This is a genomic window from Methylophilus sp. OH31, assembly GCF_000576615.1.
Taxonomy (GTDB): domain Bacteria; phylum Pseudomonadota; class Gammaproteobacteria; order Burkholderiales; family Methylophilaceae; genus Methylophilus.
Map to the genome: position 1 here is coordinate 282,356 of NZ_BAUS01000007.1, position 115,343 is coordinate 397,698.

Below are 115,343 nucleotides of genomic sequence, written 5' to 3' on the forward strand. Positions count from 1 at the left end.
AATCATCTTGCCGCTGGCATCGGAGGATCGCCTAGCGTAATTGTCATGTATCCTGCGGCCGCGGATGCCGAAGAGGATGAGCAGACCGGCGACAAATAACACGGAGAACAGCAAGCCCAAACTCATTTGCCAGCGTATGGTCGTCAGTACGAGAATGGCACCGAGGAAGTCGGTGATCGGCGGCAGGATACGCCAGAACATCGTGGCAAATATCTCACCGGTAGCCGCAGCGGTAGACGTGATGCGGTTGCCCAGTGCGCCTGAAAAGTGCTGGTTGAAGTAGCGCATCGAATGGCCTGTCAGATGCTCGAACAGGTCTAGCCGGATATCGACCCCGCTGGCGACGATGGCGCGGGAGCCTTGCCAGCCACCCAACCGCCACAACAGGTTCTCGACGGTGATCAATCCCAGGAAAAGGAATAAAGGTGCCCAGACATGGGCGGTGGATCGTACCGAACTGTCCATGGCATCCACCAGCAGCTTCATGGCATATTGCACACCAACTGCTGAACTGGCGGCGCCGATGATGATGAGGAACACTGAGCCAAACAACCAGGGGCGGCGCGTGATATACAAAAACAGAAAACGGACGGCTTTCTGCGGGAGAGGATGATTTTTGAAGTTCACAGGTGAGTAGGATGCCAGGCATCGAATAAGCTGAAGATACGCTTCATTAAACCAGAAAAATCATAACAATGACCTGATCATTTTCTTGGCAAAATATATTTTTTACTTGCACTTAGTTTGATTCCATACTATATTGGTCCGTATTATGTTGCTGCTTAAAGAATTGCCTACCTCCAAAAGCTTGGAAAAGTTTGTGACGCGTTATCCCGGCACAGACATTTCGGCCATTTCTGATTTCGTCAGTATCTTGCGTGCAGCGTCGGATATTTCGTCTGCGCTCGATGCGTTGCTGGCCCAACATGGGTTGTTACAAGGTCGCTGGTGGGTGCTGGTTTTACTCATGCGCCAGGACGATCTGACCTCTTCCCCTTCAGAGTTGGCTGACAAGGCGGGTGTGACCAAGGCGACAATGACTGGCTTTATTGACGGCCTGGAGCGCGAAGGGCTGGTGTCACGTTTTATGGATACCAATGACAGACGCAAATTTCTTATCCGCTTATCGGTGGCCGGACAGCAAAAACTGGACGAAGTGATGCCGGTGTATGTGCAATGCGTCACGCAGTTTATGAATGTGCTGGGTAAGCCGGAAAGAAATGCCTTGATTGCCGATCTCGCCACCTTGGCCAGCCGGGTCGATTTAATCAAGTAAATTGATCGAGTAAAATTTTTTAGTTATTTAGTTTGATTCCATACTATCAATAACCATACTTTATGTTTATGCCATTGACTATCGTTGCCATATTGCCGCGCCAACCCGTGAGAGTGTTTCGCTGGGGTGTCTGGTTATTGGCCCTGTTATTAAATGGATGCATCAGCTCCAAAGGCATCATCCCCGCGTCGCAACCGCTGGCGCAAGATAAACTGGCACTGGGCAAGGCGATAGAGGATGCCTCCGCCATTGCCTGGCCGAGGGAGCATTGGTGGCAGGCGTATCAGGATACGCAGTTGGACCGCCTGGTGGAGAAAAGCCTGCATGACCATCCGGACCTCAAAAAAGCCACGGCGCGCATTGCCTTGACGACGGCGATGGCCGAGCAGGCGCATGCGGCGACCTTGCCGAATGTTGGCGGTAAAGTGAGCTCGTCACGCGAACGCTTTACCGAGTTGAGTTTTATCCCCAAGCCGTGGGCGGGCCGCTTTAACTGGAACAACCAGGCGACAGTGGATATGTCTTATAACCTGGATTTATGGAAACAGCAGAAGTCAGCCTGGCTGGCGGCGCTGGATGAGACCCATGTCAGTGAAGCCGAAATGCAGCAGGTAAAGATTGAGCTGACTGCTGCCATGGTGAAAAGCTATATCCGCCTGGCGGCAGAGTATCAGTGGCGCGACCTGGCAGCAGAGGAGCTGGACGATGTGCGCCATGAAATTACCATCGCTAAAAAAGCACTGGCTGCCGGCCTCAATACGCAATTAAACCTGAGCCGCCTGGAGGCGCAATTGCCTGCAGCACAAAACAAGCTGGCGCAGATTGAGTTACACCTCACCTTGCTGAAAAACCAGATTGCAGCACTCAGTGGTGAAGGGCCGGGCGCGGGTGACAGTTTACAGCGCCCAACATTGCGTTTGTCCGCCAGTATCGGCTTGCCTGATCATTTGCCTGCCAACCTGGTTGGCCGTCGCCCGGATATTGTCGCTGCCAGATGGCGTGTTGAAGCATCGCAAAAACATATTCAAAGTGCCAAGGCAGCGTTTTACCCGAATATCAATTTGTTGGGCTATATCGGCTTTCAGGCACTGGCGTTTTCCGGCCTGTTTTCCAGTGCCGGTTTGGTCGGTAACCTGGGCCCGGCCATGTCTTTGCCTATTTTTGATGGCGGTAAGCGCCGGGCTAACCTGTCGGCAGAAACGGCGCTGTATGACATGGCGGTAGAGGATTACAACGCGACTATTCTCAAGGCACTGGAAAGCATTTCAAATCAGCTTTCCATCTTGAATACGGTGGCGACCGAAACTGACAATACGCAGCAGGCGCTGGCAAAAACCGAGCAGGCGCACAGGTTGGCGATGAAGAATTACCGCGCCGGGTTAAGCAACCTGGTGGAAAGCCTGCAAACCAACGCACTGGTATTGCAACAAAAAGGCATTCTGGTGGAGCAGGAGGCGGTGCGGCTGGAAGCCTATGCGGCATTGATGCTGGCGCTGGGTGGAGGGGTGATCGATGCTGAACACGCAACACATTAATCGCGGTATGCAACGGTTGCTGACAGGCTTGTCAACGCTTGGGAAAAGCCTGCGATTTGTGACCGACTGTCTGCAGCAAGCTGCAGCCGACTGGTATCGTCAGGACTTTCCTTTGATTGGTTATTTGTTCAAATATCTGTTGGCGGCTTTGCTGGCGTTGTGGGTGGCCTTGAAAATGGAAATGGATCAGCCCGCGACCGCCTTGCTGACGGTGGTGATTGTCATGCATTTCCGTTCCGGCATGGTGATCACCAAAAGTTATTACCGCCTGATCGGTACCGTGATCGGGATTTTGTTTTCCATGTTGCTGGTGGCCTGGTTTGCACAAGACCGCTTCCCGTTTTTTATTGCGGCAGCGCTCTGGATAGGCATGTGTACGGCAGGCTCGCTGGTGTATCGTAACTTCCAGTCTTATGGGTTTGTCTTGGCTGGCTATACTTTGTGTATTGTCGGCTTGCCTGCGACGCTGACGCCTTGGCATACCTTCCAAATCGCCTCAACCCGCATGTCTGAAATTGGCGTCGGTTTATTAAGTGCGACCTTGGTCAGTGAGCTGGTGCTGCCGCAACGCCTGTGGGAGAACATTCAGGCAGTCGTACGCAGCAAGTTTCGCGATTTCAGTGTACTACTGGGCACAGGTGCACCTGCTGGGCTCAATCAGCCGTTTTTAAAGTTCATGCAAGATATTTATCAGTTAGAGGCATTTCGTTCGTCTGCGCAGTTTGAAACGGATGATGCGCGGGTACACAGTGCAACCATCAACCGGCTCAATGTGCAGTTTATGGCAGTTTCTACGACCTATGTCGTCTTGCAGCGGCTGATCCAGCGCTTACAAACCCGTGCGGCGTCAAAGGAAGCAGGCGCTTTGCAGGTCTTGATGCAGCCCTTATCTGCCGCGGTGCTCATAGACGGGCAGCCTGCTAGTCATGCTGAAGCCATCACCCGGGTGCAGCAAGCTGTCGCAACGTTTCAACATGATTTTGATACGCGCCTGGCGGTGCAGTTACAACGCTTGATGATGCATCCGGACGTCAATCAGCTGGAGGTGGAAACCGGTGGAGAATTGCTGTCGCGCCTGGCAAAAGAGTTGACTGCCTACCTGGACACCTATGCATTGTTAGTGGCACAGCCACGTGCGCGCAAAGTGGCTAGCCGTGAATTCACCGCTGAGCAGTTGCATATGCACATTGACTGGTTGCCGGTGTCGATTGCTGCGACCCGTGGCGCACTCACCTTGCTGATCCTGGCGGCCATCTGGATGACCATAGACTGGCCCTCCGGTATCCTGGCCATGACGCTGGGGGTGATTACAAGCACCTTGTTTGCGGCTAGTCCGGCGCCAATGGCCACTATCCGTCAATTCTCAGTAGGGGTGTTGCTGGGCATCGTGCTAGTGTACATCAGCAATGTATTCTGGCTCACCGCGGCACATGATTATGTCATGCTCTGTATCGTGATTACGCCTGCCATATTGCTCACCGCATGGCTCAGCGCGCGGCCAGCCACCACTCTGGTGGGCGCAGGATTGGGCATTGCTTACTTTTTGATGGTGGGATTCAACCAGGCGCTGGGTGATAACCCTGTCAAATATTTTAACGACTCTATTGCGCTGATGGTGGCATTGGTGGTGTCCGGCATCATGTTCAGCCTGACGGATTATGCAGCGAGCCCCTGGGCCAAGGCCCGTGTGTTTACGCAATTACGCAAGCTAGTGGTCGATGCTTGCCTGCATGCGAGCATGACTGCGCCCGTTTTTGAAATGCGCACACGCGATTTGATCCAGCGTTCCGGCAGTGTGCACCGCCCACAAGAAGCTGAAAGTGTGCGTGTGGTAGAAGCCTTGTGTGCTGCGCTAGAGGTGGGGCATGCAGTATTGGCGTTACGTGCGGTTGCCAGGGGGGTATTGGCACAGCCTTATCAATTAGTGCAACGCACGTTGACTTTGGTCGCCAGTTATTACAAGCAGCCAGGGTTGGCGCAGCAGCAAGCAGTGTTGCAATGGTTGGATCATTTTCTGGCATGGTTGCAAGGCGGGGAGTATGCCGATGCACTCCTGCCTTCACAAGCGCGAAAGCTCACCACGCAATTGCATTTTATCAGGCTGGTCATCGCGGCAGAGCTGCCGCAGGACCAGGCTTTAACGTCAACCGGAGCTGACTCATGATGCATGAATGGATTCCGCGTGAGTTTGCTTTTCTGGATGCCCATGTGCCCACCTTGTTTGTGGCGTTTTTGCTCGCCGCTGCGGCGATCTGGTTGATTGATAAAGTATTGGCCGCCTGGGGGATTTACGAATTGGTGTGGTATCCGGCCTTGTTAAGGGTTTCCTTGTTTTTTGGCTTGTTTTCCGTGTTTGGTTTGATGGTGTATTGAAAGGCTCGTCTATGCAGTCACAGCGTATTTGGTTTAAGGCAACAAAAGGTATCCTGCGTGTCGGGATTACGCTGGCAATTGCGCTGGCGGCCGGGTTATTGGCATACAAGTTGTGGGTGCGCTATACCGATTACCCGTGGACGCGCGATGGCCGTGTGCGCGCCGATGTGGTGAATATTGCGCCGGATGTGGCCGGGCTGGTGACCGCAGTGCCGGTGCGTGATAACCAGTATGTACACAAAGGCGACGTGCTGTTCCGTATAGACACCATGCATTACCAGCATGCGCTGGCGGAAGCCATCGCTGTGACCCAACAGAAGAGGTCCATCTGGGAGATGAAAAAACAGCAATCTGCCCGCCGTGCGCATCTGGATGATGAAGTGATTTCACGCGAAAACCGTGAGGATACCGATCTGGGTGCACTCGCTGCCAAAGCCGAATATGAGGCCGCCGTGGTCCAGGTGGAAAAAATTAAACTCGATCTCGAGCGTAGCGTGGTGCGGTCGCCTGTGGCTGGCTGGGTGTCTAACCTGCTGGTACGCCCGGGTGATTTTGCCCAGATAGGCGCGGCCAAGCTGGCGGTGATTGACCAGCACTCATTCTGGGTCTATGGCTATTTTGAAGAGCATAAATTAAATATGATCCAGGTGGGGGACGCGGCCGAAGTGCAGCTGCTGGGCAGCCATGCCACGCTCAAAGGCCATGTTGAAAGCATCGCCCATGGCATTACCGACCGCGATAACCCGACCGATATCCGTTTGCTGGCCAATGTGAACCCGACCTTTAACTGGGTGCGCCTGGCACAGCGCATCCCGGTGCGTATCCACCTCGACCAGATTCCAGCCGCGATGCCACTGGTTGCCGGGATGACGTGTTCGGTGGTGATCAGGCATGGATAAGCAGGGCCACATGCAACAGAACCCGACAGTCTCTGTTAAGATGGTTATTCATTGATCACAATCTAAGCGCATGCTTACCGACAAACCGCCAACGGGACTGTTGTCCCTGATTATTTCCATCATCGCCTACCTGGCATTGGCGCAAGCCGACAAAGTCATGCATATCGGCCAGCCCGAGTCGCTGACCATTTCTATCCTGTTTGTGCTGCTGATTATCAACCTGGCCTTTCAGCTGTCTTTTCAGGTGGAATATGTGGCCGAACGGCTCAAAGAGCCTTATGGCACCATGATACTGACCATCAGCGCAGTGATTATCGAGGTGGTGATTATTGTCATGATGCTCAGCCATACCTCGTCAACCACGCTGGCCAGGGATGCGATTTATTCTGCGGTGATGCTGGATATCAACGGTATTTTAGGTTTGTGTGCGATTGTTGGTGGTATCAAATATGGCGAAGTGGAGTACAACGTCAACTCCGGCAACACCTACATCGTCATGATCATGACGGCACTGGGCATCTCCATGGCCTTACCTGCCTTTTTGCCGCCCGAGCACTGGCGTTTGTATTCCATGTTTACCATCGTCACCATGAGCGTGTTTTATGCACTGTTCCTGAAAATGCAAACCGGGCGCCATCGTAACTATTTCAGTTACCGCGACCAACATCAGGCACAAACCGGGCAGTCGGCTGGCGCGATGAGCGCGGATGTCAGATTTTCCATTCTTTACATGTTGGCTGGCATCATTACCATCGGTTTCCTGTCTGAGGAAATGAGCATGCATATGGATGCCGGTTTAACCGGCAGTGGCGTGCCACCTATTGTGGCTGCGATTGTGGTCGCCATCATCGCGGCCAGCCCGGAAGTACTGACGGCGTTGAAGGCTGCGGTCAATGACCGCATGCAAACGGTGGTGAATATTTCACTGGGGGCCACCTTGTCGACGGTGATTCTGACTGTGCCGGTGATTGAAGCCATTGCACTGATCGAAGACAGACCGCTGATTGTCGGTTTGTCGCCGACGCAGATGGTGATGACATTCCTGACACTGATTGTCGCGACGATTAATCTGCATGATGGTGAAACCAATGCGATTGAAGGTATGACGCATTTTGTATTGTTTATGGCCTTTGCCATGTTGGCCGCTTTGGGTATGTAGTGTTGTTGTTGTTGTTGTTGAGTGAAGTGAAATAGTTATCCTTTATGAATACCGTTCTTGAGTTGATACAGCAATATGGCTTGCTGATCGTGTTTGCCAGCGTCTTTCTTGAGCAAATGGGCCTGCCTTTACCAGCCTACCCGACCTTGTTGCTGGCAGGGGTGCTGATTGGTAATGGGCAATATTCGTTTGCGGCAATGTTGCTGGTGGCAGTGGTTGCCGCGCTGATGGCCGACTCCATCTGGTATCGCGCGGGCCGCAAATATGGCAAACGCGTCATGGGCAAGCTGTGCAAAATCTCTTTATCGCCGGATACCTGTGTCCGGCAAACTGAAGCGCTTTACCTGAAATTCGGTCCGCCTGCCTTGCTGGTCTGCAAGTTCGTGCCCGGCTTTGCGTCTATCTCCAGTGCACTGGCAGGCTCCTCCGGCACACGCTACTGGTTATTCGTATTGATGGATGGCCTGGGTGCTGTGCTGTGGGCGGGCTCCGCATTGTGGTTGGGGCATTTGTTCAGCTCTGCCATTGATGAGCTGATGCTCACGCTGGTCGAGATGGGTAAGTGGGGCACCTTGCTGGTGCTGGTGTTGATCACGGCCTTTATCGCCGCCAAATGGTGGGACAGGCAACGGTTTATCAAGAGTTTACGCATGGCGCGTATCAGCGTCGACGAATTAAATACGCTGTTAAATAGCGGCGCTGCGCCGGTGATTCTCGATACGCGGGCCAAACACCTGGTAGAAGATGGCTGGATTTCAGGCGCGCAGTTTGTGACGCTGGAAGACGTAGACCAACTGGTGCTGGAGATTGATGAAGATGCGCCAGTCGTGCTGTATTGTTCTTGCCCCAATGAGGTGACGGCAGCCAAGGTGGCCAAAAAACTCATTGGCAGAGGTTACCGCAATATCCGCCCACTTACGGGTGGCATAGATGCCTGGCGCGATGCTGGTTTTGAGATCACCACGCCAGAAAAAGAAGCCATGATGAAGGACATGCATGTTTAACGTAGTGGGGATTGCGCTCAAGCGCCCGTATACTTTTGTGGTCATGGCGTTGCTGATTTTGATTTTTGGCACGCTGTCTGCCATGCGTAGCCCGGTCGATATTTTTCCTGAAATCCGCATCCCGGTGGTGGCAGTTGCCTGGCAATATACCGGCTTGCCGCCGGATGATATGGCCGGCCGCATCACCACGCTTTACCAGCGGACGCTGACGACGACAGTCAATGATATTGAACATATCGAGGCCAACTCCTATAACGGCTTTGCCATCGTTAAAATCTTTTTCCATGCTGGGGTGAATATCGCCACGGCCAATGCGCAGGTTTCTGCCATTTCGCAAACGGTGACGCGGCAAATGCCAACTGGCACCACGCCGCCGCTGATCCTGAATTACAACGCATCTACGGTGCCGATTTTGCAGATTGCCCTGTCTGGCAAAGGCCTGACCGAGCAAAACCTGGCTGACCTCGGCCTGAACGCCGTGCGTATCCGTCTGGTGACTGTGCCCGGCGCGGGCGTGCCTTTCCCTTATGGCGGCAAGAGCCGGCAAATCCAGATCGACCTTAATCCGGCTGCATTGCAGGCCCGCGGCTTGTCGGCGCAGGATATTTCCAATGCGCTGGCTGCCCATAATATGGTGGTACCTATCGGTACGCAAAAAATTGGCAGCATTGAATACACCTTAAACCTGAATAATGCCGCTGCGGCGATTGAAGACCTGGCCAATATCCCGGTGAAAGTAGTCAATGGTGCCACCGTGTATATGCGCGATATCGGCCAGGTACGTGACGGTAATCCGCCGCAAACCAATATCGTGCATGTGGATGGTAACCGTTCGGTGCTGATGACCATCCTTAAAAATGGTGCGATTTCGACGCTGGCCATTGTTGACGGTATCAAAGCCAAACTGGAGGAAATCAAACCGGGCTTGCCAGAGACGCTGGTCGCCACACCGATCAATGACCAGTCTATTTTTGTGCGTGCCGCGATTGATGGCGTGGTGTTTGAAGGCGTGCTGGCGGCGATTTTAACCAGCCTGATGATCCTGCTGTTTTTGGGCAGCTGGCGTTCGTCGCTGATTATCGCCACCTCCATTCCGCTGTCTATCCTGGGGGCGATTATTGGCTTGTCCGCCATCGGCGAAACGCTGAATATCATGACCCTGGGTGGCCTGGCACTGGCGGTAGGTTTACTGGTGGATGAGGCGACAGTCACCATTGAAAACATCAACTGGCACCTGGAGCAGGGCAAACCGGTCGAGCAGTCTATCCTCGATGGCGCGGCACAAATTGTTACGCCAGCCTTTGTGTCGCTGTTGTGTATCTGTATCGTGTTTGTGCCTATGTTTTTCCTCGAAGGCGTGTCGCGCTACCTGTTTGTGCCCATGGCTGAAGCGGTGATGTTTGCCATGGTCAGCTCATTTATTTTGTCGCGGACGCTGGTGCCGACCATGGCGAATTACCTGCTTAAGCCACATCTGCATGAAGAGCATAGACCAGTCAGCCGTAACCCGCTGGTGCGTTTTCAACAATGGTTTGAAGCCTGGTTTGAGCGCATCCGTCATGGCTATAAAGCTATCCTGATATTGGCTGTCGACCATAGTCGTTTGTTTATGGCTGGTTTTATGGCGGTGGTCATGCTGTCGTTTTTATTGCTCCCCATGCTGGGCAGCAATTTCTTCCCCAGTGTCGATAGCGGGCAAATTCTCATGCATGCGCGCGTGCCGGTGGGGACGCGGATTGAAGACACCGCCAACCGTTTTGCCAATATTCAGGTAGCGATTAAAAAGGTCATTCCTGCAGATGAAATCCTGACCATTGTTGACAACATTGGCATGCCGATCAGCAGCATCAACATGACCTATAACAATACCGGCCTGACCGGCGCGCATGATGGCGATATTCAGATTGCGCTCAAGGAACATCATGCACCGACGGCCGACTATATCCGCACCTTGCGCGAAGTGTTGCCCAAGCAGTTTCCGGATACCACCTTTTCGTTTCCGCCTGCCGATATTGTCAGCCAGATACTGAACTTCGGTTCGCCTGCACCGATTGATATCCAGATTCGCGGTGGCAAACTGGCCGACGATTTTACTTATGCCAACCAGTTATTGGCCAAGGTGCGTCAGGTGCCGGGCGTGGTCGATGCACGTATCCAGCAGTCACGCAGCCGTCCGTCATTTGATATCGCCATTGATAAGACCCGCGCGCAGGAAATCGGCATCAGTACGCGCGATGTGACCAATAGCATGGTGATTAATATGGCCGGTAGCTCGCAAGTCTCACCCACCTACTGGCTCAACCCGGCCAATGGCGTTACCTATCCTATTGTGTTGCAAACACCGCAATATCAACTGGATAGCCTGAATGCACTGGCCAATTTGCCGATTAGCGGTAGCGATGGTCCGTTGCAGACCCTGGGCGGGATTGCCACCTTTAAACGTAGTGTCGGCAATGCCGTGGTGAGCCAGTATGATATCCAGCCTATGGTGCAAGTGCATGCCAGCACGCAAGACCGTGATCTCGGTGCCGTGGCGGCCGATATCCGCAAGATTCTGGATGAGACCAAAGACCAGGTGCCCAAGGCCGCCAGTGTGGTCATGCTGGGGCAGGCGTATACCATGGACCATGCCTTCACCGGCCTGTTTTTTGGCCTGCTGGGGGCGATTGTGCTGATTTACCTGCTGATTGTGGTTAACCTGCAATCCTGGAGTGACCCGTTTGTGATTATTTCTGCCCTGCCGGCGGCATTGGCAGGCATTGTCTGGATGCTGTTTGTGACCTATACGCCATTATCAGTGCCTGCTCTCACCGGTGCCATTATGTGTATGGGCGTGGCGACGGCCAACAGTGTGCTGGTGATCAGTTTTGCCCGTGAGCGCCTGGCCGAGTTGCAAGATGCGACAGCTGCGGCGATTGATGCCGGTTTTGTACGTTTCCGCCCGGTGCTGATGACCGCGCTGGCGATGGTGATTGGCATGACACCCATGGCCTTAGGCTTGGGTGAGGGCGGGGAGCAAAATGCGCCGCTGGGCCGTGCCGTGATTGGTGGTTTGTTATTTGCGACGGTGGCTACGCTGCTGTTTGTGCCGGTGGTGTTTAACGCCATCCACAAAAAGCACTACCCGCGCCCTGTCAGTGTTTCTACCGGAGATTTACATGCGTAATACGACGACGGGGACTTCCCGTGGACTTAAACTGGGTGGCCTGCTGCTGGCCCTGGCCGCGATTGGGATTGTGGTGATTGGTGTGGCCAGCCGCGCGGGCAACCACGAAAAACTCAAAGCATGGACAGACAAACAGGCCGTGGCGACTGTGAGTGTCAGCCAGCCTGATCATGGCGCAGAAGCTGGTAGCCTGAACCTGCCTGGCCGCTTTGAGGCTTATGCCCGTGCGCCTATTTATGCGCGTGTGAGCGGGTATTTGAAAAGCTGGAAGGTCGATATCGGCGGCAGTGTTAAAAGCGGGCAATTACTGGCAGAAATCGAAACGCCGGACCTGGACCAGGAGCTATTGCAAGCCAAGGCTGACCTGGCTAGTGCCCAGGCCAATGTCGCCCTGGCTGAAACCACGGCCAAGCGCTGGCAGGATATGCTGAAAACGCAGTCGATCGCGCGGCAGGAAGTCGATGAAAAGCTGGGTGACTATCAAAGCAAGCAGGCGATTGTGAAAGCAGCTGAAGCCAATGTGAACCGCTTGCTTGCGCTCAAGAGCTTCGCTAAAATTCTGGCGCCTTTTGACGGTTCGGTCACGGCGCGTAATACCGATACCGGGGCCCTGATTAATGCGGGCAATAGCGGTACGACGGCACAGCCATTGTTTGAAGTGTCCAATACCCGCAAATTGCGTTTATACATCAATGTGCCGCAAAACTATGTCAGCCAGATCAAGCCAGGCGGCAAAGCGCAGTTTACGGTGCCAGATTCGCCGGACGCCGTGTTTGAGGCGACCATACAGTCGACTTCGGGTGCTATTAACGCCTCGTCTGGAACGACATTGGTGCAGTTGCTGGTGGATAATGCGGCGGGCCGTTTCCTGCCAGGTGGTTTTGCCAACGTGAATTTGGCGCTGAATGATGCCGCTGGCCGCTTAAGTATTCCGGCCAGTGCCCTGATTTTTGACCAGAATGGGCTTAAAGTGGCGACAGTCGGCCAAGATCACAAAGTGATATTAAAGACGATTACGATTGCACGTGACCTTGGCAAAACCCTGGAAGTGCAGTCTGGCCTGACCAGCCAGGATCAGGTGATTGAAAACCCGCCAGACGGAGTGATGGATGGTATTCTGGTGAATGTCGCTACAGGCGCAGAGACACCCAAGTAACGAAATGAGCTGGTAAACGGGCTTAGTATCGGGCCCGTTGTTAGCGCGTGAATATCAGCCAGCCGCTTAAGGCGATTGCCGTCGCCGCCAAAAATAGATTTACAGCAGGCGGTAACCACAGTACGTGACCGCGCGGTTTTTCCTCGATATTCAGCGACTGGCAAAATACCAGGAACTGTACGGCAGACAATAAGGCCGTACAGGCACCGATGAGAATAAACCCCACCCCGATATACAGCGATAACGCGCTTTGTGCATGTGGCAGCGGGTGATCGTGAGCTACCAGTTGCATAAACAGGCCAAAACGCTCAATCACAAAGCCCAGCCCCATCAGAGCAATCGCTGAGCGTTGCCAGGCCAGTAAGGTGCGTTCGGCGGCAAAATATACACGTGGGTCGTCAAGGTAAGACATAGGGCCTCTTTCAGGTTTTTCGTTGTGCCGAGATCACACCTGGCACCTGTTGCAAGCGCAGCAGCAAGTGCTGCAACTGGTCAATATCAGTGAGTTCTACCGTAAACTGCATCAATGCCACATGATTGCGACTCAGCGTATTGGCCTTGGTGGTGTTGATCTTTTCACGTGCAAACAGTTCGCTGATATCGCGCAGCAAGCCCTGCCTGTCGTTGGCTTCCAGCACAATATCCACTTCTGATAACCCTGATTGGCTGTTGCCCCATTGTGCGGCCAGCAAACGATTCTGGCGTATCTCGGCCAGGCGGCTAATAAACGTGCAGGCCTGGCGGTGGATGGTGACGCTGTGGTTGCGTGTCAGGTAGCCGACGATGGGCTCTGGCGACACCGGTTTGCAGCATCTGGCCATAGTGGTTTGCACATTGCCTATGCCTTCAATGGTGACCCCTGCATGGTTGACCTGCGAAGCGGTTGGGCGTTTGACCAGTGGCGGTGCGGGTGCCGGTTCGGCAGGGGCGATTTCGCCCTGGATGGTAATGGCAATCTGGTGCTCGCTAATGTCACCGCGCCCAATCGCCGCCAGACAATCTTCCAGTTTCTGAAATTGCAGTTTTTGTGCGATACGTTCCAGTGGCAGGCTGCCTGCCCCGGCTCTATGCAGTTCTTTATCCAGCTTGGCGCGGCCTTGGGCGACATTCTCTTCAAAGTGCTGGTACTTGAACCAGTGCCTGACCTTGGCACGTGCGCTCGGGCTTTGTAAAAAGCCCAGTGACGCATTCAGCCAGTCGCGGCTGGGCGCACCTTGTTTGGCGGTGAGGATTTCTACGCGCTGCCCATTCTCCAACTGCGTGTGCAGTGGCACAATCTGGCCATTGATTTTTGCGCCTTTGGTTCTATGCCCGAGGTCGGTGTGCAAGGCATAAGCAAAATCAATCGGCGTGGCGCCGTGCGGCAAATCAATGACCTTGCCTTGCGGTGTCAGCACATATACCTTGTCCTGAAACAGTTCACTATTAAATTGTTCCAGCAAGTCGCCATGGTCGGCCACCTCATCTTTCCATGAAAGAATCTGGCGTAACCAGGCAATTTTTTCGTCGAATTTGGCATCAGACTTGGCACCTTCTTTATAACGCCAGTGCGCCGCCACGCCTAACTCTGAATGCTGGTGCATTTCAAAGGTACGGATTTGTACTTCCAGCGCGAGGCCGCGCGGTCCACTCACCGCCGTGTGTAGCGAGCGATAATTGTTGCTTTTCGGGCGCGCGATATAGTCGTCAAACTCGCCAGGAATCGGCTGCCAGAGATGATGCACCAGGCCCAGCGCGGTATAGCAGTCCTTGATGTCATCGACCATGATGCGCACGGCACGCACGTCATACAGCTGGTTAAACTGCAGATGTTTGCTCTTCATTTTTTTGACGATGCTGGAGATATGTTTGGGTCTCCCGCTGACATCGGCCTTCACGCCGGCTTGAGTCAGCTCATGCTGTAACTGTGCGACAACATCCGTGATGTATTGCTCACGATCAACGCGCCGCTCGTCGAGCATCTTCGCCACTTCTTTGTAAAGCTGCGGCTCCAGGTAACGCAACGATAAATCTTCCAGCTCCCATTTCAACTGCCACACGCCCAGCCGATTGGCCAGCGGGGCAAAGATGCTCTGGTTTTCGCGCGCAACCTGCGCCTGGCACGCCGGGCTGGCGCCCGAGAGGTGGCGCAGCAATTGCGTGCGCTCTGCCAGTTTGATCAGTACCACGCGGATATCCTGCACCATGGCCAGCAGCATTTTGCGTAATGCTTCCAGCTGCTGCGCCCTGTCATTGTGTTTGTTGTCAGCAGGTTGTGCCCCGTCGACTTCGCTTAGCGCCTGAATATGGGACATACGTGCGATGCCCTCTATCAAGCTCACCACCGTTTGCCCGAACTGGCTGGATAGGTTATCAGACCAGTCGCTTAACAAGTCAGGCGCGGCCTGTAAGATGGCGGCTATCAGGCTATCTGCATCCATATTCATTTCAGCCACAATGGCGGCAGTCCCCAGGGCGTGTTGCAGTAAGGGGCTGTCGTTGATAGCGTATTTTCCGCTATACAGGGTGGCTGCCAGTTCGCCAGCCTGGCGAATCTGCGCTAACTCATGCGCGGTGAAACGTTGTGGTAAAGACGCAATCCATCCAGCGAGCGCTTGGGGATCGTTAGATATTGGTGTGTGTGCAGGGCGACGGGCTGAAACCATAAAGTATTATCGCCGCGATTGCGCATGAGCGTAAAGCTAAAACGCGCCCGGACAATTTGTCAGGGCGCGCGATGGGGGATTCTCGCTGCTTTTATGCGAACAGGCTGATCCCCAGCACCGCCGCCAGGGCAATCCCAATCGCCAGCAGCAGGAAAATGAAGAAGAACACTTTGGAGATCGTTGCGGCACCAGACTCAATGCCTCTGAAGCCCAGTAAACCGGCAATAAAAGAGATCACAAGAAACAGCAATGCATAATAAAGCATAGGTCTGACCTTTCATTTTAGACAGTGAAGATGATGGCATCTTAAAAGACCGGGCCAGCTTGTCCTATCGGTAATTTGCTAAATGATTGGTCAGAATCAGCCTACGTGGTGATGGTTTACAAGCGTTAATCAGCTTCGCTGACTCATCAAATGCGCTATATTATGTGGGACTTGATGTTGTGGCCTGCAACAGCTTTGTGCGCATAAGTGAGTGTTGACTCACTATGACAATAAGCAATGAATACGCACCATCGTGAGTCTGCCCATTTAAATAAAAAAATCCTTATGAAGGGAGCGCGCCATGCGTTCGATTCACACCATACCAGCGACCGCTCGCCTCGCATGTTTGCTCATGATCGTGCAATGCCTGCTGCCCGCTTTCGCCTTTGCCGCCAGTGATAGCGCCAAAGTGATTCTTGGGCCGTCGCATAAAACCGGCAGCAAAGCCGAGGCAAGACCGGCAGTGATTGCGCTCGTCAGCATGGATGAAGTGTTGCCCGATTGCCAGCAGCAAGTCACGGTGACAAAAGTCAAAACAGTCGCTTATAGCGAGAGTGGTATCACGCCGGAGAAAATTGGCGTTGACTGGCTGGGGAGCAAACTGGATATTGCGACCAATGTCGGTGAAAACCCGGTGCTATCGCTGGAAGAAATCCAGGCGGCTAACCAGTTTATCAAGGTCGGCAAGCGTTACCTGATTCATTTTCAGCTCTGCGGTGATGGCGGTGTTCAGCGTAGCCTGATTAATATGTACGCCGAACAAATGACGCCTGCGCGCCCTGTGCGCAAAATTAAAACCTAGAGGCATAGTCAGAGGTGTTGCCTAGCCAACATTTTGGCGACGTTTGTTGTTGAATTGGCAGCATCTGTTTTTCAAGTGATTGATTATGAAGGGTTTAAATCTGGCATTTTATTTGCTGTTAAATCAAGACATTGTTTAATCAGGAAAATCGAAATGCCACGAATTATTGGAGTCTCCGGAAATATTACTGCACCCTCAAGAACCTTGTCGCTGGTGGAGTCTGTGGTGACCAAGGCCAGCCAGAAGTTTCATAGTCCGGGTGAGGTGATCGATATTTCCAAACTGACGGCAGATCTGGGGCCTACTGTGTCCTTTAACCAGTTTCCCCCCGCGTTGGCGCAAGCCTACGATAAGCTGCATCAGGCCGATATTATCGTCATTGGCACGCCAGTGTATAAAGCTTCTTATACTGGCTTGCTCAAGCACTTTTTTGATCTGGTCGACCCGAAAAAACTCACTGGTAAAGTCGCTATTTTGGTGGCAACAGGAGGCAGCGATCACCATGCGCTGGTGCTGGAGTCGCACTTAAGAAGCCTGGCCAGCTTTTTTGGTATTTACACTATCCCGACCACCATTTATGCTCGGGATGCAGAGTTCACGAATTACCAATTGGACAGTGCCGCGATTGAACAGCGTATCGACCAGGCGCTAGAACAGGCCGCTGTGTTGATTAAGCAGCATTTGCCGGAAACGCTGGTTGCCTAGCAGGTCATTTGCAAGATTCAGCATAAAAAAAGAGGGGATATATTCCCCTCTTTTTTATGCGATCAGGTTGAGTTCTTTTAACCTGGCGCGCAAGATATTGCGGCTGATGCCCAGCAGTTTGGCGGTATGCACCTGATTGTTTTTACTGTGCTCATAAGCCTTGCTGACCGTGGTGCCATTGATCAGCTCATATAAATTTTCCGGGGCTTGTTCAAACAGCTCTTCGAGAATATTTTCCAATTTATAGAGCGCACTTTGGCGCTCATAGCTGACCCTGCTTGGCAGCGGTGCCGTGATGCCGCTGTCTTCATCAGACGTAAACTCTGGCCGGTTAAAGCTGATTTTGGGTAAATTCAGGTCTTTTGGATAAAGCGTATCGGAGGTACTCACCAGTACCGCACGGTGAATGACGTTTTCCAGTTCACGAATATTGCCCGGCCACGGATATTCCATCAGTAGCGAAGTGGTTTCGGGGGCCAGTTTGTGGTCCGAAGTGTTCAGCTTATTGCGATATACGGCCAGAAAATGCTCAACCAGCGGCAGGATATCGCCACGACGTTCGCGCAATGGCAGTAATTCAATCGGCACCACCTTAATTCGGTAATACAAGTCTTCGCGGAAACGTCCCGCTTTGACGGCTTCTTCCAGGTTCACATTGGTCGCCGCAATCAGGCGCACATCAATCGGGATCGGCTTTCTTGAGCCTACGCGCACGACTTCACGCTCTTGCAGCACACGCAATAATTTGACCTGTGTCGACTGTGGCAAGTCGCCGATTTCATCCAGGAACAGTGTGCCGCCATTGGCGGTTTCAAACCAGCCAACTTTGGAGGTGTTGGCGCCGGTAAACGCGCCTTTTTCATAGCCAAACAACTCGCTTTCAACCAGGGTTTCTGAGAAAGCGCCGCAATTAATGGCCTGGAACGGGCCGTTTCTGCGGTTGCTCAATGAGTGGATATGGCGGGCAATGAGTTCTTTACCCGTCCCTGTTTCGCCAATGATCAGCGCGGTCGCATTGCTGGAAGCAATTCTTTCGATCAAAGACAGCAGATTTTGCGATTTGGGATCGCTGAATACCAGTGCACTTGCCCGTACGGACAAGCTGACGGCAGACGGATTGGGGTGTGTGATCACATGGTCAGTACGTTCGGTGTACGAATCACGGATATCCCATCGTTGTGCGCTCATCATTGACTCCTTATTTAACAGGCGAGTCACTATATTACATTGATCATTAATAAGTCAAAGTTCTATAAATTATAACAATATTCACATTGGTTATATTAAAGATAAGCCAGATCATGGGCGGGAATTCAACATTTTGCTGTGTTAATCGCAACACTTGTTGCCGGGGCAACAGGTGCTTGGCATCGGTGTTTTTTCTAAGTGTCTAATTATTATAGGTAAATTTTACCTGTTGCAAGTGGCACAGTCTTTGCCAAGTAGTTCGTGTTGTTTTCGCATGAATTTTGAAAGGACTGACAATGACTGTCGTGACTGTTAATACTGAACTGGATCTGGATCATTACGTAAACGAAACTGTGGCGGAAGCCAAACTGGCTTTTGAGGTCTTTCGCGAGACGGATAGCATCACTGCCAATGGTACCGTGGGCTTTGTGCATCGCGTGCCAGGCCAGGATAAATTGATCATCGTGAATGACCCGGGCCCGTTTAACAAAGGCAAGCCGATTGAAGCAACCGTGGTGGGCTTTGATGGCACGGTCTATGCCGGCAAAGGCAGTGGCGCAGGCGCTGGTCGTTATACCAAATTGTTCCAGGTGCGCCCGGAAGTCACCACGATTTCGCATATACATTCCACCTACCTGGGTGCCTGGGCACAAACACACCGCACATTGCCTATCCGTTATGTGCCGGTGCAGCGCTTCAACCTGATTAAAGAGTTGCCGATTTATATTGACCGCCGCCAGCAGGAAGTTGATTTTATCCTCGACCAGATTGCGATTAATCCACATCACACGGCGATTCTTGAAGCCAATGGTGGTGCCACGGTATGGGGTAAGCAAGGTCTGCGCAAACTGGCAGAGTTTATTCTGTTGCTGGAGGAAGGCGCCAAGTTGCAAACCCTGGCAGAGGCCCTGGGTGGCTCCCGTGAGTATGGCCCAGGCGTGTTGAAGCAACAATGGAAAATGTCCAAGCTTTACGACCAGGCCAAAGAAGAAGGCTTGTTGCGTCCTTCCGACTTGTAATCACAGGAGCTACCAAGTGAGCACAGCACAACATATCGATCAAATCTGGTTTACCCGTTGCCCGGTGCCGACTGCTACTGGCCTGGCCTATAAATTAGGCTGGCTTAATGAAGAGTTTGCGCGTGACAACATTAACATTGCCACGTTGCAAGAAGCGCCCAAAGAGTTATCCAAGCATCATTACGATCATGAGTTACCTTCGTTGATTCGTGAGGGTGGCAACTTGCTGGCGCTGGCCGCCAAGGCACAAGGTGCGCCGACCAAGCTGATTGGCTTGACCTGGATTGATGAATGGCAAGCGATCCTGGTGCGGCCGGATAGTGGCATTACCACGCCTGAGCAATTGAAGGGCTTGCGCCTGGCCTTGCCGGCGTTTATCGAGCATCCGATTGCCAGCCATGTACGCGGCAGCAGTATTGCTCGTGGCATGAGCCTGCATGGTTATAAAGGCGCTTTGAATATCGCTGGTTTGACGCTGGATGATGTGGCTTTGGTCGAGGTGCCTTCTGGTCGTGGTAATCGTAATGGCCGTGATAACCCCAATGGTCTAGGTGAGTTGTGGTCTGGCCTTGATGCACTTATCGAAGGCAAGGTCGATGCGGTATATGTAAAAGGCGCATCTGCGGTGGATGCCGCTAAGCGTGTGGGGGCTGTGGTGGGTATCGATCTCGATAGCTATCCTGAGTTGTCCAGCCGCGTCAATAACGGCACACCGCGTCCGATCACGGTACATCAGTCATTGTTGGACAACCATTATGACCTGGTGGTGCGTTTCCTCTATCAAACGTTGCGTGCGGCAGATTGGGCCAAAAGCAACCTCAAGGGTGTGCGCGAAATTCTGGAGTCCGAAACCCGCTCGGGCGAAGACGGCGTGACGACGGCTTATGGTGAGAACTTCCATTTGCAACTGGCGCCTGATTTGTCCCCTGAGCGCGTAGAGCTGTTTCGCCAGCAAAAGAACTTCATGCTGGTGCATGGCCTGTTGGACAAGGATTTTGACCTGGATGCGTGGATCGATTTCAGGCCGTTGCGTGATGCAGAACAGCAGTTGCATCAATATGCGGCGGTTGCCTGAAGCAAGTAAGTAAGCCTCGCGGCTTAAGCGTAAATAAGGAGTAAGTGTGAGCAGATTTTTAAACTATGTATTTTCGGCATTGGCGGTGACTGCATTCACTATGTCAGGCGCCCACAGTGCTGAAACCGACCCGAAAGTGGTGAGAATTGCCACCGTGGCTTATAACCTCAATGGCAAGACGCACTATCTGGGTAGCACCGAGCTGGCCAGTGAAACCGGTTTGGATGAAACCTTGGCTAAGCGCGGCGTCAAGCTGGAGTGGGTGCCTGCTGCCACGGCGATGGTCGGCCCCATCGTCAACGAAGCCTTTGCCAACAAGAGCATAGACTTCGCGGCCTATGGCGATTTACCACCGATTATTTTGAACGGCTCCAAGCCACGCGTGCAATTAGTCGCGCCGTGGGGACGTAGCGGTAACTCTTATCTGGTGGTGCCCGCCAATTCAACAGCAAAAAATATTGCTGACCTCAAAGGCAAGCGCATTGCCTTGCATCGGGGCCGTCCGTGGGAGATTCCATTTGCCAACCTGGTGCAGAAAAACGGCTTCAAGCTGACCGACTTCAAGATTGTGAACGTGAATCCGCAAGTCGGTGCTGCGGCATTGGCCAGTGGCTCGGTAGATGCGTTCTTCTCTTTAAGTGATGCCTATAACCTGGTGGATAAAGGCGTGGGTAAAATCATCTGGTCGACCAAAAATGCCCCACCGGACTGGAAACTGATGGGCGGCTTGTGGGCGCGCAATGACTTTGTCAAAGAGCATCCGGAACTCACTCAAGCCATCGTCACCTCATTTATTAAAGCCAACCATTGGGCAGCGCAAGAAGCGCACAAGGAAACCTACCTTAAGGACTATGCTAGCCTGGTACAGCCTGAGAGTGTGGTCAGGCGCGACTATGAAGATGATAGCGTGAGCTGGCGTGACCGCTGGTCACCGCTTTATGACCAAGCGCTGGTGGATCATTACAAACGTGCAGCCTCTTATGCGCGTGAGTCTGGCCTGATTCGAAACGATATTGATATTCAGCAACTGCTTAACTCAAGCTTTGTCGACAAAGCTTTAAAGGAGTTGAACCTGGAAACCTTCTGGGCGCCATCCCGGATTGCATCACAACAATAACCTTTATTGCTTCCCGGCAATCCCTTCCAACAGATGGTCTCCCGCCATCTGTTTTTTTATGTCTGTTGCTATACCAGCACATGCCCGCCGTCAGATGATGGATATACAACATTGCCCAACACAGGGTATTCGCTGGAATGTATATAACCTTATGATTATTAAGTAATAAATATTAATTTTTAACTTGGCACAGGGATTGCGTATAGCACTCTAGTTATTTTGCACAGGAAGAAACATGAGTCGCCCTAAAACCGCTTTAAGTGTGATCAATGAAGCGCACGTAGATAGCCTCGGCGAAGACAATGCGTCGGTGAGAACGTCAGGCCTGCGTGGTTCGCAACATCTGTCACTGGCGAGCTCGGCGGCCGTGCTGGCGGTAGAGGGCGTTTCCAAGACTTTCCAGCTCAACGGCAAAGCGTTGACCGTGCTGTCAGATTTTTCACTGGCCGTGACCAAAGGTGAATTTATTTCCATTGTCGGTAGTAGTGGCTGCGGCAAGTCGACCTTACTCAGGCTGATTGCAGGACTGGATAGCGCTTACGACGGCAGCATTGTCTGGCTGGGTGACAAAGTCTCAGGGACCTCGCTGGACCGGGGCCTGGTGTTTCAGGAGCATCGTTTGTTCCCGTGGCTGACCGTTGAGCAGAATGTGGCGTTGGCGCTGGAATCTTCTGGCCTGACACAGCAGGAGGTGGATGCGCGCGTGAAACACCAGATTGAGCTGGTTGGCCTGTCTGGATTTGCCCAGGCGTTCCCACACCAGATTTCAGGCGGCATGTCGCAGCGTGTCGCGATTGCCAGGGCCTTGGTGCTAAAACCAAGATTGTTATTACTGGATGAACCGTTTGGCGCACTGGATGCATTGACTCGCCTCAAGATGCAGCAAGAATTGCAACGTCTTTGGGAAACCGAAGGTACCACTTCCATCCTGGTCACGCATGACGTCGAAGAAGCAGTGTTCCTGGGAGATCGCGTGGTGGTCATGGAAGCCAATCCAGGGCGTATCAAACGCGTGGTGGCTGTGGATTTACCCAGACCGCGCCATCGTACTTCACCGGAGTTTCAGCGCATTAAAGATGATGTGTTAAGCGACTTCATCGAGATTAGTTAGATTTATTAGGAGTTTGTATGTCAACAACGGCACTGAAAACGCCCGCTGAGCATTCTACGATTTGGGATTCACTCACAGATAAAAGCAAATCCAGAAAGAACCTGGTCGCCACTGGCGAAGATTTTGGCAAGTTATCCGAGCGTCTGGTCAGCAAGTTTAATCGCGTAGAGCAGATTATTCCGCGTAATAAATTGCTGGCGCTGATCGGTGTGGTCATTCTGGCCCATATTCTGGGTGTGACTGGGTTTATTAATGCCTTGCATCAACCCAGCATCGTTAAGCCAAAGAAAAACGAAGTGATTGTGGAGTTTGTGAAGCCGGAGGTGATTCCGCCACCAGTCATTGAGCCGCCAAAACCACCTCCGCCACCACCACCGCAGGTCAAGCGCGCTGACCCACCGCCACAGGCCGCCAAGCCAACGGCATTAAGGACCGCCCCCGCTGACCAGCATATTGCGCCGAACGACATCGTGGTACAGGAAAACACCACCGCGACAAAAACCAGCGGCCCGGTAGTCGCTGACCCGGCGCCAGAACCAGCGCCACCTCCGCCGGTGGTGGTGAAAGAAGAGCCACTGGTAGAAGCTAAAGGTGGTGTTGGTCATTTGAATAACCCTGATCCTGAATATCCCGATTTTGCTGCGGACCAGGGCTGGGAAGGTACGGTGGTATTACGGGTGAAAGTGTTGCCTAACGGCAAGCCTGCCGATGTGAAGGTTAAGAAGTCCAGTGGACACGGTGTACTGGATGATGCTGCGGTTGCTGCAGCGAAGCGCTGGGCATTTACCCCGGCAAAACGAGGGAATACCCCGGTCGAAGGTTGGGCAACATTCCCAGTTGAGTTCAAGCTGCAGTAATTTTTTTAATTTGAAAAGGAAATATTATGTTTAGTTTAGAAACCTATCAAAGCGCATCCCCAGTGGTGCTTGGTGTATTGATTACCTTGCTGGTGGCCTCTGGCGTCACCTGGACCATTATCCTGGCCAAGTCTTTCCAGGTGTGGCTGATCCGCAAGCAAAACGTTAAATTCAGGGCCGCCTTCTGGGGTGCAAAAAGCCTGCAAGAAGCCGCCACGCTGGAAGGCCATAACGGCCCGGCCTACCGTGTCGCCCAAGTGGGGTTTGAAACCCTGAAAGACCTGGATGTGGAGTCTGCCGATGATCTGCGTCATAGCGGTGACCGCCAGGAAGTACTTGAGCGCGCACTGCGCCAGCAGATTCAAAAAGAGCGCGTATTACGTGAAGCAGGCCTGGTTGTATTGGCCAGTATCGGTAGTACCGCACCGTTTGTTGGTTTGCTGGGTACGGTCTGGGGCATCATGCACGCGTTGACCGACATCAGCAAGCTGGGCACCGCCAGCCTGGAAGTGGTCGCAGGCCCGATTGGTGAAGCCCTGGTGGCGACAGCCATTGGTATTGCCGTGGCTGTGCCTGCGGTGCTGGCTTATAACTTTTTCCTGCGTCGCTTAAAAACCAGCAGCACCAACCTGGATGACTTTGCTGAAGATTTAATCAAAGTATCGCGTCGCGTCACCTTTAAAAAGGCAGATGGCTCCAAGGCCGGTGAGTTTGTTGCATCCTCTTCAGCGGCTTCTGCGGTGGTGCGTAACCTTAAAGGAGCAACTGCATAATGGCTATTTCCACAAATGCTGATGATGACGTATTGAGTGAAATCAACGTCACACCATTGGTCGATGTCATGCTGGTATTGCTGGTGGCTTTTATTGTGACCGCGCCTTTAATGAACAACGCCATTCAGGTCAACCTGCCGAAAACGGCTGCCACCAAAGCGCCTGAGCAGAAAAAGCCAGTGACGGTATCGGTAGATGCTGCTGGCAAGCTGTTTATCGATCGCCAGGAGTATCCGCTGGAAACGATAGAGCCTGAACTGAAAAAATTGCATGATAACAACCCGGATGTGACCTTGCATTTGAGTTCTGATGAGGCCGTGAATTACGGCAAAGTCGCCAAGGTGATGGCGGCAATTGAGCGTGCCGGTATCACGCGCGTGGCCGTATTGACGCAAGGCGAATAGTGAAACAAGGTGACTAGAGTGAAACTGGATGAGGTAGCAAGTTGATGACACGTGATTGGAAACAATTTTTCCCTTTCCTGATTTCGCCCATCCTGCTGCTGCTTGTATGGTGGTGGGTGGCTGCGGCGGGCTGGTACGCTGACGATGTACTGGTTTCGCCCGGTGCGGTGGTGGCCACGCTGGAAGAGCTCACGGCTAACGGCGAACTGGCCTTGCACCTCAAAGCCAGCTTCTTCCGTCTGCTTACCGGCTTTGGCCTCGGTGCACTCACCGGCGTGCTGTTCGGTATCTGGATGGCGATTTCACCGCGGGTAGAGGCGTTTGCGCTGCCCTTGTTTCAAGGCTTGCGTCAGGTGCCTACGATCGCCTTGATTCCCATCCTGATCCTGTTGCTGGGGGTGGATGAGATTTTCAAGGTCATTATTGTGACCAAGGCCGCTTTTTTGACCGTTGCATTGGCAGCCTATGATGCGACCAAAGGAGTATCCAAAAACTATTTTGAAGTGGCGCGCATTTATCACCTGCCCCAAACCACGCTGTATCGCAAACTGATTATTCCGGCCATTACACCGCCTGTATTCACCGGGCTCAGGATCGCTTTTTCACGCTCCTGGACCATCCTGGTGGCGGCGGAGCTACTCGCAGCGGATAGCGGTATCGGCCAAATGATGCAATTAGGGCGCGAAATGTTTCGTCTTGATGTTGTCATGGTCGGCGTCGTCATCACTGGCCTGGTCGGCTTTAGCATAGACAAACTCTTTAAGTGGGTCGAGATTCGCCTGATTCCCTGGCAACCCGCGGTCAAAGCATAAGTCATTCATCAACAGCAAATAAGTAGATAGACATCCGCATGCAAAATTCTTTTTATAAATGGATTCCCGACTGGCGTGGCTGGGTATTGCCGATAGTGGTCATTCTGGCCTGGGATGCGATGTCGCGCCTGGATGCCAATCATGCTTATGCCTTTGCTTCATTGGGCCAGATTTGGGCCGGTGTGGTCGAGCTCAGCCGCAGTGGCGAGTTGCTGGTGAATGTGCAGGCCAGTGTACAGCGTGCACTTACTGGCCTGTTACTGGGCGCCAGTGCCGGTTTCCTGGTCGGCTCACTGGTGGCAGTGTCGCGGACAGCCAACATCCTGATTACGCCGATTTACCATGCGATCCGCCAAGTGCCTTTGCTGGGCCTGGTGCCATTATTCGCATTGTGGTTTGGTAATGGCGATACCTCAAAGTTGATTGTTGTCAGCCTATCGGCGTTTTACCCGGTGGTGCTCTCAACCTTTGAAGGCATGTTGCAGGTTGACCGCCGCTTTAATGAGGTCGGGCAGGTATATCGCTTGAGCCGCTGGCAGATCTATCGCCGCATCACTTTGCCAGCTGCCTTGCCGCAGGTGTTTACCGGCTTTTCATTAGCACTGGCGTTTGCGTGGCTGTCCACCATCGGTAGCGAGTTATTGTTTACCGCTGGTGCCGGACTGGGCAATTTAATGATGAACGCACAGGAAGCTTCCCGGATGGATGTCCTGATTATTGTGACTTTTGTGATTGGCGTACTCGGTTATGGGATGTCTCTGCTGATTAAGCTGGCGAGTAATCACCTGTTCAAATGGCGCCAGGTCGGCTAGCGCCGTCCGCAACCGCCAACCATCACCAAAACTATCGCCGCACTCAATATATAGATCTTGGCGCAAACATCGCAACGCGATGCTGTGCGCCAAGATCAAGATTTAGATAGAAGTTGAATCCTTTGACTGAACATTCTCTTGAAAACAAACCTGTATTACCGCAGTCAGGCCAGCAACCATGGCCTGCATTTTTTGCTTTTAACCTCCATCATTACCCGCTGATCCGCTGTCTGCTGCTGTATAGCCGAACCCCAGTCCGGTTCTGGCTCTGTACCGGGTTGTTTGCGGCGGCCAATGTGCTGCTGGCATTGCAGCAAGGCCTGATTGCGCGAGCCATTGATGAGGTGCAGCATGGCAAAGCCATTGTGCGCACGGTTACTGGCGCTTTGAATAGCGAGGTGGCCTGGCAATGGTTACTGATCATTGTCGGCATTGCGCTGGCACGTGCCGCGATCTTGTATTTTGTCGGCTGGTTATCATTGATTATCCAGCAGAACCTGATTGGACATTTGCGTGAGCGCATTTTGATTCAGGTACAGCGACTGGATCAAAGCTATCACTGGCAACATGGCGCAGGCGAACTGGTGACGCGCACCACGCGCGACTCTGACAAGTTGCGAGATGCGTTGATCAGCTTCTGGCGCCAGGTGGTAGATACGGCATTGGTGGTCAGCGCCGCCATGGGATTTTTATTCTGGTATGACTTCTGGCTGGGCCTGGTGCCGCTGCTGTTGTGCCTGATTGGGTTTGGTATTTTGCTGTTGCAAACCGAACACCTGGTTAAACTCGATCGGGCAGTGGGCGAAGCCTACGATGCCGTGAACCAGGACCTGACCGAAGGCGTCAATGGCGTACGCGTGATTAAAGCTTTTGCGCTGGAAGCCAGCCGTATCAAACGTTTTGAGCAACAGGTGCAGGGCTTTATGACACAGGCGTTTGCCGCACTGTCGTTTTATACCTCACGTATTCCCTTGCCGCAATTTGTGGTCGCGCTAGGGCAAGTCTGGGTGCTGGGGTTTGGCTGCCACCTGGTTTATACGCACGCGCTCAATCTTGGTCAGTTGATCGCTGCTTTACTCATGGTGAATACCCTGGTGTTTAGAGTAGAGGGCGTGGGGAGGGTCATGCAGGTGTTCGCCGATGCACGCTCTTCGGCCGCCCGCATCTGGGACCTGCTGGATGCCGAGCCAGAGATCACATCTGGCACGCAGGCCTTACCGGCCGGGCCATTATCACTACGCTTTGAACAGGTATCGGTGTTACCGCCAGAAGGCGGTAATCCGGTACTCAGTGATTGCACATTTGATATCGAAGCCGGTGAAATTGTGGCGCTGGTGGGTACCACCGGATCGGGAAAAAGTACGCTGGCAGGCCTGGTGCCCAGACTGGCAGAAGTCAGCCATGGCCGGGTCGACATTGCGGGAAGTGATGGCCAATGGCTGGACGTCAAAGACCTGCAACTGGCCGAATTGCGCAAACAGGTACATACCGTACCGCAGGAGGCTTTTTTGTTCTCGGATACGCTGGCGGCCAATATGCGGCTGGCGGCACCTGAAGCCACTGACGACGACCTGGAATGGGCGCTGCAAATGGCGAGTGCATCAGAGCTGCTGGTGAGTCTGAGTGACGGCCTGGAAACCCGCATTGGTGACCGTGGCGTGACTTTGTCTGGTGGTCAGCGGCAACGTGTCTGTCTGGCGCGCGCCTTGCTCGGGCAGCCGCGTATCCTGGTGCTGGATGACGCCACCAGTGCGCTGGATGCGGTGACTGAGCGCAATGTATTAAACAATATCCGCGCCCTGAAAACACAAGGGCGTGCGACGACCGTACTGGTGATTGCCAGCAAGTTATCTACCATTTTGCTGGCAGATAAGGTGCTATTCCTGGCAGGTGGCAGCATTATCGCCGCTGATACACATCAGGCGCTGGTGAAAAATAATGCGCGTTATCGTGCACTGATGGGGTTGGATGATGGCCGCTGAACGTAACCCGAATATTAAGGCCCTGTCTGATATCGAGCTCGAAGAAACCCTGGCCAAGCAGCAACTGAACCGCAATATGTTCTGGCGGCTGCTGCCACTGTTGAAACCCGTGCGCAAGTATATTGTGAGTGCCATGCTGCTCGAACTGGCCCTGGTTTGCTTTGTGTTCTTGCGTCCTTATTTTATTCAGCAGGCCATTGATTTTGGTTTGCTGTATGAGTCACAGGCTGCGGCTGACCGTGGCGCCGTGGTTGGCTTGAACTGGCACGTGATTAATGTCGCCATGCTTGGCCTTGCCGGTATGTGGGCTGCACGTTTTGTGCTGGCTGGCTTGTCGCAATATTTTTCCGGCACGGCGGCTATCCGCATTTTGAACCAGTTGCGCATAGACCTGTTTAGCCACGTACAGCAACTAAGCGTGGCTTACTTTGACCGCACCAAATCTGGCCGCATCATTTCCAGGGTCGATCGGGATATTGATGCCCTGGAACCACTGCTGATTCAAGGGCCACCGGAGATATTTTCTGCTTTGCTCAGGTTCGTCATGGCCGCTGGCATATTGTTGTGGGTGTCGCCGACGCTGTTTTATCACCTGGTGCTGGTAATCCCCTTGCTCATCCTTTCCAGCACGCTATTCCGAAAACTGTCCAGCCAGCATTTTGCGCGTGTGGCTGAAAACCGTACCCGTTTTACCGCGCACCTGGTCGAGACCGTGGCAGGCGTGCGCATTATCAAACAAACCGTGCAGGAAGACAGCAACTTGCAGCGCTACCGCGCGCTGGTCAATGCCTTTATTCATTCACTGGTGCGCAGCAATATTGCTGCGGGCTGGTTCACACACTTCACCGGCGTGCTGACGATACTGGGCCTGATGCTGCTTTTAGTGGCAGGTGGTGAGGAAGTCTCACTGGGCCATTTAACCCTGGGGCAATTTGCGGCCAGCCTGTTTTATGTCTATATGTTTCTGGGGCCGCTACAGGAGCTTGGTGACCTTGTAGAGCGTTATACCAATGGCGTGGCTTCGGCCCAGCGTGTGTTTTTATTACTGGATACCAGGCCGGAAATTGTGGATGCCCCTAACGCGCAGACACTTGCCTCGATTAAAGGCGAGGTGAGCTTTAAAAATGTCGGTTTTTCCTATGTGCCAGATCAGTCCAAGCCTGTTATTCGAAACCTGGATTTAACGGTTCCGGCCGGGCAGGTATTGGCGATTGTCGGCCCAACCGGCCACGGTAAAAGTACCTTAATTCAATTGCTGACGCGTTTTTATGATGTACAGCAAGGGCAAGTGCTTATTGATCAGGTCGATATCCGCCAGCTGAGCCAGCGTAATTTGCGTCAGCATGTAGGGGTAGTGTTGCAAGACAACGTGCTGTTTAGCGGCAGCATTATTGATAACCTGCACCTGGCAAAACCTGAAGCCACCTTGACTGAGTTTGCGCAAGCCGCGGCCGAGTTAGGCATTGATGACCTGATTAGCCGTCTGCCACATGGATACTATACGGAAGTGGGTGCCATGGGCTCACACCTCAGCCACGGTCAGCGCCAGCTGGTGTGTTTGCTGCGCGCTTATCTGGCCAACCCCACTATCCTCATTCTCGATGAAGCCACGTCGGCCGTCGACATACAAACCGAACGCCGTATCCAGCATGCGCTGCGGCGTTTATGTGAAGGCCGCACCGCCATTATTATTGCACACCGCCTGGCCACCATCCGCGATGCTGACCTGATTGCCGTGATACATCACGGTGAATTGGCTGAACTCGGTCCGCATGCGCAACTGATCCAGCAGCAGGGTAAATATGCCGAGTTGTATCACGCCTATGAGGCAGGCGAGCAGCTTTAATAAGAAGCAATCAACTGTTGAAATTACATCACCCGGCTGTTTAATAGCGTACACACGTATTTGGGATGCTGTTGTTGATTGCTCGCAAGTCATTGAATTATATTGGATATTTAATTTTCTTTGCATTTGGCATATTTTGTGCAAATGACTGCATGAACTGTTAAACAAACGCAACGTTTGATGGTGAATCCCTCGGGAACCGTGCTTCTGGAGGTGGCTTGCGTACGTTAGCAGTGGCAATCACATGGACCAACAGACATGGCGAGTACAACACGTTTGAGCCGCCATGAAAACAATTTAATTCACTAAAGGAATGTATTTATGAGTAATCAACAACAACTTCCTGACAATACGCTTTGGTTTACGCGTTGCGCGGGTAATGGTCAAGGTGGTGTACCGACGGCTTCCGGTATTGCGTTTAAGCTGGGCTGGCTGCAAGAAGAGTTTGCTGCGGACAATATTCGCCTGCGTGCCTTGCAGGATGATGACAGTGCTGATTTCAGGCATCACCATTACGACCACGGTCTGCAAACATTGATTCGCGAAGGCGGTAACCTGTTTGCGATCCCGGCCAAAGCGCAAGGTGCCGAAACCCGTTTGATCGGCCTGACCTGGATCGAAGAATCACAATCCATTATTGTGCGCCCGGATTCCAATATCCGCCGCCCGGAAGACCTCAAGGGCAAGCGCCTGGGGTTGCCTGCGTATAACCCCAAAGATGTGATTGAGAACAAGCGTGGCCGGACCATCACGCGTCATAGCAGCCTGCATGGTTATAAAGGCGCACTGGATTCCGTTGGCCTGACACTGGATGACATCCAGCTGGTCGAGGTCGGTCAAAACGAAGTGACCGCGTCTGGTCGCCGTTATGGCGGCTGGCAGTCCAGTTTTAACGCCCTGCTCGAAGGTAAAGTCGATGCCGTGTATGTTAAAGGTGCGGCAGCACAAGACGGTGCCCGTGACCAAGGTTTGGTCGTGGGGATTGACCTCGATGCGCTGCCGGAAAAACGTTTCCGTGTGAATAACGGTACGCCACGCCCGATCACCGTCCATCGTTACCTGTTAGAAAATCACTACGATTACGTGGTGCGCTTTTTAACCCAAACCTTGCGCGCCGCAGAATGGGCCAAAACCAACCTGGCCGGCGTGCATGAAATCCTGCAAAGTGAAACTGGCGGCACGGCAGAAGGGGTGGCTGCGGCTTATCGCAATGGCTTCCACCTGTCACTGGCACCTGATTTGTCTGCAGAGCGCATTGAGTTGTTCCGTCAGCAGAAAAACTTCCTGCTCACCTACGGCATTCTGGACCGCGACTTTGACTTTGATGCCTGGATTGATACCAGACCATTGGCCGATGCACAGCAGGCGTTAGAACAACTGTTGGCTAACGAACAGGGCGGCAAACTGGCTGCTTAACACCATGATGGCGCGTGTCTTGCACGTGCCATTTTTCTTTTTCAGGAGCAAGCATGGCTTTTACAATTGATTCGGTCGCGCAGCAGGTGCGCACCTTTTTGCTGGAAGACAAAGGTCCAGCCGGACGTGAGCGTGTACGCGTGTATCTGCAAGACGTGGTATCCGATCAGGCATTCGCACAGCAATACCTGGATGACGCCCAACCACAACGTCGCGTACTGTACGAAGATACCGATTTAGGCTTTGCCATTCTGGGCCACGTGTTTAAAGAAGCCAGAAAAACACAACCGCATGACCACGGTGTTTCCTGGGCCATTTATGGCCAGGTCGCCGGCGTGACGACCATGGATGGCTGGGATGTGATTGACCCGGCCGAACCAGGCGGCAAGCCCGGTACGGTGAAATTACGTGATTCGATTGAGTTAAAGCCGGGTAATGTCCGCGTCTATAACGAAAACGAGATTCACTCGCCACGCCGCGATGGCCCGGCCAAGCTGATCCGCATTGAGGGAAATCCTAACCAGAATGCGCCCGGACGTATCTGGCAGCCAGTATAATCAACTGGCAGTCAAACACATCCTTCAACCATATCAAGGATATAACCATGTCAGAGCATATTTATAAAGTTGTTGAGCTGGTCGGGTCTTCCCCCGTCAGCAGTGATGATGCCATTAAGAATGCCATTGAACGCGCGGCAAAAACCTTACATCACCTTAACTGGTTTGAGGTCGTGGAAACGCGCGGGCATATTGCGGATGGCAAAGTCGCACATTTTCAGGTCACGATTAAAGTCGGCTTCAGAATCGAAGAATAATAATACCCAGTGTAGTGTCTTGATCACGGCCCGGGCTTGATCCTCGGGCCGTTTTTTGTGGGGTATTTGAAAGTGTATGACCTTGTTTAAGACGTTGGGTCTGATAAGTTGTTTTTAATATGGCCTAAAAGCTTGAGCAGTACTTTGCGTTCTTCCTGCGTGAGACCTTGCACTGCCAGATCAGATAGTTCTCTTTCGGTTTTTTTCAGACTTTCAAATATATCCTTGCCTGCTTGAGTCAGGTTCAGCCTCGTCACCCTTTTGTCTGTGCTGTCGGGTTTTGCATCCAATAACCCCTTCGCGCGCACCTCGGTAATCAGCCGTGCAAGCTGCGCTTTATCTTTACCAGAATCCGCTACCAAATCACTCAGCGTCGCATCTGGATGCCGGGCAAAGTAACCTAATACTTTATGCTGCATATGGGTCAGGTCGACACCACTGTCTTGTATCAGGCGGTACTGGCGCGCGCGGAATATGTGCATCAGCCGGTGGATGGTTTCAAAAACCTGATGCGTATCATCCGGATTATTGTTGACAATGTCTACTTTATTGATCATCATGGTTGATATTATCAACTAAATAAGGTGTGGTGGAAATGTTTATCAAAGAGCATCAGTTTGAGAGAGTCCGCTTTGAATTGCAACAAAGACCTGTTGAAGTGTTGAAAGTAGATCATACAAGCGAAGGGTTTGTCACGGTGACTTTTACCGGGCCATTGCTGGCACAATTCAACAGCCTGTCGTTTGATGACCATATCAAGTTCATTTTTACCAATAGCCAAGGCGAAACGGTCAGGCGCGATTACACCCCACGCAGTTTTGACACTGCCTCGCAAGAGTTGGCCATTGAGTTTGCATTACATGCGCATGGTGATGCTTCTGACTGGGCCAGGAATGCCAAGCCGGGAGACCAGGCCATCATTGCCGGGCCTAAAGGCTCCAGAATTATTCCCAAGGACTTTGATTGGCATTTGTTGATTGCGGATTCTTCCAGTTTGCCTGCGGTGGCTCGCCGCTTGGAAGAGTTGCCTACAGATACCCGGGTGATTGCGTTGATTCAGGTGGAACACGACAGTGACCGCCGTGACTTCGGCCATGTGTCCACAAGAGACATACGCTGGGCTAATTCTCACCAGGCGTTGATCGATATGGTCAGTGCCATACCATTACCCGATGGCGATGGCTTCAGTTGGGTCGCAGGAGAGCATGGTTTTGCTTTGCAGGTGAGGGAGTTGCTGATTGAACGCGGCCAAGCAACAGAACTGATGAAAGCGGCTGCTTATTGGAAAAAAGGAACGACTAATTTCCACGAGAAAATCTAGTTAATTTGCAATTAGACAGTTTCATTATTTGGCGATGGCCGCTACAAAATCCGCCGACAGTTGTGCTGTCAGTTGGCTGGTCGGCTCTGTTGTCAGACCATGATCGCCAATCACAATCGCTGCCCTGGCAGGGCCTCCGGCGCGCGCGAGAAAGCTGTAAAGTGTTTTCGGGTTGCATGCGGAATCTGCATCGCCAGCGATCCAAAGCGAGGGTCTGCGCTCGTTGGCAATGTCTGGGTATAGTTGGTCGGCGGTAAAGCCTTCTTTGCTGCAAACTGGTGTCAGTTGCAAGATGCCTTTAAGCGTTGAGTCGTTGCGCAGAATCTGCCAGGCGATGACCGTTCCACGGGATTTTCCGCCGACAATGATGGTGTTGGGATCCACGCGTTTGTCGGCTTTGGCGAGCGCGACGACGGTCGTAAAGTCTTCAATCTCTGGTGAGCGGTCGGTATCTGACGGTTTGCCGTTTTTGTCTTTCACATAGAATGCCCACTCGAAACGAAACACGGCAATGTTGTGCTTTAACAGTTCGCGTTCCACCACTTCATTGATTTTTTGCTTCATGGTGCCGGTGCCTGGCCCCAGAATCACTGTGTGAAAAGGGCCTTTCCCTTCAGGGAAATTCGCAACCACACTGATTGGTGCGCCACGCGGGGTATCGATGTTCACTGCATCGGCTGCTTGCACTGGTAGGCTGAGTAAGCATAAAACGGCCATCAATAATTGTGTTAATCGTGTCATGAATAGGTTCTCGGCAATACGTGCGGGTGGGGCGGACCGGAGGTAACACCGGCCCATTGTATCCACCGCTTATTTATTCGGTTGTGGTGTCAGGCGCAGGTAGGGCTTGACGGTTTTGTAGCCTTTGGGGAATTTGGTTTCAAGCACCACCGGGTCGGTGATTGACGGCAAAATCACGACATCCTGGCCGTCTTCCCAGTTGGCCGGGGTGGCGACGCTGTGGTATTCAGTCAGTTGCAATGAGTCGATGACGCGTAATAGCTCATTAAAATTACGCCCGGTGCTGGCCGGGTAAGTCAGCGTCAGGCGGATTTTTTTGTGCGGGTCGATGATAAATACTGAGCGCACGGTGGCCGTGGTGCTGGCATTGGGGTGGATCAGGTCATACAAGGTCGAAACCTTGCGGTCGGCATCGGCAATGATGGGGAACTGCACATCCGTGGATTGTGTTTCATTGATGTCCTTGATCCAGCCATGATGTGACTCTACTGGGTCTACCGACAGTGCAATGGCTTTGACATTGCGCTGTTTGAATGCCTGCGCCAGTTTAGCGGTGGCACCGAGCTCGGTGGTGCACACCGGCGTGTAGTCAGCCGGATGTGAAAACAGGATGGCCCAGCTATCGCCCAGCCATTCGTGGAAAGAAATCGGGCCCTGGCTGGATTGTTGTGTAAAGTCCGGGGCGATGTCACCTAGTCTGAGGGTCATGATAAAACTCCTTTTGCTTGATATGGTTGTTCGGTTGTAAGGGCTGGTGTTGGCATCAACGCACAGCCCTAATGACAGTGCGCACGGTGCAGTGCCATGCCTGCTTTCTCCAGAATCAGTTCTATATGGTTAAAGCCAGCTTCTGCCAGAGATGATTGTTGTTCCAGGATGGACATGTATAGCTCGGTGTTGTGCATGCCGCCTGTATCCGTATGATGGTCACAAACCAGGTAGTGGCCGTGACTATTGAGCAGGCCTCTCACTTGGGTGTGCAGGGTACTGGTACGTGATTTGTGGCGTAGTTCATGCACTGCTTGCATGGTGACTATCAGGTCAAACTGGCCTAGGCCTTGCACCCAATTCGGGTCAAGAAAGTCTCGTTCTAAAAACTGAATCGGTTTTTTTGTTGGGTCCAGCGACACCCCTAGCCGTTGCCTGGCTAACGTGTGCATGGCTGGTGAAAAGTCCAGCGCAATATATTGGCACTGGGGAAATGTACGCAGCAGGTTTTCGGCCAGGAAACCGGGGCCGGAGCCTAGCTCCAGGATACGTATGCTTTTCTGTGATGCATGTTGTCGTGCGATGTCGGCAAACGCTGCAATAAATTCAGTTCGCGCCGGGCGCTTGATCAATGCCGTGCGTGCCCACTCCTCGGCATCTGCCGTTTGCTTTAAGTCGATCGGGCTGGGAATCTCGGCAACCATGTGTCATGTCAATTATTGGTGTGGGTGAAACAACAGGTATTCCCGGTCGGCAATACCTGTCGATATGCGCTGGTGGATTAAGCGGCTTTTTTCTTCAGGCGGAACACTTCTGCCAGTGGTGCCGGGTCGATCCAGGCATTGACGTCAAAGTCGCCCTTGAGGAAGCCCCACTCCAGCAGGAAGTTTTTGTAGGCCTCCAGCCCGGCGATCGCTTGTGCATCCAGGTTGGTGCCTTGATGCAGATGCACGTCGTCACCGTAGGCTTTGCGTACCCACTCGTCAGTTGAACCAGATTCTTTGGCGATATAGGCCACAGTTTCAGCTTCGTGTTTGGCTGCCCATTCAGCCACATCTACAATGCGGCTCAAAAAACGGACTACCAGGTCTGGACGGTCGCGCAGCAACGCTGCGTCGACAGTAATTGGACGCGGTGCGCTGTTGTTTGATCGTACGATAGGATCGGGGTGCTGACGAACATCATAGATAATGGTGACGCCATGGGCATTGGCGCTTTCATAACCGCGGGCACCTTTCACATAAATGGCATCAACGAGGCCACTCTCTAATGCCTTGTACTCCGCGGCATAGGCAGCACGCGTGCCTGCTGCCCAGCTGATGCTTGGCGGTTGTTTCTCAACTGGAATATCGACCAGCGCTACGTCTTTCGGTGTCAATCCAGCGGCTTCCAGGCTCACCACAATGCCGCGTAAAGCGCTGGCACGCTGGTGATCAATGCTGATGTCATGTACAGGCAGCGCAATACGTTTGCCCTTGAGTTGTTCAACTTTTGTAATACCTGAATTTGGCAGCGTCACGATCAATTGTGCTTCGTCTACCCAGTTGAGGCCGATGACTTTGGTGTCTGTGCCTCTGGCCTTGGCCCAGATCGCTGGCACGTTGCCGCCCTGGCGGAAAGAGTGCGGCAGGCGGTGGTCGTAGTGTGACTCCAGCAGCTCCGGGTCTTGGGTTTCCTGCAGGGTATTGATGGTGATGCCATCTTGCACAAATTCGCTGCTAAACCAGCCTTCACGTGCGGCGAGGCCGAGTGGGGTTGGCACCGGGCAGCGGGTGTACCAAATGCTGTCAATTTTGTTATCTGCGGACATGCTTGTCTCCTGATTGTGAGTGAATACGACTTGGGAACTCAATCAATTGCAGGAAGCGTGCCAGCCAGTAATTCTATTAATAATCAAAAAGATAGCTGTTTTTGTATTGCACGGGAGCGGACACTTTGTTGCCTGTGCAACATCCGCTCCCGGCTAACTGTTGGTTTGACAGCATCAAGCGGCCAGGGATGCCTCAGAGGCTTCCTGATAGGCTTTGTATAAGCCCGAATAATGGCCATCTAGTGCAATCAGCTGGCTATGCGAGCCTTTCTCTACCACTTGGCCATCACGAATCACGGCAATGGCATCCGCATCGCGGATGGTCGATAAACGATGCGCGATGATGATGGCGGTACGACCTTCGCATAAATGCCTGAAGGCAGTCTGGATTTTGCGCTCCGTTTGCAGGTCGACGGCGGAGGTCGCTTCGTCCAGCACCAGGATGGCCGGGTTCGCCAGATAGGCCCTGACAATACACACCAGCTGCCGCTGACCGTGGCTCAGAAACGCGCCCAACGGCCCGACTTGCGTCGCATAGCCTTGTGGCAAGCGCTCCAGAATTTCATCGGCACCCAGTTCTTTGACCGCATATATCAGCTCGGCATCACTGGCCTCAGGCGCGGCCAGGCGCAAATTCTCCAGTACGGTGCCACTGAACAACACATTATCCTGTAACACCAGGCCGACTTTACGTCGCAAGCTGGTTTGTGCGTAATCTTTGACATTGATGCCATCAACCAGCACTTCACCTGCATTCACTTCATAAAAACGGGTCAGCAACTGCACAATCGTGCTTTTGCCATGGCCGGTTGGCCCGACAATCGCCAGCACTTGGCCGGCCGGGATGTCCAGGCTCAGGTCCTGAATCACGTAGTGAGAGGCCTGCGGGTTATATTTGAAATGCACATGATTAAAAGCAACATGGCCATGCACCGTCGGCAGTTGTGGCGTTGCCGGGTCCACAATTTCCGGCTCGGTATCCAGCAACAGAAAGATGCGCTGTGCTGAAGAGGCGCCCGTAGAATAACGTTCAAACAGATCATTCAGTTCTTGTAGCGGTCCTAGAAACAACTGCACGTAAAACAGGCTCTGTGCGATCTGGCCGACGGTCATTTCATGATCGACAATGCCCAAACTGCCAGTCGCGAGTAAAAAGGCCATGCCTACGGTGCTCAGTACTTGTGTCAGCGGTAAAAACCAGCTCGATCTGAGGTTGCCTTTGATTAGGATGGTATTAAAGTCGTGCAATAACGCGCGGTAACGGGTAGCGTTATCTTCCTCCACGACCGTTTGTTTGATAATGCGTACGCCAGACACGGTTTCTACCAGGTGGGCGGTAAAGCGCGCCCTGGCCTCGGCCACTTTGGCCCAGTTTTTTTCCGAGATACGTTTAAATAACCAGGTCGCGGCAAACAGCACCGGCACGATGCTGGCCAGGGCGAGTAACAGCTTGGGGGAAATCACCCACAAGGCAACGCTGGCAACCACAAAGCGTAACAATGCTGACAGAAGCTCTGGCGGGCCTTGAATCAGTAGCGGTTCCAGTGCATCAATATCACGGTCAGCACGCGAGATAATGCGTCCGGCCTTGGTCTGGTCAAAGTAGCGCATGCTCAACTGTTGCAGGTGTGCGAACACCTGCACGCGCAAACTGTTGAGAATATGCACGGCCGCGCTGCCGGACAGATATTGCGATAAGCCGGACACACCAAAACGCACGATCCAACTGAGGCCCATGCCTGCGCTCATCCACACTAGCAATGGCGTATTGAGCGCAATACCCTGTGCGGTCTGGATAAAACCGTGATCAATCACCTCGCGTAAAAACCAGGGGCGGATAAAGATCACGCCGACCAGCAAGGCTTCAAGCAAAATAACCGCCGTCACTTTGCCTGAGACCTGTTTCAATAATGGCAGCAAGCGCCAGAACATATTACGGTCCAGGCTTTTTTTCGCTAGCGCCTGCTCAAGCTCGATGTCATTCAGCGCGCGTTCTTGTCTTAATTTTTCAGCCATGTTGCACTCCAACTAAATCGCGGTAAGCGAAATGGGTTTGTATCAGGTCCTCATGCGTGCCTTCGGCGATGATGCGGCCTTCAGACAGCATTGCGACGCGATTTGCCAGTAAAATGGTTGAAAGCTTGCTGGCGATAATCAGCACCGTGGTATTTTTGCCGCTGCTGTGGCGCAAGTGGCGGATGTTATCCAGTACCTTGCGTTCGGTAATGGCATCCAGTGCGCTGGTGGAATCATCCAGCACCAGTATCGATGGCGCCGATAAAAAAGCGCGTGCCAGGCTGATGCGTTGGCGTTGACCACCCGATAGCGTGATGCCTCTGTCGCCGATTTTTGTCTGCAGGCCATCGCTGAGCTTTTCCAGTACTTCATCGGCGGCGGCGAGATGCAGCGCCTGTAACAGCTCTTCGTCGGACGCATCCGGTTTTGCCAGGCGTAAGTTGGCCGCCAGCGTGTCAGAAAACAAGAAGCTTTCCTGTGGTACGACGTGTACAGATTTACGTAGCTGTTGCAGATTTAAGGTTTTGACATCATGCCAGCCTGCCCAGGCTGAACCGACTTCTACACTGCCGTGCTTGGCATCCAGCAACCGTGGCAGTAGTCCGGCCAGTGAGCTCTTGCCTGCGCCGGTTGCACCGACGATGGCCACCGTTTCCCCCGGACTGACTTCCAGGCTGCAATGATGCAAAATGGCCTGGTCACTATTCGGTGCCTGGGTCGTCACGTTAGTTAAACGGAAACCCAGTGCCTGCGTCGCCAGTGTGTGCGGGCCAGGCAGAATATGTGGTTCTTCATCCAGCAGCTCCCAGATGCGGGTGGCCGATGAGCGAGCGTCAGCAAACACCTGCATCACGCGGCCGATACCTTCGACGCGGAACACCAGGGCATTGGCAATGAGCAAGGCCGCCACCAGTTGGCCAATATTCAAGCTACCTTTACTGACCAGATACGCGCCAAACGCCAGAATCCAAACCTGGCTCAAGCCAATCACAATCTGTGGTAAAGGAATTCTTTTGGCGGCAAACGCCAGTGCGGTATGCGCATGGGTGACAAAAGTATCGACCAGGCTGGCAAAGTGTTTGGTACGGGCGGACTCCAACCCGAACGCTTTAATCACACGGATGCCATTGACGCCTTCACTCAGCTCCTGGTTTACCTGGTCATAAGCATTGCCGACTTCGCGGTCGAGAATCACCAGCGTGTTGGTGTGTTTGACGAACAGCCACATGCCGGCAACGACCAGCAGCAGTGTGCCTAAACCAATCAGTGGGTGATACGCACTGAGGACCGCCACGGAGATCAGCACCCAGATACTGGCTTCAAATACCTGTCGCCAGAAGTTAATCAGGGCGTCACGCACCTTGTCGGCATCGCGCGTGGTGCGTGTCACAATTTCGCCAATGCCATGTTGCCAGTGATAGGCCAGGTCCAAACGTTGTACCTGGTGCAAAATGCGTTCGCGCAGAATATATAACAACTCCTGGCCAATAATGAGTGACATCACGCCACCGATATATTGCAAGACAGCGCGGCCAACAGCCACACCAATGAGCAGTGTCAGCCAGTGACGGGCATTGCTCACATCAAGCACACCCTGCGCGTTGCGCGTAATAAATTCGCCAATATGGATGGATTGCACAATCTGTCCCACTAGCCACAGTTGCCATGCCATCCCCGCATTGACCAGGATAAACAGCAGGGCAGTGAAACTGAATTGCCACGGCATGTACGCATAGAGTGCGAGGCAGCGTAGCAAGGGTTGTTTTAATTGAAAGAAAGGTGCGCGCGGCGATGGCGCATGCAGCCCATTTTCTTGTGTATTGATATAGGACTTCAAGCAGTCCTCCTTTGTTTAAGGCCCAATCAAAAAACGCCAGAACACACAAGGTGCCCTGGCGCTGACAAAGGTGTTTTTACAGACGTTAGAACGCTGCTGCGAAAGACACACCTACAGTTCTGACCGCACCCTGGTAAAGGTTGTCACCAAACACGCCTTGTCCGGCGCTGTATGATGGTGTCGAGTGTTGCAGATAGTGTTTATCAAACAGATTGTTGGCGTAGGCTGTCACCGTGTACTTATTGCCTGGGGTGATATACGAAATGCGCGCATTCACAATCGTAAAGGCCCCTTGCTCAAGTGCAGAGCGGTAAACGCCATTGCTATCAACTCCCTGAGGTGTGACAAAGTAGTATTGTTTGGACAGGAAACGTGCATCGCCCCCCACAACCACTTTGGCACCGTTATCGACATGGAATGTGTAATTGGTCAGCAGGTTGGCGGTGACGTTAGGCGCGCGCACCAGGCGGTTGCCATCAAAGTTACCACCGTTGTTCAAGATCTGGGCGTCTTCATATTTGGTGCTTAACAAGCCCAGGCTGCCGCTCACAAACCAGTCATTGGTTGGCAAGGCTTGCACTTCCAGTTCCAGGCCGTAAGACTTGGCTTTATTGACGTTTTGCAGGTAGGAGACCGTTGCGCCTGCCAATGCGTTAAAGCCTACCACGTTCACCTGGACATCTTGATAGTCGTAGTAGAACGCTGTGGCATTAAAGTTCAACCGACCTGCCAGCCATTCAGACTTATAGCCTAACTCGTAAGAGTCCAGTTGCTCAGGTTTGACCTGGTTAACTGCGGCCAGGTTGGTTGCGGCCGTGTTAAAGCCGCCAGACTTGATGCCGTGCGCATACTTAAAGAAAACGCGGTCTGTTGGAGATAACTTGAGCTCAGGGGTGAAGTCGTAACTCCAGCGATCCCAGGTAGCAGAATCGTTGACACTGAAAGTCCCGGAGGTCAGCGTCCCGGCTGGAGAGAAGGCACCTGTATATGATTCCCACCAGCGGCCGAGGCTGCTGTATGAACCTACACCAGTGGAGCCTCTACGTTTTAAATCGTATTCCTTGCGCTCGCGACTCCAGCTCAACCCTGCAGACGTGGCGAAATCTTCAGTCCAGTTATAGGTCGTATTGCCAAATAATGAAAAGCTGGTGGTCTCGTGTTTGAGTACGCTGTCATTGTAGGTGACGCTGGCACCAGAGCCTGTATTACTGGAGTTTGCGACTTGTGAGGCCGGCAGCTTGCCCGTCTGTGTGGCGCTATCAATATTTTCCCTGAAGAGGTGTACGCCAGCCAGCCAGTTCCACTGGTCTTCGCGTGGCGAGGTGATGCGGAACTCTTGGGATACCTGGCGTGTTTCACTGTCCACGTGTTGACGGGAAAGTTCTAGTGGCGTGTTGTCATTATCGGTCAGGGCTTCGTTTTTAAAGCCTTCGAACCCCGTGATCGAAGTGAGGGCCAGTTTGCCGACATTCCATTTGAAGTTCAGATTGGCGCCGGTTTGCGAGGTGTTGCTCCAGTTGTCGGCATTGGTACTCACATCGTTATAACCGGTACTCGGTGCATAGCCACCACGTAATACCCCATTGGCGGCATAACTGTTGGTGTTAAGGATGGTGCCGTCCGTTTTGTACTTACGGTAGTGTACATTCAGCAAAGCTTCAGCATCGTCGGAAATCTTGCCTAGTAATTGGCCACGAATCGCGCCGTCTTGCAGGCCACCATCTTTGGTGCCGTTGAAAATATTGTTAAAACGGCCATCAATATCTTCCTGATAGACCGAAATACGTGCCCCCAGACGGTCTTCAATCAGCGGGACATTAAAACCTCCCTGTAGCACTTTATCGTTAAATGTGCCGTAATCTGCTTTGATATAGTCATCATTTTTGCCTTCTTTAAGTGAAGGTTTTTGCGAAATAATATTCACGGCACCGCCCGTAGTGTTTTTACCGTACTTGGTCCCTTGTGGGCCGCGCAGCACCTCTACACGCTCAAGGTCAAATAGCGGAAAACCTGTGGCAGAAGCGTTACTGATATACACCTCATCCAGGTAAAAACCAATCGGGCTCGCCAAGTCCAGCTGTTGCTGGCCTGCGCCGACCCCGCGAATCCACCAGCGTGGACGGCCATGTTGCTGACCCACTGCTGTGGCGTTAGGTACATAGTTGAATACTTCTTGGGCAGAGCGGCCGACACCTTGGTCCAGCAGGTCTTTGCCTTTAAGCACAGTAATCGGGGTGGCGATCTTTTGTGCGTTTTCCTTACGTCTGTTGGCGGTGACGGTCACGCTACCCAGTGAGGACTCTTGTGCCTGGGTTTCATCAGACTTTTTGTTGTCTGCCGTTTCTGCTGTTTGTGCTTCCTGGCTTTCAACGACTTTTTCTTCTTCGGCCGCCCAGGCAGGGTTGAGTGCCAATGACCCTGCAAAAGCGCTTAACACGGCAGCTTTGACGGTGCGTTGTTTCCATAGATTGCTCGGCTGTTGCGCGCCGATGGTGTCTCTAGTTCTTTTCATAATGTTCCCTTGAGTTGAGATGAAGCACTTAAGAAAGTGTTGAAAGCTCAAGGGCATGAATCGTGCCAATCACTTGTTATGTTTTTAACTGTATGATTTTTAAGTGAAAAACATTTTTATGAGAGGTGCGGGAGGTAGTGAGAGTTGTTTTGTTAGCAACATTTTTCGCAAACAGTTAAGAGCCAGAATGTTGCTGAATGAACACTTGTAAGCAATCTGGATGACTTTCTCAACAGATCATCCCGGGCGGCATTCTTGACGGGAGAGCGCGTGAAAAAGGCCAGGTATTCAGCAGAAAAATTGTTGGCTTGGCGAGCACAAAAGCAGGTCGCACCCTCCAGCAAACGACATCCCCGCGATAAGTATGGATATTTGTTGCAACAGCAACAAAACAGGCATGGTGTGTTGCCAGATGAGCAGTGTGATGTTGATAGCAGCACTGTTTGTTTGATGTGCGCTAGCGTTGAGCAGGGGTGTGAAAAGGCTGAGCAGCCTCGTAGATACAGGGCTGTAGCGATATCACGCTGTGGCGCAGATGACGTTGGCATGTTGTTTGCCATTCAACCTGTCATTGACATCAAGACCGAAGTTGTCATGAGTCCGCTTGTCTCTTCGCAAAAACAGGCGATTCATTTGTCATGCCGTATAGGTCAAACAGCAACCGCAATTGACAACCTTTGAAGCCGCGCAAGCCGCGTAAATTATTTAAACAGGAGACTTAAACCATGAGCGAAATCGTGACAGATTCAGATTTAATCAAATATGTAGAGCAGGCCAAGGCCGATGCTTTGCATTCTTTCAATTTCTTGAAAGAAACCGGCACCTTGTCCGCGACCTGGACTTACCACATCACGCATAAAATCCCAGGCCAGGATAAATTGCTCAATATCCGCTTCCCATGGCCATGGGAGCGTTCACGTGATCCAGTCGTGAGTATTGATACTTTCTCTGAAAAGAAAGATCACATCCTGCATGAATCCCGTATCGATGCCGACACCGTGATTCATGCACATACGCCTTACCTAGCGGCGTGGTCACTGGCACAAATCAACTTCCCGATTTTGTATGTGGCGGCGCAGCGTTATTTGCTGGCACGCGAGATTCCTAACCATCTTGACCGCACCCGCAGCATCTTGTCGATTATTTCCGAGCGCCTGGATAACCATCCCGAACTGGCACCACCGCCAGCCTTACTGGAGTCCAATGGCGGCGCCAATATCTGGGGCAAGGGCATTATCGGTACCTCACAGCTGGTACTGCTGATTGAAGAGGCTGCACGCTTCCAGTCACTGGCTGAACAAGTCGGTGGCGCTAAAGAATACACGCCGGGTGCACTCGAAGTGCAATGGAAACGCACTGGCCTGGTAGAAAAAGCCAAGCAATATTCCGGACGTTTTATTGCCGATCTGCTCAAGCAAAAAGCAGCTTAATTTTATTTTTCTGTCAGTCGGGGCAAGGTCAGCTTGTCCCGACTTTTTATTGAAAGTGTTGATCATGAGTCAAAGCAAAAAAAGGCAATTGGCCCTGAATGTATTTTTGTTACGTTACGGACACCATCCGGCAGGCTGGTTGCACCCGACATGGACGGAGAACGGACGCCCGGATTTGCAGTGGTGGATACGTGCTGCCCAGATTGCCGAGGCCGCCAAGTTTGATACTTTTTTTGTGGCTGACTTTATTGGTCGTTCGGGCGTGATAGACAAACAGTCCGTCAAGAACCCAAATAACTTTCACTTCGAGCCATTCACTTTACTGTCGGCAATTGCTTCTCAGACCAAAAATATCGGACTGGTAGCGACAGTAAATACTAACTTTTCTGACCCATACAATGTGGCGCGCCAGTTCACCTCACTCGATCACCTGAGCGGTGGCCGCGCCGGCTGGAACGTGGTGTCTTCATTGAATCCTGTCACTGCCAAAAACTTTGGCATAGAAGCACCGATTACCCATGAGGAACGCTATGAGCGCGCCAGTGAGTTTATCCAGTTAACCAAGGCGTTGTGGGATAGCTGGGATGACAATGCGTTTGATCACCCTAACCGCCAGAGCGGGCAATTTTATGATCCGGCTTCAGGCCATCCGGTCAATTTTAACGGCCAATATTTCAAGTCAGAAGGTCTGCTGGATTTCCCGCGGCCGATTCAAGGTTACCCGGTATTTGTGCAAGCAGGTAATTCTGAGACCGGTCGCGAATTTGCGGCACGCGAAGCCGAGATGACCTATAGCTCGGCCACGTCTTTAGAGGTGGCCAAGGCTTATTATGCCGATGTGAAATCACGCATGGCCAAATATGGCCGCGCTGAAGACCAGCTCAAAATTACGCCTGGCCTGAATGTCGTTGTCGCCGAAACGGATCAGGAAGCACAGGACAAATATGGCGAGTTGCAGGCATTGGTCGATTTTTCGGATTTAGAGTTTGGCGGGCAGGATTTATCCAAGTATCCACTCGATGGCCCATTGCCAGACCTGGCTTATGATCCGGGTGAGAATGGCCGTGGCCGTTTTCAGCAACAACTCGAATTAGCCCGCCGTGAAAACCTGACGATTCGTCAACTGGTGCTGAAATTCCGCGTGGCGCGTGGTCATTTGCAAGCGATCGGTTCGGCGAAAAGCGTGGCTGACACCATAGAGCAATGGTTTGTGGAAAAAGGAGCAGATGGCTTTAATGTGGTCCCGCCATATTCGATCAAAGGCCTGGAAGACTTTACGCGTCTGGTGGTGCCGGAGTTACAACGTCGCGGTATCTTCCGCACAGAGTATGAAGGCAAAACCTACCGTGAGAATCTGGGTCTCAATCGTCCGGTTAATCCTCATACAAAATAAGGTGTTTTATGCAAACGCGTATCCTCAAACGTTATAACAACACCGCGATTGTGCTGCACTGGTTGTTGGCACTGTTAATTATTGGCCTGTTAGTGGTCGTTCTTGATGCCTGACCTGCCTAAAACGCCGCTGCGCAAACTCATTTACAACTATCACAAGTCATTCGGTCTCATTGTATTTGCGCTGGTACTGTTCAGAATCTACTGGCGCCTCACGCATGCTGTGCCGGATCATGTGCCGGGCAGCCGCTGGCAAGTGCAGTTGGCACATTATGCGCATATTTTTATTTATGCGCTGATCCTGATTGTGCCAGGCGTAGGCTTGTTAGCGAGCGCATTTAATCATGGCTTTAACCTGTTTGTGTTTCATTGGGAACCGCTGTTTGCTATCGATAAAGATCTGGCACACCAGATCATGGGTTGGCATGGTGTGACCGCCTATGTGTTGGCCGGGTTGCTGAGCCTGCATGTTGCCGCGTTTGTCTGGCACCAGTTTGTGCAAAAAGATGGTTTGATTAATCGACTCTGGTTTAGCTCTCCCCGTCACTGATTTAAATGTGTTTCCTGCAACAGCTGCCATCCGCAGCTGTTGGCAGCGCATCACACGCCCAGTTCCACTGCTCTCGTACTCTTGTCTTTAAAAATCCATAAGCTGATGATTTTAAATAAATAAGTTTAATTTCATTGTCGCCTGAAAAAGAAATCAACAGTTGGTACGGAAACTGCAATATCTCATCGACCCGATGTAGTCATCAACCTTGATCCCTTAGAAAATAATATGTGGCATTACCTGTTAAAACGCTTGCTGATGATGATACCCACCCTGATCGGGGTGATGACACTCACTTTTCTGGTGACCCAGTTTGTGCCCGGTGGGCCGGTCGATAGTGCCATTGCGCAAATTGATGCACAAGACGCACGCTCAGGTGCTGATGGTTCTTCCAGCACAGGTGGCTGGAGTTACAGTGGCAGGCAGGGCATCGATACGCAGCAGGTTGAACAACTCACTGCTTTGTATGGGTTTGATAAACCTGTGCTGGAACGTTACTGGCAGATGCTGGTGAATTATGCGCACTTTGATCTGGGAGAGAGTTACTTCCGCAATCAGAGTGTCTGGGATCTAATTAAGGATAAATTAGGCGTTTCAGTGGCACTGGGCATCTGGACGTTTACACTGACCTATCTAATTGCAGTGCCATTAGGCGTCGCCAAAGCGGTCAGGGCGGGCAGCAGTTTTGACTTTATCACCAGTTTCCTGGTGCTGTTTGGTTATGCTATCCCTGGTTTTGTATTAGGTGTGCTGTTGATTGTACTGTTTGGCGGGGGGTCGTTCTGGGACGTGTTTCCGCTGCGCGGTTTAACTTCGGATAACTGGGCAGAACTCAGCCCGTTGGCCAAAACCACCGATTACTTGTGGCATATCACTTTGCCGGTGACGGCTTCCGTCGTCAGCACGTTTGCGTTCAAAACACTGCTGACGAAAAACACCTTTCTTGAAGAAATCCGCCGCCAGTATGTGCTGACGGCGCGTGCCAAAGGCTTGTCCGAGCGCCAGGTCTTGTGGAAGCATGTGTTCAGAAATGCTTTACTGCCCTTGATCACGGGCTTCCCTGCTACGTTCATCATGGCTTTTTTTACCGGCAGCCTGCTGATTGAGACTTTGTTCTCGCTGGATGGCCTGGGCCTGCTTTCATTTGAATCCATTAATAGCCGTGATTACCCGGTGGTACTGGGCACGCTATATCTGTTTACCTTAGTGGGATTGTTCATCAAGTTGCTGGGCGATTTTGCTTACGTATTGGTAGATCCCCGCATCAAGTTTGATAGTCAAGATTCGTAAGGCCGGAGTCATCATGAGTCAAGTTATTCCCCATCTTTCTCCTGCCCGTCGTAATTGGCAGCGTTTCAAGCGCAATCGCCTGGGATACTGGAGCCTGATTGTATTTGTCGTGCTGTATGTGCTGAGCCTGGCCGGGGAAGTGATTTCCAATGACCGTCCGCTGGTGGTGCGTTATGAGCAGCAATGGTATTTCCCTTTGCTTAATGAGTATCCGGAGTCCATCTTCGGCGGCAATTTACCTATTAAGGCCGACTACCACGACCCGTTTATCAAGGCACAACTGAGCAAAGCGGGTAATTTTGCTATTTATCCGCTCAACCCTTATTACTACGACACGCTCAACTATTTTTCCAAGGCCGAGCATTATCCTGGCAAGCCGGATGATGAAAACCTGCTAGGTACCGATATTGCCGGTTATGACATCCTGGCCAGGCTCATTTATGGCTTCCGTGTCTCAGTCACGTTTGCGCTGGGCCTGACTGCGGTAGGTGTCGTACTGGGGATCTTTTTTGGTGCCGTACAAGGCTATTTTGCGGGTAAGACCGACCTGGTGATACAGCGCCTGATTGATATCTGGGGCTCCATGCCGGAGTTATACCTGCTGATTATTTTTGCCTCGATTTTTGATCACAGTCTGCTGTTACTGTTCGGCTTGTTGTCCCTGTTTGGCTGGATCACGTTGTCCGACTATGTCCGCGCCGAGTTTTTGCGCAATCGCCAGCTTGAGTATGTGAAATCTGCCCGGGCGTTGGGTTTATCCAACACACAGATTATCTGGCGCCATATTCTGCCTAACAGTCTGACACCGGTGATCACCTTTTTACCGTTTCGTATGAGCGCCGCCATTATGGCACTGGCCAGCCTGGATTTTCTCGGCCTGGGCGTGACCGCACCGGCGCCCAGCCTGGGGCAGTTGCTGCTACAAGGCAAGGAAAATCTCGACGCCTGGTGGATTGCACTGTCTTCTTTTAGTGTGTTGGTACTGACTCTGCTGTTACTGACTTTTACCGGCGAGGCGCTGCGTAATGCGCTGGATACCCGCATTTCTGATGCCAGACAAGGCGGGACGTTGTAATGACACAGCCATTATTATCCATAGAGAATTTCTCGGCCCGTTTTGACCAGAAAGCCGTGGTTGAACAGTTGAACTTGACCATACAAGGCGGCGAGCGGCTGGCACTGGTAGGTGAGTCTGGCTCGGGTAAAACTGTGACGGCGCTCTCCATTTTAAAGCTGGTCGAAGCGGCGCAATTGAGTGGCAAGATCGTGTTTAACGGCGAAAACCTGTTGCAAAAATCCGCGCGTGACATCCAGCGTGTACGTGGTGCCGATATTGCCATGATTTTCCAGGAACCGATGACGGCGCTCAATCCTTTGTTCACCATTGGCGAACAGATTGTGGAAACCATTATTGCCCATCAGGCCTTGTCACGTGCTGAAGCAACGCAGAAAACGCTGGAATTGCTCACGCGCACCGGCATCCGCCAGCCGGAAAAAAACATCAACAGTTATCCGCACCAGTTGTCGGGTGGCCAGCGCCAACGCGCCATGATTGCCATGGCCTTGTCTTGCAAACCCAAGCTGCTGATTGCCGACGAGCCGACCACCGCGCTGGATATGACCATCCGCGCACGCATTGTCAAATTGCTGATTGATATTCAGGAAGAAGACGTGCGTGAGAATGGCAAGCAGGCGATGGCGATTCTGCTGATTACACATGACCTCAACCTGGTGCGTAAATTTGCGCACAGGGTGGCGGTGATGGAGCGTGGCCGCCTGGTGGAAATTGCCGATACGCAAACCTTGTTTGCGCAGCCGCAGCATCCTTACACCATTAAGCTGATCAACAGCATCCCTGAACGTAATGTGTTACCCGTGGCCAGTGATGCTAAAACATTGCTGGAGGCACGCAAACTGCGCGTGGAGTACCCCTTGCCCCGCAAAGGCTGGCGTGGTTTGTTGCAATCGCACAGCTTTACTGCCTTGCATGGCGCAGATGTGACGCTGCGTGAAGGCGAAACGGTGGGCATCGTCGGTGAGTCCGGCTCAGGCAAGTCGACACTGGCGCAGGCTGTGCTCAACCTGATCAAGGTCAAGTCGGGCACCATAGAAGTTGATGGCGCACCGCTGTATCAACTGAGCAAGCGTTTGCAGCGCGAAATGCGCGCCAGGTTGCAAGTGGTGTTCCAGGATCCGTTCGGCTCATTGTCGCCGCGGCAGACCGTCCGCCAGATTGTTGGCGAGGGGCTGGAGTTACATTTTCCAGCGCTGACTGCCGAAGAACGTTACACACGCATTGTGCAGGTGCTGTCCGAAGTGGGCCTCAGTGCACAGGTACTGGATTCTTACCCACATGAGTTTTCTGGCGGCCAGCGTCAGCGTATTGCCATTGCGCGCGCATTTGTGCTGTCACCCAAAGTCGTCATTCTCGATGAGCCGACTTCAGCGCTGGATGTGTCGATCCAGAAACAGGTGCTGGAATTGCTAGTGAGCCTGCAGAAAAAGTTTGGGCTGAGTTATTTGCTCATCAGCCATGACCTGACCGTGATCCAGGCACTCGCGCACCGCGTGTATGTGCTCAAGGATGGCGAAATCATTGAGTCCGGCGATACCGAGCAAATCATACACACGCCACAGCATCCTTATACACAGTCACTGGTGCAAGCCTCGCTTTAATCAAGATAAAAACAATATGCATATTCGATCCAATCACTCTTTATTGCCCTGGGCCTTGCTGATGGCGCTGTCTTTTGTGACAGGTGTCATGCTGCCTATGGATAGTGCTTTGTCTGCGCACGCCGTGGCTCAGTTTGGCGAGCCAAAATATCCAGCCGACTTCAAACATTTTGACTATGCCAATCCTGACGCGCCCAAAGGCGGCCAGATTCGTTTTGCCGTGATCAGCCAGAACAGCGGCTTTGATAAATTCAATCCATTCAGCCTTAAAGGCAAGCCAGCCCCCGGCCTGATTGAACAGATGTTTGAAACACTGACGGTATACAGCCTGGATGAGATCAATACCCAATATGGCTTGCTGGCCGACGACATCAAGCTGGCGCCGGATTTCAGTGCCGTGACGTTTCATATCAATTCGTCTGCCAAGTTCTCCAACGGTGACCCGGTCACGGCCAAAGAGGTCAAATATTCGTTTGATACCTTGACCAATAAAGAAGGCAATCCACGCTTCAAGGCTTATTTTTCAGAGATTAAATCACTGACGGTGATTGATGCACAAACCGTGCATTTTGAGTTTAAACGCAAGGGCAGGGATTTGTCGTTTGTGGCAGGCAGCCTGCCAATATTTTCGCCCAAGTGGGGATTGAAAGCGGATGGTAGCCGTGTGCCATTTAACAAGATCGGCCTCGAAGTTCCGGTGGCCTCCGGGCCTTATTTGATTGAGCGCGCCGTCAGTGGCCAGGGCGTGACGTATAAACGCAATCCTGTCTATTGGGGTAATCAGGTGCCGTCACGCGCGGGTAGTTACAACTTTGAACGTGTGATTTACCGCATTTATAAAGACACTGACACCATGGTCGCCGCGCTGCGTGCGGGGGACTTTGACTTTTTGAACGAAAACAAAATGCGTTACTGGTGCTGCCAGTATATTGGCAAGCGCTTTGATGAAGGCGAGCTGGTCAAGGAGCTGGTGCCGCACCAGAATCCGGTCGCCATGAATGGCTGGATTGTGAATCTGCGCCGCGAAAAATTCCAGGATCCTCGCGTACGGCTGGCCTTGAACTACGCCATGGATTTCGAGTTTATGAACCAGAAGATCTTTGATAACGAATTCAAGCGTGTGAATAGTTATTTTGCCTATAGCCCATTGGCGGCCAAGGGCGTGCCTAGCGCAGAGGAGTTGGCGATTCTGGAACCTTATCGCGACCAGTTACCGGCGGAAGTATTCGGCCCCATGCTGGAGCAGCCCAACACAAAGCCGCCAGGCAGTGTGCGGCAAAGCCTGACCAAGGCGCTGGAATTGTTAGGACAGGCCGGTTGGCATAACCGTGATGGCGTGTTGCGTAACGCCAAAGGCGAACCGTTTGTGATTGAGGTGACTTTTGCTAACCGCGGGCAGACGCCTTATATGGATCCCGTGTGCTTGAATATGACCAAGCTGGGAATGATAGTCGTCAAACGGGTAGCGGATGCGGCCACCGCGCGCAGCCAGATGAGTAAGTTTGATTATGATTACACGACCATTGCATTACGCGAGGCCAGAATGCCTGGCGCTGAACTTTGGCGTAACTTCAATAGCCAGGATGCTGATGTCCCAGGTTCGGAAAACGTGATCGGGGTGAAATCGCCGGTGCTGGACGCGCTGATCCAGAAATTGCTGCATGCAGATAGCCAGCATGAGCTGGAGATTGCCGCGCATGCGCTCGACCGCGTGTTGGTACACAGCCATTATGTGATCCCCTGGCGCTACCTGACCAAGCACTATCTTATTTACCACCACCGCCTGCAACGCCCACAGCAACTGCCTAAGTATTATGGTGCTCAAGAGTGGGTGCTTGCCTACTGGTGGGATAGTCATGCAGCCATACCAACGTCCTCGCATTAAAAACAAACATGCATTCTGTGATTACTCACATTCTCATGGGATGCGCGGGTGATGCAATTTGACCTATTTTGAGATGACATCCGGAGAGTCATATGACACAACTATCTAATCGACATGCCCCACATCAAGTGGCTTCAATCTTTATTGACCGCTGGTCACCACGCGCCTACACCGGCGAGACGATTGATGACGCCACTTTGCTCAGCCTGTTTGAAGCCGCGCGCTGGGCCCCCTCGGCCAATAACTCGCAACCCTGGCGCTTTATCTATGCTAAAAATGGCTCTGCATATTGGGACGATTTGTTTGCATTGCTCAACGAGAACAACCAGCGCTGGGTCAATCGCGCCGCTGTGCTGATTGCACTGGTTTCCAAAAAAACACATGTGCGCCCGGGCGAGACGGCAGCATCGCCATTAAAAAACCATTCTTTAGACGCAGGTGCGGCATGGGCCAGTCTGGCTTTTCAGGCCTATCAACTGGGCTGGCGCACACGGGCGATTGGTGGTTTTAACCGTGATGCGGCGCCAGCAGTATTAGGCGTGCCAGAAGGTTACCAGGTAGAAATTCTGATTGCCGTTGGTAAACAGGCGGATAAGTCTGTGTTGCCAGAAGACTTTCATGAGCGCGAGCAGCCCACGCCAAGAAAACCGGTTGAAAAGTTTGTTGCCGAAGGCAAGTTTAGCTTTGCAGAATAATCATCCTGTGAAAGGTTAATAGTGTGTCTTCGTTTTGCGAATACTTCATGCATCATGCCTTGCGGGTAGGCCGCCAGGCATGGCCTGCGTGTCGCCCCAATCCTCCGGTCGGATGTGTGCTGGTGAAGGAGGGCAGGGTGGTCGCGAGCGGCTATACACAGCCACCTGGACAACCTCATGCGGAAGCCATGGCGTTGTCCAAGGTCGCAGGTGACCTGTCTGAGTTGACGGCCTTTGTGACACTGGAACCGTGTGCATTTCATGGTAGAACGCCGTCGTGTGCGAAAACGCTGGCAGCCAGTGGCATTAAACGGGTAGTCATCGCCACGCTTGATCCTGATCCTCGCAATGCTGGCGCAGGCGTTGATATTCTCAGGGCGGCAGGTATAGAAGTGACTGTTGGTGTACTTGAGCAACGTGTGCTTAAAGATATTGGGGCATATCTTGCTGTGCCTGTCAGTCAACAGAAACGTATGGATTAGTCCTTTAGGATGTTGAGTGCTGCTACGGCCATGGCGCTCCCTATCTCACGTCGATTTATGCAGTATCGTTTTTCACAGGCATCTTGTAGTTGTGATAACAACACTTAAAGTAGGGGAAATGTTTGCAGGGCAACAATGCTGTTGCATTTGCGGCTTTTCCTGCTGGTGTGTCTACATTTGTTGAATGTTTAATTGTTTTTAATATTCATATAGATAGCACTATTTATCACTTCCAAGCTAACCCGTAAAACAGTTGGCACGGAACATGCCAATACATCTTCGTAGGTGCATATTTGCAACGGGCAGGCACAAGCTGCTTGCACAACGAAGGAGAAACATTTTGGCTAATCAATTTTATTGGCAATTACCCACATCAGGCGATGCGCGCTATGGCAATGCGACCAGGCAGCGCCGCGGTGAAGCCTCTGATCCCAACTATCCCGTATTCGGCAATGGCGTAACTGACCCGCGCCGCAATACGTTCAGTTATTTCGATTACATCCACCAGGTCACCAAAGCGGCTGACCTTTCCGGTTTTAATGGCATTTTTATTCCAGATAATCCGGATGGCGAAGAGCCGTGGATTGTCGCGGGCTACGTCGCACGCAGTACGCAACGCCTGAAATTACTCACCCAGTTTGATGCCTCACGCGGCTCAGCTGTCTATGCCGCCAAAAACGCGGTCAGTTTCCAGCGCTATACCGGTGGCCGGTTTGCCTGGCATATCACCGAAGGTAGCAGCGACGAACATACGCGTAAGCAATTGGGCGACTTTGTGCCTAAAGCCGATATTCTGGCGCGCATTGACGAGTTTATTACGGTGGCTAAAGGGGTGCTGACGACGTTCCCATTTAATTTTGTGGGCCGCTTTTTTGAGGTGCAAGACGGTGGTTTTCAAGGGCCGTTATCCGACCGTGAAGTGCCCAGCATTTATTTAGGCGGCAACAGTGCAGAACAGCTTGAGTTGTCCGCCAAGCACGCAGATGTACATGTCTTGGATGCGGCGAGTCATGAAGCGATTGCGCAGCAAATCGCCGCCTATCACAAGCTGGCACAAGGCCGCGCAGTTGCGTTTTCGTTGCGCATTGATGCGCTGGCGCGTGAAACACGCGAAGAAGCGCTAGAAGATGCCAAACGATTTTTGACCCAAACGGGCGCAACGATTCCTGCCGATGAGTCCGCATTGTTATGGCCAGGCTTCTCTGAGCAACATACGGGCGCCAAAGCTTCACTGATTGGTAGCTATGACGAAGTAGCGACTGCCTTGGCGGCTTACGCACATTTGGGCGTGACGCAATTTGTACTGGCCGCCGTGCCGCATTTTGAAGAGGCTTATCGTGTAGGCACGCATGTGTTGCCGCTGGTCCGCCAGTTAACTAATCCTGCGCAAAAGCAAGCCGCTTAGGACTTATAAGGAGAAAATAATGAGCATAGATGTTTTTTGGAGAATTCCAACCCACGGCGAGCCAGGGTCACACCGGGCGCGTGATCCCTTCCGTGGTGACTGGTTTCCTGGCAATGACAACAAGACCTTGAGTGGCCTGGGTGGCGGTGGTGACGATGGTTTCACTTACATCGACTACCTGGCAGAAATTGCACGTGCCGCTGAAATTTCCGGCTTCCAGGGCGGTTTGATTCCCTCTTTCCCCAACACGGATGAGCCTTGGGTGATTTCCGCATTCCTGGCCCGTGAGACGAAAAATTTCCGCTTCATGATTCCGTTCCAGCCAGGGTTTCTTAACCCGGTGGTGGCTGCGCGCATGACTGCCAGCCTGCAACGTGCCACCGGCGGCCGTGCGCTGTATAACGTCATTACCGGTGGTGGTGGCCCGTCACAATTGTGGTGGGGTGACCCGGTGAAACATGATGACCGTTATGGCCGCACCACTGAGTTTTTGGATGTGCTTAAAGGTATCTGGGCAGGTGGTCCATTCTCTTACAATGGACAGTTTTACCAGGTTGAAGATGCGGGCCTGCCTGACCCGTTATCTAAAGAAGAGTACCCAGAGATTTACTTCTCCGGCTCTTCTGATGCAGCGCTGGCGTCGGCCTCTAAACATGCGGATTACTATTTGTCATGGCTGGAACCTTTGGATTTAATCAAAGAAAAATTTGCCCGTGTCAAAGAGCGAACTGATCATCTGGGCCGCAAGATCAAGTGCTCCATTCGCGTTGACATCGTCGCGCGTCCGACTGAAGAAGAGGCTTGGCGCGAAGTGAGCCGCGGCTTCGATAATATCCCCAAAGAAATACTGGATCGTTACAAAGCACAAAACGCCGGGGATTCCGTTGGTGCCAGCCGTCAGCGTGGCCTGAGACCGCAAACCATTAACAGCTACAAAGACTTTATCCTGTCGCCCAATATCTGGACGGGATTCAGTTTGCTGCGCGGTGGCCAGACCTTGGGGATTGTCGGTAGCTATGAGAATGTCGCCGCCAGACTGGATGAGTTGGTGCAACTGGGTACGGATGCCTTTATCCTGGCTAGTACACCGCATCTGGAAGAAGCGTATCGTGTCGGTGAAGAAGTGTTGCCGCTGGTACGTGGTAAGTCAGGCGCGAGTAATTTGCGCGCTGTCGCTTAACGTTTGATGTCTTATTTAAGCCCTCATGGCACTGCTGCATGAGGGCTTTTACTTTTTTGATTGATCACAAAGCACATAGAAACTATATTGGTTTTAATCAGTCAGTCTGAATTCAATTAAGGGGAATCATGGCAAATCCCAAGCACACCACCAATGACTTTCACCCGGAAGCGTTAAGGTTGTTTGATCAATTTGTACACGGTGACATAGACCGGCGTACATTTATCTCTAAAGCTGGCAGATTTGCCGGTGCATTTACGGCCGTCGGCTTGCTGGAGGCCTTGACCCCAAAGTTTGCCTATGCCCAGCGCATTGCGGGTAATGATGGCTGTATCCAGGCGCAGTATGTCGAAGTCGAGTCGCCCAAGGGCTATGGCAAAGTCAGAGGCTATCTGGTCAAGCCGGTCAACATCACTGGTAAATTGCCAGCTGTCCTGGTGATTCATGAGAATCGTGGGCTGAATCCGCATATCGAAGATATTGCCCGCCGCGTGGCGCTGGAGAACTTTATTGCTTTTGCGCCTGATGCGTTAACGCCGCTGGGCGGCTATCCGGGGGATGAGGATGCTGCGCGCGAGTTGTTTAAAAAGCTGGATCAGTCAAAAACCCAAGAGGACTTTGTGGCGGCATTTCACTGGCTGGGACAATTGCCTGAGAGCAATGGGCGAGTGGGGACGATTGGTTTTTGCTATGGCGGCAGCCTGAGCAATCTTTTGGCGACGCGATTACCAACATTGGCCGCAGCTGTGCCTTTTTACGGTAGCGCGCCGCCATTAGAGGCTGTGCCCGCCATCAAGGCACCGTTGCTGATTCATTTTGCCGAGCAGGATGAGCGTGTCAATGCCAGCTGGCCGCCTTACGAACAGGCGCTGAAATCTGCGGGTAAAGCATATCAGGCCTATCAATATGCGGGCACCCAGCATGGGTTTAATAATGATACGACACCACGTTATGATGAGGCCGCCGCTACGCTGGCCTGGCAACGCAGCATAGAATTTTTTAACCAGCACTTGAGAACATCAGCATAAAAAAGCCAACCCTGGTAAGCGGCTGGCGGGAAAGTAATAAAAGTGGGCAAATGCCCACTTTTTTGTGTATATGGTTAGCTTCTGCCTAAAAAATCCTGTTTACCAACATCCACACCGATATTGCGCAAAATGGCGTAGGCAGTGGTCAGGTGGAAATAAAAATTGGGCAAGATGTTATTCAGCAGATGTGGCTGGCCTTGTACGACGCGGACTTCGGTGCCACGCGGGATAGAGATTTCCCTGGTTTCCTGGCCATCAATCTGGCTGGCTTCCAGTCCGGCCAAGAAATCGATAGATGCTTTGATCAAGGCTTGATACTCGGCAAAGGTGGTCAGTGGCAAGTCAAATTTTGGGGGTGGCAGGCCAGCCAGTCTGGCGGAGTAGCTGGTGGCATGATCCGCCACGCGTTGCAATTGGCGGCCAAAGGTAAACATATTGGGATAGAGGCGGGTTTCCAGCAGCACGCTTTGTTCTATCTTTTTTTCTGTGGCAAACGCAGCGGCTTTGTCCAGAATATGGGACAGGTTGCCGAGAAATTTAATAAAGGTCGGGACGGATAATTGATATAAAGAAGTGCTCATTTTTAATCACCATAAAGTGGGGTTGAAGTTAGGGTCAGGCGACGGCCAGATGCCCTTTGGATTGCAGTGAAAATAGTCGTGCATACAGCCCTTGCACGGCGAGCAGCTCGGCGTGATGGCCTCTTTCGATAATATGGCCGTGTTGCAATACCAGAATCATGTCTGCATTCATGACCGTGCTCAGACGGTGCGCGATGATGATGGAACTGCGGCCTGACACCAGCTGCTCCAGGCCTTGCTGCACCAGGTGTTCTGATTCAGAATCCAGTGCGCTGGTGGCTTCGTCCAGAATAATCAGCTGCGGGTTTTTAAGAATGGCGCGAGCAATCGCCACGCGTTGTTTTTCGCCACCAGACAATTTGATCCCGCGCTCACCGACCCGTGTTTCATACTGGTCATCCAGATGCCGGATAAATTCGTCAGCATGTGCTGCAACCGCCGCGGCAATCACGTCCTGGTTAGTCGCGCCCGGTCTGGCAAAGGCAATGTTCTCGCCTATGCTGTCATTAAACAGGGCGACGTCTTGCAATACCACGCCCATCACGGCACGGATGCTGCGTTGCTGGTAATCCTTGAGGTCTATGCCGTTAATGAGGATGCGGCCTTCGGTCGGGTCATAAAAGCGCATCAGCAGTTTGACGATAGTGGTTTTGCCACTGCCGCTAGTGCCGACCAGTGCCAGTGTCTGGCCCGCATTGAGATGAAACGACACTTGATCTAAAGCACTGGTTTCTTTGCCAGGGTAACGGAAAGTGACCTGCTCAAAAGTGATGGTTTCCAGTTGTTCCAGCACGATGGCATCAGGTTTGTCCCTGTGTTCTGCTTCTACATCCAGCAGCTCCACCAACCGCTCGGCACTACTCTCGATTTCACTGGCCTGGTTTACCTGTCTGGCAATCGGGCCGATGGTGCTGATCAGGCTTTGGCTCAAGGTCAGTACCAGCAGGATGTCTCCCGTGGTATATGCGCCTTTGAGCGCGCCGTTGACGGTGAGGGCTACTGCGGCAAACACGCCAAAGGTATTCACCACATTGAGGCCCTGCTCTGACTTCCATTGGGTTTTATGCAGGTTGTCGCGCACCACGCGCCATTCGGCCTGGGTGGTGTCATAGCGTTGTTTCACTGCTGGTTCGCCGCCAAAGCTGCGTACGGTGGCAATGTTGCCGACCATTTCTGCCAGCAATCCGGTCATACGGCCTGCCAGAGTCTGCCAGCCCCGGCGATACTGGTGCGTCCAGCCTACGGTGCGGTAAGACACCCAGAAATTGATGGCCAGCACCCCGGCCATGATCAGGCCAATGACGGGGGCCTTGACCAGCAGCACGGTGATGATAAACAGCATTTGCAGGATGCCAGAGAGGGTGCCTTCAGTGAGCGAAGACAGCCACATGGTGATGCTGGTAATGGTGCCAAAGCGATCCATGATTTCGCCGACACGGGTTTTTTCAAAGTAATCAATCGATTTTTGCGTCATGTTATCGAACACGCGCTGGCGGAAAGTGCTCACGGTATCCAGCCACAAATCATCGGCCTGCTTGTTCTGGATCGCGCCGAATATCACCACCCCCAGGCGCAAGGCAAAAAATATCCCGAGTAATACGGTCACACTCCAGGTGGCCTGTTGCTGGGTAATGGTGCCTGACAGCAGGTGTGCAATGACATCAACAATCATTTTGTACAAATACGGGGTGGCGGTATTGATAAATCCCAATGCGGTACCGACCAGGATCACCCCAATGACTTTCCCTTTATATTCGGGAATAAACTGAATGGCACGCCATACGTTTTGCATAGTTAACTCTCTATTCTTTCGCTATGACCAGGGTTGTCCCTGATCCAACTGAAAGACTAATCAAACTTCGTGCCATGATTTTTGCTAATCAAAACAACGGGGTTCGAAGGCTTGATGATTTCAGGTGTTGTGAATGAAACACTGCACGACTATCGGCTGTTTGCTTGGCAACAGTATTGACTAGTATGCCTGTACGAGGTTCATGCAGGTCATGCCAGTTTTTACTAACCCGGGTGCGCGTTATGGCGGATGATTGCATGCACAATCTAAGGAGACTTGAAATGGGAAGTTTTAGTATTTTCGTAAAGATTTTTAGCTAAAAAGCGTTAATTTTATCGTTGGCGTGACGTTATTTCAGGTATTGAATGCCGCTCAATATGTGAGTACAAAAATGGTGAATGATGAACAGCGAAGATTAGAAAAACTCTACGCCTTAGGGCTGCTCGACTCTGCGCCTGAAGATTTTTTCGACACCATTACCAGGGTTGCCTCGACCATTCTTGATACGCCGATCTCGCTGATTTCACTGGTGGATGAACATCGGCAATGGTTTAAGTCCAAACACGGGGTTGAGGTGTCAGAAACCGCACGCGATATTTCTTTTTGCACGCACGCGGTTGAAAGCGGTGAGCAGCTGATTGTTGAGAATGCGCTGACCGATGAGCGCTTTGCCAGGAATCCGCTGGTGTTGAATGCCCCCAATATCCGTTTTTATGCCGGCATCCCGATCAAAAGCCTGGAAGGTTATGCGCTGGGCACACTATGCGTCATTGATGAAAAACCTAAAAAACCTACTGAAAAAGAGTTGGCTGCGCTGAATGACCTGGCACATCTTGCGACGCGTGAGTTGCAGTTCCGTGAGCGCATGCTGGCAGCCAAGCAGTCGCTTCAAAGCTCTGAAAGCAAGTTTAAAACCCTGTTTGAAAATGCAGCCATTGGCATTGCCATGGTGAAGCCAAACGGCAGTTGGTTAGAAGTGAACGAAGAGTTATGCCGAATCGTTGATTATTCCAAGGCGGAGTTATTGCTGCTGACATTTCAGGACATTACTTTGCCTGAGGATTTGAACGCTGATTTAAATCTGCTGGATCAATTAGTCGCCGGTAAATTAAATCGTTATCAGCTTGAAAAAAGATACGTGAAAAAAAGTGGTGAGCCGGTGTGGGTTGAACTGACTGTCACCAAGCAGTTGAACCCCGCGGGCGAACTCGATTATTTTGTGGCGATTGTCAAAGATATCCAAAGTGCCAAAGAAACAGAAGCGGCGCTGACCTTGTTACGTAAAACGCTGGAAGAGAAAGTCAGCCAGCGTACTGAAGAGCTTAAACAGGCAAACAAATCCATGCTGGCGGCCTATCAGGAAAAAGCGGCCTCGGAGCAGCTGTTACAAAATGCAGAGTTAGAGTTGCGCACCATTTTAGATAACGCCAACGACGCCTACGTGTGCATGGATGCAGAAGGCATTGTCAAAGCCTGGAATAAGCAGGCGGAGCATATATTCGGCTGGGGCGATGAGGAGGCGATCGGTCGCAAGCTGGATAAGCTGATTATTCCTAATGAGTTGCAGCAGGCACATCAGGCAGGCATGCGGCGGTTTGCACTGGAAAAACAGTCAGACATGATGGGCAAGCGCATCGAGCTTGAAGCGATGCGGAAAGATGGCGTGCGTATCCCGATAGAATTGCAGGTGAATGTGCTGGAGATCAATCATCAAACGCTGTTTACCTCGTTTCTCAGGGATATTACCGATAGAAAGCAACTGGAAAGCCTGCTCAAAAACGAAGCCCGCAACGACCCCTTAACCGGTCTGCCCAACCGGCGCAAGCTGGAAGAGATACTGCCCATTGCGGTGCAGCGTGCCAAAGCCAATCAAACTACGCTGTCTATTTTGTTTGTTGACCTGGATGGCTTTAAATCGGTGAACGATACTTATGGCCACAATGTCGGCGATATGCTGTTGCGCGAGGTTGCCAACAGGATAGATAAGTCCACGCGTCAGTCTGACACGGTTGCCCGCTATGCCGGTGACGAGTTTATTATTGTGCTGGAAGGGGTCAGCCAGGTTTCTGACGCGACCAGAATTGCAGAAAAAATTCTGCATACGATCTCAGAACCATTTCACTTTAACCAGGTGACCTTAAACATCACCGTCAGTATTGGTATTGCTTATTACACCAGTGAGCATTCTCAGGAAACGCAACCCACCGAGCTTATCCGGCAAGCGGACAAGGCCATGTATACCGCCAAGAAAAACGGTAAAAATGGTGTGTTTATGGTTGAAACGGTGTAGGTCATTATTGAGGCAGGTTCGACTTGCCACTGCCAGTGATCTTAACGTATGAAAATAATGCACATGGCCTCTTGCATGGGCGTATAGTGAATTGAAACCCTCTCGGATATCGTCTTAACTTCTCCTCTTTGTGGTCGTTTGAGTCGTATAGATTCACAACGTAACACGCAGTGTGCGTGGGTGTCTTCGTGATTGCTGCTCTTTCATCCCTGACTCGCCCCCGTCTAGATAGCTCTAAAGGAGCAAGCCATGGATAGAAAAGTATTTTTCAGCGATGGTGGTGTCATCATCAGCGACAGCCGCTTTATCGCGAGCGGTTATATATACAACATACGTGACATTATTTCAGTGCGGCTGGGCGTGGTTGAGCCGCCGCGAAGTCTGGCGGTTTTCATCCTCTCTATCGGATTATTATTTCTGCTGACCGAAGGCGCGCTATTTGTCGTGGGCGGTTGTTTAATCGCACTTGGTGTGATGACGTGGCTGTTTGTCAAAACGAGCTATGTTGTGGTGATAAAGACTGCCACGGGCGAGCATAAGGTACTGAAAGATCACAATAGCAGCTATATTGAGCAGGTTATTCGGGCGCTGGATGCTGCCTTGATTAATCGAGGCGTGTCTGCGGTGAGTGGCGCTGTGCCTGTGCGAGGGTCATCTCACGTCACGCATACGGATTTTCCGCCGATGTCACCGCCACTTATTGAGTGAGGCGCTAGTTTGCTACTCGTCTTCACTGAAGGCGCCGTGAAAATCGATCAGTTCGATCACGCCTTTGGCGCGCATATGGCCAATAAAGCCGCTGCCTTCTTTTGTCAGCTGGCTTTCTTGCGATTGCCTGCCTTCCCGAATGTCGCCATTGGCCCTTAACGGACGGCGGAAAACGGCTTGATGAAACCTGAGTGAGGCTTCGCCTATGCCTTTGCGTTTGCACTTTTCCAGGTCAAGCACGGTGATCAGGTAGCTCTCGGCACCTTGTATGCCCTTGCTAAACTGAAAATCAATCACACCGACCTGCTCGCGATCGAGTAAAACAACAATTTCCTCGCCTGTTTCGTTGAGATTCAGGGTGTAAGTCTGGCCATCTTTTGCCAGAAACGTTTTTTGATGCATATCGCTATCCTTTATGTCTGTGCCAGCACAGGGTTTGCACCTTATTTAAGGCAAGTATAGCGGTTACTGGTCACCAAAAAGCCTCGCTAAATTGTTATTAATAGTTAATTATTGATATTTTCGTGTTAAAATTTTATTCATTGATAACAATGGAGATGAGCTATGGAAGAAGCAATCTATTTCAGCCATCAAGGCGTCAGCGTGAGTAACAGTCGCTTTATTGTTAACGGTAAAACCATCGCCATTAAAAGCGTGACCACCATAGAGCGCAGAATCCTCAAACCGCAACTTGGTTTTGCCCGCGTATGCCTATTCGGTGGCCTGGCGCTGTTGTTCGGCAGTGGCAGCTTGCCGCTGGTGGGTATTTTTTCAATCATTTATGGCGGTGTGCTGTGGTTTTTAGCCACGCCCAGATATTCAATCGTCATCCACACGCCAGCAGGTGAACATCAGGCATTAGTCAGCGAAAACAGCCTGGATGCAGAAAACGTGCTCACAGCTTTGAATGTAGCGATTGCTTTAAGAGGCGATGCCAGCTAGGCACTCTTTGAAATTGTTGAATGGCTTGAAGTGATTGAATGGCTGCGGGAGACGCAGCCATTCAATCATGAAGCGCAGACTGATACAAAACTGACGCTTATTACCCCGCGAGTTTCTGCTCCAACTCTTTCAGCCGCGCCTCCAAAGCGGCAATCTTTTGATCACGCGCCTGAATCGCTGGTATGACATCCTCAACTTTTAAAAGCTTGGGGATATGTTTAGGGCAATTCGCATCCCAGGCCTTGATCGTAAACACAATCACACGCTCCACCCTTGCCTGATAATCCGGCGAAGAGACGCGAGCTGCCAAGTCACTGTCGCCCGTCACGACTTTGGCTTCCCCCCAGATTTTGATGCGTTGCGCATTGGCATAATCCATCAGAAATAGCTGTGCTTTCGGGTTTTCATCCAGATTGCCTGCGGTGATGTATTGCTTGTTACCGGCATAATCCGCAAAGGCCAGTGTTTGCTCGTCGAGCACATGCAAAAAACCACGTGGGCCGCCGCGATGCTGCATATAAGGTTGCCCCTGGGCATTGGCGGTAGCCATATACATGCTGGTTTGCTCTGCAATAAAGTCGGCAAGCACAGGCGTGACACGGGACTCCCAGCCACGCGTACTCTCGAATTTCGCATAGCCCGCTCTTGAGCCATGTTCTTCTTGCCTGGCTTTCACCGCCGGTGTGAACGCGATATCGCTGGGTGACGCGAAATCTGCAAGCAAATGTGTCGTCATGATTTTCTCCTGGCTTTGTTTACGTATGGGCAAATTCTAGTCAATAATGCGAATGAGAGAATCAGGGCTAGCTGCAATACATTATTTCATCAGGAGAAATACTATCGACCAGTTTCACTTAATGCGTGTGTTTGCGAGCGTGGCTGAAGAGGGCGGGTTTGCATCAGCCTCACGCAAGCTGGATATTTCTCCAGCGGCGGTGACGCGTGCTGTGGTTGCGCTAGAGGAGCAGTTAGGCGCCAGGCTGTTACAAAGAACGACGCGCAATGTGCGCTTCACGGACGCAGGTCGCCAGTATTACGAACATGTACGCGCCATCCTGGTGAGTATCGCAGAGGCGAATGAAGCCGTCGCCGAGAGTAATGCCACGCCACGCGGTACGCTGTCGATCACGGCGCCGGTGATGTTCGGCCGCATGTTCGTCATGCCTTGCATTATTGACTATATGCAACGTTATCCGCAGGTGAAAATCATTGCGCATTTGGTCGACCGCGTGACCAACCTGGTGGATGAAGGCATGGATGTGGCGATCCGTATTGGTCACTTACCTGATTCCGGGCTGCGGGCCATCAAAGTGGGGGAGGTCAGGCGTGTGTTATGCGCATCACCAGCTTATCTCGAAAAGTCCGGCACGCCCAAGCTGCCTGCTGACCTTTCGAAGCATTCCATCATCTCATCAAGCGCCGTTTCACCGCATACTGAATGGCACTTTCAGTCCAATGGTGAGCAATCTAATGCTGAAGCTTTATTGCTCAGGATGGATCCGCGATTAACCGTCACCAGCAATGATGCGGCCTTAGCCGCTGCAGCAGGAGGTTTAGGCATCGCACGACTGCTTTCATATCAGGTATGGAATGAAGTAGAAAATAAGGCATTGCGACTGATCCTTGAAACTTTTGAAGAAGCACCCTGGCCGGTACATGTCGTGCACCGGGAAGACAAATTAGGCTCTTCCAAAGTCCGCAGCTTTATAGACGAGATGGTCGAAAATTTACGCAGCCATCCCACCTTAAATCCCAAGTGATCTTACGCGCGGCGAAACAATCTATTTCTCCCTGAGTAGTTTTTCCTGCTGCCTTCTGTGCCTAGAATTCGGCTGTCAATCAACGACATGACCAGATCAAAGGAGATCACTATGAAAGCAGCTATCATTATTTTTTCAGACCCAACACACGGCGGGGAAGAGGCACTTGGCCGCGCATTCAATGGTTTGGCAGCCGCCTACGACTTCAAGCAAAAAAACATAGACGTCGCTATTTACTTTCAAGGCACCGGCACGCGCTGGGCCAGCCATCTGACCAAAGTCGGTCATCCGCTCTATCAACTATATGCCGCAGTTTCTGATGTGACGGTTGGCGTTTCATGCGGATGCGCCGATGTATTCGGCGCGCGCGAGGATGCTGAGGTGAATGGTTTTAATCTGGTGACGGACAACAGTGTACCAGGCACGTCTGGTTTGCCTAGCATTGCCCAGTTATCACATGACGGGTACACGATTTTCAGTTTTTGATGATCGTGAAACCTCGCAGCCGGGCCCCTGTTGAAAGGGGCTGGCTGTCATTGCATTGACCATTTTGCAGTCTTGATTTGCCGTTCTCGAGTGATGTCAGACTATTTACATAAAATAATCTGATTTTTGTTACAATAAAAACTGATTGTTGTTACAATAAAATCCATGGACAGTGAAGACAAAAAAAATGGTGGCAAACGGCCTGGTTCAGGACGCAAGCTTGGGACGGGTACCTATAAGGAAAATACCAGTGTCATCCGTGTGCCTGACAGCCAAAAGCCGGTCATCGCCAATTTTCTGGAGGCGTATGCGAAGAAGCAACGCCTTCAACAACTGGAAGGCCAGCTGGATAGTATTGCGGAGTTTACGCAGCTATGTGAAGAGCTGGATAACTTAAGCCTGCCACTGTATCAGTCCAAGGTGCCCGCTGGTTTGCCATCCCCGGCAGATAGCGATGAAGAGTCGCGTATGGACCCTAATGGCTACCTGATTGATGACCCGGCAAATACCTTTTTTGTCACGATCCAGGGGGAGTCGATGATCGAAGCGGGCTTGCTACCCGGCGATAAAGCGATTGTGAATAAAAGAAAGCAGGCCTCCATAGGTGACATCGTGCTGGCCATGATTGATGGTGAGTTCACCATCAAGACCTTAGCCAAACAGAAGAACGGTGATCCAAAGCTATTACCGGCCAACTCCTCAGGTAAATATGAACCCATCCTCATCCAGGGCAGAATGCAGTTCGCCATCTGGGGTGTCGTCACCGGTTCTTTCAGAAAGTTTTAATTATGACCCGTAAAAACATTATTTCAGCCAACTGGACGAATGCTGTGTGCCGGGCAAACGGCATCAATATTCACTATTTAAGAACAGGCGGCAACAAGCCCACCTTGATTGCGCTGCATGATCTCTCCGCCAGTGGCGCGTGCTGGTCACAGTTGGCGCGTGAGCTTGAAGACCACTTTGACATCATTATGCCGGATGCGCGCGGCCATGGTCAGTCGAGTGCCCCCTTGCATGGATACACCTACCAAGACCATGCCAATGATGTGATCGAACTGATCAGGACACTCGACATTCAATCCCCATATCTGCTCGGCCACTCAATGGGCGGCATGACTGCCGCGATGGTTGCCAGCCGATTGGGCTTTGCGATTGAAGGCATTGTGCTGACTGACCCGACATTTATCAGCCCCGAGTGGCAGGGCCAGCTGGATGAGCGTGAAGCGGTTAAACAGCACCGCCAGATATTGCGGTCCAGCAAAACAGACTTGTTTAAAGAAGCCAAAGCCAGATATCGCTATCGCTCATCTGAGCTGCTGGAACATATGGTTCAAGCCAGGTTCCGCACCAATCCGCGTGCTTTCGATGTGCTGATCCCGCCGCACCCGGAGTTTGATGAGCTGGTTCGGAATATTTATGTGCCGAGCCTGTTAGTGCTTGGCAGTGAAGGCATTGTTTCTGCTGAAACCGCGCGTGAGTTACACGCACTCAACCCAGACCTGCAATACAAGTTAATTCCTGATGTTGGCCATGGGCTGCCATATGATGAGCCTGAACGTTTAGCGGCTGCGATTCATACATTCTTAAAACCAACATTCACCACTACCCGGCCCCTGAAGGCGCCAGGCAGCTTTTCAGTCAGTGCCGCAAGTGCTTATTAGGCCGGGAGGGTGCTTCAGTTGAGGTGTGGTTAGTTCAACATCGGCTGGTGAGGAAATAGAGAATGAATGGCGACTCAAGGCTCAAACTTCATTAACACTTCTTCATCCGCCACCATGTCCAAAATTTCATCACTGAATGCATCAGTGCACTCGCTAGACCATTCCGCCCCTGCATTAGCATCTGTGGTAAACATGGGCAAAAAGCTCATGTACATAAATCGTCCATCTTCAAGCTTAATTGCTTGCACATCGTCCGGGTGCTCAACCAGATTCCAAGTGTCAGGTACATCCATTTCCAGTTGAACAGTGACTAATAGTTTTTTCATACGGCGTCTTTCATCAATAAATGTGCGGTGACTATAGGTGAAATACAAGGAAACACCTAGCTAAGTTTTTATGAGAGTGTGGATAGTAAGTAGCACGGATATGCATCACCACTAATTAACGGGCCATCCGTTGACCATAAAAAAGCCAAGTAGTCATTACTATCTTGGCTTTACTTTTCTGACTGGTGCGCCCGAGAATATTAAAGTGGGCACTGGTCAATGAAGACTTCGTTGGTTTGAGTGACAGTTGAGACTTATTGCTAGTCATTGCCGAAAAGGGATAGGGAGGATTGCTGAGGTGTATCAGTGTCAGACCCTACAACGACCTGTACAGTATCTCCAATACTTAACAGACCACTGCGTATAATGCGTGCCGTTATACCGCCATGTCCGCGCATAGCGTTGTAACCGCCTGCCCCTAGCACTTGTTCCATTCTTGAGCAGGGCTCACAAGGGCCTGTTATCTCCAACACGACATTACCGATCAATAGATGCAACGGCTGATCTTTAAATAGCGACTTTGTTGCCAGCAGATTGATGCCAGAAACAATCAGATTACGCCTGAGTAAAGCCGGATCAATCTGTAAGTGACCCGTGAACGCTGCTATCACTGGTAAATGCTCTGCTTGCAGCAATGTCACTTGTCGTTTACTTCCATTCGGAGCCGATGACTGGCGCAAACTTGCGCGATCTCCCTGTAATCCAAGGTTGGCGGTGGCATGCACTTGATCTTGTAGCAAACAAGGCTGACCACGACCAGGACGCAAATAAATGGCATCCAGCCGCCCATGCTGGCTAAAATGTTGAGTCAATTGACGCAGGGTAACGGTTTGCATGAATGCTAGTGTGGATTGTTGGTAAAGCTATTTACTCACTATTGTTTTACCAATGGGGGCGAGTGAAATGACAGCAAGTTTTAGATGTTGAATACCAAAAGGAATGCCGATGATAGTGACGAAGCAAGCAAGTGCAGAAACCAGATGGCCAATTGCCAACCATGCACCGGCAAAGATAAACCAAATGACGTTACCAACAAACCCAAGTACACCGGTACCAATATCATCCTTCTGATTTAACACGTTGCGACTCACTGCTTCTCGACCAAATGGTAAGAAGGTAAATTGGCCAATGACAAAGCAGGCTTTTCCCCAAGGGATGCCAATGATCGTTATGAACGCCAAAATACCAAAGAACCACCAGGCCAGACCCATGAAAAAGCCGCCAAAGATGAACCAAAGAAAATTACCAATACTGCGCATTTTTATTCCCCCTTTTTTGTACGCGAATTTAAACCAATTTCATATGGCTGACGAGATCATTGACTAAACATAACTTAAAAAGGGCTGCCCTACAACGACCTGTACAATATCTTCCCCTGTGACTGGAAAAATTCCTACCTTCACGCCAAGCCAACATAACGGCCAATGAACGCCACCGAGATTACCATCGTATCAACCAGCCTATTATGACTAGACTTGGGGCAACAGATGGTGTGAGTTTCGGAACCAGCTTGAAAATGGTCAACTTGAAAACTGCAGAAATAACGAAATGCTGAAATCTGAAATGCTGTTCAGTATCGAGAAAAGAAAAACGGCTCACATTTCTGCAATCCGTCTTTTATATTTTGGTAAGGTGTGCGGGGATCGAACCCACGCCAAACGGATGAAAAGTCCGCTAGTCTTGAATATTTTCAGCTGTTAAAAAAAGCCAAGTTAGTAATCACTATCTTGGCTTTGCTTTTCTGACTGGTGCGCCCGGCGGGAGTCGAACCCACGACCCTTGGCTTCGGAAACCAATACTCTATCCAGCTGAGCTACGGGCGCAATCCTGCCATTATAGCAAATAAGTTGCGCTGGCTTGGCGCGTGCCTTCTATTTTCTCTTCTTACCTGCTGCGCACCACTACGCGGTTGAAATAATATTGTCATAGTGCGGGGCTATGCTTGCCTGAGGAAATATTAAGATTGTTTAAGGGTATTGCACTATGAAAGCCATGATTTTGGCCGCGGGTAAGGGTACACGTGTCCGGCCGCTGACTTATGAATTGCCTAAGCCGATGATTCCGGTGTTGGGTAAGCCGGTGATGGCGTATCTGATCGAGCATCTGGCTATGCATGGCGTGGCCGATATCATGGTGAATGTGAGTTATCTGCACCAGAAGATTCAGGATTACTTTGAAGATGGCCATCGTTTTGGCGTGAATATTGGCTATTCGTTTGAGGGCGATATTGTCGACGGCAAGATCGTGCCGCATGCGGTGGGCTCTGCCGGGGGCATGCGTAAGATTCAGGATTTTAGTGGCTTTTTTGATGACACGACGATTGTGTTGTGCGGTGATGCGATTATTGACCTGGACATTACGCGGGCGGTGAAAGAGCACAAGGAGAAGGGTGCGCTGGCAAGCCTGGTGACCATGCAGGTGCCTATGGATAAGGTGTCTGGCTATGGCGTGGTGGTGACTAATAATGAAGGCCGTATCATTTCTTTTCAGGAGAAGCCTAGCCAGTTAGAGGCGCGCTCCAACTGGGCGAGTACCGGGATTTATATTTTCGAACCTGAAGTATTAGACCTGATTCCTTCCGGCAGCGAGTTTGATATTGGCTCGGATTTGTTCCCTTTATTGGTGCAGCGTGGCCTGCCGTTTTACGCGATCCAGCATCCGTTTAACTGGATTGATATTGGCGTGGTAAGTGATTACTGGCTGGTGATGCAGCAAATGATGCAGGGTTTTTTCCCGTCGATGCCGATTCCGGGCAAGCAGGTCAAACCTGGTGTGTGGGTAGGGCTGAATGTGCATATTGATTGGGAACACACGCAGATTGAGGGGCCGGTGTATATCGGCTCTGGTTCGCGTATTGATAAAAACACCCGGATTATCGGCCCGACCTGGATTAACGCTGGTTGCCATATCCAGCGCGACAGCACGGTGATTCGCTCGATTTTGTTTGATTACACGCGCATTGCCCAGGGCTATGCGATTGAAGACCGCATTGTGTGCGGCGAGTATTGTGTCGACCGCAATGGCCGCATGGTGCATATGGATGACGACAATTGCGACATTATCTGGACTGATGCGCGCGAGAAAGTGGTGTATCCACAAAACTACGCGTATGCCAGACTGTAGTCCGTTGCCATGTTTCTGACATGCCAGCGTCAAGGATTTGTCATGTTGGGTGACTATGCTCTCTGGAGTTTTGAGGAGAGGGTAAACACATGAAAAAAATGACTTTAATGATGGGCTTGCTGTTCGGTAGCATGAGCATGGCACAAGCGGCAACAACGTACCAAATTAGCAAAGAGTGGACATTTGCCCACAGTGGTGGTGGCTATTTGTCTGAAATCCCGGCCTTTGATGTGACCACCAACACTTTGTGGGTGGCTGGCGTAAAAGGGGTGGACGTATTGGATGCGAACACCGGCAGCTTGCTGCAACGCATTGATACCAGTGCTTATGGCAGTATCAACAGCGTGAGCATCAGTAATGGCATGGCTGCATTTGCCATTGAAAACAATACACGTACCAATGCTGGTATCGTGCAGTTGTATAACACTTCCAGCAGAAGCCTGGCCGCAGGCACTAACACATTCACCGTGGGTGCATTGCCAGACATGCTGACATTCACGCCTGATGGCAGCAAAATTCTGGTCGCCAACGAAGGCACGCCAAATGTCTATGGCTCACGTATCGGCAATAGCGTACCACGCGTCTATGGCGCATCTGCCAATGACCCGGTCGGTAGCGTCACAATTATTGATGTGACCAGCCGCACTGTGGCTGCGACGGCCACTTTGGCCGGTGTGCCAACTTCTGGCAGCCATATCCGCACCAACACCGGCATGGATTTCGAGCCGGAATATATTGCAGTCAGTGCCGACGGCAGCAAAGCCTATGTCACGCTGCAAGAAGCCAACGCGATTGGCATCCTGGACCTGAACACAAACTCTTTCACAAAAGTGGTGGGCTTGGGCGCGAAAGACTTCAGTCAGCCGGGTAACAGTATCGACCCGCTCAATAATGGTAGTGTTAACTTTATTAGCGCCAACATAAAAGGGTTGCCCATGCCTGACGGTATCGCGACCTACGACGTGGCTGGCAAGCCCTACCTGGTGACCGCCAACGAAGGTGATTTCCGTGAAGATGACGGTGACCGTTCTGCTGCCAGCTCATTAGGTGCGACTGGCGACTTGGCCAATATCCGTGTATTGAATACTGACTCATCTCCGGGCGATCTGTACGCCGCTGGTACACGAGATTTCAGCATCCGTGATGCGGATGGCAACCTAGTGTATAGCAGCGGCGATATCCTTGATAAAGAAGCGTTTGCACGTGGCATTTATGATGATGGCCGTAGCCGTGACAAAGGTGTGGAGCCAGAAGGCGTAGACCTGTTCACACTGGGTGGCCGCACCATTGCTGCGGTGGGCCTGGAAAGAACCCTGAAAGGCGCGATTGCCCTGTTTGATATTACTGACCCGACCAAGGTCAGCTTTATCGACATGATCGTGTCTGATGGTGATTTGGCGCCAGAAGGTCTGGTCGCCTTTGAAAAAGACGGCTCTATCTTCCTGGCGTTTGCCAACGAAGGTTCTAACACGACTTCCTTGTTCCGTATCAGTGCCGTGCCTGAGCCAGGTTCTGCTGCGATGCTAGGCCTGGGTTTGGTCGCGATGGCGGCCATGCGTCGTCGCCAGAAGTAATCGGTCATTGAGTATACATTCAGCCGGGCATGGCAACATGTCCGGCTGTTTGTTTTTGCGCACATGGAAAAGCCCGCGCGCGCGTTTCCTGTCTAGTCGTTCTGCGTTATAATCGCGGGGATATTTTTTCTAACGCAACGGGATACGGATATGTCGGATTACAAACAAGGTTCAAGCATTAAAGAGTTAATTATTGCGATTCCAGGTGCCATTGTTGGTTTCACTTTGCTGGTCTCGCTACTGGCTTACCTGTTTGGCGTGTTTGGCAGTGAGAAAGCCGCCCCGTCCAAAGAAGAAACTGACGCAGTCGAGCAAAAAGTGGTGGCCAATATCAAACCGGTGGCGACCATTGAAGTGGCTGAAGCCGCTGGCGCCCACGTTGAAAAGAGTGGCGAAGAGATTGTGAAAGGCACATGCGTGGCCTGTCATGGCGTAGGTGCATTGGGTGCGCCAAAAATCGGTAATGCTGGGGACTGGGGTCCACGTATTGCGCAAGGTTATGAAACCCTGGTGAAACATGCGACAGAAGGCATTCGTAGCATGCCACCACGCGGCGGCGCGGCTGACCTGAGTGATCATGAAGTGGCAGATGCCGTGGCTTATATGGCAAATCAGGCTGGTGCAAAGTTTGATCCTGCTAGCTTGAAGAAGTAATTGCTGTGAATGTGAGAAGCCGCTTGATTCAAGCGGCTTTTTTATTGGTGAATTGATTTTTTTGCAAAGTTGACGCCATGGCGAGATATGCAATTGGTGATATTCAGGGCTGCTACCATTCCCTGATGCATTTACTGGAACAGGTGGATTTTCAGCCAGGCCGTGACAGCCTGTGGCTGGTGGGGGATTTGATTAATCGCGGTACCGGCTCTCTGGAGGTGTTGCGTTGGGTATACAGGCACCGCGAGCATGTGCGGCTGGTGCTGGGTAACCATGACCTGCATGCGATTGCTGTGGCACATCATATCCGGCCACCGCATCGCTTTGATACGCTGACAGCATTGTTTTCTGCCGACGATGGCGCCGCCTTGCTCGGCTGGTTACGCCAACAGCCGCTGATGGTGCTGGAAGATGATTTTGCCATGTTGCACGCCGGGCTCTATCCGCAATGGACTTTGCCAGAGGCCAGGGCGCTGGCGGCTGAGGTTGAAACTGTGTTGCAGTCAACAGATTATTTAAGCTTTTTACAGCAGATGTATGGCAACCATCCGGCCGCCTGGGATGATCGCTTAACCGGTATTGATCGCTTGCGCGCGATTACCAATGCCCTGACGCGCATGCGCTTGCTCGATGACTCTGGGGCAATGGAATTTGCCTTCAAAGGTGAGGTGCAGGATATTCCTGCTGGCTATCAGCCCTGGTTCAAAGTCGCTACGCGGCAATCGGCGCAAGCCAGTCAAACCATCCTGTTCGGGCATTGGTCAGCGCTTGGTTTGTATCAGGGCGAGGGCGTGATTGCGCTGGATACCGGTTGCTTGTGGGGACGACAGCTGACGGCTTATACGCTGGAAACAGGTGCGTTTACCCAAGTGCCCTTAGATCCGCGCGACCGGCCAGCAGGCACGGTTGGCGAGTAGTTGGCGCGCCTGTGATGGAGTTGTGGCTAGTCGTGGCGGCCGCCTTTCTGGCCGGGGTCATGGATGCGATGGTCGGTGGTGGCGGGCTGGTCACCGTGCCTGCGCTGCTCTCGACTTATACCTCACTGCCGCCTGCCTTATTGCTGGGCACCAATAAATGTTCCAGTGTGTTTGGTACCACCGTGGCCGCCTGGCGCTATAGCCATCGCGTGCAGCTGGATTGGACCTGGCTGGCCCCCGCTGCGCTAGTGGCTTTTGTCGGCGCTGGCCTGGGGGCGTGGACGCTGACCTGGATGGATCCGCAGTTCTTGCGCAAATTGCTGCCCTGGGTATTGCTGCTGGTGCTGGTTTACACCTTAAAATCTCCGCAATTTGGCCTGCATCATGCGCCGATACGGCAGAGTGCCCGCGCACGCTTGTGGCTGGCCCTGGCGATTGGGGCGGGTATCGGCTGGTATGATGGTTTTTTCGGGCCGGGCACCGGTAGTTTTTTTATTTTTCTGCTGGTGCGCTGGCTGGGACAAGATTTCCTGCATGCCTCCGCCTCGGCGAAAGTGCTGAATGCGACCACCAATCTTGCCGCACTGCTGATGCTGGCCGCAACTGGTCATGTGTGGTGGCAGGTCGGCCTGGTTATGGCAGCGGCCAATGTGGCGGGTAGCCTGGTGGGGACTGCATTGGCACTCAAGCATGGTGCCGGGCTGGTGCGCAGGGTATTTATGCTGGTGGTAGTGTTACTGATTTTAAAAACGGGCGTAGATGCCTATGTCGTTTAAAGGCATCATGCTTGTAACAGCTGTCATGGCCAATCGTGCGCAGCATGTTATGATGCGCACTGGGGATTCAGCAGCCTCCCCGCTTCAAGACGCCCTGCGTCCAAGGACTGCTCAAATCTTGGGTCATGCTCAGCCATGAGCAATGCCCTATGAAATGAGGCCTTATGCACGCACATCATTCTTCTGATATGACTTCTTCCACTGACATACACACATCACCTGCACCAGTGTCGCTCAGGCAGGCTTTCTGGTATTGGCTCAAGCTGGGTTTGATCAGTTTTGGCGGCCCGGCCGGGCAAATTGCCATCATGCATCACGACCTGGTCGAGCAGAAGCGCTGGGTATCTGAAAAACGTTTTTTACATGCGCTTAATTATTGCATGGTCTTGCCTGGCCCGGAGGCGCAGCAACTGGCGACCTATATCGGCTGGCTCATGCATCGTACCTGGGGCGGCGTGATCGCCGGCGTGCTGTTTGTCTTGCCTTCGTTTTTTATGCTGGTGTTACTGGCCTGGGTCTATATGGCTTATGGTCACGTGCCGACGGTGGCGGGTGCTTTATACGGCATTAAACCGGCGGTGGTAGCGATTGTGTTGTTTGCGGCTTACCGCATTGGCACGCGCGCGCTAAAAAATCGCGTCATGTGGGCGATTTCTGCCTTGGCATTCGTGGCGATTTTCCTGTTCAAATTGCCGTTTCCTCTGATCGTATTGACTGCTGCAAGCCTGGGTTTTATCGGCGGGCATCTGGCTCCCAAACTCTTTACCGTGGGCGGGCATGGTGCAGCCACTCACCATTTTGGCCGTGCCCTGATTGATGATGACACGCCTACACCGGCACATGCACGTTTTAGCTGGCTGGGCATGGTGCGCATTGCAGTCACGGGGGCGATACTCTGGCTGCTGGTGATGGCTGGCTTGTGGTGGCACTTCGGCTGGCAGGGGGCGTTGACGCAAATGGGCTGGTTTTTCAGCAAAGCGGCCTTGCTGACTTTTGGCGGTGCCTATGCCGTCTTGCCTTATGTCTATCAGGGTGCCGTGGATCATTACCACTGGCTCAGCCCGGCGCAGATGATGGATGGCCTGGCCCTGGGCGAAACCACGCCTGGCCCATTGATTATGGTGGTGACCTTTGTCGGTTTTGTTGGTGGTTGGCTCAACCAGGCGCTGGCCGCAGATGGGCCATTGCTGGCAGGTTTTTTGGCGGCGACGGTGGTGACTTTTTTTACCTTTTTGCCCAGTTTTGTATTTATTTTTAGCGGTGCGCCGCTGATTGAAAATACACGTGACAATGTACGCCTCACGGCACCACTGAGTGCCATTACCGCTGCCGTGGTCGGCGTGATTTTAAATCTGGCCCTGTTTTTTGCTTACCATGTGTTTTTGCAGAGCACATGGTTCCCTGGCTTAGACTGGCTAGCCATCGGCCTTGCCATCGTGGCCTGGTTGGCGCTGGCGCGTTTTAAGCTGAATGTGATTGCCGTGATTGCTGCGTCTGCAGTGGTGGGGATGCTGGTGCAATGGCTGCGCTAGGTCAGACGGCCATATTAACCAAATAATGTTGCGGTAATCTGCGCGTGTGCTTGCTGAGCCAGCTGTTGTCGTGATTGTCCGCTGGCTGTAATTGGCGTACCAAAATGCAAGTGCACCGTCGGTTGCTGCATTTTCAGGTAGGCGTTCATCGATTCGATGATCGAGGTGTCGCCAGCGTAAGCTACGTCCAGATTCGGTTGGCCATCAGGCAATGGATAATGAATCGCTACCGGGATGATTTTGGTGTTGGCTTCAATAGCCGCCTGAATCAGGCTGCTTTTAAACGGCAGAACACTCAGGCCCTCGGTGGTAGTCCCTTCCGGAAACACGCATAGATTGTCATTCAATTTGAGTGCATGGCTGCAAATATTCACCACACGCGCCGCATCGCGGTTACGTGTACGGTTGATAAAAATGGTGCCGGACTTTCTGACCAGGTAACCAAAGACTGGCCAGTCCCTGATCTCCAGCTTGGCGACAAAGCGCACCGGGATGATGCTGTTGATGGCATGGATATCTGACCAGGAAATATGGTTGGCTACAAACAACACGCCGTGGGTGCGGATATCGGGCAATTCGCCGCTGGTGGTCACGCGCAGGTTAAAACAGTGCAGCAGGCGCTTGCACCACCATTGAATCAGGCCGAGCCGCATCCAGCGGTTGCACACTGGCAACACAATGGCGGCTAAGGTGACACCTGTCAGGACATGCAGTGTGATGCGGGTGATGCGCCACCCGCGAACGATCATTGAGGTTTGTGGCAAGTTATTTCAAGAAATGCGCAGCATATCTGGGATTCATTCGAGACAGGGGTAACAATACCAGCATATCTGCCGTATTAAAAGCAGGGTCCCAGGCTGGTTCGCCGCAAATATAGGCGCCCAGTCGCAAGTAGCCTTTGACCAGTGGCGGGCAAGCGACGGTCAGGGATTGATCCAGGGCATCAATCGGCAATGGATTGTGCGGGAACACGCGGTATTCTGCAGGCGATAAATAGTCGTCACGCAAGTTGTTAAACAGGGACGCAGCGGTATGGCCACCGTCGTGCATGGAGATGCTGGCGCAACCGATCATGTACTCATACTGGCGAGCCATCATGTATTTGGCCAAGCCTGCCCAGAGCATAGTGATGCTGCCGCCGCTACGGTAGTCAGCGTGTACGCAGGCGCGGCCGACTTCCACTGTACGATCAGCCAGCGGGGCCAAACGACTTAAATCAAACTCGCCAGCGGAGTAGTAACCACCTGCCAGCATGGCTTGCATCGGGTTCAATATACGGTAAGTGCCGACAACTTGCTGGGTCGCATCGTCGCGCACCAGTAAATGATCACAAAAGGCATCAAAGCCATCGACATCCAGCCCTTGCTGGCCTTTGATTTGTGCGCCCATTTCTTCAGCAAACACCTGGTAGCGCAGGCGTTGTGCTTCCATGATCTCTTCTGCGCTGGTGGCCAGTGCCACGCTCAGGGTTGAAGCTGGCTTACGGGTGGTGTCGGCTGGCGATTGAATTTCTGCCTGGTATGTGCCGTGCTCTTGCAGATGGCGTTCTAACATCACGCAACTCCTTGGTTGAGGTTTAGCGAGATATTAGGAGTGCCACATGAACGATTGGTGACGTTGGTGTGACAGTTGTGTGACGCCGCCAGTGACTAAACTGCGCGCGCTAAATAAAAAAGAGCGACCCATGGTCGCTCTTTTAAATGAAACTATTTCCGCGCTTAGTGAGAAACGCGGGAGGTGCCGCCACTTTCAACAATACGCACACGCTCACCCGCGTTAAATTGCTCGTCAGCCTCTTGCACAATGGCGACCAAACCGCCGCCATCCAGCTTGACTGTGATTTCGTAAGCATTTTTACGCGTTGCCACTTCTTCTGCGGCAGAGCCCGCCAGGCCACCGGCGACTGCGCCAATCACGGCAGCAATCGCACTGCCTTTGCCGCCGCCGACCGAGCTGCCCGCAATACCGCCAATGGCGCCACCGGCAATGGTACCGACAGGTGACTTGGTGCCTTCCAGTTTCACGGAGCGTACACTTTCCACCACGCCGGTTTTGACTGTTTGTGCTTTACGCGCTTCGTCTCGTGAATACACATTGCCAGAGTTTGAACTGGCGCACGCCGCCAATACCCCGGTGATCACTGCGACAGTCATCCATTTTAATACGCGTGTTGTCATTTTTCTCTCCTAGTATTTACACACATCACTTCACTATTTAACGTAAATCACTTATATCTAATGCACATTGCTTAGCTGGCAGTCTGGCGCAGGGATGGGTCTTCTTTGAGCGCATCCTGTACCAATGCGTGGCTATAAATGTTTTCAATCTCTGTTCTGCTTGGCTGGTGGTTCTGGCCGCCACGGCTGCCAATCTTGATGGCGCCCATGGTGGATGCCAGGCGACCACAAGCCTTCCAGTCCCAGCCGCGCACAATGCCGTATAACAAGCCGGCACGATAAGCATCGCCACAGCCAGTTGGGTCTACCAAAGACTCTGCTTTAACGCATGGAATATCATGGCGTTGACCATCGGCATAAATATGTGAGCCTTCGCTACCCAAGGTCACAATCAGCGCTTTTACTTTAGCAGCCAGTTGTTCTAATGATAGCCCTGTTTTGTCTTGGATGACTTGTGACTCGTAATCGTTCACCGCCAGATAGTCGGCCATTTCAATAAAATGCAACAGTTCTTCGCCATTAAACATTGGCAAGCCCTGGCCAGGGTCAAACATAAATGGAATACCCGCATCGTGGCATTCTTTGGCATGCTGGAACATGGCATCGCGGCCATCTGGCGCAATGATTGCCAGCTTGATGTCGCGCGCATCATTCACGCTATTGGCGTGTGCATGCTGCATGGCGCCCGGGTGAAAAGCCGTGATCTGGTTGTCATCCATATCGGTGGTGATAAACGCCTGCGCGGTATAAGTGCCCGCCACTGTTGTGATATGCCGCGGGTCAATATTGTTTTGTTCCAGCCAGGCTTGGTAAGGCGCAAAGTCATCTCCCACGGTGGCCATGATGTGTGGCTGGCCTTCCAGCAATTGCAGGTTGTAGCCAATATTGCCTGCGGTGCCGCCGAATTCACGACGCATTTCCGGCACCAAAAAGGCAACGCTGAGTTTGTGGATTTTGTCCGCCAGAATATGGTTTTTAAATTGGTCAGGAAACACCATGATGGTGTCGTAGGCCAGTGAACCGCAAATTAGAATGTTCATGAATCCGCTTAAAAGTCTTTAATTGAAAGTGAGGCTATTATTGCCGCCAGACAGGCGGCTGGCAAGTGCTGAAAGCCTGATGAGGCTCAGGATTGTTTGATGGCCATGTCGATTAAGGTTTTGGCGGCTTTTTTGGCCGATTTGATCGCGCCGGAACCACGCTTGATTTGTTCGGCCTGTACGGCGCCTTCAAACAGGATGGACAGTTGCAGTGCCAGGCCTTCGGCATCTTTAATATTGGCGTCTTGCGCCAATTTGGTGATGAACTGGCGAAACTCGCGCGATTGCTGCGAAGACAGTTGGTGGATGCGGTTTTCTTCGTTAGGGAATTCTGCCGAGGCCTTGATAAAAGCGATACCGGTGAAGGAGGGCGAAGTCACCCATTCTTCAATGAATTCAAACAGTTTCTGGATTTTTTCATTCGGGCTGCCGCCGAGGCCGCCCAGTTTTTCATTCATCCAATTTTGAAAGTCCTGATGGCTTTGCTGCAACACGGCCAGGATCAGCTCTTCCTTGGTTTCAAAATACTTGTAAAGCGTCATTTTGGTGGTGCCAGCCACGGCCACAATCGTATCCACGCCGGTGGAGTTGATACCGCGCGTCTGAAACAGGTCAGTGGAAACCTGAAGAATCTTTTGCTTTAAAGTATTCATGCTTTGATTATAGCACTCTATACCGCCTTGTATAGAGGTAAGCCAAGTCGCAAGGAATAAATCCTATTGATTTAGTTTTAATTATCGTGTTAAATATACTATACCGTATAGTATAGTTTTATGGGCAATCAATCACAACAGGAGAACATCATGCGTCAACTACAATCATTGGTATTAGCAACATTATTGGCTGCTGCAGGCAGTGCGTTTGCGGCGGAGCCGTTATTTGTGGTCAAGTCGGTGGAGCTTAACCAGCCGGTCGATGTGGTCTGGAAAAAAGTTGCTGATTTTGGCGATCTGGGCGCCTGGCATCCGGCAGTGGCCAAAACTGAAATTGTCTCTGGTAAAAATAACCATGCCGGTGCCAAGCGCGTATTAACCTTGCAGGATGGCGGCAAAATTAACGAAACATTGACGGCCTACAATACCAAATCTAAAAGCTATTCTTACAAAATCACCGATAGCGTGTTACCTGTGAATGAATATGCATCAACCGTAAGTGTGCACAGCAATGGCGACGGCAAGTCTGTGGTGGTGTGGGAAGGTCATTTCTTGCCAAAAGCGCCGGCTGACGAAAAAGCGGCTTCTGATACGATTAAGGGCGTTTACGATGGTGGTTTGAATCAGCTGAAAACATTATTCCAATAATTGGGCAAATGTGAGTGATCAGCCGTCGCGATTGCGACGGCTTTTTTATTTGGAGTTCAGCATCAGCTTGGGGGTGTAATTACATTTAACCTGGTCCAGCAATTGGTTGACCAGCACTTGTTCATCGCGGTTGGTGGTGACGTGGCCATTGATGATGTTTTCGATATAAATACTTTTCAGTCGCTCTGGCAGCTGAATCGCTTCCAGCAAGCGGCAATCGCCGTGCTTCATGGTTTCCAGGCGGCTGTAAATGGCAGCGGTTTCAGAGGGGCTGGCTTCGTGTGACAGAGGGTGCGCAGGCGGCGAGTATTCTGGCGCTTTTGCTTGCAGCGCGGGTACTGGCGTGACCTGCATATGCCAATAGTATCCGCCGATGACGCCAAACAATAATGTCACGATGACCACGCCATAGTTGCGGATGGCTAGCCAGTTGATCTCGCGTCTGGTTTGCACATCAAGCAGTGCCTGCGCAGCTTGCCTGGCATGTTGCAGGGCGCTGGATTGTGGATGTAGCAGTTTTTCCTGGCAGGCACTGCGCGCCATAAAATACAACTGATTGGCCAGCATGTCAGGCAGCCTGGCGCCTGCCAGTTGTGCCTGGGCGGTCAGGTAGTATTGCAGCCTGTCAGGCTGGTTAATGTCTGTTGTCGTGTTGGCTGGCTGTTGCGCCATCGGGCTGGACAGCAGGTCGTCAAGAATGTTGAATAAGGCTAGCAGTTTGTGCGCGGCTTGCTTGCCGGACTTGTCCAGCATGCGTATCAGCCATTCGGATTGCAGCAGCGCGTCCAGCATGCGCTTAGAACGGTTTGGTCACGACCAGAATGACCACGGCAACCAATAGTATTACCGGCACTTCGTTAAACCAGCGGAACCAGACGTGGCTGTGGTGGTTTTGCTGTGCGCGGAATTGTTTTAACAGTCTGCCGCAATAGTGATGGTAGCCGATCAGCGCAATCACCAGTGTCAGTTTGGCATGCAGCCAGCCGCCTTTGAAGCCATAACCCAACCATAGCCATAGGCCAAAAGCCAGCGCCAGTAACATCAATGGTTGCATAAAGCGGTAAAGCTTGTGTGCCATCAGCAGCAGCCGGGCCTGGGCTTGCGGATCCTGCTCCATGGCCAGATTGACATAAATGCGCGGCAGGTAAAACAAACCGGCAAACCAGCTGGTGACAAAAATGATATGAAACGCCTTAACCCACAGCATTTAGCTGGCTTCCTTGTCTAATAGCTGACGTAACTCGGTGAAGTTGAGTTCGCCTATGGTTTTTTGCAGGCGATTGCCTTGCACGTCAAAAATAAAGGTGGTTGGCGTCAGGTTGACGTCGCCAAAGGCTTTCACCATTTCGCCGTAGCCATCATGCATGACGGTAAAAGGCAGGTTTTTTTCTTTGGTGTAATTGGCGACTTGCGCGGGCGGGTCGTAAGGCATGGCGACGGCAATCACCACCAGGTTTTTGTCTTTATATTGCTGGTAGGTGTTGATCAGGTCTGGCATTTCCTTGATACAGCCCGGGCAATCTGTGGCCCAGAAATTAACTAGCACGGTTTTACCGCGCAACGATTCCATACTGATTTTTTCGCCACTCAAGGTGGTGAATGTGACCTCGGGCGCCTGTGGTTTTTGCATTACAGCCAAGGCCAGCCCTGCAAACAGGGCCAGCGCGACCAGTGGCACTACCCATTTTTTAAACTTAGATTTGAATGTAGACATCTGAAAACCTGATTAGTCAAAAACCCTGGCGGCTGTACCGTGTTTGTGCCGAATGCGGCGTGGTATAATTAGCTTTTGTTTTTGATAAATTATCAATGAACGCACCTGTCAACGCAGATTTGTTAAAGCACAATTCTACTCCTCTCACGCGTTTACGCGAAATCCCGTACAACTATACCTCCTTCTCTGACCGCGAAATCGTCATTCGGTTTCTGGGCGAAGAAATCTGGGAGATTTTAAATACCTTGCGCGCAGAGCGTAAAACGGGTCGTAGTGCACGTATGCTGTTTGAGGTGTTGGGCGATATCTGGGTGGTATCACGCAATCCATATCTGCAAGATGATTTGCTGGAAAACCCAAAGCGTCGCAAGGCACTGATCGAGGCTTTGTATCATCGCATTTCTGCGATTAACGAGCGTAGTGGCGGTAACGATAAAGTACAAAAGCTGGTCGCTGCTGCGACCAAAGCGATTGAAAAATTTGCTGATGATTTCAAGCAAACGGCCGATTTGCGTAAAAAAGCCTTGGCTAAACTGACCAAGTTTACCCGCAAGGATAATGTGCAGTTTGATGGTTTGGCGCGTGTGTCGCATGTGACCGACGCAACTGACTGGCGTGTCGAATATCCGTTTGTGGTGATTAACCCGGATACTGAAGCCGAGATTTCCTACCTGGTACGTGCGTGTATCGAGTTAGGCTTAACCATTATCCCGCGTGGCGGTGGTACGGGTTATACCGGTGGTGCCGTGCCGCTGACACCGTTATCTGCAGTCATTAATACCGAAAAACTGGACCAGCACACTGGCGTGCAAATGCGCACTTTGCCGGGTGTTTCACGCCAGGTGGCCACGATTGAGTGTGGTGCAGGCGTGGTAACCCGCCGCGCCATGGATGCGGCGACTGACGCCGGGCTGGAATTTGCATGCGACCCAACCTCGGCAGATGCCTGCTGTATTGGTGGTAACGTGGCGATGAACGCCGGTGGTAAAAAAGCTGTGCTGTGGGGCACTGCACTGGATAACCTCGCCTCATGGCGTATGGTGACGCCAGATGCTACCTGGCTCGAAGTCGAGCGTCTGGATCATAACCTGGGCAAGATTCATGATATCGAGATGGCGCGCTTCAAAATCAGCCGCTACGACATTGATTTCAAGAATTTGCTGTCCGAGCCAGAGATTCTCGAGATTCCAGGGCCTAGCTTCCGTAAGGTTGGCCTGGGTAAGGACGTGACTGATAAATTCCTGTCTGGCCTGCCTGGCGTACAAAAAGAAGGCTGCGATGGCCTGATTACCTCCGCCACGTTTATTCTGCACCGCATGCCCAAGCATGTGCGTACCATTGCGCTGGAATTTTTTGGTAACGTGTCGCACGCTGTGCCTGCAATTGTGGAGATCAAGGACTACCTGGATGCGACCGCCAAACAAACGCCTGCGGTGATTATGGCTGGCCTGGAACACATGGACGAGCGCTATATCAAGGCGGTTGGCTATGCGACCAAGGCTGCGCGTCAGCAACGCCCGAAAATGGTGTTGTTGTGTGATATCGCCTCTGATGACGAAAATGCCGTCGGTGAAGTAGCGTCTGCTGTGGTGCGCATGTGTAATGCACGCAATGGTGAAGGTTTTATCGCCGTTTCTTCTGAAGCACGCAAAAAATTCTGGCTTGACCGTTCACGTACGGCCGCCATTGCACGCCACACCAATGCCTTTAAGATTAACGAAGATGTGGTGATTCCATTGCCACGCCTTGGTGAGTACTCTGACGGCATCGAGCGCATCAATATTGAGTTGTCGATCCAAAATAAATTGCGTTTGGTAGACGAGCTGGAAACCTTTATGCAGGGCGATTTGCCTTTGCAACCTGACGAAGACGGCAATGCTGATCCGGAAGGCGTTAAGTCTAAACAAAATATTGCCTTGCAGTTGCTGCGTGATTTGCGTGCCAAATGGCGAATGATTTTGAACACGCTGGACGAACCCGTCAATGTGCTGGGTGAGTTGGGCAAGCCTTATGCGCAGTATGAAAATGTATTCCGTGCCGTGCAATCTTACGATTTACGCGTGTCCTGGAAGCGCGAACTGAAGCGCCCGATGGCTGATATTTTTGTCGGCCGCGAATATCAGAAAATCCTCGACAAGCTGGATGAAATCCAAAAGAGCGTGCTGAAGAGCCGTGTGTTTATTGCACTGCATATGCACGCTGGTGACGGTAACGTGCACACCAATATCCCGGTCAACTCCGATGACTACGGCATGATGCAGGATGCACACGCCGCCGTGGCGCGCGTGATGGACCTGGCACGTGGCCTCAATGGAGTGATTTCCGGCGAACACGGTATTGGTATCACCAAGATGGAGTTCCTGGACCAGGCGACCATTGATACCTTTGCGGCTTATAAAAACAAGGTCGACCCGAAAGGCCACTTTAACAAAGGCAAATTGTTGATGGGCTCCGGGCTGGAAAACGCCTACACGCCTAGCTTTGGTTTGCTGGAGCAAGAGTCCATCATCATGGAGCAGTCTGCGATTGGCGAAATTGCAGATGATATTTCTGACTGTTTGCGCTGCGGCAAGTGTAAGCCGGTGTGTTCAACGCATGTGCCACGCGCCAACTTGCTGTACTCGCCACGTAACAAAATTCTGGGTACTTCGCTGTTGATTGAAGCCTTCTTGTATGAAGAGCAGACGCGTCGCGGTATTTCACTCAAGCATTTTGACGAGTTCAACGATGTGGCCGACCATTGTACGGTTTGCCACCGTTGTGAAAAGCCGTGCCCGGTCAATATCGACTTCGGCGATGTGTCGGTCAAGATGCGTAATTTCCTGCGCGAACAGGGTAAAAAGAAATTCAATCCAGGCACCGCTGCGGGCATGTTGTACCTGAACGCTAAGGATCCGGCGACCATTAAATTCTTGCGCGGCACCATGATCGGCATGGGCTATAAAGCCATTAATATCGCCAATAGCCTGGCCAAGAAGTTTGGCTTGCTCAAGGATAAAAAAGCGCCGCCAGCCACGGTGGGTAAGGCTGAAATCAAGGCACAGGTGATTCACTTTATTAATCGCCCGATGCCGAAGAAAATGCAGTCTAAGACTTCGCGCGCCATGTTGGGTGTGGAAGACGACACCATGATCCCGGTGATTCGTAATCCGCAGAAAGTGACTGAAGATTCAGAAGCGGTGTTCTACTTCCCGGGTTGTGGCTCCGAGCGCTTGTTCTCCAACGTCGGCCTGGCAACACAAGCCATGCTGTATGAGGTGGGCGCGATTACGGTGCTGCCACCAGGTTACCTGTGTTGCGGCTATCCGCAAACGGCGTCCGGCAACCACGATAAAGGCCAGGAGATCACCGCTGATAACCGTGTGTTGTTCCATCGCGTGGCTAATACACTGAACTACCTGGACATCAAGACCGTGATTGTGTCTTGCGGTACCTGCATGGATCAGTTGCAGAAATACGAGTTCGAGAAAATTTTCCCGGGCTGCCGTCTGCTCGATATCCACGAATACCTGATGGAAAAAGATATGCGCTTGCAAGGCGTGACTGGTACACGTTATATGTACCACGACCCATGCCATTCGCCGATGAAAACCTATAAGCCGTTGGAAGTCACCAACAAGCTGATGGGCACCGATGTAGCACTGAATGACCGTTGCTGCGGTGAGTCTGGTACGTTTGCAGCGGCACGTCCTGACATTGCGACCCAGGTGAAATTCCGCAAGCAGGAAGAACTGGAAAAAGGCATGGCCAAGATGGGCCTGACCGTTGGTGCGCCTGAGCAGGCGGTCAAAATTCTGACTTCTTGCCCAAGCTGCCTGCAAGGCTTGTCACGTTATGGGGATGATACCGGTATTGAAGCCGACTATATCGTGGTGGAAATGGCCAAGCATGTGCTAGGTGAAAACTGGATGGAAAATTACATCCAGAAAGCCAATAACGGCGGCATTGAAAAAGTGCTGCTGTAAACAAGATAAACCCCGCGAAAGCGGGGTTTCTGCTAGTGGTCGTGTGGCGCTTATTGTTGGCGCGCCTTGAGGTAGACGTAAATGCCCGCCCAGGTCATGACTACAAAAATAACTGCAATCACGATAAAACTCATCAAACCATAGTCTGTAGATAATAAATCAATCAAAATTTTCATTGGGTTTCCTCCTGTAAGCTCATGATTAGCAAGCACTGATTCTGAGGATAATTTTGAACCCTATTGTTGACATGGTTTTTGATGTAACGCAAAAGTGATGCAGGCAGTAAGCGCTGAAATACAGCTTGTGCTGCCTTACTTGAGAATTCTTCAGGAAAATAACAGATGAATGTTTACCCGCTAATCAAACCGCTGCTGTTTCAACTGGATGCAGAGCAGGCACATGACCTCACCTTGCAATCGCTCAAGCGCGCTGAAAAACTGGGGCTGCTGGCATTGGCTGCTGGCCGTTTGCCAGAACAGCCTACGCAGGTGATGGGGCTGACTTTTCCTAACCCGGTGGGCCTGGCCGCAGGCCTTGATAAAAATGCTGCCGTGATTGACGGCATGGCTGCGTTGGGGTTCGGCTTTATTGAGGTAGGCACCGTCACACCACGCGCACAACCGGGTAATCCCAAACCACGCCTGTTCCGTTTGCCAGAGGCGCAAGCGATTATTAACCGCTTTGGCTTTAATAACCTGGGTGTGGATCAGTTGATCCAGAATGTGAAGGCCAGCAAGTTCAAGGGCATTCTGGGCATCAATATAGGCAAAAATTTTGATACGCCTAACGACAGGGCAGCAGAAGATTACCTGACCTGCATGCGTAAAGTGTATAGCCATGCCAGCTATATCACAGTGAATATCTCTTCGCCCAACACCAAGAACCTGCGCGCGCTGCAAGAAAAAGACGCGCTAGGCCAATTGCTGGCTACACTCAAATCCGAGCAAAAAATTCTGTCACAGGTGCATGGTAAATATGTGCCCGTGGTGCTTAAAATTGCACCGGACCTCACGACTGAGCAAGTGCAGGAAATTGCTGAACTGTTAATGCAGCACCGCATGGATGGTGTCATCGCGACCAATACCACGCTGGCGCGTGATGCTGTGGCCGGGTTGCCGAATGCGGAAGAAGCTGGAGGCCTGTCAGGCGCGCCTGTGAAGGCAGGGTCTACACGTGTGATCCAAACCCTGGCGGCTACATTGCAAGGCAGTTTGCCGATTATTGGCGTAGGTGGCATTTTGAATGGGGACGATGCCAAAAAAAAAATGGCAGCCGGTGCCAGCCTGGTGCAGTTGTATAGCGGGTTAATCTATAAAGGCCCGCAGCTGATTAAGGATTGCCGTAAAGCGCTGCTGTAATGGCGTTGCCTGTCCTTTACTCCTATCGGCGTTGCCCCTACGCCATGCGTGCACGCATGGCATTGTGGGCTGCTGATATCCAGCTTGAGATACGTGAAGTTTCATTGCGAGAAAAGCCTGCGCATTTATTGCAGATTTCACCTAAAGCTACGGTGCCAGTTTTGCAATTGATCGATGGCACAGTGCTCGAGCAGAGTCTCGATATTATGTGGTGGGCCTTAACACAGCACGATCCGCAAGGCTGGCTGAAAGCAGACCGTGACGCGGTGGAACGCTTGATTAGCATCAATGATGGCGACTTTAAAAAGGCGCTTGATCGCTATAAATACCCTGAGCGTTATCCAGAGCAAGCGCCATTTTTTTACCGCCAGCAGGGCGAGCAGTTCTTGCAGGCGCTGGAAACGGCGTTGCGGCAGCATCGCTTTTTGTTGGGGGACTCTGCCTGTGTGGCAGATGTGGCGATTTTTCCGTTTATCCGCCAGTTCGCGGCTGTGGATGCTGAGTGGTTCGCTGATAGTGCTTATCCGCAATTGCGGGCTTGGTTAAACGGTTGGCTGGAAAGTGCGTTGTTTGCGCAGATTATGCAGAAGTTTCCAACATATATTGAGTCGACATAGCCAGTATTGCCTGGGCTGACATTGCTTAAAAAAGTCATTCTTCTGATTTTTTGTTTTGTGGGCTTGGGTGACATCGTTTTTCGCCTGTAGGCGAGTTACTTTTCTTTGCTTTGCTTGCCCCAAAGAACAAGTAACCAAAAGAAATGCACCCCAGCTTCCGCTTTTTCCTTGCGCTACTCGGCTTGCCGGGCGTCCATCGAAACTCGCCCTGACAAGCCACACAGAACGTGGCTTGTTGCGGAACTCGGACAGCCGATGGCCGAATACTCCCGCCAACCCTGCGTTGCTCGGCGCGGCAGATGGGGACCCCGAACACCCGCGAGCGCCACCGTTTAGCAGGTTTAACAAAAGAATCCGGTTTTTAAACCGTCCAAACTAAATCCATGTAAGTTAGATGAGACAAATCCCATTCCATCACGCTGAGTAGCGGAGACAAAATAAGAGTAGAGGGAGCGACTGTTCGAATCCCGCGGTGGGCTGCGTCGTTTGCAGCTCGCTAGGATGAGTTTCGTGACCGGCTTATTTTGTTGAGCAACGCAAGGGAGCCGAAGGCCGTGATGGCTGGGTGCCCTCCTCTTTGGTTACTTTCTGAGGGGCAAGCATCAGAAAGTGACTCGCCGAGAGGCGAAATAAGCTGATGCTTAAATGCACAACACTTAAATATCAGAAGTGCTTAGTCACTTTTCTGCAGCAGACTGCTCAAACTTCTCATACGCATTAATAATCTTCTGCACTAACGGATGTCTTACTACATCTTGCGACATAAACTGGGTAAAGGCGATGCCTTTGACATCTTTGAGAATCTTTTGTGCTTCTACCAAGCCACTTTTCTGGTGACGCTGCAAGTCAATCTGCGTGACGTCCCCCGTAATCACGGCTTTGGTACCAAAACCGATGCGGGTTAAAAACATCTTCATCTGCTCCGGCGTGGTGTTCTGCGCTTCATCCAGAATAATAAAGCTCTGGTTGAGCGTACGGCCACGCATATAGGCGAGCGGGGCGACTTCAATGGCGCCACGTTCGAACATTTTATTCACCGTGTCATAACCTGCCAGGTCATACAGCGCGTCATACAACGGGCGCAGGTAAGGGTCAACTTTCTGGTTTAAGTCGCCGGGTAAAAAGCCCAAGCGCTCACCGGCTTCCACGGCCGGGCGCACTAATACAATCCGTTTTACACGGTCACGTGTCATAGCGTCCACCGCGCTGGCGACGGCGAGGTAGGTTTTACCTGTACCTGCGGGGCCGATGCCAAAGGTGATGTCGTGGTCCTGGATTTGCTGCAAATAACTGACCTGGCGTGGCGTACGGCCATGCAGGTCGCCACGGCGTGTCATCAATACCGGCATCGCGCTACTGGCAACTTCTTCTGGTTTGAGTTTGTCGATTTCGACCAGGCCTAATTGAATATCTTCCAACTCAATTGGCTTTTTGGATCGCGCATAAAAGTTTTCCAGCATTTGCGCGCCCAGCCGCATATTGGTTTGCGTGCCGCTCAAATAGAAGGTGCTGCCACGGCGGTTGATTTCAATATCAAGACCATTGGCGAGTTGGCGGATGTTTTCATCCAGCGGGCCGCACAGGTTGGCCAGCATCAGGTTGTCTTCGGGGCTTAAGGTAATTTCCATGCTTAATTCACAATTTCGCCAACCAGGCGATGGGGGTTGTAGACGTCGGTAATTTTGACTTGAACCATTTGATGGATAAAACGGGTATCGGCAGCGATATCCACGACGCGGCCATTATCCGTTTTACCCGCCAGCAAGCCAGGGTCTTTCCAGGAGGGGCCGTCAATCAGTACGCGTTGCACGGTGCCTAGCATGGCGCGGCTGATGGCATCACCGTTGGTTTCGTTTTCGGTTTGCAATTGCTTCAGCCATGCGGCTTTATCCGCTTGCGGGGTTTCGTCAGGCAGGTAGCTGGCTGGTGTGCCCGGACGCGGGCTGTACAGGAAGCTGAAGCTGTAATCAAAACCGACATCGCGCATCAGTTTGAGTGTGGCCTGGAAGTCTTTTTCTGTTTCGCCCGGGAAGCCAACAATAATATCGCTGGTAATGGTCAGTGCTGGATTGGCTGCTTTCAGTTTGCGGATCAGGCCTTTGTATTGCAACGCGGTGTAGTTGCGTTTCATCGCCATGAGGATGCGGTCACTGCCAGCTTGTACCGGTAGATGTAATTGATTGGCCAGTTTTGGCACATTGGCATGGCAGGCAATCAGGCGCTCGTTCATCTCGTTCGGGTGACTGGTGGTGTAGCGGATGCGCTCGATTTGCGGTATCTCGGCCACGGTTTCAATCAGCATCGCCAGATCAGCTTCAATCCCTGCATATTGCACACGGTAGGCGTTCACGTTTTGGCCTAGCAGGGTAATTTCTTTCACGCCTTGTTCGGCCAGTTGGATCGCCTCGGTCAGGATGTCTTCAAATGGACGTGAGAACTCTTCACCGCGCGTGTAAGGTACGACGCAAAAACTGCAGTATTTGCTGCAGCCTTCCATGATGCTTAAGAAGGCTGTCGCTCCTTCGATGCGTGGTGGTGGCAAATGGTCAAACTTCTCAATTTCGGGGAAGGTAATATCCACCTGCGGTTTGTTTTCAAGCTGCTTGGCTTTGATCAGCTCTGGCAGGCGGTGCAGGGTTTGCGGGCCGAACACGACGTCGACATAAGGGGCGCGCTTGATAATCGCGTCACCTTCCTGGCTGGCGACACAGCCGCCGACGCCAATGACCAGGTTGGGATTTTTCTCTTTGAGCGGGATCATGCGGCCCAAATGGCTGAATACTTTTTCTTCAGCTTTTTCGCGCACCGAGCAAGTGTTGAGCAGAATCACGTCGGCTTCTTCCATATTATCGGTCTGGGTCATGCCGTCGTGTTCGCGCATGAGGTCAACCATGCGCGAAGCATCGTATTCATTCATCTGGCAACCAAACGATTTAATGAATATCTTTTTTCCGCTTTCCTGCTTCATTGAACGCTAAATTTCTCACAAAAACAGTATTTTAGCGTATTTACAGGTGAAACCCTAGGCAACAATCAATCCCCGGAGCACTGGTCACTGCGGTAAAATACACTTCTTTTATTCAAACACTGTCTGCATGCAAGCCTTACCGATTTTTTTCAATATTGCACAACGCCTGTGTGTCGTCATTGGTGGCGGCGATGTCGCCACGCGCAAGGTACTCATGCTGCGCAAGGCGCAAGGCCAGGTCACGGTAATCTCGCCTGAATTGTGCGATGAGTTGCGCGTGTTGTTCGAGCAGGGTGAGATTCAATACGTGCAGGATCAATTTCAGCCTGAGCAACTGACGAGCGCTTGCCTGGTGATTGCAGCCACAGATGATGAGGTCGTGAATGAAGCGGTTTCGATTGCGGCTAAACGCCTGAATATCCCGGTGAATGTGGTGGATGCTCCGGCTTTATGCACGTTCACCATGGGCTCCATTATAGATCGCAGCCCGGTGGTGATCGCGGTTTCCAGCGAAGGTAATGCGCCGGTATTGGCGCGACATATCCGCAGTAAAATAGAAACCATGCTGCCTGCGGCATATGGCCGTATCGCGACCATTGCCGGTGAGTTTCGCGAGCAGGTGAAGGCCAAGTTTACCAATATGCCTGCGCGCCGCCGTTTTTGGGAAGACGTATTGAATGGGCCGTTGGTCGAGCGCGTATTGTCCGGCCAGGAACAGGCTGCGCGTGACTTGCTGGGTGAGTTGCTCAGTCAGAGTGAAGATGCGCCCACGCGAGGTGAAGTGTATCTGGTGGGCGGCGGCCCGGGGGATCCTGACTTGTTGACATTCAGGGCGTTGCGCCTGATGCAGCAGTGTGACGTGTGTGTCTATGACAAGCTGGTCAGTAAAGAGGTGATGGAGCTGGTGCGACGCGATGCCGAGTTGATTTACGTCGGTAAATCACGCGACCAGCATACTTTGCCACAAGAGGAAATTAACCAGTTGCTAGCCAGGCTGGCATTGGAAGGCAAGCGCGTGTTGCGCCTCAAAGGCGGCGACCCGTTTATTTTTGGCCGCGGGGGGGAAGAAATTGAAACCCTGATGCAACATGGCGTGCCATTTCAGGTGGTGCCTGGCATCACGGCGGCGAATGGTGTTTCCAGTTATGCCGGTATCCCATTGACGCACAGGGATTATGCACAAGCCTGTTTGTTTATCACTGGCCACCTGAAAGATGGCACGATTGATTTGGATTGGCAGGCCATGGCGCGGCCCAAGCAAACGGTGGTAATTTATATGGGTTTGGTGGGGCTGGAGCAAATTTGCGCCAAGCTGATTGCACAAGGGGTTTCGCCAGATATGCCCGCCGCCGTGATTCAGCAGGGCACGACACAAAAGCAACGCGTGGTGGAGTCTACCCTGAAAAACTTGGCCGCAGATGTCGCCGCTGCTGGGTTAAAGCCGCCCAGCCTGACCATTATTGGCGAAGTGGTGAAATTGCGCGCACGCTTGAACTGGTTTACACCGACCGACGAGTAAAGCCGGGTCGTATCAATCAGGTATTCGGCAGGATGGGTAAAGAAAGCCTGGCTTCCAGCCCACCTTCAGTGCGGTTGAGCAGTGCCAGCTGGCCGCCATGCAAGGTGGCGATACGGTTGCAAATCGCCAGGCCCAGGCCGCTGCCACCTTCGTATTTATTACGCGCGCTGTCCATACGCTCAAACGGGCGTAGCAAGCGCTCTGCATGTTCAGGCGGAATACCGGGGCCGTTGTCGAGCACACTGATCACGATCTTGTCGGCCATGACCTGGCTGCGTACTTCTACTTTACCCTTGCCGTAGTTGTAGGCGTTGCCGACCAGGTTATCGAGTAAGCGCTGCATGGCAAGCGGCCGGATAGGGATAAAATATTTAGGCCCCAGTGACACTTTTAACTCACGGCCTGCGCGGCGTTGACGTTCAGCCAGCGCATGCAGCAGGTCGTTGATATCCATCATGCGTGTGGGTTCGCCTTCCACGCCGCGTACAAAATCCAGGAACTGATGGATGATATTGTCCATGTCGGAAATATCTTCAATCATGCCATGCTTCATATAGTCAGCTTCTGCTGGCAGCATTTCTACCGCCAGGCGCAGGCGTGCCAGCGGGGTGCGGATATCGTGTGATACACCTGCCAGTAATAATGTGCGTTCGGCATCCAGGCGTGCCAGCGATTCGGCCATTTCGTTAAAGGTATGCGTCACTTCGCGCAACTCCTCCACACTATCCTCCGGCAGTTTTGGCGCGGGTTCGCCATTGCGCAGACGTTCGGCTGCATGTACCAGCATGGTCAGTGGCCGGTTGATTCTGGCAGTCAGCAAGTAGCCGCCAATCAATGACAGCAAGCCTACTACGGCGGCCCATCCAAGCCAGTGCCAGGGGAAAGGGCGGTCGACCTGGATTTTTGGAATGACCACCCAAAAATCATCTTGCCCCACATTAAAGCTGATCCAGAGGCCGGGAATGTCGTAATGGTTGACCGTGATAATGGTTTCTTCGCCCATACGCTCGCGGATTTTTTGTGCCACCAGGTTAATAAACGGGTCTACGGGCAGCGGCTCAATGTCTTCCAGAAAGTCTGCAGCATAGACGCGCACACCTTCGCGGCCGGACAGTTCTGACAACAAGGCCAGGCGGCGATTTTCATGCGAGGCAATCAGTGAGGCACGGGTGTAATTAACGATGGTGACAGCCTGTAAGGCAGCCGCAGTTGCCCGTGGTTCGCGGTCAAAATAATCAAAGATTTTGAGTGAGGCATAGATGCTGACCGCCAATAAAATGGCAATCAGTAACATGATGCGGGACAGCAGTCTGCGAGGCAGTAGGCGCACGTGAGTTAGAGCAATGCAGGCAGCTTATTGCGGCGCTTCGCCATCTGGGATAAACACATAGCCAAAGCCCCACATGGTTTGCAGGTAGCGTGGATGCGCTGGATCCGGTTCGATAATGCGGCGCAGGCGTGACACTTGCACATCTATGCTGCGGTCAAACACATCCAGCTCGCGGCCACGGGCCAGTTGCATCAGGCGGTCACGTGACAATGGCTGGCGCGGATGTTCGGTAAACACCTTTAACAAGGTGAACTCGCCACTGGTAATAGTAATCGGCACGCCATTTTTGGTCAGGCTGCGTGTGTTGGTGTCAAAGACAAACTCACCAAACTGAAACGCGGCACTTTTTTCTTCAACCGCTTGTTTGGGTGTGATTTCGTGACGACGCAACACGGCGTTGATCCTGGCCAGCAACTCACGTGGATTAAACGGTTTCGGCAGGTAGTCATCAGCGCCCATTTCCAGGCCAACAATGCGGTCGACTTCGTCACCGCGTGCGGTCAGCATGATAATAGGTGTCATGTGGTTGGCACCACGCAGTCGGCGGCAGATGGCCAGGCCATCTTCACCTGGCAACATCAGGTCGAGAATCAGCAGGTCAAAGCTTTCGGCAGACATGGCTTTGTCCAGCTCTTTGCCATCGGAAACGGATTTGATATTGAATCCTTGTTCAGTGAGGTAGCGCTGTAAAAGTTCGCGCATACGCAAATCATCATCAACCATCAATATTTTTTTTAACTGTTCTGCCATACGTACCTTTTTACACAGAAGCGTGCGTTTTGTTAACGCGCCGGGCCGCCATCGGGATGACCTCACACAAGGGGCCAAAATGGCTGAGCCATAAAACTTATCTTTATTATTATACTCCAAGCCGTATCCGGCATGAAGTGGGGTGGTTACAACTTGGTTACAAATAGCGCAGGGGATGAAATATTGCATTTACAATCCTGATGCAAGATGACTGCCTGAAATTGACAGTCATGGCGATGAAAGAATCGCTATTTTTTGTTAAATCAGTTGATGCCGCGACCAGAGTTGCGTTATGTTAGGCAGCCTGATTTTAAAGTCAGGCAATATCTGTCATGTTAATCGTGCTTGGTTCTACTTTAAAAAGATTGTTTTTCAAAAAGCTTTGAGTGAAACAAGAATTTAGTGAAACAAGAATTAAGGTATTACGTTTGGATGTGGATGTGTAAAGCGAACAAACATTTGAAAGAGGTTTTTTTGCTAACAACGACCATGTTGCTGGCATCGCCTGTGTCTGCCGATCTGAAGCTACCTATTCGGCTGACGGATAATCGTATCGTCGATAATGACGACGTGGGCCTCTCCAAGACGCTTGAGCATAACTTCAGTCCTGAAGACCGTGCGCGTTTACGCAAGGCCTTGTCTGATTATGCACGTAATACCGATCCCGATCACCAGCTCATGCTGCAAAAACGCAAGGTGATGCACGACAGTATTTCCCAGCGTTTTAATGAGTGCAACCGCGACAACGATGACTCGCTAGATCGCGAAGAAGCGACACTCTGTTTGCCGCAGGTGGCGCGTCATTTTTCATATGTTGACCTTGATGGTAACGGTGTTATTACCCTGGATGAATTGGAAAATGCGTATGCGCAAATGGTCGAGCGGCAACGTGAAGCTGAAGCCAAAACCCAGTCACAGCAAGCGATTGTGTCAGATTCAGACACAGATAAATCCAAAAATAAATCCAAACCGGCTTCCGCAGTCATTCCCGCCAACAGTACGGTGAATTCCACTGGCAAAGATGCTTCTGTCATCCGTAAGCGCCCTAGTTAAAAACATCCTGGTTAAGTCACTGTTCTGATGCCTCCCTGCATGCCAACTTCAGCCTCGGCGTGTTCACTTTCTCATTTGTGTGTGATCACGGCTTAATCCCGTATGGATATCAGTCAATTATCGTTTGTCTGGTATCGGGGTTTGCAGGACATTTCAGCGACGGCCTGGCAGGCATTAGCCGGTTCTCATCCTATGCTGGATTACCGGTTTTTGCGGGCGTTCGAATTGTCGGCAGCGGTGGATCACGAAACTGGCTGGATTCCCTATCATTTAGCCGTTTTTAATGGTGAGCAACTGCTTGCTGCGGCACCTTGTTATATTAAAACCCATTCGTATGGTGAGTATGTCTTTGACTGGTCGTGGGCGGATGCTTACGAACAGGCGGGTGGCCAATACTATCCCAAACTGATTTCAGCCATTCCGTTTTCGCCCGTTACCGGGCCGCGCATGCTGATTCACCCTGATTATCCAGACTCCATTGCCTTGGCCAAAGCCATGTTGTCGCAGATGCGTGAACTGTGCCAGGCGCATGCTTTATCTGGGCTGCATGTGTTATTCCCTGATGAGCCGTCGGCAGCAGCCTGTGCCGAGGCTGGTGGCTTACGCCGCCATGGTGTGCAGTTTCGTTGGGAAAATCCAGGCTACGCTGATTGGGAGGCTTTTCTTGCTGCGCTTAGTCGCGACAAGCGTAAAAAGATACGCCAGGAGCGCAATAAGGTCGCTCAGCAAGGCGTGCATTGCCGTGTACTCAACGGGCATGAGGTCAGTTCGGCGGAACTCGCCTTGTTTTATCAATGCTACTGCAATACTTATCACCGGCACGGCAGTAGTCCTTATTTATCCTTGGCTTTTTTTGAGTACATTAGTCGTGACCTGCCTGAACAGTTCAGGCTGTTTATCGCTAGCCAGGATGGCGAAGACGTGGCCGCCAGTTTATGTGTGCTGGGGGATGACACATTGTACGGTCGCTATTGGGGCAGCTTGCGCGATATTTCGTGCCTGCACTTCGAGTTGTGTTACTACCAGCCGCAACAATTCTGTATCAGCCACAACGTACGCTATTTTGAAGGTGGCGCCCAAGGCGTACACAAACTGGCGCGCGGTTTCACCCCTTATACGACTTGCTCCTATCACTGGTTAAGTCATGCTGACTTCCACCAGAGCGTTGCGCGCTTTTTGGCCCGCGAAGCCAGTACCATGCAGGACTATGTCGATGAGCTAGAAGAGCGCAGCCCTTATAAGGTTTAATGGACCGCCGATAAGATTTAAGTGTTAAAGCGGCGACTTAAACGATGTGATGGAGGCATCTCTTTGGGCCCCATCTGCCGCGCCGAGCAACGCAGGATTGACGGGAGTTGTCGGCCATCGGCTGTTTGAGTTCCGCAACAAGCCACGTTCTGTGTGGCTTGTCAGGGCGAGTTTCGATGGACGCCCGACAAGCCGAGTAGCGCAAGGAAAAAGCGGAAGCTGGGGTGCATTTCTTTTGGTGACTTATTCTTTGTGCAAGCAAAGAAAAGTCACTCGCCTAGAGGCGAAAGGCAATTCCGCGAGCTGCTACTCACCATCAATCACCAAGGAATCCTTTTCCCATCATAAGCAATAAACTCCCCCGATTGTGCACTGCTCAACCCCTCAATCACCTGGCGCAATCCACGCACACTGGTTTCGGTATCAATCAAGCCATTTGGCCCGCCCATATCTGTACGCACCCAGCCCGGATGCAAGGCTGCAACCTTGATATTAAATTCCCGCAAATCAATAGACAGGCTTTTAACCACCATATTCAATGCGGTTTTGCTACTGCGGTAAATATACTCACCACCGCTGCCGTTGTCTTCCATACTGCCCATTTTACTGGTCATGGCGATGAGTTTCGCCTGGTTGGCGCGGCGAAGTTGCGGTAAAAAGGCTTCGGCGAGGTAGTAGGTGGTCAGCGTATTGACCTGAAATGCGTGCAGCCAGGCTTGTGGATCGGTCTTGCCGAAGGCGCTGTCAGGGTAAGTGCCGGCGTTGCTGATTAGAATATCGATAGTGAGTGCGGACAATTGACCAGCCAGCGCGCGAATGGCACTCACATCGCCCACATCCAGCGCCAATACCTGGATGTTAGTGTGCTTGGCAGCTAGCTGTTGTAGTGCTGTCGCCTTAGCAGGGTCGCGTACGGTGGCGTAAACCTGCTGGCCGCTTTCGGCATATTGCTTGACGTACTCCAGCCCAATACCACGGTTGGCCCCTGTGATCAGAATTGTTTGTGTCGTCATTATTTGCCTCGTTTTCTTCAATCAATTAAATCTGGGATATGATTGAATTTTACGCTGGTTTGTTTGCCAGAGTGGCTATCTTTGCAATTGCAATGGAGTATTGAGTTGATGGGTGTGGGTTATCGTTTGGGACAGGTGAGTGCCTGGATGGCACTGTGTTTTGTTTTACTGGTGACAAAAGCCATGGCGGGCGGGGTGGATGTGAGTAAAAGAATCCCGCTAAGGCCTTCTTTATTAAAGCCCGAAGATGTGGCGGTGATTTATAACGTCAATGATGCGCAGAGCGAAGAAGTCGCCCGTTATTACTTGCAGGCAAGGCAAGTGCCCGCAGAAAACCTGATTGGTGTCGAGTTACCCAGGCATGCTAAAGACGCATTAACCGTGCCGGAGTTTGAGTCTTTAAAAGCACAACTGGATGCCAAGCTGACCAATCAGCAGGTATTGCTCCTGGTGTGGCGCACACCCTTTGCCGTGCAGTGTAACAGCCTGACCAGTGCACTGACCCTGGGGCTGGACTTGAACCAGTGCCGTAAAACCTGTGACCCGGGGCGTGATAGTCCTTACTTTAATAGCTTGTCATTGCGGCCTTGGGCAGATCACCATATCCGCTTGTCCATGCTGCTGCCGATCAGCAATGTAGAGTCAGCCAAAGCCTTGATCGATCGTGGCGTGTTGAGTGAGTTCAGCTTGAATGACGCCGATGGCTACTTTCTCAAAACGCGCGATGTTGCGCGCTCCAAGCCGCGGGAGGCATTCTTTCCGCAGGATGGCATGACTGTTAAATCCAAGAAACTCACTATGCATACCTTGAGCCAGGAGTCGATTGAAAAACAGGGTTCGGTCATGTTTTATTTCACCGGGCAAAAGCAGGTGGATTTCATGTTGACGAATACTTACTTGCCCGGCGCGATTGCCGATCATCTGACCTCCTCTGGGGGCGTACTGGCCAGCTACAATGACCAGATGCCAGCGTCGCGCTGGCTGGATGCTGGGGTGACGGGCAGTTATGGCACGGTGTCCGAGCCCTGTAACTACTGGCAGAAGTTTCCTAATCCGCAAATTGTGATGGCGCATTATCTGTCAGGTGAAACCTTGATTGAGGCTTATTGGAAAAGCGTGAAGTGGCCAATGCAAGGCGTGTTTGTGGGCGAGCCGCTGGCCAAACCCTTCGCAAGAAGCGCCCCGGTCATGGCTGAGTAAGCGGTCTATTTGCTCCTGGGCGGCTGTCATCATCCTGTCATTGCCTGCGCGCAGATGTGTCGTATAATCGCCGACATTGATGTGTTGAGAATAGCTTGTGCAAGATATTCGTTGGAAAGCGTTCTGGAGTCTGCTGTTTTGGGCGTTCTGTTGCCTGATGGTGGGCTGGTTCACCAGTGCAGACACTGCCTGGCTATTGTTTATGGCCGGTGTGCTAGCCTATCTTGCCGGGCATTTGTACTGGACGCACCGCCTGTACCAGTGGGCGCTCAAACCCAGCCTTAACTTCATGCCAAACGGCAAAGGCATCTGGGAGGACATCTTTGCTAATCTGTATCATGAAATGCGCCGCCATTCGCGCAGCCAAAGCCAGCTGAGCAGCACACTTGAGCGGTTGCGTCATGCCACCAGTGCGTTGCCAGATGGTGTGGTGGTACTGAATAACCGTAACGAAATTGAATGGTTTAACGAGCCTGCGATTCAGCGACTGGGCTTAAAGCGGCATCACGATGAAAACCAGCCGATTTATTACTTGTTGCGGCAAGCCGAGTTTGTGACGTATTTGCAGGCCGAAGATTACAGTGAGCCGCTTAAACTCAAATCCTGGCGCAGCCCGGATGTGACGCTGGAATTACAGATTATTCCCTTTGCCAGCAAGCAGCGCTTGCTGATCTGCCGTGATGTGTCTGCCATTGAAAAAACCGAGGTCATGCGCCGCGATTTTATCGCCAATGTATCGCATGAGTTGCGTACGCCACTGACAGTCATCGGCGGTTTTCTCGAAACCATTAGTGATATGCAAGGTGAGGTCTCGCCGGATATCCAGCCTTATTTCGACATGATGCAGTCGCAAACAACGCGCATGCGGCGCATTATTGAAGACTTGCTGACCTTGTCGCGTTTGGAAAATAACGTCACGCTCAAAGATGAAACCGATATTGCCATGCCTGCCTTGCTGCAGCAGTTGCAGAAGGATGCACAGGCCTTGAGCCAGGGCCAGCATACCGTGACGTTGCATATGGAGACGAAAGTTAATCTGCGCGGTAGTTATAACGAACTATTGAGCGCCTTGAGTAACCTGACCAGTAATGCCGTGCGCTATACCCCTGAGCAAGGCAAGATTGATATCTACTGGCAGATGCGCGGCGAGGATGCCGTATTCAGCGTGCAGGATACCGGCATAGGCATTGAGCCGCATCATTTGCCGCGCCTGACTGAACGTTTTTACCGTGTCGACAGCGGCCGCAGTCGTGACACTGGCGGCACCGGCTTAGGGTTGTCCATCGTCAAACATATTTTGCATCACCATCAGGCCAGTTTGCAGATTGAAAGCGAGCCTGGCCATGGCAGTCGTTTCCAGATTGTCTTTCCGGCACAGCGGGTATTGCCTGCATGAGTTTTTCCGGCTGGCGTGTGATGATCTTACTGCTGGCCGGATGCAGCACGACACCGGATGGCGGTTATGTCGATTCGCCTAATGGGCGGCCAGTCCCTGTGCGGCAAGACCGCAATACCTTTCATCAACTGGTTAAAACGGACCTCGATCGCCTGGCCGATATTGAATATAGCGAAAACGTCAGTACCTTGCGCTTGCTCATGCTCAAAATGTACAAGCGCAACCCGGCCGAGGCGCAAAAATCAGGACTGGGGACGCCGGAGCAAATTGCCAGCTATGTGTTTGAGCAGGTCGCTGTGCATCACTGGCAGTTCGATGCCTTGGGTGGTGCGCAAGATACCGCTGCGATTAAACTGGCCCTGAATGCGCAATACAGCGGAGACCGCGTGTTGGCACTGGTGGTTGGCATACAGTCCATGCTGTTTCGTGCCCATGGCAATAAATCGGCTTTTTTCCTCACCGATAGCATAGAGCCGCAGAGTTTGTATAATGCGGCCAGGAATATTGAGATTGCGGTATGGAAGCTGACCAATGCCAAAAATACACAAGGCGAGTTATTGTTGCTCACCAATAGTTTGCCGGGCGAAGTGCAGAATCTCAGTTTTGAGCGGGAATTCAGCAAACTGATCGCCCGGACCGATTTGTTGGCGCTGACACTGGCCGAAAAGTCGCAACGTTTTATTTCGCGCCTGACCCAGAGTATTACCACGGCGCCTTTTCTACCTTTTAGATAAGTTTAATCATGCAACAAGCACTGACCTTACTCAATGGCTTAACACCGGCACAGTTCATGGCGGAATACTGGCAAAAAAAGCCATTATTGATTCGTGGTGCAATGCCGGACTTTCAAGGCTTGCTAGATCCTGAAGAGCTAGCCGGGCTCGCGTGTGATAGTGAAGTGCCCGCCAGGTTAATACAGTTTGATCCCGACCGTGCGCAAACAGGTGATGGCTGGCAAGTCAGGCAAGGGCCATTTGATGACGATGACTTTACGGCATTGCCAGCGCAGCATTGGACGCTGCTGGTACAGGGCATGAATCATGTGTTGCCGGAAGCGCAAGCCTTGCTGTCGCAGTTTAACTTTATCCCAACAGCACGGTTGGATGATGTGATGGTCAGTTACGCGCCTACGGGCGGCGGGGTTGGCCCGCATATTGATAGTTATGACGTTTTCTTGCTGCAAGGCGCAGGCAAGCGTCGCTGGCGCATCAGCCAGCAAACGGACCTACGCTTGATTCCTGAAGCGCCGTTGCGCATCCTCTCGCATTTTGTCAGTGAGCAAGAGTGGGTACTCGAGCCCGGCGATATGCTGTACCTGCCACCCAATGTCGCGCACTGGGGCATCGCCGAAGATGATGACTGCATGACCTACTCCATTGGTTTCCGGGCCCCAGCGGCCAGGGAACTGGCGATCGAGTTCCTGGATGAGTGCCGCCAGAATGGCTTGCCGGATGCCTTGTACCGTGATCCCGACTTGCAACCAGTGGTGGATCCGGCAGAAGTGGACGTCAATATGGTGAATAATGTCGCAGACATGTTGCGTCGCTTGCCCTGGCAAACGGAGCAATTAGGGCCTTTTCTGGCAAAGTATTTTTCTGAGCCCAAGGCATATGTTGTTTTTTCCCCTAATCGTAAACTCAGCCTGGAAAAGTTTTCCCAACGCCTGGCACAACAGGGCGTCGTCATGGATCTGCAGACACAGATGCTGCATTGGCAAGGCCAGTATTTTATCAATGGTGAAAGCGTGCAAGCGCCCGCTGAAGGCGCGCCTTTGTTGAATGCTTTCGCCAATCATCGACAGCTGGAGCCGGCGATATGCCAGGGAGAGACGGTAGTGAGCCTGTTGCCATGGCTGCATGAAATGTATTTGTCAGGCTATGTGCATCTGGCTGAAAACGCGGCTTAATTGCATTGGTAGCAAATGATTTGCGGGTATTTTTGTGAAAAAAACACCTAGATGTGGTTGTCACGCAAAAAAATCCATGTTTTTTAAGAGAATGTGCGTTCTTTTTTTAATGAATTACTGATACAATTTTTTCACTCGGCTGGTTCTGCATCAAGGGGATTGTCCGTACATAATTTTTTGCTCATACATACTAAGGAAATAAAGATGACACGTTCTGCATTGTTGGCTGCATTGTTGGCTCTGGCTTTGACTGCTTGTGGTGAAAAACCAGCTGAAGAAGCGCCTGCTGCTGAGGCACCTGCTGCTGAAGCTCCAGCTGCTGAAGCTCCAGCTGAGGCACCTGCTGCTGAAGCTGCTCCTGCTGAGGCTGCACCTGCTGAAGCTGCTCCTGCTGAAGCTCCAGCTGAAGAAGCTAAGTAATTCAGACTTGAGTAATCTGGTTTTAATTAAGTCTGGTTTATTTAAAATCTAGCATTCACTTAAAATCCAAGCTTACTTAGATGTAGAAAAGCCGACGAAAGTCGGCTTTTTTATTTGTGCTTCAATAATCGCTGAAAGCGATACTTGCCTGTCAGGCCGCGCTTTTGAGTGGGGTTAATTCGTTTGCAATCTGGCAAATGCGGATAAAGTCTTCTGCTACCAATGCGGCACCGCCAATCAGACCGCCATCGACATCCGGCATGCTGAGCAGTTGAGCGGCATTCCCTGGGTTCATGCTGCCGCCATACAATAAGGAAATCTCCTCTGCCACTTGCGCATCAAGCAGTTCAATGTGGCCGCGGATAAAAGACAAAATAGCCTGCGCATGTTGCGGTGTGGCTGCCTTACCCGTGCCGATGGCCCATACCGGTTCATAAGCAATCACGCCTTTTGATAGCGCCTGGATGCCGACATGCGCAATGACCGGGTTCAGTTGACGCACCACCACCAGGTCAGTTTCACCCTGCTCATACTCATCCAGCGTTTCACCGATACACAAGATCGGTGTCAGTCCGGCCTTTAAGGCGGCTTCAAAACGTTCACCACAGCTTTCATCATTGTCGTGGCCACGCTGTCTGCGCTCGGAATGACCAATAATCACATAGGTGCAGCCAAACTCCTTCAGCATGAGCGGTGACACCGAGCCTGTGTAAGCGCCTTTTTCATGGCGGCTCATGTTTTGCCCACCCCAGGCAATATGGCTGTTTTGCAGCACTTGCTGGGCTTGATACAGATAAGGATGTGGTGGGCACACCGCATAGCGGGCGCGGTGATGGCGTGTCTGTTGCAACAGGCTTTGCATGAATTGCTGGTTGTCTGGCAAATTGCCATGCATTTTGCGATTGGCAACCACCAACTTGGGGCGATTTGTCATCACACCGTTTCCTTTAAGGGTTTTCTTTCTATAATGACGGATATTCTACAGAAAACTTGACGTTATGCCCGCATTAGATTTTTCCCTGCAACTTGCCTCAGCTACGGCCGATATTCCTGCTGCGGCGCAATTTAAACGTTGGGTGCGTGCCGCGTTGCGCGTAGAAACCAGCCTGACGATCCGTATTGTTGACGAGGCAGAAGGGCAGCAGTTAAACGCGGCGTATCGCGGCCGCGATTATGCAACCAATGTGCTGACTTTTCCTTTAACCGAGGAACCGATGCTCATGGGCGATATTGTGATTTGTGCGCCCGTCGTTGCCAGGGAGGCACTTGAGCAGGGCAAACCGCTGCTAGCCCATTATGCGCATATGACCGTGCATGGCGTGTTGCATTTGCATGGCTATGATCATGAGGTGGATGCCCAGGCCGAGTTGATGGAGGCGATGGAAATCGCGGTGATGCAAACACTCGGCTTTGCCAATCCTTATGCAGAATAAGCTTTAATCCCAGGCAGCAAATCCGCTACAATCCCTGCATGGAGTTCACTGCCCACAGTCCGGTCAAAATCAAAGGCGAGCCGCTTTCGACGCTGCCGCAGGACCTGTATATTCCGCCGGATGCACTGGAGGTCTATCTGGAGACCTTTGAAGGTCCGCTGGATTTGTTGTTATATCTGATCCGCAAGCACAATCTGGATATTCTGGATATCCCCATGGCTGATCTGACCGTGCAGTACATGACCTATGTCGATAAGATGAAGACGGTGAACCTGGAACTGGCGGCGGAGTATTTATTGATGTCCGCCATGCTGATTGAGATTAAGTCGCGCATGCTGTTACCTAAACCGGCTGAGGTGGCAGAGGAAGAGGATCCGCGTGCGGAACTGGTCAGGCGCTTGATGGAATACGAAGCAATCAAACTGGCGGCACAACGGCTGGATGCGATGCCTAAAGTGGGCCAGGAGATTGATGTGGCGGCAGCTTATTATCAGCAGATCAGCCTGGTAAAACCGCCGGAAGTGAGCCTGGATGATTTGGTCGAGGCCTGGCGTAATGTGCTCAAACGTGCCAAGCTGAATCAACACCACAAGCTGGGGCGTGCCGAGCTTTCTGTGCGTGAGCATATGAGCTTGTTGCTGCGCAGGCTGAGTGCCGTGCAGGTGCTGCGCTTTGATGAGTTGTTCGACCTTGAAACCGACGGGGTGCCCAAGTTGGTGGTCAATTTTCTGGCCATGCTGGAGCTGGCCAAAGAGGGTCTGGTGCGTATTACCCAGCAAGATGCGTTTGGCACCATTTATGTGCAAGCCAATAGTGCGGCTTAGGAAGTAATCTCATGCGTGAACCAGACAGCATTGAAGAGATGAAGCGTATTCTGGAAGTCGCGTTACTGACTTCGCCACAACCGTTGGCACTCGATGATTTGCTCAAATTATTTGCCGGGCGCATGGAGCGCGCGACGCTACGTATGCTGCTGGATGAATTGAAATCGGACTGGGTAGAAAAAACATTGGACCTGGTGCAGGTAGCCAGTGGATATCGCTTTCAGGCCAAAGCCGAATACAGTGAGTATCTGTTGCGTTTGAACCCGGAACGGCAGCCGAAATATTCACGGGCAGTGATGGAGACGCTGGCGATTATTGCCTACAGGCAACCAGTCACGCGCGGCGATATTGAGCAAATTCGTGGCGTGGCTGTAAATCCTAATGTGATTCGCCAACTGCAGGAACGTGACTGGATAGATGTGGTCGGGCAACGTGAAGTGCCGGGCAGGCCTTCGCTGTATGCAACCACTAAACACTTTTTGGATGACTTGAACTTGCGCTCACTGGCAGAGTTGCCGCCTTTTGAAGCATTTGCGCAAACAGAAATCCCGCTGGAGTAAGATTGATCATGCAAGCGTCTCTACTTAAAATCAGAATCAACCACGAAGGCAACACCGCACTCGGGCCAGGCAAGATCGAGCTTTTGCAACATATCGCGCAGCATGGTTCAATCTCCGCGGCCGCCAAACAGATGCGCATGTCTTATCGCCGTGCCTGGGAGTTGGTAGACATGATGAACCGCTGTTTTGACCAGGCAGTAGTGGTGAGTATGGCGGGAGGCTCTCATGGCGGTGGCGCGCAAGTGACCGAGTTTGGCCAGGCGTTGATACTGGCCTATCAGCAGATTTTACAAAAATCGGCGCAAGCCGCCGCGGATGAATTGCATCTGATTACGCAGCATTTGAAGAAAGACTGATTTTTTTAATTATCGTAATGCATATGTGGGTATAACGATGGTAGCATCGCATATGCATGATGAATTGATAACTGGGTGATCGTAATGAAAAAGTGGGTGTGGCTGGGGTTGTGCCTGATCAGCGTGTTGGCGCAGGCGGAAGACAAAAAAATCAAGGTGTTTGCTGCGGCAAGTTTGACCGATGTCATGAACGTGCTGGTCAAGCAATATGGACAGCAAACTGGCGTGCAGGTGGTGCCTGTTTATGGCGGCTCGGGCACCCTGGCCAAACAGCTGGAGCAGGGGGCACCAGGTGACCTGTTTATTTCCGCAGATGAAAAGTGGATGCAATACCTGAAGGATAAGCAATTGGTGCAGGTCGCCACGATCAAGCCATGGCTGGGTAACCGCCTGGTGATGATTACGCCGCAAAACAAGCCGTTAACAATCAAGGCTGACGCCAGTACTGATATTGGCCAGCAAGCCCCTGGCTATTGGTGCACGGGCGATACCTTGTCGGTGCCAGTAGGCATTTATGCCAAGCAGTCACTGACTAACCTGGGGTGGTGGGACAAGCTGAAAACGCGGCTGGTGAGCACGCAGGATGTGCGGGCAACACTGAGCCTGGTTGAGCGTGATGAATGCGATGTGGGCATTGTCTATGCCAGCGATGCGCAATCATCCAGCAAGGTCAAAGTGGCCGGTGAGTTTGCCGAAAACAGTCATGTGCCGATTATCTACCCGATGGCATTATTACCGCAGGCGGCGGCAGAAACCAATGCTTTTTACCATTACCTGCAATCTGCCGAAGCTAAGAAACTGTTGCTCTTTTACGGCTTTAAACCCTTGTTCAACGATTAGTCTGCAAGCTGTTTGTGACTGTTATGTGGTCGTTGTCTCCTGTTGAAATCGACATCGTGCTGTTGTCGCTAAAAGTGGCCGCCTGCTGTGTGCTGGTGTTATTGTTGCCAGCCATCGCCATGGCCTGGCTGCTGGCCAGAAAGCAATTCTGGGGACATGCTGTTGTGGATGCGCTGGTGCACTTGCCCATGGTGTTGCCGCCAGTGGTGCTAGGCTATATGTTACTGGTGTTGCTGGGACGGCGCGGCTGGATTGGCAGTTGGTTGTATGAGCAGTTTCACATACAGCTGACCTTCCACTGGTGGGGGGCGGTGATCGCCTCTGCCGTGATGGCGTTTCCGCTGATGGTGCGTGCTATTCGCCAGGCGCTGATGCAGGTAAATCCTTTATTGGAGCAGGCCGCGCAGACGCTGGGTGCCACCCCCATCAAGACATTCTTTTCAATTACCCTGCCGCTTTCTTATCACGGTGTACTCACTGGCGGTATTCTGGCATTTAGCCGTAGCCTGGGTGAGTTTGGCGCCACCATTACCTTTGCGGGTAACCTCGAAGGTGAAACCCGTACCTTGCCATTGGCGATTTATAGCCTCACCCAGTCGCCCGAAGGGGATGCCGCCGCCCTGCGACTAGTGGTGTTGAGTGTGCTGGTTTCTGTGTTCGCTTTGCTGGCCAGCCAGTGGCTGGAGCGCCGCCTGCTCAGGAGTCAGCGCTGATGTTTACGGTCGATATCCGGATACAGCAGCCTTATGCGGCAAGCACTGCATTTGACCTGCAGGCAAGCTTCGCGCTGGCGCCCGGCCAATGCCTGGGGATCATGGGTGCATCGGGTTCAGGAAAAACAACCTTATTGCATAGTATTGCCGGGCTGTTGATGCCGTCTTCCGGCGTCATTAGCAGTGGTGATCATCTCTGGTTTGATCGTAAGCAGGCGATTCAGTTGCCGCCATGGCAGCGCCCGGTCGGACTGGTGTTCCAGGATGGACGCTTGTTTCCGCATATGAGCGTAGAGCAGAATTTACGCTATGGCATGCCCGCAGGCCTGGCCAGGATCGTGCTGCCCGAGGTGGTGGATGTGCTAGCCATCCAGCCCTTGCTTAAACGCAAGCCCAGCCAGTTGTCTGGTGGGGAAAAGCAGCGGGTAGCCATCGGGCGTGCTTTGTTGCGTCAGCCGTCGGTACTCCTGATGGATGAGCCATTGAGTGGCCTGGATGATCGGCTCAAGCAGCAAGTATTGCCTTATATCAAGCAGGTGATTGCAACGTTTGGTTTGCCAACGCTGTACGTCAGCCATGTGGGGGATGAGGTGGCGGAGGTTGCCGATGAGGTGTTAACGCTGGCGCAAGGAGTCTTGCGCCAGGCCAAATAAAGCTGCTTATAAGGTAAGCAACTTGCTACTTAGTGGTGATGACCACCGGCACCATGTACGTGCTGGTGAGAAATTTCTTCCTGGTTTGCTGAACGCACGCTGGCGATGGTTGCAGTAAACAACAGGCGTTGGCCAGCCCAAGGATGGTTGCCGTCAACCACGACTTTGCCGTCTGCAATGTCAGTGATGGTGTACAAAATTACGTCGCCGGTTTCGTCTTCACCTTCAAACTGCATGCCCACTTTCAGGTCTTTGCTAGGAAATGCACTGGCTGGTTCGATTTGCACCAAGGCATCATCGTATTCGCCAAAAGCATCTTCCGGGTCCAGGCTCACTTCTATCACGTCGCCCACGTTTTTGCCGTGCATGGCTTCTTCCACTTTCGGGAAAATATTGTCATAACCGCCATGCAGATAGGCAACCGGATCCTTGCTTTCTTCCAAGGTGTCGCCATCGCTATTTTGCAGTTTATAGGTCATGGTGACCACGGTGTTCATCGCTACTTGCATGTCTAAAGTCCTAAAGTTCTTTGATAAAACAGTATTCTAAAGGATATTGTCGGCATGTGTCATTCTTGCCGACGATAATATTGTCCGTAAAGTTTGCGCCATTGCCAGGGCGGTATCGGCTGGGCATCTTGCCACAGACCCAAGCCTTGTTGCTGCGCCTGGCGCTGCAACGTATCCAGTTCTAACCGTTTTGAATAGCGCGCGTTAAACCAGGCCATGCCCAGCGCAATTTGTGATTGGCTGGCATCGGTGTTGTTGCAATACAAATGCCCCAGTGTCCTGCCATAGAGATCACGGCCTTGCAGTTGGACGGCAATGCTTGTGTGCTCGCAGAGCTGCTTCAGGTTGCGTCTGGATTGGATGCCGAAAGCTTGCTGCCGTTCAGGTGCGTCGATATCCAGCAGGCGTAAGTGGTAGGTGAGGGTGTTGTCACGAATAATGACGGTGTCGCCATCAATGACGTTGACCAGTACAGGCGCTGCATGAGCGTAAACGCTTGCAATCAGCAAGCTGACTGGCAGCCAAACTTTTATCATGCAATGCTTAATCCAGCAGGCTGGTGTAATTGTCTGGTGTCAGTACGCTGGGAATCGCTTCTGGCAGCAAGTCGGGATAATCTTTACTGAAGTGCAGGCCGCGACTTTCATGGCGGTCAATGGCGCAACGCACAATCAGTTCGGCGACTTGCAGCAAGTTACGCAGTTCGATGAGGTCGTGGCTGACTTTAAAGTTACTGTAGAACTCATGCACTTCGTTCCGCAACATATGGATACGATGCAGGGCGCGGCTCAGGCGTTTGGTGGTGCGCACAATACCGACATAGTTCCACATGAAGCGGCGTAATTCATCCCAGGTATGGGTAATCAGCACCTCTTCGTCGGCATCGGTAACGCGGCTTTCATCCCAGTCAGGCAATGAAATGGTCGGCTGTAAGCCTAGTCTTTCTATATCAATCGCGCAACTTTGGCTAAAGGCCAGGCATTCGAGCAAGGAGTTGCTGGCCAGCCGATTCGCCCCGTGCAGGCCGGTGCAGGCGGTTTCGCCAATTGCATACAGGCAGTCAATATCGGTGCGGCCATGCATATCGGTCATTACGCCGCCACAGGTGTAGTGCGCAGCTGGTACCACCGGAATCGGTTGTTTGCTGATATCAATGCCCAATTGCAGGCAGCGCTGATAAATGTTGGGGAAGTGCGATTGAATAAACTCGACTGGTTTGTGGCTGATATCCAGGTAGACGCAATCCAGGCCGCGTTTTTTCATTTCAAAGTCGATGGCGCGCGCCACTACATCACGTGGTGCCAACTCGGCGCGTTCGTCATGCCAGGGCATAAAGCGCGTGCCATCAGGCAACAGCAATAAGCCACCTTCACCACGCAATACTTCTGAAATCAAAAAGGATTTTGCATGTGGGTGATAAAGGCAGGTTGGGTGAAATTGCACGAACTCCATATTCGCCACGCGGCACCCCGCACGCCAGGCCATGGCGATACCGTCGCCGGTGCTGATGTCCGGGTTGGTGGTGTACAAATATACTTTACCTGCGCCGCCCGTAGCGGTGACAGTGTATTGCGCAGAAAGCGTAATCACTTTGCCAGTCTGGTTATTGAGCACATAAGCCCCCAGGCAGCGGTTAGGGCCATCGCTGGCTGTTTGTTTGAACAGTTTGTGCGTGGTGATCAGATCGACCGCGATATGGTGTTCTAGAATAGTGATGTTCGGATGCTCGCGTACGCGATCTGTGAGTGTGGTTTGTACCGCCTGGCCGGTCGCATCAGCGACATGTACCACGCGCCGGTGGCTGTGACCGCCTTCGCGGGTCAGGTGTAAACGGTCATCGTCCGCTTCGCGGGTGAAATTCACGCCTTGCTGCAATAGCCACTCAATGCTGGCGCGGCCATTGGTCACCACCATGCGCGTCACTTCGCTGTCACACAGTCCGGCGCCTGCATCCAGGGTGTCTTTAATATGGGCTTCTATGGAGTCTTCGCTGTTGTGTACAGCAGCAATGCCGCCTTGTGCCCAGTTGCTGGCACTCAGGGTGAGCTCGCGCTTGCTTAAGATGCATACCCGGTGTTGATCAGCCAATCGTAACGCCAGCGATTGCCCCGCCAGCCCGCTGCCAATAATCAGGATATCAAACACTTTATTCATATTGTTTTGAGATCAATGGAACTTTGGAAGGGAGTGCAGGGTCACATAATTGTCTGTATTGCGTGTTGCAGTGGCAGGCAAAAATAAGGGATGAGGCGATGTTACACACAGCAAATTTAGAGGCGTTAACGCGCACCGGGTTCGTCGAAAATAACACAAAAGCGTATACTACTCCCAATCATAAAATTACCCAAGGGAGTCATCGCGATATGACTGTTCAGGCGGCGAACGCCAAACAGCAAGAGAATAAAGAGTTTGACCAGATGCTGGTTGAACGTGCTCAACAAGGCGATAAACGTGCCTTTGGATTGTTGGTTGAAAAATACCATCGTAAACTCGGCCGCTTGTTGTCGCGCATGATCCGTGACCAGGCCGAGGTAGAAGACGTGGTGCAGGAGTCGTTTATCAAGGCGTATCGTGCATTGCACAGCTTTCGCGGTGATAGCGCGTTTTACACCTGGTTGTACCGGATTGGTATTAACACGGCCAAAAATTACCTGGTTTCTTTGGGGCGCAAGCCGCAGGTGATGCAGGATGTGGAAATCGAAGATGTAGAAAACTTCGATGAAGGCGATGACATGCGGACGATGGAGACGCCTGAAACTTCGCTGATGACAAAAGAAATTGCGCAAACAGTGAACGATGCGATTGCCGCATTGCCTGAAGAGTTACGCACCGCGATTACTTTGCGCGAGTTGGAAGGCTTGAGTTATGAAGACATTGCCAACGTGATGCAATGTCCTATCGGTACAGTACGTTCACGTATTTTTCGGGCGCGCGAAACGATTGCGGCGAAGTTGAGACCATTGTTGGATACGCCTCAGCATAAACGTTGGTAATCGCGCGATATTTGCTATAAAACGGTAGTGGGTGTGTAGGTGTTATGACAAATTTTTTGTTAAATGCTAACATAAAAACATTGATTGACTTGGGGTTATTATGAAGCAGCAATTATCTGCATTGGTCGACGGTGAAGTCGATGTTGAACGCTGTGAACATATTTTTCTCGCAGCCAAATCTACGGGTGACGTTGCCCTGGCCTGGCGTGACTATCATGTGATTCGCGATGTAATCCGTGAAGAGTGCTGGGTGGAGTCTGATATGACCAGCCGCATCATGGCGCAGCTTGATGATGAACCCACCATGCTGGCGCCGCAAGCCGTCACCGTGTCTGAAAAAGTGACCCATATCCGTCCGCGTTTCAGTAAATATAGCTGGTCAATCGCCGCTTCCGTGGCTGCCGCTTTCTTTGTCGGCATGTTCGTGTTGAATCAGCCGGAAGTGGCTGCACCGACGCAAATTGCTGACAATGACACAGATCAATATGTCGTCGCGCATCACAACTATGCACCTAATAGTGCAACGTATTACATGCACAATGTAGCTTATAACGCTGGCGAATAACTTTACTGTCGTTACTCCGTATGTCACCTAAGTTTGATTTCCTTCGGGCGTTTGATTTCCGTCGAGCGCTCTTGCCTGCCTTGTGTCTGGCTGCCGTCAGCCAGGCTGCTTTTGCCGAAGAGGATCTCTGGGCAACCATGCAGAAAACCGCTTCTGCCGCCCGCGAGTTAAATTATCAGGGTCTGTTTGTTTATCACAACGGCGCGATGATACGCTCGGTGCAGATTACCCATATTTATGAAGGCGGGCGCGAGTTCACCCGCAATGTAGTGCTGGACGGGCGGCCGCGCGAAGTCTTCAGTGAAGGCGATGATATCGTCATCTTCAATGCCAAAAATGACAAAGTCGTGATTGAAAAACGGCGCGGTCAAAACCTGTTTCCGGCCATGTTGCCCACACAGTTATATCCCCTCAAGCAAAATTACAAACTGAAGTTTGTTGGCCAGGAGCGCATTGCCGGGCGGTTGGCGCAAGTGATCGATATGGTACCGAATGACAACCTGCGTTATCAGTATCGGATCTGGTCAGATGCTGAATATGGCTTGTTGCTCAAAATGAGCATGCTCGATATGCAAGGCCATACGCTGGAACAGATTGGTTTTAACCAGGTGGCGATGCTGCACACCAAGGACCTTGACTGGTTTCAGCCCAAAATCGATGCGACCAAACCTTATGTAATGGATGACACCACCGATTTGACACACACGGTAGATAATCTGGTTGTGGCTAATTTGCCCGCTGGCTACAAAAAAGTGGATCAAATCCAGTTGAAAGTGCCGGGCAGGACTGCGCCTGTGCAGCAATTGATTTTCTCAGATGGTCTGGCATCCGTATCGCTATTTGTGGAGCCGATGGTCAAAGGCATGCAGCCGCGTGTTGGCAAGAAAACCATGGGATCGACCAATGTCTATGCGCATGTGTTAAATGGCTACCAGTTGGTGGTCGTGGGCGAAGTGCCTGCGCAAACGGTTGAGCAAATCGCTCAACAGGTGACGTTTAAAAAATAATTTCATGCCTGGTCAATGGTTCAATTGCAAAGATTGATCGTTCTCAGGCCTCATAACATGGTGTGCAACCGATCTCCCCACAACTTGTATTTCTCTGCAGCGTCGCCATGTAATGAGGGTGACGCTTTCCAGTGTCAATATTCCCATGCTGTGTTTCACGGCATGGCGTAAAAGATTTTTTTAATCATTAAATGGTAGGAATAATCATGATGAAACGATGGATTTCTGGCGTGATGTTAGCGTGTGCGGTCACGATCGCCATGCCAGTGGTGGCCGTAGAGGCCAAAGACTTGCCTGATTTTACTGAGCTGGCAGAAAAACAAGGGCCGGCGGTGGTCAATATCAGCATTACTTCTGTGGTGCATGGTGGCAATATTGGCTTCCCTGGTATGCCGAATGACGAAAACCTGCAAGAGTTTTTGCGTCGCTTTGGGATCCCCGGGATGCCTGGCGGGCAAGGCCAAGATGGTGGTCAGGACTATAAAACGCAGTCCTTGGGTTCTGGTTTTATTATCAGTGCCGATGGGTATATTCTCACCAACGCGCATGTGGTGAATGAGGCCGATGAGGTGTTGGTCAAGTTGTATGACAAACGTGAATTCAAGGCGAAAATCATCGGTGCGGATAAGCGTACCGATGTGGCGCTGATTAAAATTGAAGCGACTGGCTTGCCTAAAGTGACCGTCGGTGACCCGAACGCATTGAAAGTCGGTGAGTGGGTGGCGGCCATTGGTTCGCCGTTCGGCCTTGAAAACACCATGACCGCCGGTATTGTGAGTGCCAAAGGCCGCGCATTGCCACAAGAAAACTATGTGCCGTTTATTCAAACTGACGTCGCGATCAACCCGGGTAACTCCGGTGGCCCGCTGTTTAACCTGCGTGGCGAAGTGGTGGGCGTGAACTCGCAGATTTATAGTAAAAGCGGCGGTTCCATGGGCTTGTCTTTCAGTATCCCGATTGATGTCGCCATTGATATTTCCAATCAGCTCAAGGCCACTGGCCGCATTGCACGTGGCTGGTTGGGTATCGGTATTCAGGAAGTGACCAAAGACCTGGCTGACTCGTTCGGCCTCAAGCAAACCAGCGGTGCGTTGATTGCAGGCATTGAGAAAAACAGCCCGGCGGATAAGGGCGGTTTGGAAGCCGGCGATATCATCCTTAAGTTTGATGGTAAGCCAATTGTGACTTCGAGTGATTTGCCACGTGTGGTGGCCACTACCAAGCCGGGTAAAGTGGTGCCAGTAGAAATTGTGCGCAAAGGTGCCAACAAAACGCTGCAATTGGGCGTTGGCGAAATGCCTAGCGAGCAACCTGAGGTGGCAGCGTCCAGCAAAGAGCCGGTCAAGCCAGAGGCGAATAAAATTGGCCTGACCTTGCGTGAGCTCACTGCATTGCAGAAGAAAAAACTCAATGGTAAAAATGGCTTGCTGGTGATTGAGAGCGGCGGTGCAGCCGCGCAAGCCGGTATCCGTCGTGGTGATGTAATTCTTGGCTTGAATAACAATGAAAGCCAAAGTGTGGATGCGTTTAACAAGCAGATTAATGCTGTAGCTGCCGGTAAAACAGTGGCGGTATTGGTGCAGCGTGGTGAAAACACCTTGTACGTGCCGATTAAAATCAA

The 115,343-nt window shown here is 51.9% G+C and carries 113 protein-coding genes and 1 tRNA gene (2 of these 114 running past the window's edge); 75 read left to right on the forward strand and 39 right to left on the reverse strand.

Features of this window, described 5'->3' with window-relative positions; all coding sequences use genetic code 11:
• Positions 1–627, reverse strand: the beginning of a protein-coding gene (locus OH31_RS10645) for an ABC transporter ATP-binding protein (RefSeq protein ID WP_242402261.1). The gene continues 1,170 nt to the left of window position 1, outside the view; only the first 627 of its 1,797 coding nucleotides appear in the window; its start codon is at positions 625–627; its stop codon lies beyond the left edge, outside the window.
• Between the two features lie 145 nt (positions 628–772).
• On the opposite strand from OH31_RS10645, the gene OH31_RS10650 reads away from it, so the two are divergent.
• From OH31_RS10650 to OH31_RS10690, 9 genes are all read left to right on the forward strand, one after another.
• Positions 773–1,276 (forward strand): MarR family winged helix-turn-helix transcriptional regulator, encoded by a 504-nt coding sequence (locus tag OH31_RS10650; RefSeq protein ID WP_024930714.1) that lies wholly within the window; start codon positions 773–775, stop codon positions 1,274–1,276.
• Positions 1,277–1,338: 62 nt separating this feature from the next.
• Complete coding sequence (locus OH31_RS10655; RefSeq protein WP_024930715.1) at positions 1,339–2,811, forward strand: efflux transporter outer membrane subunit; 1,473 nt, start codon at positions 1,339–1,341, stop codon at positions 2,809–2,811.
• On the forward strand, positions 2,789–4,975 hold the full coding sequence (locus tag OH31_RS10660) for an FUSC family protein (protein WP_024930716.1): 2,187 nt from the start codon (positions 2,789–2,791) through the stop codon (positions 4,973–4,975). The genes OH31_RS10655 and OH31_RS10660 overlap by 23 nt, the downstream gene beginning before the upstream one ends.
• Positions 4,972–5,184: a DUF1656 domain-containing protein gene (locus tag OH31_RS10665; RefSeq protein WP_051502171.1), complete on the forward strand. Its 213-nt coding sequence runs from the start codon at positions 4,972–4,974 to the stop codon at positions 5,182–5,184. The genes OH31_RS10660 and OH31_RS10665 overlap by 4 nt, the downstream gene beginning before the upstream one ends.
• 11 nt (positions 5,185–5,195) lie before the next feature.
• Positions 5,196–6,083, forward strand: coding sequence for a biotin/lipoyl-binding protein (locus tag OH31_RS10670; protein WP_024930718.1), 888 nt, complete (start codon positions 5,196–5,198; stop codon positions 6,081–6,083).
• 70 nt (positions 6,084–6,153) lie between these two features.
• Entirely contained in the window at positions 6,154–7,242 is a 1,089-nt protein-coding gene (locus tag OH31_RS10675; RefSeq protein ID WP_024930719.1) for a calcium:proton antiporter, read from the forward strand.
• A gap of 44 nt (positions 7,243–7,286) precedes the next feature.
• Positions 7,287–8,246, forward strand: coding sequence for a DedA family protein/thiosulfate sulfurtransferase GlpE (locus OH31_RS10680; RefSeq protein WP_019883280.1), 960 nt, complete (start codon positions 7,287–7,289; stop codon positions 8,244–8,246).
• Positions 8,239–11,412, forward strand: coding sequence for an efflux RND transporter permease subunit (locus tag OH31_RS10685; RefSeq protein ID WP_024930720.1), 3,174 nt, complete (start codon positions 8,239–8,241; stop codon positions 11,410–11,412). Before OH31_RS10680 ends, OH31_RS10685 begins: the two co-directional genes overlap by 8 nt.
• Positions 11,405–12,568 carry an efflux RND transporter periplasmic adaptor subunit gene (locus tag OH31_RS10690; RefSeq protein ID WP_024930721.1) on the forward strand — a complete coding sequence of 388 codons (1,164 nt, stop codon included), beginning with the start codon at positions 11,405–11,407 and terminating at the stop codon, positions 12,566–12,568. The genes OH31_RS10685 and OH31_RS10690 overlap by 8 nt, the downstream gene beginning before the upstream one ends.
• A 40-nt stretch (positions 12,569–12,608) precedes the next feature.
• Here the strand turns inward: OH31_RS10690 and OH31_RS10695 are convergent, their stop codons facing one another.
• The 3 genes from OH31_RS10695 to OH31_RS14830 all read right to left on the reverse strand — a co-directional run bounded on the left by OH31_RS10695 (position 12,609) and on the right by OH31_RS14830 (position 15,478).
• Entirely contained in the window at positions 12,609–12,980 is a 372-nt protein-coding gene (locus tag OH31_RS10695; RefSeq protein WP_024930722.1) for a YidH family protein, read from the reverse strand.
• Positions 12,981–12,990: 10 nt separating this feature from the next.
• Entirely contained in the window at positions 12,991–15,213 is a 2,223-nt protein-coding gene (locus OH31_RS10700) for a bifunctional (p)ppGpp synthetase/guanosine-3',5'-bis(diphosphate) 3'-pyrophosphohydrolase (RefSeq protein ID WP_024930723.1), read from the reverse strand.
• A gap of 91 nt (positions 15,214–15,304) precedes the next feature.
• Positions 15,305–15,478: a DUF1328 domain-containing protein gene (locus OH31_RS14830; RefSeq protein ID WP_019883275.1), complete on the reverse strand. Its 174-nt coding sequence runs from the start codon at positions 15,476–15,478 to the stop codon at positions 15,305–15,307.
• Positions 15,479–15,779: 301 nt separating this feature from the next.
• Between OH31_RS14830 and OH31_RS10710 the strand changes: the two genes are divergently transcribed.
• On the forward strand, positions 15,780–16,280 hold the full coding sequence (locus OH31_RS10710) for a hypothetical protein (RefSeq protein WP_019883274.1): 501 nt from the start codon (positions 15,780–15,782) through the stop codon (positions 16,278–16,280).
• Between the two features lie 153 nt (positions 16,281–16,433).
• On the forward strand, positions 16,434–16,985 hold the full coding sequence (locus tag OH31_RS10715; RefSeq protein WP_024930724.1) for an NAD(P)H-dependent oxidoreductase: 552 nt from the start codon (positions 16,434–16,436) through the stop codon (positions 16,983–16,985).
• 54 nt (positions 16,986–17,039) lie between these two features.
• Here the strand turns inward: OH31_RS10715 and OH31_RS10720 are convergent, their stop codons facing one another.
• Entirely contained in the window at positions 17,040–18,173 is a 1,134-nt protein-coding gene (locus OH31_RS10720; protein WP_024930725.1) for a sigma-54-dependent Fis family transcriptional regulator, read from the reverse strand.
• A gap of 296 nt (positions 18,174–18,469) precedes the next feature.
• Here OH31_RS10720 and OH31_RS10725 point away from each other — a divergent pair, with 296 nt between their 5' ends.
• From OH31_RS10725 to OH31_RS10790, 14 genes are all read left to right on the forward strand, one after another.
• Positions 18,470–19,192, forward strand: a complete 723-nt coding sequence (locus tag OH31_RS10725; protein WP_019883270.1) for a class II aldolase/adducin family protein — start codon at positions 18,470–18,472, stop codon at positions 19,190–19,192.
• Between the two features lie 16 nt (positions 19,193–19,208).
• Complete coding sequence (locus tag OH31_RS10730; protein WP_024930726.1) at positions 19,209–20,267, forward strand: ABC transporter substrate-binding protein; 1,059 nt, start codon at positions 19,209–19,211, stop codon at positions 20,265–20,267.
• 46 nt (positions 20,268–20,313) lie between these two features.
• Positions 20,314–21,384, forward strand: coding sequence for an ABC transporter substrate-binding protein (locus OH31_RS10735; RefSeq protein WP_024930727.1), 1,071 nt, complete (start codon positions 20,314–20,316; stop codon positions 21,382–21,384).
• 235 nt (positions 21,385–21,619) lie between these two features.
• Positions 21,620–22,495: an ABC transporter ATP-binding protein gene (locus OH31_RS10740; RefSeq protein WP_024930728.1), complete on the forward strand. Its 876-nt coding sequence runs from the start codon at positions 21,620–21,622 to the stop codon at positions 22,493–22,495.
• Positions 22,496–22,512: 17 nt separating this feature from the next.
• Complete coding sequence (locus OH31_RS10745; protein WP_024930729.1) at positions 22,513–23,352, forward strand: energy transducer TonB; 840 nt, start codon at positions 22,513–22,515, stop codon at positions 23,350–23,352.
• A gap of 26 nt (positions 23,353–23,378) precedes the next feature.
• A complete protein-coding gene (locus OH31_RS10750; RefSeq protein ID WP_019883264.1) occupies positions 23,379–24,125 on the forward strand; it encodes a MotA/TolQ/ExbB proton channel family protein in 747 nt (248 codons plus the stop codon).
• A complete protein-coding gene (locus tag OH31_RS10755) occupies positions 24,125–24,529 on the forward strand; it encodes a biopolymer transporter ExbD (RefSeq protein WP_019883263.1) in 405 nt (134 codons plus the stop codon). The genes OH31_RS10750 and OH31_RS10755 overlap by 1 nt, the downstream gene beginning before the upstream one ends.
• Before the next feature lie 44 nt (positions 24,530–24,573).
• Positions 24,574–25,341, forward strand: coding sequence for an ABC transporter permease (locus OH31_RS10760; RefSeq protein WP_024930730.1), 768 nt, complete (start codon positions 24,574–24,576; stop codon positions 25,339–25,341).
• 38 nt (positions 25,342–25,379) lie between these two features.
• Positions 25,380–26,153, forward strand: coding sequence for an ABC transporter permease (locus tag OH31_RS10765; protein ID WP_024930731.1), 774 nt, complete (start codon positions 25,380–25,382; stop codon positions 26,151–26,153).
• A 113-nt stretch (positions 26,154–26,266) separates the two neighbouring features.
• Positions 26,267–28,135, forward strand: a complete 1,869-nt coding sequence (locus OH31_RS10770) for an ABC transporter ATP-binding protein (RefSeq protein WP_024930732.1) — start codon at positions 26,267–26,269, stop codon at positions 28,133–28,135.
• Positions 28,122–29,981 (forward strand): ABC transporter ATP-binding protein, encoded by a 1,860-nt coding sequence (locus tag OH31_RS10775; protein WP_036299113.1) that lies wholly within the window; start codon positions 28,122–28,124, stop codon positions 29,979–29,981. The genes OH31_RS10770 and OH31_RS10775 overlap by 14 nt, the downstream gene beginning before the upstream one ends.
• A 321-nt stretch (positions 29,982–30,302) precedes the next feature.
• Complete coding sequence (locus OH31_RS10780) at positions 30,303–31,397, forward strand: ABC transporter substrate-binding protein (RefSeq protein WP_019883256.1); 1,095 nt, start codon at positions 30,303–30,305, stop codon at positions 31,395–31,397.
• 53 nt (positions 31,398–31,450) lie between these two features.
• Positions 31,451–31,954 (forward strand): hypothetical protein, encoded by a 504-nt coding sequence (locus OH31_RS10785; protein WP_024930734.1) that lies wholly within the window; start codon positions 31,451–31,453, stop codon positions 31,952–31,954.
• A 47-nt stretch (positions 31,955–32,001) separates the two neighbouring features.
• A complete protein-coding gene (locus OH31_RS10790; protein WP_024930735.1) occupies positions 32,002–32,211 on the forward strand; it encodes a dodecin in 210 nt (69 codons plus the stop codon).
• 86 nt (positions 32,212–32,297) lie between these two features.
• Here the strand turns inward: OH31_RS10790 and OH31_RS10795 are convergent, their stop codons facing one another.
• Complete coding sequence (locus tag OH31_RS10795; RefSeq protein ID WP_242402262.1) at positions 32,298–32,771, reverse strand: MarR family winged helix-turn-helix transcriptional regulator; 474 nt, start codon at positions 32,769–32,771, stop codon at positions 32,298–32,300.
• 35 nt (positions 32,772–32,806) lie between these two features.
• Here OH31_RS10795 and OH31_RS10800 point away from each other — a divergent pair, with 35 nt between their 5' ends.
• Positions 32,807–33,532 (forward strand): siderophore-interacting protein, encoded by a 726-nt coding sequence (locus OH31_RS10800; protein WP_024930737.1) that lies wholly within the window; start codon positions 32,807–32,809, stop codon positions 33,530–33,532.
• Between the two features lie 24 nt (positions 33,533–33,556).
• Here the strand turns inward: OH31_RS10800 and OH31_RS10805 are convergent, their stop codons facing one another.
• The 7 genes from OH31_RS10805 to OH31_RS10835 form a co-directional block, all read right to left on the reverse strand.
• Complete coding sequence (locus OH31_RS10805; protein WP_024930738.1) at positions 33,557–34,273, reverse strand: S9 family peptidase; 717 nt, start codon at positions 34,271–34,273, stop codon at positions 33,557–33,559.
• A 69-nt stretch (positions 34,274–34,342) separates the two neighbouring features.
• On the reverse strand, positions 34,343–34,981 hold the full coding sequence (locus tag OH31_RS10810; RefSeq protein WP_019883248.1) for a peroxiredoxin: 639 nt from the start codon (positions 34,979–34,981) through the stop codon (positions 34,343–34,345).
• Between the two features lie 68 nt (positions 34,982–35,049).
• Complete coding sequence (locus tag OH31_RS10815) at positions 35,050–35,685, reverse strand: trans-aconitate 2-methyltransferase (protein ID WP_024930739.1); 636 nt, start codon at positions 35,683–35,685, stop codon at positions 35,050–35,052.
• A gap of 77 nt (positions 35,686–35,762) precedes the next feature.
• Positions 35,763–36,791 (reverse strand): ABC transporter substrate-binding protein, encoded by a 1,029-nt coding sequence (locus OH31_RS10820; RefSeq protein ID WP_024930740.1) that lies wholly within the window; start codon positions 36,789–36,791, stop codon positions 35,763–35,765.
• A gap of 174 nt (positions 36,792–36,965) precedes the next feature.
• A complete protein-coding gene (locus OH31_RS10825) occupies positions 36,966–38,807 on the reverse strand; it encodes an ABC transporter ATP-binding protein (protein WP_024930741.1) in 1,842 nt (613 codons plus the stop codon).
• Positions 38,800–40,644 carry an ABC transporter ATP-binding protein gene (locus tag OH31_RS10830; RefSeq protein ID WP_024930742.1) on the reverse strand — a complete coding sequence of 615 codons (1,845 nt, stop codon included), beginning with the start codon at positions 40,642–40,644 and terminating at the stop codon, positions 38,800–38,802. The genes OH31_RS10825 and OH31_RS10830 overlap by 8 nt, the downstream gene beginning before the upstream one ends.
• An 85-nt stretch (positions 40,645–40,729) precedes the next feature.
• Positions 40,730–43,156, reverse strand: coding sequence for a TonB-dependent receptor (locus OH31_RS10835; RefSeq protein WP_024930743.1), 2,427 nt, complete (start codon positions 43,154–43,156; stop codon positions 40,730–40,732).
• A gap of 270 nt (positions 43,157–43,426) precedes the next feature.
• Between OH31_RS10835 and OH31_RS10840 the strand changes: the two genes are divergently transcribed.
• The 13 genes from OH31_RS10840 (at position 43,427) to OH31_RS10900 (ending at position 57,169) form a co-directional block, all read left to right on the forward strand.
• Entirely contained in the window at positions 43,427–43,837 is a 411-nt protein-coding gene (locus OH31_RS10840; protein ID WP_242402263.1) for a hypothetical protein, read from the forward strand.
• A 44-nt stretch (positions 43,838–43,881) separates the two neighbouring features.
• Positions 43,882–44,586 carry a class II aldolase/adducin family protein gene (locus OH31_RS10845; protein ID WP_024930745.1) on the forward strand — a complete coding sequence of 235 codons (705 nt, stop codon included), beginning with the start codon at positions 43,882–43,884 and terminating at the stop codon, positions 44,584–44,586.
• A 64-nt stretch (positions 44,587–44,650) separates the two neighbouring features.
• The gene (locus OH31_RS10850; RefSeq protein ID WP_024930746.1) at positions 44,651–45,979 is read left to right on the forward strand and encodes an LLM class flavin-dependent oxidoreductase; all 1,329 of its coding nucleotides are present in this window, start codon (positions 44,651–44,653) and stop codon (positions 45,977–45,979) included.
• Positions 45,980–46,084: 105 nt separating this feature from the next.
• Positions 46,085–46,528: a cytochrome b gene (locus OH31_RS14460; RefSeq protein WP_242402264.1), complete on the forward strand. Its 444-nt coding sequence runs from the start codon at positions 46,085–46,087 to the stop codon at positions 46,526–46,528.
• A gap of 228 nt (positions 46,529–46,756) precedes the next feature.
• Positions 46,757–47,818 (forward strand): microcin C ABC transporter permease YejB, encoded by a 1,062-nt coding sequence (locus OH31_RS10860; protein WP_019883237.1) that lies wholly within the window; start codon positions 46,757–46,759, stop codon positions 47,816–47,818.
• Between the two features lie 13 nt (positions 47,819–47,831).
• Positions 47,832–48,893: an ABC transporter permease gene (locus tag OH31_RS10865; protein ID WP_024930747.1), complete on the forward strand. Its 1,062-nt coding sequence runs from the start codon at positions 47,832–47,834 to the stop codon at positions 48,891–48,893.
• Positions 48,893–50,494, forward strand: a complete 1,602-nt coding sequence (locus OH31_RS10870) for an ABC transporter ATP-binding protein (RefSeq protein WP_024930748.1) — start codon at positions 48,893–48,895, stop codon at positions 50,492–50,494. Before OH31_RS10865 ends, OH31_RS10870 begins: the two co-directional genes overlap by 1 nt.
• A gap of 16 nt (positions 50,495–50,510) precedes the next feature.
• Positions 50,511–52,379 carry an extracellular solute-binding protein gene (locus tag OH31_RS10875; RefSeq protein WP_024930749.1) on the forward strand — a complete coding sequence of 623 codons (1,869 nt, stop codon included), beginning with the start codon at positions 50,511–50,513 and terminating at the stop codon, positions 52,377–52,379.
• A 92-nt stretch (positions 52,380–52,471) separates the two neighbouring features.
• Complete coding sequence (locus tag OH31_RS10880; protein WP_024930750.1) at positions 52,472–53,074, forward strand: nitroreductase family protein; 603 nt, start codon at positions 52,472–52,474, stop codon at positions 53,072–53,074.
• 23 nt (positions 53,075–53,097) lie between these two features.
• A complete protein-coding gene (locus OH31_RS10885; protein ID WP_242402265.1) occupies positions 53,098–53,556 on the forward strand; it encodes a bifunctional diaminohydroxyphosphoribosylaminopyrimidine deaminase/5-amino-6-(5-phosphoribosylamino)uracil reductase RibD in 459 nt (152 codons plus the stop codon).
• A 340-nt stretch (positions 53,557–53,896) separates the two neighbouring features.
• Positions 53,897–54,961 (forward strand): LLM class flavin-dependent oxidoreductase, encoded by a 1,065-nt coding sequence (locus OH31_RS10890; RefSeq protein ID WP_024930752.1) that lies wholly within the window; start codon positions 53,897–53,899, stop codon positions 54,959–54,961.
• Positions 54,962–54,980: 19 nt separating this feature from the next.
• Positions 54,981–56,141, forward strand: coding sequence for an LLM class flavin-dependent oxidoreductase (locus tag OH31_RS10895; protein ID WP_024930753.1), 1,161 nt, complete (start codon positions 54,981–54,983; stop codon positions 56,139–56,141).
• Positions 56,142–56,269: 128 nt separating this feature from the next.
• Positions 56,270–57,169 (forward strand): dienelactone hydrolase family protein, encoded by a 900-nt coding sequence (locus tag OH31_RS10900; protein ID WP_024930754.1) that lies wholly within the window; start codon positions 56,270–56,272, stop codon positions 57,167–57,169.
• 74 nt (positions 57,170–57,243) lie between these two features.
• Here the strand turns inward: OH31_RS10900 and OH31_RS10905 are convergent, their stop codons facing one another.
• Together OH31_RS10905 and OH31_RS10910 are read right to left on the reverse strand one after the other, a co-directional pair.
• Positions 57,244–57,750, reverse strand: coding sequence for a DUF1993 family protein (locus OH31_RS10905; RefSeq protein ID WP_024930755.1), 507 nt, complete (start codon positions 57,748–57,750; stop codon positions 57,244–57,246).
• A 34-nt stretch (positions 57,751–57,784) separates the two neighbouring features.
• A complete protein-coding gene (locus tag OH31_RS10910; RefSeq protein ID WP_024930756.1) occupies positions 57,785–59,542 on the reverse strand; it encodes an ABC transporter ATP-binding protein in 1,758 nt (585 codons plus the stop codon).
• A gap of 391 nt (positions 59,543–59,933) precedes the next feature.
• Here OH31_RS10910 and OH31_RS14835 point away from each other — a divergent pair, with 391 nt between their 5' ends.
• Together OH31_RS14835 and OH31_RS10925 are read left to right on the forward strand one after the other, a co-directional pair.
• Positions 59,934–61,832 carry a diguanylate cyclase domain-containing protein gene (locus OH31_RS14835; RefSeq protein WP_036299116.1) on the forward strand — a complete coding sequence of 633 codons (1,899 nt, stop codon included), beginning with the start codon at positions 59,934–59,936 and terminating at the stop codon, positions 61,830–61,832.
• A gap of 249 nt (positions 61,833–62,081) precedes the next feature.
• Entirely contained in the window at positions 62,082–62,540 is a 459-nt protein-coding gene (locus OH31_RS10925) for a DUF6232 family protein (protein ID WP_024930757.1), read from the forward strand.
• Positions 62,541–62,552: 12 nt separating this feature from the next.
• Here OH31_RS10925 and OH31_RS10930 read toward each other — a convergent pair whose 3' ends face one another.
• Entirely contained in the window at positions 62,553–62,942 is a 390-nt protein-coding gene (locus tag OH31_RS10930) for a hypothetical protein (RefSeq protein WP_024930758.1), read from the reverse strand.
• 162 nt (positions 62,943–63,104) lie between these two features.
• Here OH31_RS10930 and OH31_RS10935 point away from each other — a divergent pair, with 162 nt between their 5' ends.
• Positions 63,105–63,482 carry a DUF6232 family protein gene (locus OH31_RS10935; protein WP_019883201.1) on the forward strand — a complete coding sequence of 126 codons (378 nt, stop codon included), beginning with the start codon at positions 63,105–63,107 and terminating at the stop codon, positions 63,480–63,482.
• Between the two features lie 100 nt (positions 63,483–63,582).
• On the opposite strand, the gene OH31_RS10940 is transcribed toward OH31_RS10935, so the two are convergent.
• Complete coding sequence (locus OH31_RS10940) at positions 63,583–64,218, reverse strand: pyridoxamine 5'-phosphate oxidase family protein (protein WP_024930759.1); 636 nt, start codon at positions 64,216–64,218, stop codon at positions 63,583–63,585.
• A gap of 121 nt (positions 64,219–64,339) precedes the next feature.
• On the opposite strand from OH31_RS10940, the gene OH31_RS10945 reads away from it, so the two are divergent.
• The 4 genes from OH31_RS10945 (at position 64,340) to OH31_RS10960 (ending at position 67,392) form a co-directional block, all read left to right on the forward strand.
• A complete protein-coding gene (locus tag OH31_RS10945; protein WP_036299117.1) occupies positions 64,340–65,242 on the forward strand; it encodes a LysR family transcriptional regulator in 903 nt (300 codons plus the stop codon).
• Between the two features lie 111 nt (positions 65,243–65,353).
• The gene (locus OH31_RS10950) at positions 65,354–65,728 is read left to right on the forward strand and encodes a DsrE family protein (protein ID WP_024930761.1); all 375 of its coding nucleotides are present in this window, start codon (positions 65,354–65,356) and stop codon (positions 65,726–65,728) included.
• A 165-nt stretch (positions 65,729–65,893) separates the two neighbouring features.
• A complete protein-coding gene (locus OH31_RS10955; RefSeq protein ID WP_019883194.1) occupies positions 65,894–66,514 on the forward strand; it encodes a LexA family transcriptional regulator in 621 nt (206 codons plus the stop codon).
• A 2-nt stretch (positions 66,515–66,516) separates the two neighbouring features.
• Positions 66,517–67,392: an alpha/beta fold hydrolase gene (locus OH31_RS10960; protein ID WP_024930762.1), complete on the forward strand. Its 876-nt coding sequence runs from the start codon at positions 66,517–66,519 to the stop codon at positions 67,390–67,392.
• Between the two features lie 74 nt (positions 67,393–67,466).
• Here OH31_RS10960 and OH31_RS10965 read toward each other — a convergent pair whose 3' ends face one another.
• The 4 genes from OH31_RS10965 to OH31_RS10985 all read right to left on the reverse strand — a co-directional run bounded on the left by OH31_RS10965 (position 67,467) and on the right by OH31_RS10985 (position 69,541).
• Positions 67,467–67,718: a hypothetical protein gene (locus tag OH31_RS10965; RefSeq protein ID WP_024930763.1), complete on the reverse strand. Its 252-nt coding sequence runs from the start codon at positions 67,716–67,718 to the stop codon at positions 67,467–67,469.
• 260 nt (positions 67,719–67,978) lie between these two features.
• Positions 67,979–68,554, reverse strand: a complete 576-nt coding sequence (locus OH31_RS10970; RefSeq protein ID WP_024930764.1) for an MOSC domain-containing protein — start codon at positions 68,552–68,554, stop codon at positions 67,979–67,981.
• Positions 68,555–68,581: 27 nt separating this feature from the next.
• On the reverse strand, positions 68,582–68,977 hold the full coding sequence (locus OH31_RS14470) for a YccF domain-containing protein (protein ID WP_029512419.1): 396 nt from the start codon (positions 68,975–68,977) through the stop codon (positions 68,582–68,584).
• Between the two features lie 487 nt (positions 68,978–69,464).
• Positions 69,465–69,541 (reverse strand) — tRNA-Arg (locus OH31_RS10985).
• A 160-nt stretch (positions 69,542–69,701) separates the two neighbouring features.
• Here OH31_RS10985 and OH31_RS10990 point away from each other — a divergent pair.
• The 6 genes from OH31_RS10990 to chrA all read left to right on the forward strand — a co-directional run bounded on the left by OH31_RS10990 (position 69,702) and on the right by chrA (position 76,294).
• Positions 69,702–70,841 (forward strand): sugar phosphate nucleotidyltransferase, encoded by a 1,140-nt coding sequence (locus tag OH31_RS10990; protein ID WP_019883187.1) that lies wholly within the window; start codon positions 69,702–69,704, stop codon positions 70,839–70,841.
• A gap of 89 nt (positions 70,842–70,930) precedes the next feature.
• Positions 70,931–72,415 carry a choice-of-anchor I family protein gene (locus OH31_RS10995; RefSeq protein WP_024930765.1) on the forward strand — a complete coding sequence of 495 codons (1,485 nt, stop codon included), beginning with the start codon at positions 70,931–70,933 and terminating at the stop codon, positions 72,413–72,415.
• A gap of 150 nt (positions 72,416–72,565) precedes the next feature.
• Positions 72,566–73,069, forward strand: coding sequence for a cytochrome c5 family protein (locus OH31_RS11000; protein WP_019883185.1), 504 nt, complete (start codon positions 72,566–72,568; stop codon positions 73,067–73,069).
• Between the two features lie 77 nt (positions 73,070–73,146).
• Positions 73,147–73,986: a symmetrical bis(5'-nucleosyl)-tetraphosphatase gene (locus tag OH31_RS11005; RefSeq protein WP_024930766.1), complete on the forward strand. Its 840-nt coding sequence runs from the start codon at positions 73,147–73,149 to the stop codon at positions 73,984–73,986.
• A 14-nt stretch (positions 73,987–74,000) separates the two neighbouring features.
• Positions 74,001–74,762, forward strand: a complete 762-nt coding sequence (locus OH31_RS11010) for a TSUP family transporter (RefSeq protein ID WP_024930767.1) — start codon at positions 74,001–74,003, stop codon at positions 74,760–74,762.
• 164 nt (positions 74,763–74,926) lie between these two features.
• Entirely contained in the window at positions 74,927–76,294 is a 1,368-nt protein-coding gene (gene chrA / locus OH31_RS11015) for a chromate efflux transporter (RefSeq protein WP_024930768.1), read from the forward strand.
• A 14-nt stretch (positions 76,295–76,308) separates the two neighbouring features.
• On the opposite strand, the gene OH31_RS11020 is transcribed toward chrA, so the two are convergent.
• The 5 genes from OH31_RS11020 to OH31_RS11040 all read right to left on the reverse strand — a co-directional run bounded on the left by OH31_RS11020 (position 76,309) and on the right by OH31_RS11040 (position 80,164).
• Positions 76,309–77,043, reverse strand: a complete 735-nt coding sequence (locus tag OH31_RS11020) for a 1-acyl-sn-glycerol-3-phosphate acyltransferase (RefSeq protein WP_024930769.1) — start codon at positions 77,041–77,043, stop codon at positions 76,309–76,311.
• Positions 77,044–77,059: 16 nt separating this feature from the next.
• Complete coding sequence (locus tag OH31_RS11025; RefSeq protein WP_024930770.1) at positions 77,060–77,848, reverse strand: GNAT family N-acetyltransferase; 789 nt, start codon at positions 77,846–77,848, stop codon at positions 77,060–77,062.
• A gap of 164 nt (positions 77,849–78,012) precedes the next feature.
• Entirely contained in the window at positions 78,013–78,471 is a 459-nt protein-coding gene (locus OH31_RS11030) for a glycine zipper 2TM domain-containing protein (protein ID WP_024930771.1), read from the reverse strand.
• Between the two features lie 71 nt (positions 78,472–78,542).
• Positions 78,543–79,511, reverse strand: a complete 969-nt coding sequence (locus tag OH31_RS11035; RefSeq protein WP_019883176.1) for a carbohydrate kinase family protein — start codon at positions 79,509–79,511, stop codon at positions 78,543–78,545.
• A gap of 86 nt (positions 79,512–79,597) precedes the next feature.
• Entirely contained in the window at positions 79,598–80,164 is a 567-nt protein-coding gene (locus OH31_RS11040) for a TetR/AcrR family transcriptional regulator (protein WP_019883175.1), read from the reverse strand.
• A 150-nt stretch (positions 80,165–80,314) separates the two neighbouring features.
• Here OH31_RS11040 and OH31_RS11045 point away from each other — a divergent pair, with 150 nt between their 5' ends.
• Positions 80,315–80,812 (forward strand): SRPBCC family protein, encoded by a 498-nt coding sequence (locus OH31_RS11045; protein WP_024930772.1) that lies wholly within the window; start codon positions 80,315–80,317, stop codon positions 80,810–80,812.
• 45 nt (positions 80,813–80,857) lie between these two features.
• Here OH31_RS11045 and OH31_RS11050 read toward each other — a convergent pair whose 3' ends face one another.
• The 3 genes from OH31_RS11050 to OH31_RS11060 are packed head-to-tail and all read right to left on the reverse strand — an operon-like array spanning position 80,858 to position 82,526.
• A complete protein-coding gene (locus OH31_RS11050) occupies positions 80,858–81,604 on the reverse strand; it encodes a hypothetical protein (RefSeq protein ID WP_024930773.1) in 747 nt (248 codons plus the stop codon).
• A 4-nt stretch (positions 81,605–81,608) separates the two neighbouring features.
• Positions 81,609–82,019, reverse strand: coding sequence for a CopD family protein (locus tag OH31_RS11055; RefSeq protein ID WP_024930774.1), 411 nt, complete (start codon positions 82,017–82,019; stop codon positions 81,609–81,611).
• Positions 82,020–82,526: a TlpA disulfide reductase family protein gene (locus OH31_RS11060; RefSeq protein ID WP_024930775.1), complete on the reverse strand. Its 507-nt coding sequence runs from the start codon at positions 82,524–82,526 to the stop codon at positions 82,020–82,022.
• A 95-nt stretch (positions 82,527–82,621) separates the two neighbouring features.
• Here OH31_RS11060 and OH31_RS11065 point away from each other — a divergent pair, with 95 nt between their 5' ends.
• A complete protein-coding gene (locus OH31_RS11065) occupies positions 82,622–86,491 on the forward strand; it encodes a DUF3683 domain-containing protein (RefSeq protein WP_024930776.1) in 3,870 nt (1,289 codons plus the stop codon).
• Between the two features lie 50 nt (positions 86,492–86,541).
• On the opposite strand, the gene OH31_RS14840 is transcribed toward OH31_RS11065, so the two are convergent.
• Positions 86,542–86,667, reverse strand: a complete 126-nt coding sequence (locus OH31_RS14840) for a DUF3149 domain-containing protein (protein ID WP_019883169.1) — start codon at positions 86,665–86,667, stop codon at positions 86,542–86,544.
• 165 nt (positions 86,668–86,832) lie between these two features.
• Between OH31_RS14840 and OH31_RS11075 the strand changes: the two genes are divergently transcribed.
• A complete protein-coding gene (locus OH31_RS11075) occupies positions 86,833–87,849 on the forward strand; it encodes a quinone-dependent dihydroorotate dehydrogenase (RefSeq protein WP_024930777.1) in 1,017 nt (338 codons plus the stop codon).
• On the forward strand, positions 87,849–88,466 hold the full coding sequence (locus OH31_RS11080; protein ID WP_024930778.1) for a glutathione S-transferase: 618 nt from the start codon (positions 87,849–87,851) through the stop codon (positions 88,464–88,466). The genes OH31_RS11075 and OH31_RS11080 overlap by 1 nt, the downstream gene beginning before the upstream one ends.
• Positions 88,467–89,143: 677 nt before the next feature.
• Here the strand turns inward: OH31_RS11080 and OH31_RS11085 are convergent.
• On the reverse strand, positions 89,144–90,094 hold the full coding sequence (locus OH31_RS11085) for a PhoH family protein (RefSeq protein ID WP_024930779.1): 951 nt from the start codon (positions 90,092–90,094) through the stop codon (positions 89,144–89,146).
• Between the two features lie 2 nt (positions 90,095–90,096).
• Positions 90,097–91,434 (reverse strand): tRNA (N6-isopentenyl adenosine(37)-C2)-methylthiotransferase MiaB, encoded by a 1,338-nt coding sequence (gene miaB / locus OH31_RS11090; protein ID WP_036299120.1) that lies wholly within the window; start codon positions 91,432–91,434, stop codon positions 90,097–90,099.
• 127 nt (positions 91,435–91,561) lie between these two features.
• Between miaB and cysG the strand changes: the two genes are divergently transcribed.
• Positions 91,562–92,953, forward strand: coding sequence for a siroheme synthase CysG (gene cysG, locus OH31_RS11095; RefSeq protein WP_024930781.1), 1,392 nt, complete (start codon positions 91,562–91,564; stop codon positions 92,951–92,953).
• Between the two features lie 16 nt (positions 92,954–92,969).
• Here cysG and OH31_RS11100 read toward each other — a convergent pair whose 3' ends face one another.
• Positions 92,970–94,247 (reverse strand): sensor histidine kinase, encoded by a 1,278-nt coding sequence (locus OH31_RS11100; RefSeq protein WP_019883161.1) that lies wholly within the window; start codon positions 94,245–94,247, stop codon positions 92,970–92,972.
• Positions 94,248–94,307: 60 nt separating this feature from the next.
• Positions 94,308–95,033, reverse strand: a complete 726-nt coding sequence (gene ompR / locus OH31_RS11105; protein WP_019883160.1) for a two-component system response regulator OmpR — start codon at positions 95,031–95,033, stop codon at positions 94,308–94,310.
• 474 nt (positions 95,034–95,507) lie between these two features.
• Here ompR and OH31_RS11110 point away from each other — a divergent pair, with 474 nt between their 5' ends.
• Positions 95,508–96,086: an EF-hand domain-containing protein gene (locus tag OH31_RS11110; RefSeq protein WP_242402266.1), complete on the forward strand. Its 579-nt coding sequence runs from the start codon at positions 95,508–95,510 to the stop codon at positions 96,084–96,086.
• A gap of 102 nt (positions 96,087–96,188) precedes the next feature.
• Positions 96,189–97,334 (forward strand): GNAT family N-acetyltransferase, encoded by a 1,146-nt coding sequence (locus OH31_RS11115; RefSeq protein ID WP_024930783.1) that lies wholly within the window; start codon positions 96,189–96,191, stop codon positions 97,332–97,334.
• 320 nt (positions 97,335–97,654) lie between these two features.
• On the opposite strand, the gene OH31_RS11120 is transcribed toward OH31_RS11115, so the two are convergent.
• On the reverse strand, positions 97,655–98,347 hold the full coding sequence (locus OH31_RS11120; protein ID WP_024930784.1) for an SDR family oxidoreductase: 693 nt from the start codon (positions 98,345–98,347) through the stop codon (positions 97,655–97,657).
• A gap of 81 nt (positions 98,348–98,428) precedes the next feature.
• Between OH31_RS11120 and OH31_RS11125 the strand changes: the two genes are divergently transcribed.
• The 5 genes from OH31_RS11125 to OH31_RS11145 all read left to right on the forward strand — a co-directional run bounded on the left by OH31_RS11125 (position 98,429) and on the right by OH31_RS11145 (position 103,269).
• Positions 98,429–99,547 carry a TIGR03790 family protein gene (locus tag OH31_RS11125; RefSeq protein WP_242402267.1) on the forward strand — a complete coding sequence of 373 codons (1,119 nt, stop codon included), beginning with the start codon at positions 98,429–98,431 and terminating at the stop codon, positions 99,545–99,547.
• A 97-nt stretch (positions 99,548–99,644) separates the two neighbouring features.
• Positions 99,645–100,943: a phosphate regulon sensor histidine kinase PhoR gene (phoR, locus tag OH31_RS11130; RefSeq protein ID WP_024930786.1), complete on the forward strand. Its 1,299-nt coding sequence runs from the start codon at positions 99,645–99,647 to the stop codon at positions 100,941–100,943.
• Positions 100,940–101,677, forward strand: coding sequence for a hypothetical protein (locus OH31_RS11135; protein ID WP_024930787.1), 738 nt, complete (start codon positions 100,940–100,942; stop codon positions 101,675–101,677). Before phoR ends, OH31_RS11135 begins: the two co-directional genes overlap by 4 nt.
• An 8-nt stretch (positions 101,678–101,685) precedes the next feature.
• Complete coding sequence (locus OH31_RS11140; RefSeq protein ID WP_024930788.1) at positions 101,686–102,849, forward strand: cupin domain-containing protein; 1,164 nt, start codon at positions 101,686–101,688, stop codon at positions 102,847–102,849.
• Between the two features lie 204 nt (positions 102,850–103,053).
• A complete protein-coding gene (locus OH31_RS11145) occupies positions 103,054–103,269 on the forward strand; it encodes a hypothetical protein (RefSeq protein WP_019883149.1) in 216 nt (71 codons plus the stop codon).
• A gap of 151 nt (positions 103,270–103,420) precedes the next feature.
• Here the strand turns inward: OH31_RS11145 and tpiA are convergent, their stop codons facing one another.
• Entirely contained in the window at positions 103,421–104,203 is a 783-nt protein-coding gene (gene tpiA / locus OH31_RS11150; RefSeq protein ID WP_019883148.1) for a triose-phosphate isomerase, read from the reverse strand.
• Between the two features lie 64 nt (positions 104,204–104,267).
• Between tpiA and ybeY the strand changes: the two genes are divergently transcribed.
• The 7 genes from ybeY (at position 104,268) to OH31_RS11185 (ending at position 108,648) form a co-directional block, all read left to right on the forward strand.
• A complete protein-coding gene (gene ybeY, locus OH31_RS11155; protein WP_024930789.1) occupies positions 104,268–104,702 on the forward strand; it encodes an rRNA maturation RNase YbeY in 435 nt (144 codons plus the stop codon).
• Between the two features lie 38 nt (positions 104,703–104,740).
• Positions 104,741–105,526, forward strand: coding sequence for a ScpA family protein (locus OH31_RS11160; protein ID WP_024930790.1), 786 nt, complete (start codon positions 104,741–104,743; stop codon positions 105,524–105,526).
• 11 nt (positions 105,527–105,537) lie between these two features.
• Positions 105,538–106,086 carry an SMC-Scp complex subunit ScpB gene (gene scpB / locus OH31_RS11165; protein ID WP_024930791.1) on the forward strand — a complete coding sequence of 183 codons (549 nt, stop codon included), beginning with the start codon at positions 105,538–105,540 and terminating at the stop codon, positions 106,084–106,086.
• An 8-nt stretch (positions 106,087–106,094) separates the two neighbouring features.
• Positions 106,095–106,442 (forward strand): winged helix-turn-helix domain-containing protein, encoded by a 348-nt coding sequence (locus OH31_RS11170; protein WP_036299174.1) that lies wholly within the window; start codon positions 106,095–106,097, stop codon positions 106,440–106,442.
• An 84-nt stretch (positions 106,443–106,526) separates the two neighbouring features.
• A complete protein-coding gene (gene modA / locus OH31_RS11175) occupies positions 106,527–107,282 on the forward strand; it encodes a molybdate ABC transporter substrate-binding protein (protein ID WP_036299125.1) in 756 nt (251 codons plus the stop codon).
• A gap of 23 nt (positions 107,283–107,305) precedes the next feature.
• Positions 107,306–107,995 carry a molybdate ABC transporter permease subunit gene (gene modB, locus OH31_RS11180; protein ID WP_024930794.1) on the forward strand — a complete coding sequence of 230 codons (690 nt, stop codon included), beginning with the start codon at positions 107,306–107,308 and terminating at the stop codon, positions 107,993–107,995.
• Positions 107,995–108,648 carry an ATP-binding cassette domain-containing protein gene (locus OH31_RS11185; protein WP_024930795.1) on the forward strand — a complete coding sequence of 218 codons (654 nt, stop codon included), beginning with the start codon at positions 107,995–107,997 and terminating at the stop codon, positions 108,646–108,648. The genes modB and OH31_RS11185 overlap by 1 nt, the downstream gene beginning before the upstream one ends.
• 29 nt (positions 108,649–108,677) lie before the next feature.
• On the opposite strand, the gene OH31_RS11190 is transcribed toward OH31_RS11185, so the two are convergent.
• The 3 genes from OH31_RS11190 to nadB are packed head-to-tail and all read right to left on the reverse strand — an operon-like array spanning position 108,678 to position 111,311.
• Positions 108,678–109,157, reverse strand: a complete 480-nt coding sequence (locus OH31_RS11190; RefSeq protein ID WP_024930796.1) for a peptidylprolyl isomerase — start codon at positions 109,155–109,157, stop codon at positions 108,678–108,680.
• 59 nt (positions 109,158–109,216) lie between these two features.
• Positions 109,217–109,693, reverse strand: coding sequence for a thermonuclease family protein (locus OH31_RS11195; RefSeq protein ID WP_024930797.1), 477 nt, complete (start codon positions 109,691–109,693; stop codon positions 109,217–109,219).
• Between the two features lie 7 nt (positions 109,694–109,700).
• Complete coding sequence (nadB, locus tag OH31_RS11200; RefSeq protein ID WP_024930798.1) at positions 109,701–111,311, reverse strand: L-aspartate oxidase; 1,611 nt, start codon at positions 111,309–111,311, stop codon at positions 109,701–109,703.
• Positions 111,312–111,520: 209 nt separating this feature from the next.
• Between nadB and rpoE the strand changes: the two genes are divergently transcribed.
• The 4 genes from rpoE to OH31_RS11220 form a co-directional block, all read left to right on the forward strand.
• Entirely contained in the window at positions 111,521–112,150 is a 630-nt protein-coding gene (gene rpoE / locus OH31_RS11205) for an RNA polymerase sigma factor RpoE (RefSeq protein ID WP_019883135.1), read from the forward strand.
• A 100-nt stretch (positions 112,151–112,250) separates the two neighbouring features.
• Positions 112,251–112,715, forward strand: a complete 465-nt coding sequence (locus tag OH31_RS11210; protein WP_024930800.1) for a sigma-E factor negative regulatory protein — start codon at positions 112,251–112,253, stop codon at positions 112,713–112,715.
• 20 nt (positions 112,716–112,735) lie between these two features.
• On the forward strand, positions 112,736–113,722 hold the full coding sequence (locus OH31_RS11215) for a MucB/RseB C-terminal domain-containing protein (protein WP_024930801.1): 987 nt from the start codon (positions 112,736–112,738) through the stop codon (positions 113,720–113,722).
• A gap of 206 nt (positions 113,723–113,928) precedes the next feature.
• A protein-coding gene (locus OH31_RS11220) for a DegQ family serine endoprotease (protein ID WP_024930802.1) crosses the window boundary here: on the forward strand, positions 113,929–115,343 show its 5' portion. 4 nt of this gene lie beyond the right edge of the window; the window shows 1,415 of its 1,419 coding nt (coding positions 1–1,415); its start codon is at positions 113,929–113,931; its stop codon lies beyond the right edge, outside the window.

Coding starts and splice junctions, on each gene's coding strand:
- OH31_RS11085 (WP_024930779.1), bottom strand. CDS start 90,094: ATGGAAATTACCTTAAGCCCCGAAGACAACCTGATGCTGGCCAACCTG.
- OH31_RS10900 (WP_024930754.1), top strand. CDS start 56,270: ATGGCAAATCCCAAGCACACCACCAATGACTTTCACCCGGAAGCGTTA.
- OH31_RS10860 (WP_019883237.1), top strand. CDS start 46,757: ATGTGGCATTACCTGTTAAAACGCTTGCTGATGATGATACCCACCCTG.
- cysG (WP_024930781.1), top strand. CDS start 91,562: ATGCAAGCCTTACCGATTTTTTTCAATATTGCACAACGCCTGTGTGTC.
- OH31_RS10790 (WP_024930735.1), top strand. CDS start 32,002: ATGTCAGAGCATATTTATAAAGTTGTTGAGCTGGTCGGGTCTTCCCCC.
- OH31_RS10850 (WP_024930746.1), top strand. CDS start 44,651: ATGAGTCAAAGCAAAAAAAGGCAATTGGCCCTGAATGTATTTTTGTTA.
- OH31_RS10945 (WP_036299117.1), top strand. CDS start 64,340: ATGCGTGTGTTTGCGAGCGTGGCTGAAGAGGGCGGGTTTGCATCAGCC.
- OH31_RS10810 (WP_019883248.1), bottom strand. CDS start 34,981: ATGACCCTCAGACTAGGTGACATCGCCCCGGACTTTACACAACAATCC.
- OH31_RS11040 (WP_019883175.1), bottom strand. CDS start 80,164: ATGAATACTTTAAAGCAAAAGATTCTTCAGGTTTCCACTGACCTGTTT.
- OH31_RS10870 (WP_024930748.1), top strand. CDS start 48,893: ATGACACAGCCATTATTATCCATAGAGAATTTCTCGGCCCGTTTTGAC.
- OH31_RS11035 (WP_019883176.1), bottom strand. CDS start 79,511: ATGAACATTCTAATTTGCGGTTCACTGGCCTACGACACCATCATGGTG.
- OH31_RS10760 (WP_024930730.1), top strand. CDS start 24,574: ATGACACGTGATTGGAAACAATTTTTCCCTTTCCTGATTTCGCCCATC.
- ompR (WP_019883160.1), bottom strand. CDS start 95,033: ATGGCAGAACAGTTAAAAAAAATATTGATGGTTGATGATGATTTGCGT.
- modA (WP_036299125.1), top strand. CDS start 106,527: ATGAAAAAGTGGGTGTGGCTGGGGTTGTGCCTGATCAGCGTGTTGGCG.
- OH31_RS10740 (WP_024930728.1), top strand. CDS start 21,620: ATGAGTCGCCCTAAAACCGCTTTAAGTGTGATCAATGAAGCGCACGTA.
- OH31_RS11005 (WP_024930766.1), top strand. CDS start 73,147: ATGGCGAGATATGCAATTGGTGATATTCAGGGCTGCTACCATTCCCTG.
- OH31_RS10720 (WP_024930725.1), bottom strand. CDS start 18,173: ATGAGCGCACAACGATGGGATATCCGTGATTCGTACACCGAACGTACT.
- OH31_RS10815 (WP_024930739.1), bottom strand. CDS start 35,685: ATGGTTGCCGAGATTCCCAGCCCGATCGACTTAAAGCAAACGGCAGAT.
- scpB (WP_024930791.1), top strand. CDS start 105,538: ATGCGTGAACCAGACAGCATTGAAGAGATGAAGCGTATTCTGGAAGTC.
- OH31_RS10795 (WP_242402262.1), bottom strand. CDS start 32,771: ATGATGATCAATAAAGTAGACATTGTCAACAATAATCCGGATGATACG.
- OH31_RS10715 (WP_024930724.1), top strand. CDS start 16,434: ATGCCACGAATTATTGGAGTCTCCGGAAATATTACTGCACCCTCAAGA.
- OH31_RS11025 (WP_024930770.1), bottom strand. CDS start 77,848: ATGTTAGAACGCCATCTGCAAGAGCACGGCACATACCAGGCAGAAATT.
- OH31_RS14470 (WP_029512419.1), bottom strand. CDS start 68,977: ATGCGCAGTATTGGTAATTTTCTTTGGTTCATCTTTGGCGGCTTTTTC.
- OH31_RS10650 (WP_024930714.1), top strand. CDS start 773: ATGTTGCTGCTTAAAGAATTGCCTACCTCCAAAAGCTTGGAAAAGTTT.
- OH31_RS10955 (WP_019883194.1), top strand. CDS start 65,894: ATGGACAGTGAAGACAAAAAAAATGGTGGCAAACGGCCTGGTTCAGGA.
- OH31_RS11185 (WP_024930795.1), top strand. CDS start 107,995: ATGTTTACGGTCGATATCCGGATACAGCAGCCTTATGCGGCAAGCACT.
- OH31_RS10700 (WP_024930723.1), bottom strand. CDS start 15,213: ATGGTTTCAGCCCGTCGCCCTGCACACACACCAATATCTAACGATCCC.
- OH31_RS10845 (WP_024930745.1), top strand. CDS start 43,882: ATGAGCGAAATCGTGACAGATTCAGATTTAATCAAATATGTAGAGCAG.
- OH31_RS11195 (WP_024930797.1), bottom strand. CDS start 109,693: ATGATAAAAGTTTGGCTGCCAGTCAGCTTGCTGATTGCAAGCGTTTAC.
- OH31_RS10825 (WP_024930741.1), bottom strand. CDS start 38,807: ATGGCTGAAAAATTAAGACAAGAACGCGCGCTGAATGACATCGAGCTT.
- rpoE (WP_019883135.1), top strand. CDS start 111,521: ATGACTGTTCAGGCGGCGAACGCCAAACAGCAAGAGAATAAAGAGTTT.
- OH31_RS10935 (WP_019883201.1), top strand. CDS start 63,105: ATGGAAGAAGCAATCTATTTCAGCCATCAAGGCGTCAGCGTGAGTAAC.
- OH31_RS10765 (WP_024930731.1), top strand. CDS start 25,380: ATGCAAAATTCTTTTTATAAATGGATTCCCGACTGGCGTGGCTGGGTA.
- OH31_RS10685 (WP_024930720.1), top strand. CDS start 8,239: ATGTTTAACGTAGTGGGGATTGCGCTCAAGCGCCCGTATACTTTTGTG.
- OH31_RS11120 (WP_024930784.1), bottom strand. CDS start 98,347: ATGACGACACAAACAATTCTGATCACAGGGGCCAACCGTGGTATTGGG.
- OH31_RS11075 (WP_024930777.1), top strand. CDS start 86,833: ATGAATGTTTACCCGCTAATCAAACCGCTGCTGTTTCAACTGGATGCA.
- modB (WP_024930794.1), top strand. CDS start 107,306: ATGTGGTCGTTGTCTCCTGTTGAAATCGACATCGTGCTGTTGTCGCTA.
- OH31_RS10690 (WP_024930721.1), top strand. CDS start 11,405: ATGCGTAATACGACGACGGGGACTTCCCGTGGACTTAAACTGGGTGGC.
- OH31_RS10835 (WP_024930743.1), bottom strand. CDS start 43,156: ATGAAAAGAACTAGAGACACCATCGGCGCGCAACAGCCGAGCAATCTA.
- OH31_RS10950 (WP_024930761.1), top strand. CDS start 65,354: ATGAAAGCAGCTATCATTATTTTTTCAGACCCAACACACGGCGGGGAA.
- nadB (WP_024930798.1), bottom strand. CDS start 111,311: ATGAATAAAGTGTTTGATATCCTGATTATTGGCAGCGGGCTGGCGGGG.
- OH31_RS10785 (WP_024930734.1), top strand. CDS start 31,451: ATGGCTTTTACAATTGATTCGGTCGCGCAGCAGGTGCGCACCTTTTTG.
- OH31_RS10710 (WP_019883274.1), top strand. CDS start 15,780: ATGCGTTCGATTCACACCATACCAGCGACCGCTCGCCTCGCATGTTTG.
- OH31_RS10905 (WP_024930755.1), bottom strand. CDS start 57,750: ATGAGCACTTCTTTATATCAATTATCCGTCCCGACCTTTATTAAATTT.
- OH31_RS10820 (WP_024930740.1), bottom strand. CDS start 36,791: ATGTCCGCAGATAACAAAATTGACAGCATTTGGTACACCCGCTGCCCG.
- OH31_RS11170 (WP_036299174.1), top strand. CDS start 106,095: ATGCAAGCGTCTCTACTTAAAATCAGAATCAACCACGAAGGCAACACC.
- OH31_RS10940 (WP_024930759.1), bottom strand. CDS start 64,218: ATGACGACACATTTGCTTGCAGATTTCGCGTCACCCAGCGATATCGCG.
- OH31_RS11055 (WP_024930774.1), bottom strand. CDS start 82,019: ATGCTGTGGGTTAAGGCGTTTCATATCATTTTTGTCACCAGCTGGTTT.
- OH31_RS10910 (WP_024930756.1), bottom strand. CDS start 59,542: ATGCAAAACGTATGGCGTGCCATTCAGTTTATTCCCGAATATAAAGGG.
- OH31_RS11210 (WP_024930800.1), top strand. CDS start 112,251: ATGAAGCAGCAATTATCTGCATTGGTCGACGGTGAAGTCGATGTTGAA.
- OH31_RS11160 (WP_024930790.1), top strand. CDS start 104,741: ATGGAGTTCACTGCCCACAGTCCGGTCAAAATCAAAGGCGAGCCGCTT.
- OH31_RS10665 (WP_051502171.1), top strand. CDS start 4,972: ATGATGCATGAATGGATTCCGCGTGAGTTTGCTTTTCTGGATGCCCAT.
- OH31_RS10780 (WP_019883256.1), top strand. CDS start 30,303: ATGAGTAATCAACAACAACTTCCTGACAATACGCTTTGGTTTACGCGT.
- OH31_RS11100 (WP_019883161.1), bottom strand. CDS start 94,247: ATGTTACTGATTGCCATTTTATTGGCGGTCAGCATCTATGCCTCACTC.
- OH31_RS11215 (WP_024930801.1), top strand. CDS start 112,736: ATGTCACCTAAGTTTGATTTCCTTCGGGCGTTTGATTTCCGTCGAGCG.
- OH31_RS11190 (WP_024930796.1), bottom strand. CDS start 109,157: ATGCAAGTAGCGATGAACACCGTGGTCACCATGACCTATAAACTGCAA.
- OH31_RS11065 (WP_024930776.1), top strand. CDS start 82,622: ATGAACGCACCTGTCAACGCAGATTTGTTAAAGCACAATTCTACTCCT.
- ybeY (WP_024930789.1), top strand. CDS start 104,268: ATGCCCGCATTAGATTTTTCCCTGCAACTTGCCTCAGCTACGGCCGAT.
- OH31_RS10970 (WP_024930764.1), bottom strand. CDS start 68,554: ATGCAAACCGTTACCCTGCGTCAATTGACTCAACATTTTAGCCAGCAT.
- OH31_RS10930 (WP_024930758.1), bottom strand. CDS start 62,942: ATGCATCAAAAAACGTTTCTGGCAAAAGATGGCCAGACTTACACCCTG.
- OH31_RS10775 (WP_036299113.1), top strand. CDS start 28,122: ATGATGGCCGCTGAACGTAACCCGAATATTAAGGCCCTGTCTGATATC.
- OH31_RS14835 (WP_036299116.1), top strand. CDS start 59,934: ATGGTGAATGATGAACAGCGAAGATTAGAAAAACTCTACGCCTTAGGG.
- OH31_RS11000 (WP_019883185.1), top strand. CDS start 72,566: ATGTCGGATTACAAACAAGGTTCAAGCATTAAAGAGTTAATTATTGCG.
- OH31_RS11045 (WP_024930772.1), top strand. CDS start 80,315: ATGCGTCAACTACAATCATTGGTATTAGCAACATTATTGGCTGCTGCA.
- OH31_RS10660 (WP_024930716.1), top strand. CDS start 2,789: ATGCTGAACACGCAACACATTAATCGCGGTATGCAACGGTTGCTGACA.
- OH31_RS11135 (WP_024930787.1), top strand. CDS start 100,940: ATGAGTTTTTCCGGCTGGCGTGTGATGATCTTACTGCTGGCCGGATGC.
- OH31_RS14460 (WP_242402264.1), top strand. CDS start 46,085: ATGCCTGACCTGCCTAAAACGCCGCTGCGCAAACTCATTTACAACTAT.
- OH31_RS11115 (WP_024930783.1), top strand. CDS start 96,189: ATGGATATCAGTCAATTATCGTTTGTCTGGTATCGGGGTTTGCAGGAC.
- tpiA (WP_019883148.1), bottom strand. CDS start 104,203: ATGACAAATCGCCCCAAGTTGGTGGTTGCCAATCGCAAAATGCATGGC.
- OH31_RS10800 (WP_024930737.1), top strand. CDS start 32,807: ATGTTTATCAAAGAGCATCAGTTTGAGAGAGTCCGCTTTGAATTGCAA.
- OH31_RS14830 (WP_019883275.1), bottom strand. CDS start 15,478: ATGCTTTATTATGCATTGCTGTTTCTTGTGATCTCTTTTATTGCCGGT.
- OH31_RS10670 (WP_024930718.1), top strand. CDS start 5,196: ATGCAGTCACAGCGTATTTGGTTTAAGGCAACAAAAGGTATCCTGCGT.
- OH31_RS11010 (WP_024930767.1), top strand. CDS start 74,001: ATGGAGTTGTGGCTAGTCGTGGCGGCCGCCTTTCTGGCCGGGGTCATG.
- OH31_RS10925 (WP_024930757.1), top strand. CDS start 62,082: ATGGATAGAAAAGTATTTTTCAGCGATGGTGGTGTCATCATCAGCGAC.
- OH31_RS11145 (WP_019883149.1), top strand. CDS start 103,054: ATGACACGTTCTGCATTGTTGGCTGCATTGTTGGCTCTGGCTTTGACT.
- OH31_RS10745 (WP_024930729.1), top strand. CDS start 22,513: ATGTCAACAACGGCACTGAAAACGCCCGCTGAGCATTCTACGATTTGG.
- OH31_RS11050 (WP_024930773.1), bottom strand. CDS start 81,604: ATGCTGGACGCGCTGCTGCAATCCGAATGGCTGATACGCATGCTGGAC.
- OH31_RS10725 (WP_019883270.1), top strand. CDS start 18,470: ATGACTGTCGTGACTGTTAATACTGAACTGGATCTGGATCATTACGTA.
- OH31_RS10675 (WP_024930719.1), top strand. CDS start 6,154: ATGCTTACCGACAAACCGCCAACGGGACTGTTGTCCCTGATTATTTCC.
- OH31_RS10960 (WP_024930762.1), top strand. CDS start 66,517: ATGACCCGTAAAAACATTATTTCAGCCAACTGGACGAATGCTGTGTGC.
- OH31_RS10965 (WP_024930763.1), bottom strand. CDS start 67,718: ATGAAAAAACTATTAGTCACTGTTCAACTGGAAATGGATGTACCTGAC.
- miaB (WP_036299120.1), bottom strand. CDS start 91,434: ATGAAGCAGGAAAGCGGAAAAAAGATATTCATTAAATCGTTTGGTTGC.
- OH31_RS14840 (WP_019883169.1), bottom strand. CDS start 86,667: ATGAAAATTTTGATTGATTTATTATCTACAGACTATGGTTTGATGAGT.
- OH31_RS11080 (WP_024930778.1), top strand. CDS start 87,849: ATGGCGTTGCCTGTCCTTTACTCCTATCGGCGTTGCCCCTACGCCATG.
- OH31_RS11020 (WP_024930769.1), bottom strand. CDS start 77,043: ATGATCGTTCGCGGGTGGCGCATCACCCGCATCACACTGCATGTCCTG.
- OH31_RS10865 (WP_024930747.1), top strand. CDS start 47,832: ATGAGTCAAGTTATTCCCCATCTTTCTCCTGCCCGTCGTAATTGGCAG.
- OH31_RS10655 (WP_024930715.1), top strand. CDS start 1,339: ATGTTTATGCCATTGACTATCGTTGCCATATTGCCGCGCCAACCCGTG.
- OH31_RS10990 (WP_019883187.1), top strand. CDS start 69,702: ATGAAAGCCATGATTTTGGCCGCGGGTAAGGGTACACGTGTCCGGCCG.
- OH31_RS10875 (WP_024930749.1), top strand. CDS start 50,511: ATGCATATTCGATCCAATCACTCTTTATTGCCCTGGGCCTTGCTGATG.
- OH31_RS10995 (WP_024930765.1), top strand. CDS start 70,931: ATGAAAAAAATGACTTTAATGATGGGCTTGCTGTTCGGTAGCATGAGC.
- OH31_RS10750 (WP_019883264.1), top strand. CDS start 23,379: ATGTTTAGTTTAGAAACCTATCAAAGCGCATCCCCAGTGGTGCTTGGT.
- chrA (WP_024930768.1), top strand. CDS start 74,927: ATGCACGCACATCATTCTTCTGATATGACTTCTTCCACTGACATACAC.
- OH31_RS11060 (WP_024930775.1), bottom strand. CDS start 82,526: ATGTCTACATTCAAATCTAAGTTTAAAAAATGGGTAGTGCCACTGGTC.
- OH31_RS10805 (WP_024930738.1), bottom strand. CDS start 34,273: ATGACACGATTAACACAATTATTGATGGCCGTTTTATGCTTACTCAGC.
- OH31_RS11030 (WP_024930771.1), bottom strand. CDS start 78,471: ATGACAACACGCGTATTAAAATGGATGACTGTCGCAGTGATCACCGGG.
- OH31_RS10680 (WP_019883280.1), top strand. CDS start 7,287: ATGAATACCGTTCTTGAGTTGATACAGCAATATGGCTTGCTGATCGTG.
- OH31_RS10695 (WP_024930722.1), bottom strand. CDS start 12,980: ATGTCTTACCTTGACGACCCACGTGTATATTTTGCCGCCGAACGCACC.
- OH31_RS11140 (WP_024930788.1), top strand. CDS start 101,686: ATGCAACAAGCACTGACCTTACTCAATGGCTTAACACCGGCACAGTTC.
- OH31_RS10755 (WP_019883263.1), top strand. CDS start 24,125: ATGGCTATTTCCACAAATGCTGATGATGACGTATTGAGTGAAATCAAC.
- OH31_RS10895 (WP_024930753.1), top strand. CDS start 54,981: ATGAGCATAGATGTTTTTTGGAGAATTCCAACCCACGGCGAGCCAGGG.
- OH31_RS10880 (WP_024930750.1), top strand. CDS start 52,472: ATGACACAACTATCTAATCGACATGCCCCACATCAAGTGGCTTCAATC.